Source organism: Bradyrhizobium sp. R2.2-H, from assembly GCF_004346455.1.
Taxonomy (GTDB): domain Bacteria; phylum Pseudomonadota; class Alphaproteobacteria; order Rhizobiales; family Xanthobacteraceae; genus Bradyrhizobium; species Bradyrhizobium diversitatis.
The window spans coordinates 450145-565487 of sequence record NZ_SMBR01000003.1; the positions used below are offsets into that span (position 1 = coordinate 450145).

Annotated in this window: 94 protein-coding genes and 3 pseudogenes (1 of these 97 running past the window's edge); 42 read left to right on the forward strand and 55 right to left on the reverse strand. The window is 60.4% G+C overall.

Going from position 1 to position 115343, the window contains the following annotated elements; genetic code table 11:
* Nucleotides 1-83: 83 nt before the first annotated feature.
* From EDE08_RS09655 to EDE08_RS09695, 9 genes are read left to right on the forward strand one after another with little or no spacing between them, the layout of a single operon-like run.
* Nucleotides 84-1952, forward strand: a complete 1869-nt coding sequence (locus EDE08_RS09655) for a type VI secretion system Vgr family protein (RefSeq protein WP_131868665.1) — start codon at nt 84-86, stop codon at nt 1950-1952.
* A 5-nt stretch (nt 1953-1957) separates the two neighbouring features.
* A complete protein-coding gene (locus EDE08_RS09660; protein WP_131868666.1) occupies nt 1958-2521 on the forward strand; it encodes a DUF6931 family protein in 564 nt (187 codons plus the stop codon).
* A 12-nt stretch (nt 2522-2533) separates the two neighbouring features.
* Nucleotides 2534-3910 (forward strand): type VI secretion system-associated FHA domain protein TagH, encoded by a 1377-nt coding sequence (gene tagH, locus EDE08_RS09665; protein ID WP_131868667.1) that lies wholly within the window; start codon nt 2534-2536, stop codon nt 3908-3910.
* 47 nt (nt 3911-3957) lie between these two features.
* On the forward strand, nt 3958-5295 hold the full coding sequence (tssK, locus tag EDE08_RS09670; protein ID WP_165935814.1) for a type VI secretion system baseplate subunit TssK: 1338 nt from the start codon (nt 3958-3960) through the stop codon (nt 5293-5295).
* Complete coding sequence (gene tssL / locus EDE08_RS09675; RefSeq protein ID WP_131868669.1) at nt 5292-6824, forward strand: type VI secretion system protein TssL, long form; 1533 nt, start codon at nt 5292-5294, stop codon at nt 6822-6824. Before tssK ends, tssL begins: the two co-directional genes overlap by 4 nt.
* Nucleotides 6825-6866: 42 nt before the next feature.
* Nucleotides 6867-10418, forward strand: coding sequence for a type VI secretion system membrane subunit TssM (gene tssM, locus EDE08_RS09680; protein WP_131868670.1), 3552 nt, complete (start codon nt 6867-6869; stop codon nt 10416-10418).
* Nucleotides 10415-11116, forward strand: coding sequence for a type VI secretion system-associated protein TagF (gene tagF, locus EDE08_RS09685; RefSeq protein WP_131868890.1), 702 nt, complete (start codon nt 10415-10417; stop codon nt 11114-11116). Before tssM ends, tagF begins: the two co-directional genes overlap by 4 nt.
* 6 nt (nt 11117-11122) lie before the next feature.
* Nucleotides 11123-11899, forward strand: coding sequence for a PP2C family protein-serine/threonine phosphatase (locus tag EDE08_RS09690; RefSeq protein WP_131868671.1), 777 nt, complete (start codon nt 11123-11125; stop codon nt 11897-11899).
* Nucleotides 11896-13707: a serine/threonine-protein kinase gene (locus tag EDE08_RS09695; RefSeq protein ID WP_131868672.1), complete on the forward strand. Its 1812-nt coding sequence runs from the start codon at nt 11896-11898 to the stop codon at nt 13705-13707. The genes EDE08_RS09690 and EDE08_RS09695 overlap by 4 nt, the downstream gene beginning before the upstream one ends.
* A gap of 7 nt (nt 13708-13714) precedes the next feature.
* Here EDE08_RS09695 and EDE08_RS09700 read toward each other — a convergent pair whose 3' ends face one another.
* Together EDE08_RS09700 and EDE08_RS09705 are read right to left on the reverse strand one after the other, a co-directional pair.
* Nucleotides 13715-14743 (reverse strand): DUF4424 domain-containing protein, encoded by a 1029-nt coding sequence (locus EDE08_RS09700; RefSeq protein WP_245524750.1) that lies wholly within the window; start codon nt 14741-14743, stop codon nt 13715-13717.
* A gap of 48 nt (nt 14744-14791) precedes the next feature.
* Nucleotides 14792-15073: a hypothetical protein gene (locus EDE08_RS09705; protein WP_131868673.1), complete on the reverse strand. Its 282-nt coding sequence runs from the start codon at nt 15071-15073 to the stop codon at nt 14792-14794.
* Between the two features lie 159 nt (nt 15074-15232).
* On the opposite strand from EDE08_RS09705, the gene EDE08_RS09710 reads away from it, so the two are divergent.
* The 3 genes from EDE08_RS09710 to EDE08_RS09720 all read left to right on the forward strand — a co-directional run bounded on the left by EDE08_RS09710 (nt 15233) and on the right by EDE08_RS09720 (nt 19566).
* Nucleotides 15233-16966, forward strand: a complete 1734-nt coding sequence (locus EDE08_RS09710; protein ID WP_131868674.1) for an NHL repeat-containing protein — start codon at nt 15233-15235, stop codon at nt 16964-16966.
* Nucleotides 16967-17106: 140 nt separating this feature from the next.
* Nucleotides 17107-18885 (forward strand): caspase family protein, encoded by a 1779-nt coding sequence (locus EDE08_RS09715; protein WP_165935813.1) that lies wholly within the window; start codon nt 17107-17109, stop codon nt 18883-18885.
* Between the two features lie 18 nt (nt 18886-18903).
* Nucleotides 18904-19566, forward strand: coding sequence for a DUF4384 domain-containing protein (locus EDE08_RS09720; protein ID WP_131868676.1), 663 nt, complete (start codon nt 18904-18906; stop codon nt 19564-19566).
* 20 nt (nt 19567-19586) lie between these two features.
* Here EDE08_RS09720 and EDE08_RS09725 read toward each other — a convergent pair whose 3' ends face one another.
* The 4 genes from EDE08_RS09725 to EDE08_RS09745 form a co-directional block, all read right to left on the reverse strand.
* On the reverse strand, nt 19587-20765 hold the full coding sequence (locus EDE08_RS09725; protein WP_131868677.1) for a hypothetical protein: 1179 nt from the start codon (nt 20763-20765) through the stop codon (nt 19587-19589).
* Nucleotides 20766-20853: 88 nt separating this feature from the next.
* Nucleotides 20854-21864, reverse strand: a complete 1011-nt coding sequence (locus EDE08_RS09730; RefSeq protein WP_131868678.1) for a hypothetical protein — start codon at nt 21862-21864, stop codon at nt 20854-20856.
* A gap of 138 nt (nt 21865-22002) precedes the next feature.
* Complete coding sequence (locus tag EDE08_RS09740; protein ID WP_131868679.1) at nt 22003-23886, reverse strand: caspase family protein; 1884 nt, start codon at nt 23884-23886, stop codon at nt 22003-22005.
* Between the two features lie 410 nt (nt 23887-24296).
* The gene (locus EDE08_RS09745) at nt 24297-25010 is read right to left on the reverse strand and encodes a methyltransferase family protein (RefSeq protein WP_131868680.1); all 714 of its coding nucleotides are present in this window, start codon (nt 25008-25010) and stop codon (nt 24297-24299) included.
* Between the two features lie 188 nt (nt 25011-25198).
* Here EDE08_RS09745 and EDE08_RS09750 point away from each other — a divergent pair, with 188 nt between their 5' ends.
* The 3 genes from EDE08_RS09750 to EDE08_RS09760 all read left to right on the forward strand — a co-directional run bounded on the left by EDE08_RS09750 (nt 25199) and on the right by EDE08_RS09760 (nt 28595).
* Complete coding sequence (locus EDE08_RS09750) at nt 25199-26986, forward strand: caspase family protein (protein WP_131868892.1); 1788 nt, start codon at nt 25199-25201, stop codon at nt 26984-26986.
* Between the two features lie 21 nt (nt 26987-27007).
* Nucleotides 27008-27568: a hypothetical protein gene (locus EDE08_RS09755; RefSeq protein WP_061881624.1), complete on the forward strand. Its 561-nt coding sequence runs from the start codon at nt 27008-27010 to the stop codon at nt 27566-27568.
* A 265-nt stretch (nt 27569-27833) separates the two neighbouring features.
* Nucleotides 27834-28595: an SDR family NAD(P)-dependent oxidoreductase gene (locus EDE08_RS09760; RefSeq protein ID WP_131868681.1), complete on the forward strand. Its 762-nt coding sequence runs from the start codon at nt 27834-27836 to the stop codon at nt 28593-28595.
* 113 nt (nt 28596-28708) lie between these two features.
* Here EDE08_RS09760 and EDE08_RS09765 read toward each other — a convergent pair whose 3' ends face one another.
* Complete coding sequence (locus EDE08_RS09765; RefSeq protein WP_131868682.1) at nt 28709-31630, reverse strand: ATP-binding protein; 2922 nt, start codon at nt 31628-31630, stop codon at nt 28709-28711.
* 107 nt (nt 31631-31737) lie between these two features.
* Nucleotides 31738-31911: pseudogene (locus EDE08_RS39615) on the reverse strand (helix-turn-helix domain-containing protein); the annotation flags it as partial.
* A gap of 498 nt (nt 31912-32409) precedes the next feature.
* On the opposite strand from EDE08_RS39615, the gene EDE08_RS09775 reads away from it, so the two are divergent.
* Genes EDE08_RS09775 through EDE08_RS09785 form a run of 3 tightly spaced genes read left to right on the forward strand, consistent with a single transcriptional unit; the run spans nt 32410 to nt 37056 of the window.
* A complete protein-coding gene (locus EDE08_RS09775; RefSeq protein ID WP_131868684.1) occupies nt 32410-33441 on the forward strand; it encodes a TRAP transporter substrate-binding protein in 1032 nt (343 codons plus the stop codon).
* 15 nt (nt 33442-33456) lie between these two features.
* On the forward strand, nt 33457-35373 hold the full coding sequence (locus EDE08_RS09780) for a TRAP transporter large permease (RefSeq protein ID WP_131868685.1): 1917 nt from the start codon (nt 33457-33459) through the stop codon (nt 35371-35373).
* 21 nt (nt 35374-35394) lie between these two features.
* Entirely contained in the window at nt 35395-37056 is a 1662-nt protein-coding gene (locus tag EDE08_RS09785; protein WP_165935812.1) for an acyl-CoA synthetase, read from the forward strand.
* Nucleotides 37057-37116: 60 nt separating this feature from the next.
* Here the strand turns inward: EDE08_RS09785 and EDE08_RS09790 are convergent, their stop codons facing one another.
* From EDE08_RS09790 to metG, 6 genes are all read right to left on the reverse strand, one after another.
* The gene (locus tag EDE08_RS09790) at nt 37117-38094 is read right to left on the reverse strand and encodes a TRAP transporter substrate-binding protein (protein ID WP_131868893.1); all 978 of its coding nucleotides are present in this window, start codon (nt 38092-38094) and stop codon (nt 37117-37119) included.
* 39 nt (nt 38095-38133) lie between these two features.
* Nucleotides 38134-39447, reverse strand: coding sequence for a TRAP transporter large permease (locus EDE08_RS09795; RefSeq protein WP_131868687.1), 1314 nt, complete (start codon nt 39445-39447; stop codon nt 38134-38136).
* Between the two features lie 2 nt (nt 39448-39449).
* Nucleotides 39450-40043, reverse strand: coding sequence for a TRAP transporter small permease (locus tag EDE08_RS09800; protein ID WP_131868688.1), 594 nt, complete (start codon nt 40041-40043; stop codon nt 39450-39452).
* Nucleotides 40044-40204: 161 nt separating this feature from the next.
* On the reverse strand, nt 40205-41002 hold the full coding sequence (locus EDE08_RS09805) for an MBL fold metallo-hydrolase (RefSeq protein WP_061881631.1): 798 nt from the start codon (nt 41000-41002) through the stop codon (nt 40205-40207).
* A gap of 13 nt (nt 41003-41015) precedes the next feature.
* Nucleotides 41016-41792, reverse strand: a complete 777-nt coding sequence (locus EDE08_RS09810) for a TatD family hydrolase (protein WP_131868689.1) — start codon at nt 41790-41792, stop codon at nt 41016-41018.
* Nucleotides 41793-41805: 13 nt separating this feature from the next.
* On the reverse strand, nt 41806-43377 hold the full coding sequence (gene metG / locus EDE08_RS09815) for a methionine--tRNA ligase (RefSeq protein WP_245524751.1): 1572 nt from the start codon (nt 43375-43377) through the stop codon (nt 41806-41808).
* 37 nt (nt 43378-43414) lie between these two features.
* On the opposite strand from metG, the gene EDE08_RS39045 reads away from it, so the two are divergent.
* Nucleotides 43415-43846: a hypothetical protein gene (locus EDE08_RS39045; protein WP_245524752.1), complete on the forward strand. Its 432-nt coding sequence runs from the start codon at nt 43415-43417 to the stop codon at nt 43844-43846.
* A gap of 70 nt (nt 43847-43916) precedes the next feature.
* Here EDE08_RS39045 and EDE08_RS09820 read toward each other — a convergent pair whose 3' ends face one another.
* Genes EDE08_RS09820 through EDE08_RS09830 form a run of 3 tightly spaced genes read right to left on the reverse strand, consistent with a single transcriptional unit; the run spans nt 43917 to nt 46911 of the window.
* Nucleotides 43917-44963 (reverse strand): DNA polymerase III subunit delta', encoded by a 1047-nt coding sequence (locus EDE08_RS09820; protein ID WP_131868691.1) that lies wholly within the window; start codon nt 44961-44963, stop codon nt 43917-43919.
* Complete coding sequence (gene tmk / locus EDE08_RS09825) at nt 44960-45646, reverse strand: dTMP kinase (RefSeq protein WP_131868692.1); 687 nt, start codon at nt 45644-45646, stop codon at nt 44960-44962. Before tmk ends, EDE08_RS09820 begins: the two co-directional genes overlap by 4 nt.
* 2 nt (nt 45647-45648) lie before the next feature.
* On the reverse strand, nt 45649-46911 hold the full coding sequence (locus EDE08_RS09830; protein ID WP_165935811.1) for a D-alanyl-D-alanine carboxypeptidase family protein: 1263 nt from the start codon (nt 46909-46911) through the stop codon (nt 45649-45651).
* Between the two features lie 154 nt (nt 46912-47065).
* Here EDE08_RS09830 and EDE08_RS09835 point away from each other — a divergent pair, with 154 nt between their 5' ends.
* Nucleotides 47066-48022 carry an alpha/beta fold hydrolase gene (locus EDE08_RS09835; protein WP_131868694.1) on the forward strand — a complete coding sequence of 319 codons (957 nt, stop codon included), beginning with the start codon at nt 47066-47068 and terminating at the stop codon, nt 48020-48022.
* On the opposite strand, the gene EDE08_RS09840 is transcribed toward EDE08_RS09835, so the two are convergent.
* Nucleotides 48016-48939: a septal ring lytic transglycosylase RlpA family protein gene (locus tag EDE08_RS09840; protein WP_061881637.1), complete on the reverse strand. Its 924-nt coding sequence runs from the start codon at nt 48937-48939 to the stop codon at nt 48016-48018. The genes EDE08_RS09835 and EDE08_RS09840 overlap by 7 nt on opposite strands.
* 788 nt (nt 48940-49727) lie before the next feature.
* On the opposite strand from EDE08_RS09840, the gene EDE08_RS39365 reads away from it, so the two are divergent.
* A complete protein-coding gene (locus tag EDE08_RS39365; protein WP_256469072.1) occupies nt 49728-49856 on the forward strand; it encodes a hypothetical protein in 129 nt (42 codons plus the stop codon).
* Nucleotides 49857-49889: 33 nt separating this feature from the next.
* On the opposite strand, the gene EDE08_RS09850 is transcribed toward EDE08_RS39365, so the two are convergent.
* The 5 genes from EDE08_RS09850 to EDE08_RS09870 all read right to left on the reverse strand — a co-directional run bounded on the left by EDE08_RS09850 (nt 49890) and on the right by EDE08_RS09870 (nt 54203).
* Nucleotides 49890-50126, reverse strand: a complete 237-nt coding sequence (locus EDE08_RS09850) for a hypothetical protein (RefSeq protein WP_245524753.1) — start codon at nt 50124-50126, stop codon at nt 49890-49892.
* 260 nt (nt 50127-50386) lie between these two features.
* Nucleotides 50387-50707, reverse strand: coding sequence for a DUF1476 domain-containing protein (locus EDE08_RS09855; protein WP_165935810.1), 321 nt, complete (start codon nt 50705-50707; stop codon nt 50387-50389).
* Nucleotides 50708-51078: 371 nt separating this feature from the next.
* A complete protein-coding gene (locus EDE08_RS09860; protein WP_061881641.1) occupies nt 51079-51270 on the reverse strand; it encodes a hypothetical protein in 192 nt (63 codons plus the stop codon).
* A gap of 225 nt (nt 51271-51495) precedes the next feature.
* Nucleotides 51496-52170 carry an endonuclease/exonuclease/phosphatase family protein gene (locus EDE08_RS09865; protein ID WP_131868697.1) on the reverse strand — a complete coding sequence of 225 codons (675 nt, stop codon included), beginning with the start codon at nt 52168-52170 and terminating at the stop codon, nt 51496-51498.
* On the reverse strand, nt 52170-54203 hold the full coding sequence (locus EDE08_RS09870; RefSeq protein WP_131868698.1) for a VTT domain-containing protein: 2034 nt from the start codon (nt 54201-54203) through the stop codon (nt 52170-52172). The genes EDE08_RS09865 and EDE08_RS09870 overlap by 1 nt, the downstream gene beginning before the upstream one ends.
* A 512-nt stretch (nt 54204-54715) precedes the next feature.
* Between EDE08_RS09870 and EDE08_RS09875 the strand changes: the two genes are divergently transcribed.
* Nucleotides 54716-55324 carry a sll1863 family stress response protein gene (locus EDE08_RS09875; RefSeq protein WP_131868699.1) on the forward strand — a complete coding sequence of 203 codons (609 nt, stop codon included), beginning with the start codon at nt 54716-54718 and terminating at the stop codon, nt 55322-55324.
* A gap of 1005 nt (nt 55325-56329) precedes the next feature.
* Nucleotides 56330-57904 carry an anti-phage dCTP deaminase gene (locus tag EDE08_RS09880; protein ID WP_207912932.1) on the forward strand — a complete coding sequence of 525 codons (1575 nt, stop codon included), beginning with the start codon at nt 56330-56332 and terminating at the stop codon, nt 57902-57904.
* A 42-nt stretch (nt 57905-57946) separates the two neighbouring features.
* On the opposite strand, the gene EDE08_RS09885 is transcribed toward EDE08_RS09880, so the two are convergent.
* Complete coding sequence (locus EDE08_RS09885; protein WP_165935809.1) at nt 57947-58441, reverse strand: hypothetical protein; 495 nt, start codon at nt 58439-58441, stop codon at nt 57947-57949.
* Between the two features lie 134 nt (nt 58442-58575).
* Between EDE08_RS09885 and EDE08_RS09890 the strand changes: the two genes are divergently transcribed.
* The 3 genes from EDE08_RS09890 (at nt 58576) to EDE08_RS09900 (ending at nt 59948) form a co-directional block, all read left to right on the forward strand.
* A complete protein-coding gene (locus EDE08_RS09890) occupies nt 58576-59262 on the forward strand; it encodes a hypothetical protein (protein WP_131868700.1) in 687 nt (228 codons plus the stop codon).
* A 141-nt stretch (nt 59263-59403) separates the two neighbouring features.
* Entirely contained in the window at nt 59404-59649 is a 246-nt protein-coding gene (locus EDE08_RS09895) for a hypothetical protein (protein ID WP_131868701.1), read from the forward strand.
* A gap of 5 nt (nt 59650-59654) precedes the next feature.
* On the forward strand, nt 59655-59948 hold the full coding sequence (locus tag EDE08_RS09900) for a hypothetical protein (protein ID WP_131868702.1): 294 nt from the start codon (nt 59655-59657) through the stop codon (nt 59946-59948).
* A 206-nt stretch (nt 59949-60154) separates the two neighbouring features.
* On the opposite strand, the gene EDE08_RS09905 is transcribed toward EDE08_RS09900, so the two are convergent.
* On the reverse strand, nt 60155-60433 hold the full coding sequence (locus tag EDE08_RS09905) for a chromo domain-containing protein (protein WP_131868703.1): 279 nt from the start codon (nt 60431-60433) through the stop codon (nt 60155-60157).
* Between the two features lie 192 nt (nt 60434-60625).
* On the opposite strand from EDE08_RS09905, the gene EDE08_RS09910 reads away from it, so the two are divergent.
* Nucleotides 60626-61821, forward strand: a protein-coding gene (locus tag EDE08_RS09910; protein WP_502700580.1) for an IS3 family transposase whose coding sequence is annotated in 2 segments (ribosomal slippage) — nt 60626-60874 and nt 60877-61821 — 1194 coding nt in all. Because the reading frame shifts where the segments join, the coding sequence is not laid out codon by codon here.
* On the opposite strand, the gene EDE08_RS09915 is transcribed toward EDE08_RS09910, so the two are convergent.
* Complete coding sequence (locus EDE08_RS09915; protein WP_131868705.1) at nt 61734-63476, reverse strand: KAP family P-loop NTPase fold protein; 1743 nt, start codon at nt 63474-63476, stop codon at nt 61734-61736. The two genes, EDE08_RS09910 and EDE08_RS09915, sit on opposite strands and share 88 nt — an antisense overlap.
* Before the next feature lie 225 nt (nt 63477-63701).
* On the opposite strand from EDE08_RS09915, the gene EDE08_RS38340 reads away from it, so the two are divergent.
* The 4 genes from EDE08_RS38340 to EDE08_RS38835 are packed head-to-tail and all read left to right on the forward strand — an operon-like array spanning nt 63702 to nt 65593.
* Nucleotides 63702-63854 carry a hypothetical protein gene (locus EDE08_RS38340; protein ID WP_165935808.1) on the forward strand — a complete coding sequence of 51 codons (153 nt, stop codon included), beginning with the start codon at nt 63702-63704 and terminating at the stop codon, nt 63852-63854.
* Complete coding sequence (locus tag EDE08_RS09920) at nt 63851-64072, forward strand: hypothetical protein (protein ID WP_131868706.1); 222 nt, start codon at nt 63851-63853, stop codon at nt 64070-64072. Before EDE08_RS38340 ends, EDE08_RS09920 begins: the two co-directional genes overlap by 4 nt.
* Nucleotides 64038-64415 (forward strand): KTSC domain-containing protein, encoded by a 378-nt coding sequence (locus EDE08_RS09925; protein WP_245524755.1) that lies wholly within the window; start codon nt 64038-64040, stop codon nt 64413-64415. The genes EDE08_RS09920 and EDE08_RS09925 overlap by 35 nt, the downstream gene beginning before the upstream one ends.
* Nucleotides 64416-64456: 41 nt before the next feature.
* The gene (locus EDE08_RS38835; RefSeq protein WP_207912930.1) at nt 64457-65593 is read left to right on the forward strand and encodes a hypothetical protein; all 1137 of its coding nucleotides are present in this window, start codon (nt 64457-64459) and stop codon (nt 65591-65593) included.
* 231 nt (nt 65594-65824) lie between these two features.
* Here EDE08_RS38835 and EDE08_RS09935 read toward each other — a convergent pair whose 3' ends face one another.
* The 3 genes from EDE08_RS09935 to EDE08_RS09945 form a co-directional block, all read right to left on the reverse strand.
* Nucleotides 65825-67126, reverse strand: coding sequence for an McrC family protein (locus tag EDE08_RS09935; protein WP_131868707.1), 1302 nt, complete (start codon nt 67124-67126; stop codon nt 65825-65827).
* Complete coding sequence (locus EDE08_RS09940) at nt 67123-69624, reverse strand: DUF8426 domain-containing protein (RefSeq protein ID WP_131868708.1); 2502 nt, start codon at nt 69622-69624, stop codon at nt 67123-67125. Before EDE08_RS09940 ends, EDE08_RS09935 begins: the two co-directional genes overlap by 4 nt.
* 90 nt (nt 69625-69714) lie before the next feature.
* Nucleotides 69715-70023, reverse strand: coding sequence for a hypothetical protein (locus tag EDE08_RS09945; RefSeq protein ID WP_131868709.1), 309 nt, complete (start codon nt 70021-70023; stop codon nt 69715-69717).
* A 189-nt stretch (nt 70024-70212) separates the two neighbouring features.
* Between EDE08_RS09945 and EDE08_RS09950 the strand changes: the two genes are divergently transcribed.
* Together EDE08_RS09950 and EDE08_RS09955 are read left to right on the forward strand one after the other, a co-directional pair.
* Complete coding sequence (locus tag EDE08_RS09950; RefSeq protein ID WP_131868710.1) at nt 70213-71199, forward strand: AlbA family DNA-binding domain-containing protein; 987 nt, start codon at nt 70213-70215, stop codon at nt 71197-71199.
* Nucleotides 71200-71242: 43 nt separating this feature from the next.
* Entirely contained in the window at nt 71243-71575 is a 333-nt protein-coding gene (locus EDE08_RS09955; protein WP_131868711.1) for a KTSC domain-containing protein, read from the forward strand.
* A 499-nt stretch (nt 71576-72074) separates the two neighbouring features.
* Here the strand turns inward: EDE08_RS09955 and EDE08_RS38840 are convergent, their stop codons facing one another.
* Together EDE08_RS38840 and EDE08_RS38845 are read right to left on the reverse strand one after the other, a co-directional pair.
* Nucleotides 72075-73259 (reverse strand): hypothetical protein, encoded by a 1185-nt coding sequence (locus tag EDE08_RS38840; RefSeq protein WP_207912928.1) that lies wholly within the window; start codon nt 73257-73259, stop codon nt 72075-72077.
* Between the two features lie 51 nt (nt 73260-73310).
* Nucleotides 73311-73973, reverse strand: a complete 663-nt coding sequence (locus tag EDE08_RS38845; RefSeq protein WP_207912926.1) for a DUF262 domain-containing protein — start codon at nt 73971-73973, stop codon at nt 73311-73313.
* 311 nt (nt 73974-74284) lie between these two features.
* Between EDE08_RS38845 and EDE08_RS09965 the strand changes: the two genes are divergently transcribed.
* Nucleotides 74285-75127, forward strand: coding sequence for a hypothetical protein (locus tag EDE08_RS09965; protein ID WP_131868712.1), 843 nt, complete (start codon nt 74285-74287; stop codon nt 75125-75127).
* On the opposite strand, the gene EDE08_RS09970 is transcribed toward EDE08_RS09965, so the two are convergent.
* The 4 genes from EDE08_RS09970 to EDE08_RS09985 all read right to left on the reverse strand — a co-directional run bounded on the left by EDE08_RS09970 (nt 75089) and on the right by EDE08_RS09985 (nt 86148).
* Nucleotides 75089-75505, reverse strand: coding sequence for a very short patch repair endonuclease (locus EDE08_RS09970; RefSeq protein WP_131868713.1), 417 nt, complete (start codon nt 75503-75505; stop codon nt 75089-75091). The two genes, EDE08_RS09965 and EDE08_RS09970, sit on opposite strands and share 39 nt — an antisense overlap.
* Nucleotides 75502-76665 carry a DNA cytosine methyltransferase gene (locus tag EDE08_RS09975; RefSeq protein WP_131868897.1) on the reverse strand — a complete coding sequence of 388 codons (1164 nt, stop codon included), beginning with the start codon at nt 76663-76665 and terminating at the stop codon, nt 75502-75504. Before EDE08_RS09975 ends, EDE08_RS09970 begins: the two co-directional genes overlap by 4 nt.
* A 73-nt stretch (nt 76666-76738) precedes the next feature.
* Entirely contained in the window at nt 76739-82846 is a 6108-nt protein-coding gene (locus EDE08_RS09980) for a DEAD/DEAH box helicase family protein (protein ID WP_131868714.1), read from the reverse strand.
* Nucleotides 82843-86148: an STY4851/ECs_5259 family protein gene (locus tag EDE08_RS09985; RefSeq protein ID WP_207912924.1), complete on the reverse strand. Its 3306-nt coding sequence runs from the start codon at nt 86146-86148 to the stop codon at nt 82843-82845. Before EDE08_RS09985 ends, EDE08_RS09980 begins: the two co-directional genes overlap by 4 nt.
* Before the next feature lie 366 nt (nt 86149-86514).
* Here EDE08_RS09985 and EDE08_RS09990 point away from each other — a divergent pair.
* Nucleotides 86515-86727, forward strand: a pseudogene (locus EDE08_RS09990) (DNA ligase-like domain-containing protein); the annotation flags it as partial.
* Nucleotides 86728-86994: 267 nt separating this feature from the next.
* Here the strand turns inward: EDE08_RS09990 and EDE08_RS09995 are convergent.
* The 4 genes from EDE08_RS09995 to EDE08_RS10010 form a co-directional block, all read right to left on the reverse strand.
* Nucleotides 86995-87423, reverse strand: a complete 429-nt coding sequence (locus EDE08_RS09995; protein WP_165935807.1) for a hypothetical protein — start codon at nt 87421-87423, stop codon at nt 86995-86997.
* Nucleotides 87371-87730 carry a hypothetical protein gene (locus EDE08_RS10000; RefSeq protein WP_131868717.1) on the reverse strand — a complete coding sequence of 120 codons (360 nt, stop codon included), beginning with the start codon at nt 87728-87730 and terminating at the stop codon, nt 87371-87373. Before EDE08_RS10000 ends, EDE08_RS09995 begins: the two co-directional genes overlap by 53 nt.
* 29 nt (nt 87731-87759) lie before the next feature.
* Complete coding sequence (locus EDE08_RS10005; protein WP_131868718.1) at nt 87760-88107, reverse strand: hypothetical protein; 348 nt, start codon at nt 88105-88107, stop codon at nt 87760-87762.
* A gap of 80 nt (nt 88108-88187) precedes the next feature.
* On the reverse strand, nt 88188-88769 hold the full coding sequence (locus tag EDE08_RS10010; RefSeq protein WP_131868719.1) for a hypothetical protein: 582 nt from the start codon (nt 88767-88769) through the stop codon (nt 88188-88190).
* A 117-nt stretch (nt 88770-88886) separates the two neighbouring features.
* Between EDE08_RS10010 and EDE08_RS10015 the strand changes: the two genes are divergently transcribed.
* Complete coding sequence (locus EDE08_RS10015) at nt 88887-89126, forward strand: helix-turn-helix domain-containing protein (protein WP_131868720.1); 240 nt, start codon at nt 88887-88889, stop codon at nt 89124-89126.
* A 213-nt stretch (nt 89127-89339) separates the two neighbouring features.
* Here EDE08_RS10015 and EDE08_RS10020 read toward each other — a convergent pair whose 3' ends face one another.
* The 8 genes and pseudogenes from EDE08_RS10020 to EDE08_RS10050 form a co-directional block, all read right to left on the reverse strand.
* A complete protein-coding gene (locus EDE08_RS10020; RefSeq protein ID WP_131868721.1) occupies nt 89340-89543 on the reverse strand; it encodes a hypothetical protein in 204 nt (67 codons plus the stop codon).
* A gap of 237 nt (nt 89544-89780) precedes the next feature.
* Nucleotides 89781-89909 (reverse strand): hypothetical protein, encoded by a 129-nt coding sequence (locus EDE08_RS39370; RefSeq protein ID WP_283810547.1) that lies wholly within the window; start codon nt 89907-89909, stop codon nt 89781-89783.
* 127 nt (nt 89910-90036) lie between these two features.
* A pseudogene (locus EDE08_RS39620) lies at nt 90037-90204 on the reverse strand (hypothetical protein); the annotation flags it as partial.
* A gap of 952 nt (nt 90205-91156) precedes the next feature.
* The gene (locus tag EDE08_RS10025; RefSeq protein ID WP_131868722.1) at nt 91157-92632 is read right to left on the reverse strand and encodes an AAA family ATPase; all 1476 of its coding nucleotides are present in this window, start codon (nt 92630-92632) and stop codon (nt 91157-91159) included.
* 344 nt (nt 92633-92976) lie between these two features.
* Nucleotides 92977-93216: a hypothetical protein gene (locus EDE08_RS10035; RefSeq protein ID WP_131868724.1), complete on the reverse strand. Its 240-nt coding sequence runs from the start codon at nt 93214-93216 to the stop codon at nt 92977-92979.
* 1201 nt (nt 93217-94417) lie between these two features.
* Nucleotides 94418-95314 carry a plasmid partitioning protein RepB C-terminal domain-containing protein gene (locus tag EDE08_RS10040; RefSeq protein ID WP_131868725.1) on the reverse strand — a complete coding sequence of 299 codons (897 nt, stop codon included), beginning with the start codon at nt 95312-95314 and terminating at the stop codon, nt 94418-94420.
* A gap of 3 nt (nt 95315-95317) precedes the next feature.
* On the reverse strand, nt 95318-96196 hold the full coding sequence (locus EDE08_RS10045) for a ParB/RepB/Spo0J family partition protein (protein WP_131868726.1): 879 nt from the start codon (nt 96194-96196) through the stop codon (nt 95318-95320).
* Nucleotides 96174-97763: a recombinase family protein gene (locus EDE08_RS10050; protein WP_131868727.1), complete on the reverse strand. Its 1590-nt coding sequence runs from the start codon at nt 97761-97763 to the stop codon at nt 96174-96176. Before EDE08_RS10050 ends, EDE08_RS10045 begins: the two co-directional genes overlap by 23 nt.
* Before the next feature lie 534 nt (nt 97764-98297).
* On the opposite strand from EDE08_RS10050, the gene EDE08_RS10060 reads away from it, so the two are divergent.
* Nucleotides 98298-100205 carry a recombinase family protein gene (locus tag EDE08_RS10060; RefSeq protein WP_131868729.1) on the forward strand — a complete coding sequence of 636 codons (1908 nt, stop codon included), beginning with the start codon at nt 98298-98300 and terminating at the stop codon, nt 100203-100205.
* A gap of 155 nt (nt 100206-100360) precedes the next feature.
* On the opposite strand, the gene EDE08_RS10065 is transcribed toward EDE08_RS10060, so the two are convergent.
* Complete coding sequence (locus EDE08_RS10065) at nt 100361-101590, reverse strand: tyrosine-type recombinase/integrase (RefSeq protein ID WP_131868730.1); 1230 nt, start codon at nt 101588-101590, stop codon at nt 100361-100363.
* A gap of 338 nt (nt 101591-101928) precedes the next feature.
* On the opposite strand from EDE08_RS10065, the gene EDE08_RS10070 reads away from it, so the two are divergent.
* The 5 genes from EDE08_RS10070 (at nt 101929) to EDE08_RS39050 (ending at nt 108288) form a co-directional block, all read left to right on the forward strand.
* On the forward strand, nt 101929-103254 hold the full coding sequence (locus EDE08_RS10070; RefSeq protein WP_131868731.1) for a tyrosine-type recombinase/integrase: 1326 nt from the start codon (nt 101929-101931) through the stop codon (nt 103252-103254).
* 209 nt (nt 103255-103463) lie between these two features.
* On the forward strand, nt 103464-104216 hold the full coding sequence (locus EDE08_RS10075; RefSeq protein WP_131868732.1) for a hypothetical protein: 753 nt from the start codon (nt 103464-103466) through the stop codon (nt 104214-104216).
* Between the two features lie 1590 nt (nt 104217-105806).
* The gene (locus EDE08_RS10085; RefSeq protein ID WP_131868733.1) at nt 105807-106340 is read left to right on the forward strand and encodes a hypothetical protein; all 534 of its coding nucleotides are present in this window, start codon (nt 105807-105809) and stop codon (nt 106338-106340) included.
* Between the two features lie 177 nt (nt 106341-106517).
* Nucleotides 106518-107846, forward strand: coding sequence for an SIR2 family protein (locus EDE08_RS10090; protein ID WP_245524757.1), 1329 nt, complete (start codon nt 106518-106520; stop codon nt 107844-107846).
* A 61-nt stretch (nt 107847-107907) separates the two neighbouring features.
* Entirely contained in the window at nt 107908-108288 is a 381-nt protein-coding gene (locus EDE08_RS39050; RefSeq protein WP_245524758.1) for a hypothetical protein, read from the forward strand.
* An 893-nt stretch (nt 108289-109181) separates the two neighbouring features.
* On the opposite strand, the gene EDE08_RS10095 is transcribed toward EDE08_RS39050, so the two are convergent.
* The 7 genes from EDE08_RS10095 to EDE08_RS10125 all read right to left on the reverse strand — a co-directional run.
* Nucleotides 109182-109535, reverse strand: coding sequence for a hypothetical protein (locus tag EDE08_RS10095; protein WP_131868734.1), 354 nt, complete (start codon nt 109533-109535; stop codon nt 109182-109184).
* Entirely contained in the window at nt 109519-110007 is a 489-nt protein-coding gene (locus tag EDE08_RS10100; protein ID WP_131868735.1) for a DUF5681 domain-containing protein, read from the reverse strand. Before EDE08_RS10100 ends, EDE08_RS10095 begins: the two co-directional genes overlap by 17 nt.
* Nucleotides 110008-110014: 7 nt before the next feature.
* Nucleotides 110015-110692 carry a hypothetical protein gene (locus EDE08_RS10105; protein ID WP_131868736.1) on the reverse strand — a complete coding sequence of 226 codons (678 nt, stop codon included), beginning with the start codon at nt 110690-110692 and terminating at the stop codon, nt 110015-110017.
* Between the two features lie 287 nt (nt 110693-110979).
* Nucleotides 110980-111801, reverse strand: coding sequence for a hypothetical protein (locus EDE08_RS10110; protein WP_131868737.1), 822 nt, complete (start codon nt 111799-111801; stop codon nt 110980-110982).
* A gap of 230 nt (nt 111802-112031) precedes the next feature.
* Nucleotides 112032-112877: a helix-turn-helix domain-containing protein gene (locus EDE08_RS10115; RefSeq protein ID WP_131868738.1), complete on the reverse strand. Its 846-nt coding sequence runs from the start codon at nt 112875-112877 to the stop codon at nt 112032-112034.
* A gap of 446 nt (nt 112878-113323) precedes the next feature.
* The gene (locus tag EDE08_RS10120) at nt 113324-114067 is read right to left on the reverse strand and encodes a hypothetical protein (protein ID WP_165941853.1); all 744 of its coding nucleotides are present in this window, start codon (nt 114065-114067) and stop codon (nt 113324-113326) included.
* A 12-nt stretch (nt 114068-114079) separates the two neighbouring features.
* Nucleotides 114080-115343, reverse strand: partial view of a hypothetical protein gene (locus EDE08_RS10125; protein ID WP_131868740.1) — the 3' portion only. Its footprint extends 11 nt past the window's final position; the window shows 1264 of its 1275 coding nt (coding positions 12-1275); its start codon lies beyond the right edge, outside the window — the gene reads right to left on this strand; it ends in the stop codon at nt 114080-114082.

Here is a 115343-nt window from a genome sequence, read left to right on the forward strand (position 1 = left end):
CAGAAGGGATTTCCGTGGTTCTTGCATGACGCCTGATCGGCACTTCTGCCGATCACGCGGACGAAGAGGGAGTTAACGCCCACATGGGCCAGCTTACCCAGGATACCCGCCTCTGCGAGCTCAAGACGCCTCTCGGCAAAGACGTTCTGGTTTTCGTCGGATACGAGGCTTCGGAAGGACTTAGCGAACTCTTCGAATACCGCATCGAGTGTCTCAGCGAGGATGCCGATCTCGACTTCGACCGCGCGATCGGCAAGCAGTGTACGCTGACCATCAAGCTGCACCAAAAGGAACGCGAGTTCAGCGGCATTCTCACGGAAGCCCAATGGCTGGGGGTGAAGAACGACTACTTCAGCTATCGGATCGTGCTGAGGCCTTGGCTATGGCTGTTGTCGCGAACCACCGATTGCCGGATCTGGCAGGACAAGAAGGCGCCCGACATCATCAAGGAGGTCTTCAACGATCGCGGCTTCACCGATTATGAATCCAAGCTGACCGAAGAGGGCTCCTGTCCGAAGCTCGAATATTGCGTTCAGTACCGGGAGACCGATCTGAACTTCGTTTGCCGGCTGATGGAACAGCACGGCATCTACTACTATTTCAAGCACGAGGGCGGCAAGCACACGCTGGTGTTGGCGGACTCCAAATCGTCGCACAGCCCGATCAACGGTCTTGCCACGATACCCTACATTCCACTGACGGGAGCCGACCGGCGCGGCGAGCAACACATCTACGAATGGGTCGCGGAACGCCAGTTTCGAACCGGCAAGGTCGAGCTTAACGACTACAACTACCAGAAGCCCAACGCGCAGATGATCAGCGACGCCAAGGGTAACGAGCACTACACGCGGTCGGAGATGGAATTCTACGACTATCCGGGCAAGTTCAAGGAGAAATCCGACGGCGAGCGTTACGCGAAAATCCAGCTCCAGTCCGAACAGGCCATGGACCGGCGGCGGCGCGGCAACGGCGACGCGGTCAACCTGTTCCCCGGCGGACTGACCAAGCTCGAAAAGCACCACAAGGACTCGCAGAACATCGAATATCTCGTGGTGCGAGCCACCCATTCGTTCTCGATCGAATCCTATCGCACCGGCGGCCCGAGCGACGCCGGCCAACACGTCTATTTCGGCAGCTACGAGTTTCTGCCGAGCGATCGGCCGTTCCGCGCGCCGATGCTGACGCCGAAGCCGAGGATCAACGGCGTCCAGACCGCAAAGGTGGTGACCAAGGACGACAATTCCAGCGAGGAGATCGACGTCGAAAATCTCGGCGAGATCTATGTCCGGTTCTTCTGGGACCGGAAGAAAAAACGGTCATGCCGGTTGCGCGTCGCCCAGGTCTGGTCCGGCAAGAAATGGGGCGGTCAGATCATTCCGCGCGTCGGACAGGAGGTGGTCGTCGAATTCCTGGAAGGAGATCCGGACCGGCCGCTGGTGATCGGTACGGTGTATAACGACGAATACAAGCTGCCCTACGATCTGCCGTCCAAGAAGACGATCGCGGGATTGAAATCGGACTCCACCAAGGGGGGCGGCGGCTACAACGAGTGGAACTTCGAGGACAAGAAAGGCTCCGAGAAGATCACGGTGCACGCCGAGAAGGACCACGACGTGACGGTCCGCGACACCGAGACGCGGACCATCGGCGAAGCCGCGCTCGGTGGTGACACCCGCAAGACCACCCTCGTCAACGGCAATGACAAGCTCGACATCGCGCTGGGCGGCCAGCATATCACCATGACGATGGATCAGTCCGTCACCGCAGGCCTGACCATCACTCTCATGGCGAACGTCAACATCACCCTGCAGGTTGGTCCCAGCCAGATCATCCTGACCCCTGCGGGTATCGTCATCAACGCGCCGACGATCGCGATGACGGCGCAGGGCGCCATGGCACTCGCAGCCGGGGGACCGCTGGGCGCCCACGGCCTGCCAACTCTTGTCGGCTGACCGCTATGAGCCAGGTTCGGTTCGCTACGGTGCAGGATCTGTTTCAGGCCTATCCGATGGCGCGCCACGATGTCGGCAAGGCCGAGGTCGACAAGCCTTCGCTGGACTTCCTTCAGGACGCCACCGATGCGCGCAATTGGCACGGAGCCGTCTCTTTCTGCGCGTATCTGCTGCCCAGGCGCGTGGCGGTTGCCTGGGGATGCCGCTCGTTGCGACGGATGTTCGACCAGTTCGACGCCAACGACAGCAGATCGCTGAATTTCGTGGAGACCTGGGTCCGGCAGCCGGACGAGCAATCCCGGAACAAGGCGCTGGCGGTCGGCAATGCCAACGATCCCGAGCAGCCGGCGACATGGCTGGCGCTGGCGGCCGGATGGTCCGGCGGAAGCGTGGTTCCGGCAGAATTTGCGCCGGTCGAGGCCAAGCCCGACCAAGCCGCGCGCGCGGTGCGGGCGGCCCTGCTGATTGCCCTTTGCCGGCTGCCCCGCGAGTCCCGGGACCGGATAATGACGGCATGCCTTGAGGATGGTATTCAATTGGCACGCGGCGAACCGCGCCCTCCGCGCTGACGAGACGATGAGATGGTGCTTCGCTTCAATATCGAGAACGAACCGAATCTTCCGGACGGCGGCCCTGTATCGTTTTCGGTCACCGGCAGGCGGTCGGTCGATATTGGCCGGGACCGTCACCTCGACTGGACGTTGCCCGATCCGACGCGGATGATTTCCGGAAAGCATTGCGAGGTGCATTTTCGCGACGGCGCCTATTGGCTGCATGACGTCTCGACCAATGGCACTTTTCTCAATGGCGCCGACCAGCGTATCCGGGGGCCGCACCGGTTGCGCGACGGCGATCGACTTACCATTGGCCACTACATCATCGGAGTTTCACTGGAGGACGAGGCGGGCGGGCGCGTCCCGGACCGCGAGGCGCAACCGCGCGCATCTCCCGTCCAGCAGCCTGCCGGGTACCAGGAGCTTTGGGCGGCCGACCGCGACGTGCCGCCGCCGATCGATCCGCAGCAGCTGAAGAACCCACGCGAGGCGGCGCGGCCGATCAATCCGGAGTTTCTGGATTGGGCCGCGAGCGTCCCTGCGCCGGGAGTGGATCCGTTTCGACGTTCATCGCCGACGCCTCCGCACCAGCCCGATGCGCAGGACGACATGAGCTGGGCCGCCGGCCCGGTCGCGACGCCGAGAGCACTGGTCGAGGCAGCACCCGCCATGCCGACCCCGCGCCGGCCATCGGCGTGGACCGATGATGAAACAGCGCCCGTCCAGCCGCCGCCATCGCCGGCCCGGCCACCCGTTGAGCAGTCCCGCCCGGCACAAGTGGCGGGCGAAGGGCCAGCCGCGGCCAGGCCGGTCGGCGGCACCGAGTTCGCGCCGCTGGTGGCACGTGCTGCCGGGTTGCCGGACAATTTCTTTGCCAACAAGACCGACGCGGAGCTCGCCGAACAGCTCGGCACGATCTTGCGCATGACCGTGGACAATCTGATGGCGCTGCTGCAGGCGCGAACTCAGGCCAAGCAGCTGACCCGCAGCACCAGCCAGACGACCGTCCAGGCCGTGGAGAACAACCCGCTGAAATTCTCGCCGACTTCGGAAGAGGCCATGCGCATATTGTTCGGGCCGCGGACGCGCAGCTATCTCGACGCGCAACGAGCCTTCGCGCAGGGCTTCAGCGACCTCAAATCGCATCAGTTGAAGACGTACATGGCGATGCAGCACGCCGTCCACGAGCTCGTCGCCGGCATCGATCCGACGCTCATGGCGCGCGAGCTCGAGCTTCAGCGCGGCGCGAACTCCTGGTTCGGCTCGAACAAGGGCAAACTCTGGGACGAATTCCTGACGCGCTGGAAGGCGCATCTCGGCCGCGACAACAGCGCGCCGATCGATACTTTCATGTTGCATTTTTCGGACTATTACGACCGCGCCGACAAGGGCGGATCAAAGTGACTATCGGCGACCACGCGGTCGCCAAACGCTGCTGAGTGGATGTAGGAATGTCTTGGTACAGCAAGGTTTTCTGGTCAGAAGGACTGTTTCTGCGGCCGCACCATCTGCAGCAGAACGATCGCTATATCGAACATTTGTTGGAAAAGCGCGTTCGCTACACAACGCCATACCCCTGGGGATTCGCCCAGCTCGAGATCGACAAGGACCTCACCGAACAGAGCAAGTTCGCGGTGCGCAACGCGTCCGGCGTCATGCCGGACGGAACGCCGTTCGACATCCCCGCGGACAGCCCGATTCCGGAAGCGATCGAGGTGCCGGATTCTGCGGCCGGGCAGATCCTCTGGCTGATGATGCCGATCGCAGCGCCAAACACCCGCGAGGTTGATGAGGATCGCACCGACAGCGCCAGTCGCTATGTTCGTACGTCCGAAACCTTCATCGATTCGACCTCGGCGCTGCGCATCGAGGAAGAGATCGACATCGCCTATCCGCGGTTGTCGTTCGAACTGCGCAAGGCCAGCAAGCCGGGATACATGGGACTCGGCATCGCGCGCATCCTGGAAGTGCGCGACAAGAACATCCTGTTCGACGACAAGTTCGTGCCGCCGATGCTGGTCTGCGCCGCACATCCCGTCATCGACGGCTGGCTCAATCGCATCATCGGCTGGGTCGAGACCAAGCTCGACGAGCTGGCACGTTACGCAGTCGATCCGTCGTCCGGGGGCGGGTTGCAGAGCGTCGACTACCTGGTGCTGCAGGTGCTGAACCGGACCATTCCCGTGCTGACCCATTTCCAGCGTTCGGGCAGCGTTCACCCGGAACGGCTGTACGAGGAGCTGCTGAGGTTTGCCGGTGAGCTTGCGACGTTTGCCACACCAGAACGTCGTGCTCGCAACTATCCGGCGTACGATCACGACGATCTCGAGAACATCTTCACACCCCTAGTGAGCGACATCCAGGACTTCCTGAGCGCGCGGCTGGGCCGGCGGGCGATCCGCCTGGAGATCATCGAGCGCGCCCAGAATGCGTTCGTGTCGCCGATCCGCGATCGGGCGTTGTTCCGGAATGCGACCCTGGTGCTGGAGGTCGCCGCACGGCGGCCGCTCGTGGAGATCCAGAACGACTTCCCGCATCTGTTCAAGGTCGGCCCGAACACCAAGATGAACGAGATCGTGCACGCCAACTTGCCAGGGTTGACGCTGGTGCACCTGCCGACCCCGCCGCCGCACATCCGGGCCATCACCGATCACGTCTATTTCTATCTCGATCGCAAGTCGCCGCTATGGCCGGAGTTCAGCACGGCGGCCTCGATCGGGATGCATTTCTCCGGCGACTGGCCGGAGCTCGAGCTGTACCTTTGGGCTATCCTGGAAGACAGGCCATGAGCGATAGGGACAAGCCGGTCAATCCTTTCGGTCGGGGCGAGCGGACGATCATTCGTCCCAATCCCGGCGGGAGGTTGCCGCCGGCGCCCACCGCTCAGCCTCCGGCGGGCGAGGGACCCGCAGCACGTCCAAGCTATTCGCCGTCACCTGTGCCGTCTCCCGGCGCGCCCGCGCCGTCCTCGCCGCCATCCTCTTCTCCCATTCCGCAGCGCCCGAGCTACGCCGCTGCGCCGACCAGCCAGCCGGCCGAGGAATGGATATCGACACCCGCGCAGGCACCGGTGCAGCAGGGGATGCTGCCACCCGGACCGCCGTTGCGCATCGACGATCTGGTGGCGCCAAACGCCAATCCGGTGATGCGTGCGGCCGGCCCTTTGCTGCAATTGCTTGGCCGGTTGCGCGTGGCGCTCATGCGCGCGTCATTCGCAAGTCTGATGGAGCAGGTCGCCGACGCGATCAAGTTCTTCGAGAAGGATATCCGTTCGGCGGGGATCTCCGAGCATCAGGCCAACACGGCGAAATACATCCTGTGCGCCACCGCCGACGATATCGTGCAGCACATCCCGACCGATGAGCGCCACGTCTGGACGCAATATTCCATGCTGAGCCGGTTCTTCGGCGAGCGGGTGGGTGGTGTCCGTTTCTTCGAGATCCTCGACCATTTGAAGGTTGATCCGCTGATCAACTATCCAGTGCTCGAACTGCAGCATGCCTGCCTCGCGCTCGGCTTCCAGGGCATCCACCGTACATCGGCAGGCGGGCTTGCGAACCTGCAGGTGATCCAGCGCAACCTCTACGAATTGTTGCGCCGGGTCCGTCCCAAGACGGTGAGCGACCTGTCGCCCAACTGGAGGGGGCAGGCACTGGCCGGTCGCCGGCAGCGTCTCCGCGTTCCGGTCTGGCTGGTGGCAGCCGTGGCCGCCGCGCTATTGACGGGGTCCTACTTCGTCCTGCGAACGCTGCTGGCCGGCCGGGCGGAGAACGCTGCCGAAGTCGCTCTGGCGCTGCATCCCAGCGATCCGATCGAGCTCAAGCGCAAGGTCATTGCACCGCCGCCACCACCACCTCCGCCGCCACCGCCGGACCGTATCACCCAGCTGCAGCGCATCCGCAATGCGCTCGCCAAGGAGAACACCGCCTGTGCCATGACCGCGGACCAGACCGCGAGCTTCATCGTGATCAGGGTCTGTGACCTCGCGTTGTTCTCGTCAGGCCAGGCCACCATCCTCGACGGCTTCAAGCCGGTTGCGGCCCGCGTCGCAGTAACCCTCGACAAGGAGCCCGGACGAATCCGGGTCGTCGGTCACACCGACAGCTCGCCGATCCGCACCGTGCGCTTCCCTTCGAACTTCGAGCTGTCGGTCGAGCGCGCCAAGGCGGTTGCCGCCGCGCTGAAGCCCGGCCTCACCGATGGTTCGCGCGTCGACGTTGAAGGCAAGGGAGCGGACGCGCCGATCGCACCCAATTCGACGCCTGACGGACGCGCCAAGAACCGGCGTGTCGAGATCTTCATCGAACGCAGCGAATAAGCAGGCTCCACGGCTCACGCGGTTTGCGACAGGTACCGATCAATGCTTGCCAAGGATATCATCCGCATCATTCTCTACGGAGTTGGGCTCAGCTCGCTCGGCGCTGTGATCTATTTCGCAGGGCCCTTCATTGCATTCGGCGACTGGCATCCGCTCGAGAACCACATCATCCGCCAGATCGCGATTCTGCTGCTGGTCACGGCCGCGGCGGGCTTCGCCGGCTTCAGCTTCTTCAAGCGGCGCAAGAATGCCAAGGAGATCGCCGACGGGATCAGTGCGGCAGATCAGCCCGTCAGCGACGAGCCAGTTCTCAAGGAGCGCATGAAGGATGCGCTCGCCACGCTGAAGACCGCCAGCGGCAACAAATCGAGCTATCTCTACGATCTGCCCTGGTACGTCATCATCGGCCCGCCCGGCGCCGGCAAGACCACCGCGCTGGTCAATTCCGGGCTCAAATTTCCGCTCGCACGCGGGGCGACGCCGGCTGCGGTCGCGGGGGTCGGCGGTACCCGCTATTGCGATTGGTGGTTTACCGAGGAGGCCGTCCTGATCGATACGGCCGGCCGCTATACCACCCAGGATTCCAACGCCAAGGCCGACAAGGAAAGCTGGCTGGCCTTCCTCGACATCCTCAAGAAGAGCCGGTCACGCCAGCCGATCAACGGCGTCCTGGTCGCCATCAGCATCGAGGACGTGCTGACGCTGCCGAAGCAGGAACTCGCGCTTCACGCCGACGCCATCAGAATGCGCCTGCTCGAGCTGCATCAGAAGCTCAAGGTCAGCTTCCCCGTCTACGCGCTATTTACCAAGGCCGATCTCGTTGCCGGCTTCACCGAATATTTCGCCTATCTCGGCGAGGCCGGCCGTCGCCAGGTCTGGGGCGCGACATTCCAAACCGCTGACAAGACCAAGAATCTGGTGGGACAGATACCGGTCGAGTTCGACCGTCTGCTGGAGCGCCTGAGCGAGGAGACACTCGACCGCCTGCAGGACGAGCCGACCCCGCAGCACCGCGTGCAACTTTTCGGCTTCCCGGCACAGATGGCGCGGCTCAAGCCTCAGATCCACGACTTCCTCAACCAGATCTTCGAGCCAACGCGCTACCACGTGAACGCGAACCTGCGCGGATTCTACTTCACCTCGGGAACGCAGCAAGGGACGCCCATCGACCAACTGATCGGGTCGCTGGCGCGCACGTTCGGCGCGGAGGAGGTCGGTTCCGGATCCTATTCAGGGACGGGCAAGAGCTATTTCCTCGCCGATCTCATTTCCAAGGTCATCATCGGCGAGGCCGACTGGGTCTCGACCGACCGTGCGGCGGTGCGCCGCGCACTGATACTGAAAACCGCAGCGCTGTCCTTGATCGGTCTGGTCTCGATCGGGCTGATCGCAGGATGGCTGACCAGCTACAAGCGCAATTCCGACTTGATCGCGCAGAGTGTGCAGGCAGACAACGAATATGCAGCCGCCGGAGCGCCTCTCATCAAGCAGACGCTAATCGACGATCATGATCTCGACAAGGTGTTGCCACTGCTCTATCGGCTGCGCAACGCCCCGGCGGGCTACGGATCGCGCAACGAGTCGGTGCCCCTGTCGGCCCGTTACGGGCTCAGCCAGCACGCCCGGCTGATGTCGCCCTCCAAGGCTGCCTATCATGCGGCGCTCGAGCGCATGTTCAGGCCACGCCTGCTGTATCGCTTGGAGGAGCAGCTCAATGCGCGCATCAACGAATCTGCGTTCGTCTACGAGGCGCTGAAGGTTTATCTGATGCTCGGCGGCCTGCAGTCGCCGGACCGCGATCTGATCCGCTCCTGGATGCAGCGCGACTGGCAGGACAACCTCTATCCCGGCGCAACCAATGCAGAAGGACGGCGCCTGCTCGATGAGAACCTCACGGCGATGTTCGACCTCGAGACGGAGCAGCCCCCGCTTGTCGAACTGGACGGCCGGCTGATCAAGCAGGCGCAGAATTCGCTCGCGCGCCTGAGCGTGTCGCAGCGCGCCTACGAATTCCTGAAATCCGAGGCACGCTCATCGACTGCAGGCGACTGGATCGCCGCCCGCCGCGGCGGTCCTGACATGGCCGTCGTGTTCGAAACCACGACGGGGCAGCCTCTGGACGCTGTGCGGGTGCCCCAGTTCTTCACGTATAACGGCTTCCAGCAGAACTTCGTCGCCCGGCTGCCGGGTTTGTCGGAGCGCATGAAGAAGGAACGCTGGGTTCTGGGCGATGCCGGCCAGCAATCGGCCATCGACCAGCAGTACGACAACCTCGCCGGCGACCTCGTGAGCATCTATTCCAACGAGTTTGTCACGATTTGGCGAACCGCGCTGGGCAGCTTGCGTCTGAAGAAGCTGCTTGCCGACAAGCCGAAATACGAGGTGCTAAGGGCGGTTTCCGCGCCGACCTCGCCGATGCGGCAAATCCTGGAATCGGTGCGCGACGAGACGACACTGACCAAGGAGCGGCCGAAGCCGGCGAACGCTGCGACGAACCAGGCCACGCCTGCTGTGGCCGCGCCGCCACTGTTCACCAACGCCCAGGATGGACCACTCGGGGCGACGATCGAAGCGCAGTTCAAACCATATCATGCGGTGCTGGAAGGCGACAGCACCCGCCGGCCGATCGACTCGACCATCGCCAACCTGAACGACATCGCGCAGAATCTGACGCTGATCATCGAGAACCCGCAACTGACCGCGCAGGCGACCGCTTCGCTTCAGAGCCAGGTTGCGGCCCTGCGCAACAATGCCTCACGCATGCCGCCGCCGTTCTCCGACATGCTGCGCGCGGCCGCCGCAGAGTTCGAGGGCAGCATTGCGGCCTCGACTGCCGGACAGATCCTGCAGGCGCTGCGCGATCAGGTCACGCCGGTTTGCCAGCAGACGGTGACCAACCGGTATCCGTTCGTCCGCGGCAGCAATCAGGAGGTGCCACTCGCCGACTTTGCCAAGCTTTTCAGTCCGAACGGCATCATGGACAAATTCTTCACCCAGTTCCTGGCATCTTACGCCGACACGTCGCGATCAGATTGGACGTGGCGGAAGGAAAGTCCCGTCGGCCGATCATTCTCGCCCGACACGCTGAGGCAGTTCCAGAATGCGGCCTATGTCCGCGACGCCTTCTTCCAGACCGGCGGTGGCGTGCCGGCGGTGTCGTTCGCGATCCGGCCGCCCGGGGCATCCGGACCGGGCGTGACGGTCAAGACCGAGATTGGCGGCACGACGATCACCAGCCCGGTCACGCCGGGCCCGCCTACGGCTTCGTCCATGTTCGGCGGGCCGCAACCTCCGCCACCACCGCCGCAGCCTCAGAGCAACGCACCGACCACCGTCCTCTGGCCGGGTCCGTCGCCGCGGACGGCAATTTCGGTCAGCAACGATTTCGGGCCGCCATCCGTGCTCGAGCGCATCGGTCCCTGGTCGTTGTTCCGGATGCTCGAGGCTGGATCCCTGGTGGTGAAAGCGGAAACCGCCCGCGCGACTTTCATCGTCGCGGGGCGCGAGCTCAACTATCAGATTTCGACCGGGTCGTTGCGCAATCCCCTCAACCTGTCGGTGCTCCGCGAGTTTCGTTGCCCGACCGGAATATGACCATGCGTTGTGGGCTATTCGGCAAGATCGGCGCGAAGCGTGATTTCATCGCGATCGCCACCCCGCGCAGCTTCCTGGAAGCCTGGGAGCCATGGGTGCAGTCTGCGCTGTCGGCCAGTCGTCATCAGCTTGGCCCGGGCTGGCAGCAGGCGTTCCTAACGGCACCGGTCTGGCGATTTTGGCTTGGCGCCGCCATCTGCGGCACGACGGTGGCGGGGGCAATGATGCCTTCGCTCGACGGGGTGGGGCGGTATTATCCATTGACGCTGCATGCGGTGTCGGACGAAAGCGCCTTACTGCCGCCGCCGAGCGTCGATCCTCAGGATGAATGGTACGGGCAGGCGGAGGCGTTTCTGCTTTCGACCCTGGATCAAACTTCGACTTTTGAGCAGATATCGGGCGCCCTGGATCGTCTCGCGGTGCCGCGACCACAGGCGCCGATCGCCGACGGATCGCAAATGATCGCACTGGGCGCAACGACCGTCGGAGCGGTTTCCGCGGCTGACGCATTCACCAAGTCCTTTGCCGCGCTTTCCGCGGCCAATCCGCAGATCTATGCTGCGGCAAGTTTCTGGTGGACCGCGGGTGGCGAAGGCTTTCCATCAATGGCGCTCGCTTGCCGCGGATTGCCGGATCCATTTCACTATTCCACACTGCTGACCGGTGATCTCGGCCGTTCAGCATCCGGGACGGGGTGACACGCGATGGTGCATGTCCCTTCCTTGTTCGATGTCGGCAGCGTCACTCATGCCGGACGGGTGCGGACGCGCAACGAAGATTCGTGCCTGGTCCGGACCGATGTCGGCCTGTGGGCCGTCGCCGACGGTATGGGCGGTCACGAGGCCGGCGATCTCGCCAGCCGCATCGTCGTGCAGTCGCTTGATGCGATCGGCTTGCCGGACTCGGCCGCCGACTTGCTGGCGCAGTGCGAGGAGCGGCTGTTCCACGCGAACCGGCAGATCCTGTCGCTCAGCAAGGAACGGCAGGGTGCCACCGTCGGCACCACGGCGGCGGTTCTGCTCGTGCGCGACGGCTACTATGCCTGCATATGGGCGGGCGACAGCCGGGTCTACCTGGTCAACCGGGGCAGCATCAATCAGGTATCGCATGATCACAGCGAGCTGGAGGAACTGATTGCCGGCGGCGCGGTGTCGCGCGAAGACGTCAAGGACTGGCCGAGCAATGCCATTACGCGGGCCGTTGGCGTCGCCGACGATCCGGAGTTCGAGGTCGTGACAGGTCCGGCCGAGCCGGAAGACGTCTTCGTGATCTGCAGCGACGGCTTGACCAAGCATGTGCAGGACGACGAGATCCTGCAGCACGCGATCACGCGGCACGCTCAGGCGGCTTGCGATGACATGCTCGCTTTGGCTCTTGATCGGGGAGGGCTCGACAACGTGACGATCGTGGTTGTGCGGCTGCTGGTGCCGCGATCCTCAGAACCGACAAGATCGCCGCTGGATCCGGAGCCGCAACCATGACCGTCAACGATCCATTTCCGTCGGGCTACCGCGGTGTGCCGCCCGGCACCCGCCTCAACGGCATCTACGAGATCGAAGCGGTGATCGGCGCGGGCGGCATGGGTGAGGTCTACAAGTGCCGTGAGATCCAGACCGGATCGCCGGTTGCGGTGAAAATGCTGCTGCCCGACATGGTCGACAACGAGGCCGCGCTCGCGCTGTTCCGGCGAGAGGCAGCGGCGCTTCACAATCTCCCGCACGACGCGATCGTTCGCTACTTCCTGTTCACCGTGGAGCCCGTGCTGCAGCGACCGTATCTCGCGATGGAGTTCGTGAACGGCCGTTCGCTCTCGAACATGCTCGACGAAGGGCCGTTGACTTTCGAGGCGCTGGTCAAGCTGATGCAGCGCGTTGCATCGGGACTGGAGGCCGCCCACGAGCACGGCATCATCCATCGCGACGTTTCCCCGGACAACATCATCGTGCCGCTCGACGATGTGAGACGCGCCAAGATCATCGATTTCGGCATCGCCCGATCGACCCAGATGGGTGACAAGACCATCATCGGTTCGGGCTTCGCCGGCAAGGACAACTACGCGTCTCCGGAACAGGTCGGCCTGTACGGCAACGAGATCACGGCGAAGTCCGACGTCTACAGCTTCGGCCTCGTGCTGTTCCATGCTTTGACCGGACAGAAGCTCGACATGGGCGGAAGCCAGTTTCAACTGGTGGAGAAGCGCCGGCGTGTGCCCGATCTCGGTGCGGTAGACATGCGCATCAGGCCTTTGCTGGAGCGGATGCTGCAGCCCGATCCGACGTTGCGTGCGACCATGGCGGAGGTCGCCAAATGGACGCCGACAGGTCCGCCTCAGACATCCACCGCGCCGCTGTCCGGCTTCGATCCGCTGGCGCCGCCGGAAAGCGCGGCGCCGGCCTGGCAGGACAGGGCGCCCTCAACCGCGCAGAGGAGGCCGCGCAGTCTCTGGCCCTATGCGAGCGCAGCCGCGGTGCTGCTCATGTTGGGCGGGGGTGGATATGCCTTCTACAAGCTGGTCTGGTCGGCGCCTGGCGTGGCGGGCTTGCCGCCGCCTCCGAAACTCGCGGGGACAATGTCGCCGCCGAAAGTCGAGCCCTCTGCACCACAGCCCGGACGCCGGGAGCCGGTGAAACTGTCACCACCGCCGGCGGTAACGCCCACTCCGCCAGCCGAGGGGCAGGGGCGAGCCGAGCGCATCCGCAAATATGTAGCTCAATATTCCGGCGGCGATTGCTTCTTCATCTTGCCGGTTGCGGTCAGTCAAACCGCCGCCGTGATCGAGGGCTTCGGCGCCTCGACGGCCCCGTTCGATACGTTCGACAAGGCGTTTCGGCGGGACCAGGGATTTGAGGCTTCGGTCGGTGTCAGGCAGGTGACCCAGGCCCAGTGCCCGGCCGTCAAGTTCTTGAGCCAGGTGGGAAGCGATCAGGTGCGAGTGCCGCGCGTCACCCTGTCAGCGACGGAACTGAAGGCCGGCGAAACCCTCAACGGCACCATCGAGAACTTCGCCAATCGTGTGGTGGAATTGCTCATGGTATCGGATCGCGGTGAGGTGCAGAGCCTGTCTTACCTTCTGAAGCCGGGTATTGACTCGCTGTCGTTTTCGCTCCCGGTCCCGCGCGCGAGCGGTCCGCAACTGATCTTGGCCGTAGCGACTCCGCAGGTTCTGGACTCGTTGCGCCAGCCGCGGCCGATCGCTGCCGACACGTTCTTCCTGCAGGCGCTGAGTGACGCCCAGCGCAACCACGTGACGATCACCGCGGCCGCGCGCTACGTGATGCTCACGAATTGATCGGCGCTCAGAATTTTCCGATCACCAGGATCTTCAGGTCGGCATCCGGCTTGAAATCGCTTGCCGTATATTCAAGCGTGTTTCCGGTCGGGGGCGCCTTGAGCCGACCCTGGCAGAAGCTGACCATGCGGTCGCTGCCACCCGGGTCGATGGTCAGCTTGAACGCCCGGATCGGCCCGGCCCAATTCGCGCCGGTCTTGAGCACGTATGAAATGCGCCGCTCCTGCAGCTTGGCAGTGTTGGCCGTGCCGTCGCCGGCGCGCTTGTCGAGCTCGGCAAGGAACCCGTCCGTGACGCAATAATCCTTCCGGTAACGCGCGACTTCCGGGCCGAGTGCGTTGCTGCGGCGCAGGCCCGGGCGCAGTATGGTGTCAGCACTGGAGCCGACGCTCGGCCGATATTGGTGTTCGACGACAACGGTGCGCGAGGGCGGAAACACCTGCTGGCGCACGGCAGACGTCCTGGTGACCCAGCCTGGAGCATATTGCTGACGGCCGTTGTCGCTCATTCCGGCAGGCATCAATAGCCCCTCGTCCACAAGTCGGGTTCGGGTTGCTGCCGGGAGGTCGGTCACGCGGATCTCGCGGCTGCCGATGGGCAACAGCGGCAGCTTGAGCTGGCGGAGCAGTGCGCTGACATCCTTGTCGCCAATCGTGGCGCGTTGATCAATCGTCAGCGGCGCTGGGCTGCCGTCGATCCTGGTCTCGAAGTCGACGAAGTTTACCGGGTCGTTCGACGGCAGCGCGATGTTATCGGCCTCCGACAGGTCGATGTCGGGCAGCGGAAAGGCCACAGTCAGCGTCACTGGCTTGTTGGTCACGTTGGCGAACTGATAGCGAACGATGATCCTGTCGAGTGCGATACGAAGGTCCTCGCTCTCCATGGCCACATCGCGGGTGCGCACGAACTGGAGCCCCCCGATCGACAATTCGGCGGCCGAGTCGTTGGCCCGTGCCGGCCAGTTGGTCGCAACCAACAGCGCGACCATCAAGGCTCGGACTCGCAACGACACGCGGGGTAGCGGTCCGCTCAGCATGCTCGTCTCCATACGGCGTCGCAACATGTGCGTCCGCCCGGCAATGAATCAGTCGAGGGGCTGGTAAAGATCGCCCCATTCGGGCTTCCAGACGCCGTCCGGATCGCACACCACGATCGCGAGCTTCACGTCATTGGCCAGCCGGATCGCGCCGCGAAAGGCGTCCTGGGCCGGCAATGGAGCGCTGACCTGGTCATTGGACAGCCGCCCGCCGCTACTGGCAGCCGGCATCACAACCGATCCGGTGGCGCCGTCAATGTCGCGTTTCAGGACCAGCGTGATGGCGTCGGGCTGGATCTCGTTGACCTGCTCAAATCTATTCTTGGCCATGGTTTTTGCACCGCAAGCTGAAGACATTCGGACTATCACCGTCCGGTGATAGAATTGAACGCGATTGAGATTGCTCACCACTAATTGACGCGCCGCATCAACGGCATCTCGGATTAGTCGATCTGGCGCGACAATCGGTTCGGGCACATCGAGGCGAACATGTTTCGTCCAACGAGTTGGATCTGGGTCTTCATCGCCGGTGCGAGCATTTTCGCCACCGGGACGCACGCCGAGGACACCGTCGTGCGGAGCTTTTCGGGCGGCTCGGCTGCCTCCATGGTGGGCATCGTCCCGGCCGGCGAGGACGTGGAACTGGCAGGCCCCCAGGCGCTCAGTGCCGACGGGCAGGGCAACCTGTTCGTGCTCGATCAGGTCAACGGACGCATTCTCCAGTTCGATCCCAAGCAACCGAATTCCGATCCTGACGTCCTCAAGATGCCGAGGGATGTCCAGCCGACCGATCTCGTCGTTCACAACGGCGACATCATGGTTTGGGACGGCGGCGTCCGCACGTTGAAGGCGGCGCCAGACCAGTCCACGCGCGGGCTCGGTGGCGACGAAATCCAACTCGAGGAAGTCTCGAGCCGCGCCACGGACGACCAGGTCGCCATCTCCGCCTTTGCCCAGATGGGATCGCAGCCACCCGGCAGCGCGACCGAGCTGCTCGACCAGAACACCCGCGCGGCCGTCGTCAAAACGGGCCGGCAGCCCGACCGGCAATACGTCGCGTCCCGCAGCAAGGGCTCGGTCATCGCCGATATCATCCCGGACAGGGGCAATTCCAGCGTGCGGATCGAGATCCAGACCATGGTTACCAATGAGACCATTGGCGCGCTCGGCCTGCGCGTGCGTGACCAGCTCGGTACGGTCGAGTTCCTCGAGATCGACAATAGCGATCGCTTCTATGTGTTGGCCGAAGACATTCCGCCATCGGGAAAGAACGCATCCACTTTCGTCGTGCGCTATGCCGCCAACGGCCGGATCGAGGGAATCTATGAGTTGCCTCTCGAGAACACCCCGCTGACGAGGCGGTTCGTCACGATCTCGGGTGACGGCGACGTCTATTTCCTGCGAACCAAGCCAACCGGTGTCGATGTGGTTGGCGTCGGCTTCCGACCCCTGCGCAACGCGTCGGTGATCGACGCCCGGCCGTCGCGAACGGCAACCGCGCAGCCCTCCAACAATCGCAGGTTCAATGCGACAGCGGCGGTGCGGCCGTCAAATCGCCAGCAGGCGATCGAGACCGCGTTTGCGTTCGAGGGCGTGCAATGGAAGCTGACGCAGGCGAACTATGGCAACGATCCGGACAGCCAGTGCAGCGGATTCAACCGCATTCGCCGGCCATGGTACCTTCAGGGCAAGGTAAACCAGGAGGTGCGCGGCGTACCCTATTGCTGGGGCTGTCACGGCTCGCTCGCAAACTTCCGCCAGCGCATCGAAAGCGGCACGTTGGCCGGGAATGTCTGCACCCGCAACGCGCCGCGGCCGGATGTGGCGGGCGTCGACTGCTCGGCGTTCGTCAGCGCCACGTGGGGACTCTCCGTCCACTACACGACCGCCGCCATTCCCGCGATCGCTGCGCCCGTGGCGAACCCCTGGGAGTTGAAGCCCGGCGATGCACTCAACAAGCCCGGCTCCCATGTGATGTTGTTCCTGCGGTTCACGCCGGATCGCAAGGCGGAGGTGATGGAATCCTCGACCGGCGGCTGCAACGGACGCGTTTGCCGCAACATCTATCCGTTGGCGAGCCTGCTTGCGCGTGGCTACACGCCGGTTCGCTTCCGTGCCTTCGCCGATGACCAGACAACGGTTTCGGCTGACGCCTACCAGGACTCCGATGCGCCGACGGGCCGCAAATCCGCGGCTGCAAAAACCGCGACCAAGAGGCGCTGAACCATGTGTGTCACTGGCGCTACAGATGGATAGCGAATGCTGTTCGCAGGCTGGACCCGAGACGTTCGGACGAGGTGTCGCCGCCACGTCCGACCGGCGCGGTTCGGGAACCGGCCTGCATGACATCGAGGTGGATCACGATGCGAAGGTCCAGAGGATTTGAGTACAGGCTCTGCTGCGCAGCCGCCATCGCGCTTGCTGCGGTGATCGGTCTGCCGCTGCAGCGCGCCCAGGCAGCGGAAGCACTGGCGATCAGCAATCCGGATGGGGCGGCCGTGCGCGCGCTCGTGATCGGAATCGACGATTACCAGCACGTCCGCAAACTGAAGGGCGCAGTCGCTGACGCTGGAGATCTCGTGTCCAGCCTGAAGACGATGGGGGTTAGCGATGTCGTCGCGTTGACCAATGCCCAAGCGGACAGGGCGAGCGTCTTGCGTGAAATCAGTGCCTTGGTGACGCGCACAAAGAACAACGACCTGGTCTTCCTGTCGATCGCCGGCCACGGCACCCAGGAGCCTGAGCGCGTCAAGGGCTCGGAGCCCGATGGGATGGAGAATGTGTTCCTGCTGCCCGGCTTCGAAACCACGCCGAAGGGGTCCGTCGAGCGCATTCTGGGGAGCGAGTTCAACCATTTCATCCGGCAGCTCGAGCTGCGCGGCGCGAAGGTGATCTTCGTTGCGGATACCTGCCATGGCGGCGGAATGGTGCGCGATATCGACCCGCGGGCTGCGGAGATGAGCTTCCGGCAGGTGCCGCGCTACACGTTGCTTGTCGATGAATTGAAACCGGTATCGGACAGCAACGGTCCGAAGTCCGAGCTCGATCTCGACCATACGGCGTTCCTCGCCGCTGTTGATCGCTACACCAAGGCGCCCGAAGTACGGATTCCCGGGATCGATGGGCTGCGCGGGGCTCTCAGCTACGCGGTGGCGCGGGCAGTGGAGGGCGGCGCGGACATCAATCGCGATGGCAAGGTGACGCTCAAGGAGCTTTTCGCCAATGTCCGGCAGGTGGTCTATCAGCTCTCGGACCAGCGCCAGAACATCGTGACGATATCGTCACCGGCGCAGGCGCCGGAGACCGCCGTCGCCTTCGAGCTGACGCGCGGCGTGGTCCTGATTCAGGGGCCGGCCGCGAGGACGGCCTCCAGTCAGGCTGCTGATGGACAGACGGCTGCCCCGCCGGCGGCGACGACCAAGGCTCCGGCGCTGCCGACGCTGGCCGCTGCACCCAATGCGGTTGCGCCCGTCGCCGCTCCCGCGCCCGTCGCTGCACCGGCGCCCCTCCGTCTCACGGCACCGATCCGTCTGGCGGCGCTCGACGGCAAGATGAACTATTTCGCCGGCGTGACGCCGAAGGACGCCACCGTGCAGGCCGTTCAGCCGACGGACAATCCCGACCTGATCTGGGACCCCGTCTCCCATGACGTGATCGCCTGGGGCGATGTCGTTGCCTATGGGATGGACCTAGCCAATCTGCCGACGGTCGTGGATCGCACCGCAGCAATGCGCGAGCTCAAGCGAATGGCGACCCGATCACCGCAGATCATGCGTATTTGGCCGGATGATCGACAGCAGCGCGCTGGTCAGACCGTCGAAGTCGAACTGTCCGATGTGGCTTCAAGGGCATTGCTGCTGTTCAATGTATCCGGCGACGGTACCGTCCAGATGTTGTACCCGGTAGGTACAGATGCGGCGGTGGCCAAATCGTCGAACTTGCGGCTGCCACTCCGGGTGGGTGAGCCGTTCGGTGCCGAGCAGATCGTTGCTGTAACCTCGCAGCGGCGCATGGTCGATCTCGAGACCGTCCTGATTCAGCTCAATCGGCGACGCGCCTCGGGGCACTTGATCAAGAACCTCGAGCGCTACCTGCCCGCGGACGCGCGGATCGCCTCGATCGGCTTTTTCAGCGCTCCCTGACATCTGTTTGGGGGAGCCATGTGGCGATCGGAGCTGATCCGCCGTAAACGAGTATGCTTTGCGTTCGCCCTGCTGCTGGCGGGAAGCGGGGCCGCGCCCGCGGCGCCGCTGCGGCCGGAATCTCTACATGCGAGCCTGGCGAGCCCACCATGGTCTTGGCGCATCCAGGCGACGCGCGGACAGTCCAGCGCCGCACAGAGCAATGCTGCAAGTGTGTCCCTTGAGATCCTGCCCAGCCTGACCGTCAACGTTGGCGGCAAGGTGTCATTCGGCGTGACCGCGAAGAAGGCAGGCTATCTCATTCTGGTGGATGTCGATGCGGACGGACGGATGTCCCAGATCTTTCCGACTCCCGAATTGTTGGAGCAGTCGGACGGCCGCGACATCAATCTCGTCAAGCCCGGCGTGCAATTTGTTGTGCCGACCCCGGCAGGACGGCAACGTGGCTTTGAATATGTCGTCGCACCGCCGACCGGCTCGGCCGTCATGGTTGCGATCCTGAGTGAACGGCGCGTGCAATTGCTCGATCTGCCGGATCTCCCGCGCAAACTGCAGAATCAAGCCGATACGTTGAGCTACCTGTCGGCGTGGACCAGGGAGCTGCGTGTGCCGGACGGCAGCAGAGGAAAACTGGTGCCAAGCAATTGGTCGTTCGACGTCAAATCCTATTCCATCAGATGAGCCGTGGCTCTCGGCTGGTCTCAGAATTTGAACCCGAGCGTGAGCGTGCCGGCTGCTTCCATCTTGCCGTCGGCCGAGCAGCTCCCGTTGAGCGCAATCTTGACACGCCCGAACTTCGCGATGTCGACGCTGACTCCAACGCGGGAAAAGTCGTTTGGCGAGCTCGGGATGATGAAATTGACGTTGTCGAGCGCCCAGAAGGGCAGTTTGCCCTGCAGGTTGGTCTTCCAGAGCAATTCGACGAAGATGTGCCGCAGCGCGTCAGGGTCGACGATGATGGTGCCTTTGCTGTCCGTGACCACGAAGCCCATCTCGTCGATATGGACATTGCAGATCCGGTTCGACACGGCACAGTGCACCGAGGTGAGATCCGGCAGGTTCGGTGAATCGCCGAACCGTCCGGAAGCCTTGGGATCCATCGCCGGTCCGGTACGCGGATCTGGTGTTGCGATCGGTCTTTCCTCCGGAAATGTCTGCCAGATTTGCCGAAAGCCGATGCCGTCGGTGGCCAGGAATGAGGCCATGCCGAAGAAATGACCGCGGCCGGATCTCTCTCCGCGAAAAAAGACATTGTTGCCGGCGGGATATTTCAGGTTCGTCAGTGCATCGAGAAGACGCTTGTGATCCTTGGCGACGAAATTGATGCCATCGAGCACGAGCCGCCCAGCCTCCAGGTGCGAGCCGATGTGATCGTCGAGATCGATGCCGAGACCCTCCACCCGCCGGTGGATCTTCCTGAATACGTCGGTATCTCTCGCGGTGACCACCCGGGCCCGTCGCAGGGCGTCGAGACGGCGCTCCTCGTCCTTCTCCAGGATGTAAATCCGACAGAGCCCGGGCCGATCGATCGCAATGTCGAGATGCACGTGCGGAGCCTTGCCCGTCTGCGTGAAGCCGACGCTCTTGACGCCGGCCTGCAGCCACGGATCGTAGCCCGGCATGTTGATCTGGTCGGAGCCTAGCCGCGGTGCCTTGCCGGCGGCATCGAGCAGTTGCCGCCAGTTGTCGCACATGAAATCGAAGCCAAGCGGATTCCAATACGGCACGAGGTGGTGGATCTTGTAGAATCCGTAAAGCTGAATGCCGGCTTCGCGCAGCTTCAGCGCGACCTTGTTCATGTCCGCCCGCATCGCGGCGCGGTCCTGAGCCGAGTTGCCGGCTCTCGGCGCGGTGTTCGGATCGAAAGGTGGTTCCGTCATGTTGTGTTTCCTCGCATCATCACAGCCAAGGTTAAGCAGCGAGCCGGTGACAGGCGAACTCGTGCCCGCCGGGGAGGGGCCTTCGACGCTACAGCCTACTCAGGCGGCTGTAGAAACCGCCGCGGGCAATCATGTAGTGAATGTCCTTCGGAAAGGGGAAAGCGCCGCGAACGTTGGCAGTCGCCTGTTTGAGGAATTCTCCATTGCGCGACGCCGGCTTCTGGCCCAGTGGAGGCTTGTCGGCGACCTGCGGGATCATGAAGCGGTCGACGAAGGCCGGATCCAGATCATTGACCCTGACCATCTGCCCAAAGGCCGGAAATGCATCATAGTGACCCACGCTCACAGTGAGGTTTTTGAGAGCAGGGCGCTGTGACGGAGGGCGATTGCCGTCGAGCGTTGCGAGTCCGCGTCCGACCAGGTCCAGCTTCACCGATTGCGAAAGGGTGGTCGGGCCATAGACAATTTCGAGCGCGCAGGTGCTCTTGCCCGACAGCCATTGGTACCAGAACGTGGCGTCGTCCGGTTGCGCTTTGGCGCCGTAGAGGCAATCAAATCCCCAGCAGGCCGACAGGTTAGGCTGATACTTTCCGAGGCTTCCGACCAGGTTGCGCATACCGCTCCCGCCGCCGGAATGGCAGGCGATGATGAGCTTGCCGACCTCGAGCTGGGGTATGCTCCGGGTGCCGTTGCCGGTGCTGGCAACAAGCGCCACGAACTTGGCAAGAGCCCCGAGGATCTCGTCCAGATAGCGTTCGCCCCATTTGGCAGAAGCCAGATCCTTGACGCTGTAGTTCCCGGCAAAGGTGTCACCGACGGCATATTCGTAGCCCAGGAATGGCGCGACAAGCACGACATCCTTCCCCGAATCCCGGACCTGTTCGCGCAGACGCGCAGGATCGTTCCGGAACAGGTATTCATGATCCCTGACATAGAAACCGTGTAGCCAGATTACGACATCGAACTTGGTGGCGGCCGTCGCGTGCTTCGGCGGGAGATAGACCGCCGTCGGCCTCATGCCGGGCGCCTGCCGTTTCGTGAAGAGCGTCACACCCGGAAAGGCGCCGACATCTTTCTGCTCCAGCTCGCAGGTTGTCACTCAGGTCACTCCTTCGGACACCTCTTTTGCGTGGCGCTAGAGCGTTTTCGAGCGAAGTGGACAACGGTTCGCGTCAAGAAAACGCGTCAAAACAAGAACCTAGAGCCCCGTTCCGATTCCATCGGAACGGAAAAGGCTCTAGTTGCAGACCTCGACATTTCCAGTGTTGCCGCCGGGACCTCCACCGCCGCGGTATTCGAGGCGGCAGCCACGATTGACCTGACGGCAAACATGCTGGTCACAATAGATGCTGCCACTGCTTCCCCTGGCAGTCGCCTGTCGCCGTGGCGCGGGGGCCTCCGCAGCCGGCGCGAACCTCTCACGGGCAGGGCGATCCGCGCGGGCAGGGCGCTGGCCCGTATTGCGGTTTGCAACAGGCTTCTTGCCGCGCCGCTTCTCGCATTCATTGTCGTCATTGAGGAACGAGCCCTGGGCGCAGGTGATCTTGCTGCACTGGTCGCCATCAGCCTTGTAGCCGCGTTCACAGACCAGCGGACAGACCCGCGACGATTTGAGCTTGATTGCGTCAAGTGCGTCGAGACTCGCAAACTTCGCGTCGAACTTGGTTCCCGCGTGGCGGTTGAAGAGCGAGAGTGAGCGCTGCGAAGCGGCATTCCATTCGCCATCGACGGCACCGGTGAAGCATCCGACGCGGCTCAATTCGCTCTGTACCGACCTGGCGAGATCGGCCTGAGGGATATCGGCCCTGGCCGGATCGGCCTGCTGCGGCCCGGCGCTCAGAGCGGCGAGCTTCGCGTCTGTATCACTCTGAGCGGCCACAGCGGCTGGGGGCGGACTCACCGTGCTGGAATTGTCGATGGCAGCCTTGTTCCGAGTGAGCGCGGTGCTGATCGATCCCTCGGATGTGGTCCGCTTCCGCTCGGCATCGGCCGCTTGCTGCTGCGCCGCCAGTTTTGTTCTTTCGGCCGCAATGCGGGCGTCCTCCGCAGCCTTCAGATCAGCGGCCGCCTTTTCCTGCTCTGCGCGCAGGGCGCCTTCGGAGGCAAGCCGGGCTTGCTGCTGTTGGGCCTGGCGCGCCTTTTCGGTTGCCGCAACCCGTGCCTCCTCTGCCTCGATCTGGTTGAGCTGAAGTTTGGCGAGGCTTGCGTAATATCCGTCTGGATGCTGGGTCAGGAATGCGCCCAGAGCGTCTTTATTGTTGAGCTGCAGCGCCAGTTCGTAGTCACGGCGAACCTCCGACTGGGGGTTGGCCACTGCGGGCGTGGGCTCCACGGCCTTTGGAGCAGGCACGAGCGCAACGTCCTCGCCGCCCAACGAGCCGTAGACGTAAGGCTCCTGCCGGTTGCCCGTGGCTTGCAGGACGTCGTCGCGGACGAACCCAAAGGCCCTGCGCAGGTCGAGACCCGGCTTTGCGATATACTTGACCAGTGCGGCCGCGTACGGGCTGTTCTGGCTATTGCCGTCGAGCGCCGTCAACCCGGCCTTCGCGGCGAAGGCGATCAACGTATTGGAGACCGTTGGCTCGACCCTGGCGAGCCCGCGGCTGATCGATCGCGAGGCGACCGTTCGCCTCATCGTGTCGGCAAAAGGATTGTTGCGGCACGCGTCGACGATCACGACCCGTAGCTGCCTTGCAGGCTCGATCGCCAGCAAGACACGGTCGAGCGAGAACGCCTCGTCATAGATGTCCGTATCACGTTCAAGCCTGGCGTCGGTTGGGATCAGATAGTTCGTGCCATCGATCTCGATCCCGTGGCCTGCGTAGTAGACGAGTGCGATGTCGGCGTCGCGCGCCTGATCTGCAAAATCCCTCAGGGCTCGCTTCATGTCCGTCGCTGCGAGGTTGAGCCTCGAGTCGACCACGTCAAACCCTGCGGCTCTCAACGTCGCAGCGATGGCGCCGGCGTCGTTGGCCGGGTTGGGGAGCAGGGGAGCGTTTTGATATGTGGCATTGCCAAGCACCAGGGCCACGCGCTTTGTCGCGAAAGCCGGCTGAGCAATCAGGAACAGCGAGGCAACAAGAAGAAGAGCGTACAACTTGATCTGCGTGTAATTGCTCATGGCGCGACGTCCAACATCAGCCGAAGAATGGTAGCGTCAACGAAGTTGGCATGGCCGCGCAGAATGCTGACTAAACTCATAGATCCTGGCGACCGCCTGGCTCGTGCAAGGAACAGTCTCGAGCCCGCTCCATTCCTGATGTTGGTCGCGTATTCCAGTGAACGCGTTCAAGGGCCTCGGACGATTGTTGGGGGCCGGCGAGCGGTCCCGCCGGCGCTCTTCGCACTCCGGTTCCTTGAGGTAAATTGTTGATATGTCTACTATTACTGATCTGTTGGATCGTTTGCCTGAAGCGCTGAAGACGGCCGAAAGTCGGTTCGGATCGAACTCCGCCGGTTGCGGATCGAGCGGATGTGAAGCGTGGTGTCAGGCGTGCGGATCGATCGCCTTGGCGGGTGCCTGGCCCCGGCCTATCGGCCGATCGCCCGGCACGTGGGGATCAGAAAAGGAGTTGTCGTGCGGTAGGCGTCATATTCGGGAAATGCCCGCTTCAGGATCCGCTCTTCGTTGATCATCCGCCGGCATTGGATCATCACAATCACGATGGCAACGAGGACGGCAAGCGGTGAGAGGACCTGGAGTGTTACGCCGACGAGGGCAATCCCCTCGCAGAGATAGAGAGGATGCCGGACGATCCGATAAGGCCCATCCGTCACAAGACGCCTGGCCTCCGCTTGAATGCTGAAGGATCTGCCGAGCCAGCGGAGCACCACGATGCAGAGCGAGGTACCCACCAAGACCAACGTCGAGGACACAGCCGACCAAACGGGACCGAGTTCCGCCTTCGGAAGAAATGCGAGGACGATGCTCAAAAAAGTCCCCAGCAAGGCTGAGACCCGCGTCTCGATGCCCTGCGATTTCATGATCGGCACCAGCCGGGTGACGGTTGTCAGCGCGACGAGGCCGAGGAACAAGATGTTGGCAATTCTGGCCGCAAGCGCAAGCCAGTCGTGGATATTGTCCGGCGGAAGCAGGTGAGGGACGCTGGCAGCGCCCATAAAAGCAGACCCGCCATAGATGATCACGACAACTGCCCTGGCGGTCCAATCCAACAGGGCATTGCCCCCGCGCCCGGCAATCTCCTTCCGCGCTGTTCCCGCCTGATCGAGCTTCGCGTCAGTCACCGGGAGTGATCTCGCGTGTTCGAAACCTGCCTCATTAGACGGCAGGCTTGCGGTGAGGTCAATTGACAGGCCAGCCTGCGCAGTCGTGCCGCCCCCTGTGGGTTCCACAACCGGATCATGAGATCGCATTGAACCGCTTCCGTCGTGATGACACAAATGATGGAAGAAGATCAAAAAGTAGTACTGCCATGCATTTGCACCGATCTGTGGCATTGCGCCGTACCCTGTTTCTTCTCGCTGCGCTGATTGTCTGTCAGCCGGCATGGGCTGCGAACCGTGTCGCGCTCGTCATCGGCAACTCGGCCTACAAGAACGCCGCAGCGCTTGCCAACCCGGCCAATGATGCTGCGATCGTTGAGGAGACGCTGAAGAGAGCGGGATTCAGCGTCGTCCAGACCCGCACGGATCTCCAGGCTTCTGAGATGCGGCGTGCGCTGCGTGATTTTGCCGATGTGGCGCGCGACTCGGATGTCGCCGTCGTCTACTACGCGGGCCACGGGATCGAGCTCGAAGGTACGAACTACCTGATCCCCACGGATGCGACGCTCGAGCGCGACACGGATGTGTACGACGAGGCCTTTTCGCTCGAGCGAGTGCTGCTGGCGATCGAGCCGGCACGGCAGCTGCGGCTCGTGATCCTCGATGCTTGCCGTAACAATCCTTTCGCCGACAAGATGAGGCGGACAGTCGGCTCGCGGGCTGTCAGCCGGGGCCTCGCCAGGATCGAGCCGGCGACCTCGAATACGCTGGTTGCTTTCGCTGCCAAGGCTGGCTCGACGGCGTCCGACGGTGGCAGCAAGAACAGTCCCTATGCCTCGGCACTGGTGAAATATATCGCTACTCCGGGCATGGACCTGCGCAGGGTGTTCGGCTTCGTCCGCGACGACGTCATGAAGGCGACCGGCAATAAGCAGGAGCCCTATGTGTACGGTACGCTTGGTGGCGATGATGTGCCGCTCGTGCCAGCACCGGCCAAGGAAGCGGCCGCCACAGCACCTCAACCGGTCCCGCCACCGTTGCCTGCAACTCCACCGGTCTCGGCGCGTGCAGAAATTCGGCACGATTACGAGCTCGCGCTTCAGATCGGCAACAAGGATGCGCTGAACTACTTCCTTGCCCAGTATCCGGACGGCTACTACGCAAATCTGGCCAAGCTGCAGCTCGCCAAGATCGATGCGGAAGACAAGCGCGCGGCCGCAGCGGAAAAGGCGCGCCAGGCCGAACAGGAGCAGGCGCGGCTCGTCAACCAGGGGGCCCAGCAGACACAACTGGCCAAAGCCGCCTCGGACTTGAAAGCAGCGCAGGACGCTCGTGCCGAGGCGGAGAAGGCCAGGGAAACCGCGCAACAATTGGCCGCGCAGGCCGAGCAGCGTCGCCGGGATGCTGAAATAGCCGTCGGGAGAATTGGCGCTCAGGCTGGATCCGACCCGTCGCAAGAGGCCCGCCCGAACTCGGATTCGAAAGTGGCCGCGCTGCCGGCTCCACAGACGTCGGCGCCGACACCGCCGTCCAAGGCCGAGCTTGCAAAATCGGTACAAGCCGAGTTGCGCCGGGTCGGTTGCTTCAGCGGACCGGCCGATGGCGACTGGGATGCGGCCTCACGGCGTTCGCTCGAGTTGTACAACAAGAATGCCGGCACCACGTTCGATGCCAAGGCTGCGAGCCCTGAGGCGCTCGACGCGATCAAGCTTAAATCGGCGCGGGTCTGCCCGATAATTTGCGGATCCGGCCAGAAACGCGATGGAGATCGGTGTATCAAGATCACCTGCGCCGCGGGCTACTTCCTTAATAATGACGATGAGTGCGAGAAACGCAGGGCCCGTCCGACACCATCCGCAAAGCTCGAGCGCAGGAGCAGGGATCCCGAAGAAGCTCCGGCACGGCCTGCAAGGCCGCCGAGGCCCGAGGCTAACGCGGGCGGAGGCGGCGCCGGTGGTGGTGGCGGAATCGGCTTCATACCGTTCTTCCTGCCGTAAGATTGCTCGGTAGCCCGGCGCATGTCCATTCCGCTTAGACTTTACGTCACACCATTCGCCAACAGGGGCGTCCTCGAGCCTGCGCAATGGGACTGCGACACAGCGAAGAAGGCGCTCGATGTCGTCAATACGATCTGGTCGAAGGCGAAGATCGCCTTCGTGATCAGCGATTGCATCATGGAAAAACCGCTCGACATGGCGCCGAGCAGGCGCAGCAGCGATGAGGTCCTGCTGGGCGTTCTCGCATCCCGGCACGACCCGGACAATGCGATCCACATCTTCCTGGTCAATGCGATCGCAAGTCTGAACGCCGGCGGAGGTTCATACCCGAATGGCTCTCCCGAGCCCGCGAGCTTCGTCCAGTGGTATGGCAATGACCACGCCAATGGACGCGCCTGGGCGCACGAACTCGGCCATCTGATGGAGCTCGATCACGTCGAGATCGACTATTCCAACGAGAAGCAGGCGGCGCAGCGCGTCAAGAACCTCATGGTGAAGGGATTGAGCGCGGGAAGCGACTTGACCAGCCAGCAGATCAGAACGGCCAAGGGCTCAAAGCTCGTCAAGAGATTTGGCGGTTAGACGCCATCGGATTTGACCATCTCTGCTGCGAGCCATGATCTTCCCAAAGGGGCAGGAGCCGCTCGATCGCACGCAAGTGACTCCTGCTGTATCTTGAAGAGGCACAGTCACTGTCCATCGGAGAGTGTGGCGTCACTTGCTCCGCTGAGTTGCGTTGATCGTCTTAGCAATTCTTAGCAATTCACAACGCGCGGAACTGTGTCCCATCGCTATCCTGACCTCGTGGCACCTAGGAGAAGGGCTGCGAGGATCAAGGAGAATTCAGATGGAACAGCGTAGACCAATCGCCATCGTAACGGGGGGCAGCCGCGGTCTTGGGCGGAACACGACGGTCAGCCTTGCGCGCAGAGGTGTCGATACCATCTTCACATACAAGTCGGCACGCAATGAGGCCGACATGGTGACGGCACAAGTCAGCGAGATGGAATCCCGAGCCATACCTTTGCAACTGGATGTCGGCGACGTGAGCGCGTTTGGCGGCTTTGTCGTGCAGGTGCGGGAAGCCTTGGCTTGCCTCGGAGCAACGCATTTCGATTATCTGGTCAACAATGCCGGCATTTCACATCACAGTTCGTTTGAAACGACGACTGAGGACGAACTTGACGCTGTCTACAGGGTGAATTTCAAGGGCGTGTTTTTCCTGACGCAGAAATTGCTTCCGCTCATCAGAGACGGCGGCCGGATCGTGAACATCTCCAGCGGCCTCGCCCGGATCATCATTCCAGGCAGCGCTCCGTACGGCGCGTTTAAAGGCGCCATTGAGGTCCTTACGCGTTATCAAGCCAAAGAACTGGGCCCACGTGGGATCGCGGTGAATGCTGTGGCCCCCGGCGCAATGCAGACCGACTTCAGCGGCGGTATGGTGCGGGACAATCCAGCACTTAACAAACATGTCGCCGAAATGACTGCGCTCGGACGGCCTGGTGTCCCGGACGACGTCGGGCCGATGATAGCTTCGCTGCTATCCGAGGACAACCGCTGGATCAACGCCCAGCGTATCGAGGTCTCGGGCGGCATGGCAATCTAGCTGCCCGCAACGGCTGTGCGGCTTCCTTGAATCAAATCGGGTTTCGCTATTTGCGTGGCCCGTTATCTCCCGATGAGATCGTTAAGACGGATGGCGGGCTCGCAGGTGAGCGATCAGACGTGGACGTCACACGGCGCCGCCTCCAGAATGCTTGCGGCGGCGACGAGATCGGCCGAGCCCGTTTTCTCCGAATGCGCGCGATAGATTGGGCCGATGAGGGCGAGGGCTTCGTGGGTGCGCCGAGTTTGTATCAACAAGCGTGCCAGCGGCACGGCAGCCTTTAGTTCCCAACCAGGGGATGCCTGCATTGTCGCAAGTTCAATGGACTTGCGCAACGATGACTCGGCGGATTCGAAGTCCGGTTGGGGACGTCTCAAGATAATTTCGCCTTGTGTGCGCAGAAGGCTCGGAAGGTAGAATTGCTGATTCAATTCCCGGGCCGATGACACGGCGCCGTCGATCGTCGCGCGCGCCTCGTCATGATTTCCGCACTGGGATAGCCCATCCGCCAGAGCTATCGACGCTGTTGGAGTCAGCATGTGGAGCCGCTCGCGGCGAAGCCGATCGAGCGCTTGTCGCAATGTCTCAACTCCGGCCGAGAAGTCTCCGGTCATCAAGAGCCATTCTCCTCTCAGCGCCAATCCGGCAGACGTGTGGGTTTTGAGCGATAATCGTTCGGCGTGTACGAGCAAGCGCTCGATATACAGGGCCGACTCAACGGTGTTGCCGCTCCAAAGCAAGACAGGTACGGAATGGGTGATCGCCATAGTGTAGTTGCTTGGCAGCGATATCTCCGCCGCATCGTCCATGGTCTTGATGGCCAGCTTGCAGGCGCTATCGGGGGATCCGCGGAGCCAAACGCAGCGTGCCAGCGAGATCTGGGCCCTCAGGCGATCGTCGTATCCGAACAGATTGATTTTCGGGCGGCCGGTCGTCGCTTCAAGCCTGGACCCGCGCTCGTAGTGGGCGATCGTTGCCAGTTGGTCGCCTGCCATATGACTGGAAGCTGCCATCATCCATTCAGCATTGATGCGATCTTCAGGAGAACCGCTGCGTTCTGCGATGGCTCCGCTACGCTTCACGGCGGCCAACGCCGCCCCGAAATCACCAGTTCGGTTGAAGAAGAGGGTCAGGTCGCTCAGAAGGCGAAGCTGTTGGGGCGCTTGCCCGACAGCCTCGGAGAGAACCAACCCACGCTCCAGGGCATTCCTAACCTCCGGCGTATTGCCCAGGGTGTACATCGTGGACACCGCCAGCGCTTCCTGCAGGCGCGCTTCGCTCTCGGGAGTTTCGCCGAGATCGTCTTTAAAGGTTAATGCCAGTTGTGACCAGTGCCGGCATTCGTTCAACAACCAGAGACCGAGAAAGAGCGGGGCGGTGTCAGCCGCAAGCTGAACGCCAACCGGGCGGGACTTCTCGTTGGAAAATGTCCATTCGAGTGCCTTTCGCAAATTTGCGATATGCGGCGCGTGACGTCCAAGATCAGCATAGGTGCCGTGCTCGAGCGCGGTGGCCTTGAACAGCTTCGAAAAATAGAGCGCGTGGCGCGCGGCAATCGATTCAGTATGTTCGGTCTCGGCCAGCTTGGCGGCCGCGTATGCCCGAGTCGTGTCGGGAAGCCGATAGAAGACGGTGTCACCTTCCTGATGAACCCAGACGAGAGACCGGTCGATCAAGCTCGCGATCGTTCTGGAGACGTTGGCGCTATCATGGTCGCCATTGTTCGTGATCGAACACGCGGCGTCCATGGTGAAAAGACCGACAAGCACGGAGAGGGCGGATAGGACGCGCTGTTCCTCTCGATTGAGAAGCCCGAAGCTCCAGTCGAGCATCGATTCGAGCGTTCGATGTCGGGGAGCCGCGTCGCGGCGACCAACCAGGCCGAGGTCAACGTTATTGACGATCAGGTTGGCGACGCCAGAAATACCGTAGGTGCCAACCCTGCTGGCCGCCATTTCGATTGCCAGTGCAATTCCGTCGGTTCTTCGGCATATTCCGGAGACGATCGGCGCCTCGATGTCGCTCAGCTCGCCATCGAATCCGCTGAACCTGGCGCGATCCAGGAAGAGTTGCACGGCTGGGGTGGCCAGCGCCTGCGCTGCGGTGGGGCACTCCTCGATCGGGCAGGCGAGAGGGCTTAGCAAATGGATCGTCTCGCCGTCGACACGCAGCGCTTCTCGCGACGTCGTCAGCAGATGGACAGCCGGAGCTTGTTGAAACAAGCGCGCGGCGAGACCGGACGTTGAATCGAGGAGATGCTCGCAACTATCAAAGATGATCAGTATACGTCTGCCGGCGACGAAGTTCAAAATCTCCTCAACGGGATCGGCGCCTCCGATTCGGCAGCCAATTGCCGAGATGATAGCCTCAGGTACCCGTTCGGGGTCAGAGACCGCGCCGAGATCGACAAAAGCAATATTGTCGTCACCAAACTCCGCTCGCGAACGGTCCGCAACGGCTGCCGCGGTTGTAGTTTTCCCGATGCCTCCGGAGCCGACGATACTTACGAACCGACGTTCAAGGAGAAGTTCGACCAGGCTATTGACAACATCGTCGCGGCCGACCAGCAACCGGGGTGGTGACGGCACGCGGCCCGTGAGCCGGGGCGCCGGGGATGCGGTCGACCCCGACCGCGCTTCTACGGCCTCTCGCTTTATTGATGCGACGAAGATGTAGCCCACACCGCTGACATTTATGATGTAACGTGCGCCATCGCGACCGTCTCCCAGCGCGCGGCGAAGCGATGCAATGTGTACTCTGACACCCGCATCGTCCACGGCCACGCCTCGCCATGCGAGATCGACCAACTCGCGCCGTCTGACGACCTCGCCGGCGCGATCGATCAGGACGATCAACAAGTCGAGCGCGCGAGAGCCGATCCGCACCGGCTTTCCGTCATTGGTCAGCAAGCGGCGCACACGATCCAGGCGAAAGCTTCCGAACGATGTCGTCGTATTTGCCGAATGAACGTCGTTTCCGCCCTCGGGCAGTAAGGCCGAGGGGTCTTCAACCTGAAGCTTCGCAAGAATTGCCATCTGCTGCTCCCTTCGAACTGGCGCATAAGGCGCACAGAACGCAGGTAAAATCTTCCGGAATATTGACGCAGGTTGCGGAAAACTGATCCACCCCCTGGAGCCGTCTTCTATCGGAGCCGCCCCGACCTCCAACGTCCAGGGCTGACGCCTACGTTCTCGGTGAAGGAAGCAGTGAAGTGGCTTTGGCTGGAAACTCCGCACGCAAGCGCGATCTCGGCTAGCGAAAGCGTCGACGCTGACAGCATTGCTTGTGCCCGCTGCATGCGACGACCGAGCAGGCTGGGTAGAGGACTTCCACCTCCACTGACACAGTTCTAGAGAAGACCGGCTCCCGGTACCCGAACGGGGGCAGCGCTCCTCACATCGAGGGGACTAGAACTCGGGCTTCCAACCAGTGCCAAAATCGAGTCCAGCCAGTGCCAAAATGCAGCGTGGAGGGAACCCTGCGCGCCTTATCTATAATTCGCATAAGGTATATTATGGAATACTTTTATATCAAATCGGATCAATCATTTAGCTGTAATTCCTGCGACCGCATCTCCACTTGAGCGCCGGTTGCAGCCTGCGGCTGACCGTCGCCTGAGCGATTGAAAGCTACTGTGCATGGGGTTGTTTTGCAGATTTTGAAATCGGATCTCCCGTGCCGAAAGCCGATATTGCCGTGACGTTATCCGGCTGCAATAAGCGAGGCCTCGCGAGATCGCAGATGACCTGAAGACCGACCGTCCGTATAGGTTTGCATCTCAGAACAACAACAAACCTTCCGAGGAAGCAGACCCATGGTCTTTTCGACGCGCTTTTCCCGACGCACGCTTCTCAAGGCCTCCGCCGCGACCGCGGTCCTGGGCGGCCTCAGTGCGCCCCATGTGGCCCGCGCCCAGACCGCCGAGTTCACCTACAAATATGCCAACAACCTGCCCGACACCCATCCGATGAACGTACGCGCCAAGGAGATGGCTGCGGCGATCAAGAGCGAGACTGGCGGCAAGTTCGACCTCCAGATCTTCCCGAACAACCAGCTCGGGTCCGACACCGACATGCTGAGCCAGATCCGCTCCGGCGGCGTCGAGTTCTTCACGCTGTCGGGACTGATCCTGTCGACCCTGGTGCCGGCGGCGTCCATCAACGGCATCGGCTTCGCATTCCCGGACTACGACACGGTCTGGAAGGCCATGGACGGCGATCTCGGCGCCCATGTCCGCGGCGAGATCAAGAAGGCCGGCCTCGAGGTCATGGACAGGATCTGGGACAACGGCTTCCGCCAGACCACGTCGTCGACCAAGCCGATCACCGGTCCTGACGACCTCAAGGGCTTCAAGATCCGCGTGCCGGTGTCGCCGCTGTGGACCTCGATGTTCAAGGCGTTCGATGCCGCGCCTGCCTCGATCAATTTCAGCGAGGTCTATTCGGCACTCCAGACCAAGATCGTCGAGGGCCAGGAGAACCCGCTCGCGATCATCTCGACGGCAAAACTCTACGAGGTGCAGAAGTATTGCTCGTTGACCAACCACATGTGGGACGGCTTCTGGTTCCTGGCCAACCGCAGGGCTTGGGAAAAGCTGCCGCAGGACGTGCGCGCAATCGTCGCCAAGAACATCAACGCCGCGGCCGTGAAGGAGCGCGAGGACACCGCCAAGCTCAATGCCAGCCTCCAGCAGGAACTCGCAACCAAGGGCCTGACCTTCAACCAGCCGACTGTTGCGCCGTTCCGGGACAAGCTGCGCGCCGCCGGCTTCTATGCCGAGTGGAAAGGCAAATACGGCGATCAGGCCTGGGACCTCCTGGAAAAGGCCGTCGGCAAGCTGTCGTAACGCGTCGGGGCCGTCATGGCTCATATCGAGGTCGAGGTGACCGAAATAACGGGCGAGGTCGAGGTGACCGAAATAACGGGCGAGGTGGCTGTGCAGTCCCCTCGCCGACCTTCGTTGCTGGGTTCAACGGAACGCGTGCTCGGCCTCCTCGTCGAAGTCCCGGCGGCGATTCTCGTCGTCGCCGAAATCGTGATCCTGTTCGCCGGGGTGGTCGCGCGCTACGGCCTGCACCGGCCGCTGATCTGGTCCGACGAGCTCGCTTCGATCCTGTTCCTGTGGCTGGCCATGCTGGGCGCGGCGGTCGCCTTCCGCCGCTCCGAGCACATGCGCATGACCGCGGTCGTCGCCAGCGCCAGGCCTGCGATGCGGGCCTATCTCGATCTGGTCGCAACCTGCGCAGCACTTGCGTTCCTGGCGCTGATCGTCTGGCCGTCCTTCGACTATGCCTACGAAGAGAGCTACATAACCACCCCGGCGCTCCAGATCTCCAACATGTGGCGCGCCGCCGCGCTGCCGACCGGTATCGGCCTCATGGCGGCCTTTGCCTTGCTGCGGCTGCTGCGCGCGGCCGATTACCGGATGGTCGCAACGGCCTTCGTCACCGTTGCTGCCGTAATCGGCCTGTTCTGGCTGGCGGAGCCGCTCCTGCGGCAGCTCGGCAATCTCAACCTCGTCATCTTCTTCGTCGGCGTCGCCGGCTTCTGCGTCTTTGCCGGTGTTCCCATTGCATTCGGCTTTGGCCTGGCGATCTTTGGCTATCTCGCGCTCGCCACGCGCACGCCGGTCATGGTGCTGGTCGGGCGGATGGACGAGGGCATGAGCCACCTCATCCTGCTCTCGGTGCCGCTATTCGTGTTCCTCGGCCTCCTGATCGAGATGACCGGCATGGCGCGGGCCATGGTGGCGTTCCTGGCGAGCCTGCTCGGCCATGTCAGGGGCGGCCTGCATTATGTGCTGGTCGGCGCGATGTACCTGGTGTCCGGCATTTCCGGCGCCAAGGCCGCCGACATGGCCGCCGTCGCGCCCGTGCTGTTTCCCGAGATGAAAGAGCGCGGTGCCAAGCCTGGCGACCTCGTCGCGCTTCTTGCGGCGACGGGCGCCCAGACCGAGACCATTCCGCCGAGCCTCGTGCTGATCACGATCGGCTCGGTCACCGGCGTCTCGATCGCAGCCCTGTTCACAGGCGGCCTGTTGCCCGGCGTCGTGCTCGCGATCACGCTGTGCATGCTGGTGTGGTGGCGCTACCGCCGCGAAGACATGAGCCACATCCGCCGCGCGACGGCGTCCGAGATCGGCAGGACCTTCATCGTCGCCCTGCCCGCGCTCGCGCTGCCCTTCGTGATCCGCTACGCCGTCGTCGAGGGCGTCGCGACCGCGACCGAGGTCTCCACCATCGGCATCGTCTATGGCGCCCTCGTCGGCCTCCTCGTCTACCGCGGCTTCGACTGGCGGCGGCTGTTTCCGATGCTGGTCGAGACGGCGGCGCTGTCGGGCGCGATCCTCTTGATCATCGGCACGGCGACCGGCATGGCCTGGGGCCTGACCCAATCCGGCTTCTCGCGATCGCTGGCGGCGGCCATGACGGGGCTGCCCGGCGGAGCGGCGACCTTCATTGCCGTCTCGATCCTCGCCTTCACCATCCTCGGCAGCGTGCTGGAGGGCATTCCGGCCATCGTGCTGTTCGGACCGCTGCTGTTCCCGATCGCCCGCGCCGTCGGCGTGCACGAGGTGCACTATGCCATGGTGATCATTCTCGCCATGGGTATCGGGCTATTCGCCCCGCCGTTCGGCGTCGGCTATTATGCGGCCTGCGCCATTGGACGGGTCGATCCGGCCGAGGGCATCAGGCCGATCTGGGGCTATCTGCTGGCGCTGCTGGTGGGACTGATCATCGTCGCGATCTTCCCCTGGATCTCGATCGGATTTCTTTGACGCGATTTGAGGAGTGTGTCGATGAGTGAGCGGCAGAACGCGTACAATATCGGCCTCGACAAGACACCCGCCAACTATGTGCCGCTGAGCCCGCTGAGCTTCATCGCGCGCAGCGCCGCCGTCTATCCCGATCACGTCAGCACCGTCTATGAGGGCCGCAGCTTCACCTGGGCGCAGACCTATGAACGCTGCAGGCGATTTGCATCGTGGCTGGTGGGCAAGGGCATCGGCGTCAGCGACACCGTTGCGGCGATGCTGCCGAACATTCCGGCGATGAACGAGGCGCATTTCGCCGTGCCCATGACCGGCGCGGTGCTCAACGCGCTCAACATCCGCCTCGATGCGCCTTCGATCGCGTTCCAGCTCGACCATGGCGGCGCCAGGATCATCCTGGTCGATCCCGAATTCTCCAGCGTGATCACCGATGCGCTGGCGCAGATGAAGGGCCCCAAGCCGCTCGTGGTCGACGTCGACGACGCATCGTTCAAGGGCGGCACGCGCATCGGCGAGATCGAGTATGAGGCAGCCGTTGCGCAAGGCGATCCCGGCTTCGTGGCGGTCAGGCCGAGCGATGAATGGGACGCGATCGCGCTGAGCTACACCTCCGGCACGACCGGAAATCCCAAGGGCGTCGTGACCCATCATCGTGGCGCCTACCTCAATGCCGTCAGCAACATCCTCGCCGGCAATCTCGGCCAACATCCGGTCTATCTCTGGACACTGCCGATGTTCCACTGCAATGGCTGGTGCTTCCCCTGGACCATTGCGGCCGCCGCCGGCATCAATGTCTGCCTGCGCAAGGTCGAGCCAACGAAGATTTTCGAGCTGATCAAGGAGCACGGCGTCACCCACATGTGCGGCGCGCCGATCGTGTACAACACGCTGATCAACGCACCCGATGCGCCCAAGGAAACGTCAACCGGCAATGCGGCCCGCCGCGTCGTCGGCCTGATCGCCGGCGCTGCGCCGCCGGTCGCGGTGCTGGAAGGCGCCGAACGCATCGGCATCAAGCTGACACACGTGTACGGCCTGACCGAGGTCTACGGCCCCGCATCCGTCTGCGCCGAACAGCCCGGCTGGGACGAGCTTCCGGCGGCCGAGCGGGCTCGGATGAAGCGCCGGCAGGGCGTGCCCTACCCGCTCGAGGAGGCCGTCACCGTCATCAACCCGCAGACCATGCAGGAGGTGCCGCGCGACGGCGAGACCATCGGCGAGGTCATGTTCCGCGGCAACATCGTGATGAAGGGCTATCTCAAGAACGAGAAGGCGACCAGGGAAGCGTTCGAAGGCGGCTGGTTTCACACCGGCGACCTCGGCGTGCTCGACGAGCATGGCTACGTCATCATCAAGGACCGTTCCAAGGACATCATCATTTCCGGCGGCGAGAACATCTCCTCCGTTGAAGTCGAGGACATCCTCTACAAGCACCCGGCCGTGCTGTTCGCGGCCGTGGTCGCCAAGCCCGATCCGAAATGGGGTGAAGTGCCCTGCGCCTTCGTCGAACTGAAGGACGGCGCCAGCGCCAGCGAGGCCGACATCATCGCCTTCTGCCGTTCGCATATGAGCGGCTTCAAGACGCCGAAGGCGGTCGTGTTCGGACCCATCCCGAAGACCTCGACCGGCAAGATCCAGAAATTCCTGCTGCGCAACGAGGTCGGATCGGCGAAGGCGATCTCGACCTGAGCTGATTGCAGAATACCTTCCGCCCGCACACCGGAAGGTGGCGGGCGGAAGGCCTCATCCTCACATCTTCTTGTAGGCGTCGACAATCGCCTGACCGTCGGCGCCGGCCTTCTTGAGCCAGTCGCCCGTGAGCTGCTCACCGATCTTCTGGAAGCCGGCCTTGAGCGCCGGGCTCGGCGGCTCGACGTTCATGCCTTTCGCCTTGAGCTGATCGAGATACCAGGTGCTCTTGTCCTGCCAGGCCTTCCAGCCGCGGGTCTCCGCGGTCGCCGCGGCCTTAAGGATGGCCTCCTGCGTCGGCTTGTCGAGCGCCTCGAACGCGGCCTTGTTGACGAAGGTGTAGTCCTTCGGAATCCAGGCCTGCACGTCATAGAAATATTTGAGCGACTCCCAGGCCTTCGAATCGTAGCCGGTGCCGCCGGACGACATGAAGGAATTCACCACGCCCGTCGCCAGCGCCTGCGGCAATTCCGCCGCCTGGATCGTGACCGACTGCGCGCCGACCAATTCGCCGATGCGCGCGGTGCCGACATTGTAGGCACGCCACTTCAAGCCCTTCATGTCTTCGATCGTCGCGAGCGGCTTGTTGACATAGACGCCCTGGGGCGCCCAAGGCACGACGAACAGCAGCTTGAGACCCTGCGCATCGAGCTTCTTGACGATCGCGGACTTGGAGGCCTGATAGAGCTTCATCGCGTCCGGGAAGCTGGTCGCCAGGAACGGCACGACGTCGATGCCGAAGATCGGGTCCTCGTTCTCGTGAATCGACAGCAGCACCTCACCCATCTGCGCCTGCCCGGTCACCACCGCGCGCTTGATGTCGGGTGCCTTGAACAGCGAGGCGCCCGGATGAACCGTGATCTGGAGCTTGCCGGAGGTTGCGGCTTCGACATCCTTGGCGAAAGCGACCAGATTTTCGGAATGGGGATTGTCGGCTGGATATGCCGCCGGCAGATTCCATTTGGTCTGAGCCATAGCGGGCGTCGCGGCGAGCACGGCGCCGGCGATCAAGGATGCGCGGATTAAACGGGACATTATTGGGCTTCTCCTCACGGTCAATTTGGACACTTCGCACGCTCAGTCTGGGAAGGCGAGCTTGGGCAAGAACATCACGATCTGCGGATACTCCGTGATGATGAACACGGACGCGAGCAAGAGGACGAAAAACGGAAACGCCGCCCGCGCAACGGTGAGCGTATCACGGCCGCTCATATTCTGGAGCACGAAGAGATTGAATCCAACCGGCGGCGTGATCTGCGCCATTTCCACATGAATGATGAGATAGACGCCGAACCAGACCAGGTCGAGGCCGGCCTGCCTGACCATCGGCAGTACGATGACGGCGGTCAGGACGATCATCGAGATGCCGTCGATCAGGCATCCCAGGATGATGTACATGATGCTCAGATACAGCGCGAGCATGCTCGGCGTGAGCTGCTGCCCCTGGACCCAGGTGGCGAGCGCGGCCGGAATGCCCGTATAGGCCATCGCGGCCGTCGTGTAGGCCGCGCCCGCCAGGATCAGCATGATCATGCAGGTCAGACGCGTCGCGCTCATGATGCTCTCGAGGAAGTTCTTCCGCGTCAGCGTGCCACTCCACCACGCCAGCAGCAGCGCGCCCGTGACGCCCCATGCCGCGCATTCCGTGGCTGTCGCGAAGCCCAGCACCAGCGAAAAGAAGACGGCCAGGATCAGGAGTAGGCAGGGTGCGAGCTTCGCCGATTCCTGAAGCTTCTGCCGGAATGGCATCGGCGGATCGCGCGGCGGAACCTTCTTGGGATTGAGAAGCGACCAGATGATGATGTAGCCCGAATAGAGCACCATCACGAGCACGCCCGGCAGGAACCCGCCGAGAAACACCTGAAGCACGGAGACGTTCGCCGTGACCGCGTAGACCACCATCGGGATCGAGGGCGGAATCAGGAGGCCGAGCGTGCCCGCGCCTGCGAGCGATCCGAGACTGAGGTTCTTGTCGTAGCCGCGCTTGTCCAACTCAGGCAGCGCGATCTTGCCGATCGTCGCGCAGGTCGCCGCCGACGAACCCGACACCGCCGCAAAGATGCCGCAGCCGATCACGTTCACATGTGTCAGCCGTCCCGGAAGCCACTGCACCCAGGGCGACAGGCCGCGGAACATTTCCTCCGACAATTTGGTGCGGAAGAGAATCTCTCCCATCCAGATAAACAACGGCAGCGCCGCCAGCGTCCAGGAGGAGCTCGCGCTCCAGGTGGTGGTCGCAAGCACCGTGCCGAGCGGCAGGCTCGTGGTGAGCGCCATCGCCACGAAGCCGACCAGCCCGAGTGAGACCGCGATCCAGACGCCGCTTCCCAGCAGCAGGATCATGACGCCGAGCAGGACGAACGACAGCTCGATCATGCCGAGATTGGCCATGGTCAGCCCCCACCGCCTTGCGAGATGCGTTCGACGAATTCTTCCGGAGTTTCGTCGGGCGAGCCCTTCTCGTAGCTTGGACGGTTGCCGCCGATGACGTTGACCATCTCGTCGATCAGCGCGATCGAGAGGATCACGAGACCACCGGCGAAGCCGAGCTGGGGAATCCAGAGCGGAAGTGCGACGACGCCCTGCGCCACGTCGTTGAAGCGCCAGGAATCGTAGGTCATCTGCACCGCATGACGGGTGAAGTAGAGGACGAAGGCAGCGGCAATGCCGAGCGCCACGACCTCCGCGATCTGCTTGGTCCGCCCGCGCAAACGCTCCAGCAGCAGGCCGACCCGGATCATCTCTCCGCGCTTGAAGGTGTGAGCGAGGCCGAGGAACGCCATCGCGGTCATGCACCAGGACGCGAAATCGTCGCCGGCGGGAATGTTGAGCGTAAACTGACGCCCGACCGACATGATCATCATGATTGCGAAGATCGCGACCAGGAAGACGCCCGCGGCATAGCCCGCGCCGAGATAAAGGAGGTCCAGAGCGCGTCGCACCGGTCCTTGAGCCGCCACATCGTCCTCTGCCAACGCGATCCCCATCCTCACACGAGGCGATTCGACCGACCGATTGCACTTGGGTAGTGCCGGTTCCGCTTGAATATCGCCCTGCCCAGCGCCTGTCTTTCAGACGTTAGATCAACATGATGGGGCCAACGCAAGCAAGGTCTATGCCGGCCGGCAGCAGAATTTCCACCCCAGGTTCAGTGCATTTCCAGTCGCAGCCCGTCATAGGCTGGCACCACGCCGGCCGGCAGCGACTGCCGGATGACCTCGTAATCGACGTCTGCGGTCATGTTGGTGATGACCGCGCGCTTCGGCTTGAACCGCTCGATCCAGGACAGCGCATCGTTGATGCTGAAATGGCTGACATGGCTGGTGTAGCGCAGGCCATCGACGATCCAGAGGTCCAGATTTTCCAGTGCGCCCCAGCTCTCGCGCGGGATGTCGTTGAGATCGGGCGTGTAGGCGGCATCCCCGATGCGATAGCCGAGCGCGGGAATGTTGCCGTGCTGCACCAGGAAGGCTGTCATCGTCACCGCGCCACCCTTCCCCAGGATGGTCTGGCTCTCGCCCGCCTCGATCGAATGCCGAGTCAGGATCGGCGGGTAGTCGCTGCCCTCCGGCGAGATGAAGCAATAGGAGAACCGCGACAGGATGTCCTTGGCGGTCGACTGGTTGAAGTAGGTCGGGATACGACGGCGCATGTGCATGACGACCGAGCGTAGATCGTCCATACCGTGGGTCTGGTCGGCGTGCTCGTGCGTCAGGAACACTGCGTCGATGTGGTCGACATTGGTCGAGAGCAACTGCTCGCGCAGATCCGGCGAGGTGTCGATCACGATGCGTGTCGTGCCGTGCTCGGACGTCCGTTCGACCAGCAGCGAGCAGCGGCGACGGCGGTTCTTGGGATTGTTGGGATCGCAGGCGCCCCAGCCGAGCGCCGGGCGCGGCACGCCGGCGGAGGAGCCGCAGCCCAGGATCGTCAGCGTCAACGTCATGTGGTCCCCAGTCTCAAGCTTTCACCTTCGAGAACAGACGGAAGAAATTTTCGCTTGTCTGGCGCGAGATCTCGTCAAACGACACGCCGCGTGTCTCGGCGAGCACTTTTGCCACCTCGACGACATAGGCCGGCTCGTTGCGCTTGCCTCGAAACTTGCCGGGCGCAAGATAAGGCGAGTCCGTTTCAACCAGAATACGGTCCGATGGCAACTCGGCCGCAAGCGCGCGCAAGGCTTCTGATTTCTTGAAGGTCAGGATTCCCGTGAAGCCGATATAGAGCCCGAGCGACACCGCCTTCAGTGCCAGTTCGCGCCCGCCCGTATAACAATGCAGCACGGCGCGAAACGATCCCTTTGCCACCTCGTCTTCCAGAATGCGTGCGCAGTCCTCGTCGGCTTCGCGGGTGTGGATCACCAGCGGCAGGCCGGTGGCGCGGGCGGCGGCGATGTGGGCGCGAAAGCCTCTCGCCTGCGCCTCCGGCGAGCCGTTGTCGTAGAAATAATCGAGCCCGGCTTCGCCGAGCGCGACGACTTTGGGATGCTGCGTCAGCGCGATCAACTCGTCCGGCGCGATGCCGTCCTCCTCGTCCGCGTTGTGCGGATGGGTGCCGACCGAGCAATAGACGTCGTCATAGCGTTCGGCGATCGCGAGCAGATTCTTCAGCCGGCGCACCCGCGTCGAGATCGTGACCATGCGCGTGATGCCAGCCGCCCGCGACCGCGACACGATCCCGTCGAGGTCTTCCGCAAAGTCCGGAAAATCCAGGTGGCAGTGGCTGTCGACCAGCATCACGCGAACGCCTTCAGGCCGCCGGCTCGACGTAGCGCGGGAACGCCGGCGTCGGCGCCGGCAAGGTCGAGCCGGGTGCGATACGTTTGGCACCGCCGAGCATAGCGAAGCTGCGCTCAGTCTCGGGGATGCCGAGGCTGTCGAGCAGCTTGCCCGAGGCGGTCGGCATCGCGGGCTGAGCAAGGATCGCAATCTGACGCACGACTTCGGCGGTGACGTAGAGCACCGTCTTCTGCCTTGCAGGATCCGTCTTCGCGAGCGCCCACGGCGCCTCGCCCGCGAAATAGCGGTTGGCCTCTGCGACCACGGCCCAGACGGCGTTGAGCCATTGATGGATCTGCTGCGTCGCCATGGCCTCGCGCGACGCAGCGATCATGCCGTCGGCCATTGCCAGAATCGCCTTGTCGTTGTCGCTGAAGTCCCCGGGCTCGGGCAGCACGCCGCCGAACTGCTTGGCGATCATCGAGAGCGAGCGCTGCGCGAGGTTGCCGAGGTCGTTGGCGAGATCGGCATTGATGCGCGCCACGATGGCCTCGTGATTGTAGTTGCCGTCCTGGCCGAACGGCACTTCGCGCAGGAAGAAATAGCGCATCTGGTCGACGCCGTACTGGTCGGCGAGATTGAAGGGATCGACGACGTTGCCGACCGACTTCGACATCTTCTCGCCCCTGCTGAACAGGAAGCCGTGGGCATAGACCCGCCTCGGCAGCCGGATTCCGGCCGACAGGAGGAAGGCCGGCCAATACACCGCATGGAAGCGGATGATGTCCTTGCCGATGATGTGCACGTCGGCCGGCCAGTAGCGCCAGTTCCTGTCGCTCTCGTCGGGGAAGCCGACGCCGGTGATGTAATTGGTCAGCGCGTCGACCCAGACATACATCACGTGTCCTTCGTCGCCAGGCACCTTCACGCCCCAATCGAAGGTGGTGCGCGAGATCGAGAGATCGCGCAGGCCGCCCCTGACGAAGCTCACCACCTCGTTCTTGCGGGAGTCCGGTCCGATGAAATCAGGATGGTCCGCGTAGAGCTTGAGCAGCCTGTCCTGGTACGCCGACAGGCGGAAGAAATAGCTCTTCTCCTCGACCCATTCGACCGGCGTACCCTGCGGGCCCAAACGCACGCCGTCGTCATTCACGCGCGTCTCATCCTCGGCGTAATAGGCCTCGTCACGGACCGAGTACCAGCCCGAATAGGTGTCGGCATAGATGTCGCCGTTCGCTTCCATGCGCCGCCAGATCTCCTGGCTGGAGCGGTGATGCTGCTCCTCGGTGGTACGGATGAAGCGGTCGAACGACACGTTCAGACGCTCGTCCATCTCCTTGAAGCGGCCGGCATTGCGGGTCGCGAGCGCAGCGGCGGACATGCCTTCCCCGGCCGCGGTCTGAACCATTTTCTGACCGTGCTCGTCGGTGCCGGTCAGGAAGAACACATCCTTGCCGTCGAGCCGCGCAAAGCGCGCCAGCGCGTCGGTCGCGATCGCCTCATAGGCGTGACCGATATGCGGGCTGCCATTGGGATAGGCGATCGCGGTCGTGATGTAGAAGACGTTGTCGCGCGCGGGGGCGGTAACGGGCGCGGCAGTCACGGCAGGTGCAGCGACCGGCTTCGGCGTACGCGGGGTCTTGGGTTTCGATACCTTGGGCGTCACAGCCCTCGGCGGCGTGACGACAGGAGACGGCGCGGCGGTCACGGCAGATGCTGCCGCCTTCTTCGCAACCTTCTTCGCCGGAGCCTTTGCCGAAGCCTTGGCCGGCTTGTTGACAGCTGATTTCTTCGAAGCCTTCTTGGCGACGACCTGCCCCTTCGCAGCCTTTTTGCCAGCCTTCTTCGTCGTCTTCGCAGCGCTCTTCGTCACGCCCTTCCTGGCGGCGGCCTTCTTGGACTTCTTGGTCTTTTTGGCGGCTTTGGCCGCGCGCGCCTTCACGGCCTTCCCGGTGGTTTTCTTCACGGCCTTCTTGGCAGCCTTCTTCTTGCTGCTCTTGCCTTTGACGGTCTTCTTAGCTCGCGTTGCCACCACGAATTCCTTTACCGGCCTGTCCGAAATCTGGAAATGAACCTGCGTTAGGTTGTTGTTTTGCGCATGATCTTTTCGGAAAACCGCTCCACACTTTTCCGGATCATGCTCTAGCGCGTTGCGTCCGCCAGCCAACCGAACACCGAGAAGACCAAGGGCTTGCGCTCCAGATTGTAGGTTTCGGTGTCGCGCGCCGCGCGGACGATCTTTTCCCATACCTCAGCTAGGCGCGCAAGGCGCGGCAGGTTCTGGTTGGCATTGGCCTCATCCGCATGCAGCCGCTCCGCGATCCAGCGGTCGATGCCGTCGATGAAGGCGGCAAGCGCGACGCGGTCGCTGGTGCCGAGCGAATCGCCGAGCGTGTGCAATTCGCGCGGATCGACCTGCGGCAGGCGCGCCAGCAGCGCTGCCGTGCGCTGCTGAAGTTTCAGGGCGTCGCCGCCGAGCAGCGTCAGCGCCCGTGCGACGCTTCCCTCGGAGGCCTCGGCCGCCTCGTGCAGCGCGGGATCGTTCGGATCGAGCTCGGCCGCCGAAGCTGCGGCCGCGATCACGTCATCCGTGGCGAGCGGCCGCAGGCGCAGCTTGCGGCAGCGTGACTGGATCGTGGCGAGCACCCGCGCGGGCGCGTGGCTCACCAGAAGGAATAGCGATTGCCGGGGCGGCTCCTCGAGGATCTTCAGAAGCGCATTGGCCGCGTTTGGATTGAGCTCGTCGACGGTGTCGACGATGCAGACGCGCCAGCCTTCGGCTGCCGCGGTCGAGCCGAAGAACGCAATCGTCTCGCGCGTCTCGTCCACGGTGATCACCGTGCGCATCACGCCGCGATCATTGGCGGTTCGCTCCAGCGCCAGCAGGCCGCCATGCGAGCCGGCGGCCACCTGCCGCGCGACCGCGTCGTCGGGATCGATCGCAAGGTTCTCGGCGCGCTGCACGACGGGCGCGAGCGGCTGAGAATGGGCAAGCACGAAGCGCGCCATGCGGTAGGCCAGCGTTGCCTTGCCGATCCCTTGTGGCCCGCCGATCAGCCATGCATGTGGAATGCGCCCGCTGCGATAGGCCGCCAGCAGCGCGGCCTCGGCCTCTCGATGGCTGAGCAGCCGCGATGTCTCACGCGGATGGGGAATGCCGGTTTCGCGTTCGGCCTGGCGCGGGCTCATGCCGAAATCACCGAAGCCGGTGTGGGAAGAAGACGATCGCGCAGCGCCGTCCAGATTCGGGCCGCGACCGTGTCAGGATCGGAATTGGCGTCAATTAGCACGCAGCGCGCGGGCTCGTCCGCCGCGATCTTGCGATAGGCTTCGCGGAGGCCCTCGTGGAAGCTGAGCTTCTCGGCCTCGAACCTGTCAGGCGTGCCGCTGCCGCGGCGCGCGGCAGCGCGTTGCAGGCCAATCTCGACCGGTAAATCGAGGATGATGGTGAGATCAGGCTTGAGATCGCCGATCGTGACCCTTTGCATGGCGTTGATCAGGCCCTCGGGAACGCGGCCGAGGCTGCCCTGATAGGCCCGAGTCGAGTCGGCGAAGCGGTCGCAGAGCACCCAGGTGCCCTGGTTGAGCGCGGGCAGGATCACGGTGCGGACATGATCATCGCGCGCGGCGGCAAACAGCAGCGTCTCCGCCTCGGGGCCGAGCAGCTTGCCCATACCCGACAGCACCAGGTGACGCATGATCTCGGCGCCTGGTGAGCCGCCCGGCTCACGCGTGACCCGGATGCGCAGCTTTGCCGCCTTGAGGCGGTCAGCGAGCTTCTTGATCTGGGTCGACTTGCCGGCGCCCTCGCCGCCTTCAAAGGTGATGAAGCGTCCACGTCCGGACGGCCGCTGTACCGCGCTCTCACTCATGATCAGAGCTTCTCGGCGCCTGCGCGGAACATGCCGATGACGAGCTCGCTGGCACCGTCGATCGCGCGGCGCATGGTCGAACCGGTTCCGATCGCTTCCGCCGCATAGACCGGCGTCTCGACCGCGATGTTGCCGCTGCGCCAGACCCTGACCACGCCGACGCGCTGACCGGCCTCGATCGGCGCGCGCACCGGACCGCTATAGACGATGCGCGCAATCAACTTGTCGCTGCCGTTCTTGTGCACCATCACCTTCACCGGCGTCCGGGCGACGAGCTTGACCGAGCGGCTCTCGCCGCCGAACACCTTGGCGTAACCGACCGGCTGCTCGGCCGCGAAAAGAATGCGGGTCTCGAAATTGCGGAAGCCCCATTCCAGCATCTTCTTGGCTTCCGTGGCGCGATCCTCGGGGCCTTCGAGGCCATTGACGACGACGATCAGCCGCGTGCCGTTCTGCACGGCCGAGCCCACCATGCCGTAGCCGCCTTCCTTGGTGTAGCCGGTCTTGAGACCGTCAGCGCCTTCCATCGAATTGAGCAGCGGATTGCGGTTGAACTGGCGGATCTTGTTCCAGGTGAACTCCTTCTCGCCGAACAGTTTGTAGAAGTCGGGAAAGTCGAGAATGATATGCCGGGCGAGCATGCCGAGCTCGCGCACCGTCATCTTGTTGCCGGGGTCGGGCAAGCCGTTGGAATTGGCGAAGGTCGATCTGGTGAGACCGAGTTCGCGTGCGCGCTTGGTCATGAAATCGGCCGCAAAGATCCGCTCATTGCCCGCCATGGCCTCGGCAAGCGCGATGCAGGCGTCATTGCCGCTCTGGATGATCGCGCCGTGCAGGAGATCGTCGACCGAGACCTTGCTGTTGATGGCCGCGAACATGGTCGAGCCGCCCGAGGGCGCCCCGCCCCGGCGCCACGCATTCTCGCTGATCCGGTACTCGTCCGTCAGCTTGATGTCGCCCTTCTTGATCGCATTGAAGACCACCTCCGCGGTCATCAGCTTCATCATGCTCGAGGGCGCGCGCAGCTCGTCGGCGTTCTTCTCGAACAGCACGCTGCCGCTGGAGGCTTCGATCAGGATCGCAGTCGGGGCATCGCCATCGAAGCCGGCCTCTTCCGCTTTCTTGGCGCCCTGGACGCTCTGGTTGGCGGCATAGAGCGCCCCGCCCCAGCCGATCCCCGCCACCAGGGCCGCAGCGATCAGCCCGCGCACGAGCGTGCCGGCGGTGAGCCGGTTGCGACGAAGCAAAGGAAGACGAAATGCCATGGCGAAGCCCTGAGGGAGGCGTTCTAACAGTTGGAACAGATGCGAACAACACGCGGTTGGATGGTTGCCCGTGAGATTGCACGATTCTCCTCGCGCCCCTATCGTGGCATCTCATATTTCCCGACCAAACCCCTGAAACAAGGCGGAAAAGCGAATGTCCTCAACCCGCATCATCAAGGCCAACGGGGTCGAGCTGTTCGTCCGCGAGGCCGGCCAGGGACCACTGGTGGTGCTGTGCCATGGCTGGCCGGAACTGTCCTACTCCTGGCGCCACCAGATCCCCGCGCTCGCCGAGGCCGGGTTTCACGTCGTCGCGCCCGACATGCGCGGCTACGGCCAAAGCTCAGCGCCGCCTGATGTTGCGGCCTATTCGATCTTCGATACGGTCGGTGACGTGGTCGGCCTCGTCCAGGCGCTCGGCGAGGCCAGGGCGATGGTGGTCGGCCACGATTGGGGCGCGCCGGTCGCCTGGCACGCGGCACTGTTCCGGCCCGACATCTTCACGGCGGTCGCGGGCCTCAGCGTGCCGCCACCGTTCCGCGGGCGCGGCAGGCCGCTCGATTTGTTGCGCCAGGGTGGCGTGACCAATTTCTATTGGCAGTATTTCCAAACACCGGGCGTCGCCGAGGCCGAGCTCGAGCGCGACGTCGCCCGCACCATGCGCATCGTGCTCGGCGGACGTGGCCTCGCCGATCCCACCGCGGCCATGTTCGTGCAGGAGGACAAGGGCTTTCTCGGCCATGCGGGCGCCGAGCAGCCGCTGCCCGGCTGGCTCAGCGAGACTGATCTGGCCTATTTCACCGAAGCCTTCCGCAAGTCCGGCTTCCGCGGCGGGCTGAACTGGTACCGCAACATCGACCGCAACTGGGAGCTGACCGCGCCCTGGCAGGACGCACAGATCCACCAGCCTTCCCTCTTCATCGCAGGCTCAAAAGACGCGGTGATCACCGGCCTGATCGGCGCAAAGCGCGTCAACGAACTCGAGCGGGTGCTGCCCAATCTCAAGGGCAGGCTGATCCTCGAGGGCGCCGGCCATTGGGTGCAGCAGGAGCGGCCCCATGAGGTGAACGCGGCGCTGGTGAAATTCCTGACGGCGAGCGCGGCTCAGTAGAGCCCGCGGCCGCTCAGGATGTTGCGCGCCTCGGCGGCGCCATCCGATGAGGGCGCGCCCTCGGCGAGGTAGCGGCGGTCCTCGTCATAGGACACCGCGCGGGCGTTCTGGAGCGGCCGGCCCCGGCCGCGGCTCGAGGCCGACATTTCCGAGGTCGCATTCAGCGATGCCATGTCGGCCGAGGTGTTGCCGAGATTGTAGGGGCGTCCTTCCGGCATCGGGACCTCGCCGCGGATGGAGCCGCGGCTCGATGACGGCAGCTCCGGCACGAACGGCTTTGCCGAGGCGACACGGACCATCGAGGGCGACGGTGCCGGAACGCCGGTGCGCAAGGTGGCCATCAGCTGGCGGTCGTCGGAGCCTTCAAGCGGCGCCCGGCCGACATATTCGACGCGGACCTTGGCGACACCATTGCCTTTGAATTCAAGGAGTTCGGCAGCCTTGTTCGAGACGTCGATGAGGCGATTGCCGTGATAGGGCCCGCGGTCATTGACGCGGACGATCAGCGACTTGCCGTTCGAGATATTGGTCACCCGGGCATAGGACGGCATCGGCAGGGTCGGATGCGCCGCGGTCAGCGAGGTCATGTCGAACACTTCGCCGTTGGCGGTCAAGCGGCCGTGGAAATCGTCGCCGTACCAGGACGCCATGCCCTCGGCGCGGTAGTTGACGTCCTCCTCCGGCACGTAGGTCCGGCCAGCTACGACATAGGGCTTGCCGACGCGGTAGGTGCCGCCGCCCTTCGGGACCGGTTCGCCCCAGGCCACCACCCGCGGGCTCGACGACACGCCGTATTTCGGATCGACGCGGCTGGCGAATTTGTTCGACGAGGCGCAATTGGCGAGTGCGAGGCAGGTCGCGACCGCCGCAACACCACGCGCGGCCCGCAAAACCGAATCTGACCGTCGGATCCCCATGCGCCCCAAAATACCATTCCGCCGGAGGCGTACCCAACCCGCTTTGGTGGCGGAGAGCGCTATCCGGTCCTGTGATTCCAAGGCGGCCCACCACCGCGTCGGAAGTAGTAAGGATAACGCAACCCGAACACGGCGGAAATGGGGAGCCCACAGCGATCACGCCGGCATGGTAAACGGCAGGTTCGCTTCTCCCGCTGATCTACGGAACCTGGGCACCCCAGTCTGTGCCACCGCTGGACAAGCTGTTGCGCCAAATCCTCACCCCACCCCCATTGTCGCGGCGCTCACCGAAATTCTTTTGACTGTGCAAGGCCGCACGCGTTTTCTCGGCTGGCAGGGGCGGATTGGAATTTAACGATGATCGAGACGGTTTCGGCACTGATGGGTCTGGTAAGCGCGGGGATCTTCCTGGCCCATGCGTTCGAAGGTTACCGCACGAGGGCCTGAAGGCACTCGCGCGGGCGGTAAGCGTCACCTCTTTCAAGGCGGCTCGTTCGGACGATTTTGATGGATCCGACCGAGCATCGTAGACGAGAGCAGCAGGTGTCCCATGCGCAACCATGACCTCGTATCCGATGGTTTCCTGGCATTGACCGCGGGCGGCCTGGTGCTGCTCTGCTCGAGCCTCATGGCCCTGGCATTTGCCTGAAGGCCCAACTTCCCGATCTACGACATCGCTGCACCGCGGCGCGGCAAGCGCCACTGTCCCGCTCCCATTCAGTTGATTGAATTTCTGCGTTCGGCGTCTCGACCAATTGGGAGAGCCATCACCAACGAGGGTGACGCAGATGCTTGCCGAGAAATTCTTCCTGGTTCTGGAATCCCTGATCCGCGGCGACCGCACCTATCCGGATGGAAGTCCCCGGATCATCAGCACCTGCCAGCACGTGCCGATCAAGCTGCCGGCGCAGAAATAGCCGGCGCGTCGGCAAGCCTGGATCACGTGCCGCTCAGCGCAGACCCAACAGTGAGCGGCGATAGGAGCCGCCGCGCGCCTCGCTCAGGCAGACGAAGCTGCCGTCAAATCCCTGGCCATAGCGCTTCTGACCCTTGCGGTAGTAGACGCCCTTCCTGAAGTCGAGCCAGACCACCCTGTCATGCGGGCAATGACGCTGCGCCTGCGCCTCGTAGCGAAACGGCGTCAGCGGCGTCGCCGAGACCTCGGCGCCGCCTGCACCGACCAGCATGGCCCCCGCGCATGCAATTGCGCCGGACCACTTGCCAAGGCTGCTCCGAGACACTCCCCACCTCCAGCTCGCCGGCCGTCACCCGGCGGCCGGTCGGCAAGGTAGCACGAAACGGCACTGTCCATGGAAGGCGGCACGGGCGCGTCGCGTCTTACGCCGGCCATCTCGTCGAGGTACGTGACGGCGAGATCGTCCCATGCGAGATTGCAGCCTGAATGTCGGCGCACGCAAGCACGCCGAATGAAGCGCTGCGGACGATCTCACTGCTTGTCTGCTTCGAGCTGCGTCAGCGCCAGATGCAGACACTCCTGAAGCTTCAGAGCGACCTGCTCACGCACGACACCCTTGTCTGCGAGATCGCCTGACACCTTGCCGACGATATCGTCGATCGTCCGGCTCTCCAGATGGTCCGTCACGAGCGCGGTCGCATAGCTTGCCGCGGCATCGCCGCTGAGCCCGAGCTGGCCTGCGGCCCACAGCCCGAGCAGCTTGTTGGACCGCGCGGTGGCTTTGAACATGAACTCCTCGTCGTGAGCGAATTTGGCTTCAAAGCCCTGCTCGCGCTTGTCGAACGTGGTCATGGTCAGCTCCATTCTGGTTCGCTGATGAGGATCGGACTTGCTGGGAGCGAAGGTCTCCGTGCTTCAGGTCAGTTTGGGATCATTTTGAAGCTTCCTCCCGGAAGCTGAACGCCGTCAAGCCTGCCGATGCACGCGGGTGCACGGGACCCACCGGCCCCGCACCAATCAACCCGGCCAGGCTGGCGATGCGTAGAAGCGAACTGCTGAAGGTTGCCGACGTTTGTCGCAGCGCGGCCGCAGCGTCGCGGGCCTTGGCAGAGGCCGTCCTGACGCTGAAGCTGGCCCTGAGTGCCCAAGCGGCACAAGCGGCCAAAAAAGGCCGCCGGGAGAAAGGAGAAACGATTCAAGGATTGGGCAGCAAGTGCGTCCGCTCAGCCCTTCGGCGCCGCCGCTTCACGCGCCAGGCGCTCGGCCCTCAGCCGCTCCTTGTTGGCGTAAAACGCCTTCTGCGCCGCCTCATGATCGCGCATGGCCTTCTCGGCCTCGATCCGGCGCGCCGCATCGCGCGCCTGGCGCTGTTCGGGGGTCAGGGGTTTGCGTCGAAAGGAAAGGTCTTCAGTCATGCCAAATCAACGCCGCGGCGAGGAAGAAGTTCCCGCATTGTCCTGCTCACAGGCATAGGCGCGGTCATGAAGGTTGCGAAAACAACCCCATGCACAGTAGATAAGTCCTGCTGCCACAACGCTTTTCTGAAGGCGCGCCAGCCATTTCTGGGAACGTCTGACCGAGCTCCCCTTTTCGTGAGCCACGGCCAAAAAGGGGAGTGAAAAGGGCCCGTCGCCGGCAAATCAGATCTCGATGTCCGCGATCACAGGCAAATGGTCCGAATAGGCCCTCGCCTCGTCGTCGGTCCAGACTTTCCCGAACCGGCTATCGCCCGTTGCATAGATCCGGTCGAGCCGAAGCAAGGGTAAGCGTGCCGGGAAGGTCCGCAGCCGCGTACGGTTGGGGCAGGCCTGCGCCAGCACGCGCCGCACCGATTTCACCCAGAACCAGTCGTTGAAATCGCCGAGGACGACAGTTCTTCCAGGCTTCACGAGGCTCACCAGGGCCTGAGCCTGCGCATAGCGCTCGTGGATACTCAGGCCGAGATGAGTGGCGACCACGCGGACGTCGCCAAGAGGCGTCAGCAATCCCGTGGCAATCGCTCGGCGCGGCTCCCGCTCCCGATACGACACGTCGACGATGTCAGGCACGCCGGAGAACGGAAAGCGGCTCAGGAGCATCTGCCCGTAGTCACCATCCTCAGTGACGATCGACTTGGCGTGGACGCGATGATCGCCGACCACACGCGCGAGCTTCCCAAACGGATCATCTGACCGGGATCGGGAATCCACCTCCTGAAGCGCGACGACATCCGGCGACCACTTGCGAATGATGGAGCAAACACCCTCCAGATCGAATTTCGGATTGAGACTGAACGAGCCGTGCACATTCCATGTCATGAAACGCATCGGCGCCATCAGCGCCTCCCGGCGAGCCAGGTCGCGAGGAATTGTGCGCCCGCGCAGAACCCGAGCCAGCCCAGAAACGCCAGTGCGAGCAGCAAAACGTTGCTCCAGGATGCATTCCTGGCCAGATCTGCGATCTGAGCTCCCAGGACAGCCATCGCCAGGATCCCGGGCGTGATACCCAGCAGCGTTCCAACCATGAAGTCACGAAGCGGCAGCGTGCTCGCACCGGCGACGACATTCACGATTGAGTACGGCGCGACGGGAATCATCCTGATGACGACGACGGCCAGAATGCCTCTACCCACAATCCGTTCCTGGATGCGTGCTGCGCGTCGTCCAAGAAGATGCTGGAGGCGTTCTCGGCCGAGTCCCCGTCCGATCGAGAAAAGGACAAGGGCGCTGAGCAAGGCGCCAGCCATTGCAGTGAAGAAACCCAGCCATGGCCCGAGTGCAGCCGCAGTTGCGGCAATGAGGACGAGAATCGGAAACACGACCAGCCCGCCGATGACAAACGCTGCGATCGCGAACAATGGTCCCCAGATGGATTGCGAATAGGCAGACAGGAGCGTCGAAATGCGGCCTTCATCGGCGAAATCGCTCAAGGATGTGTACGACCAGGCCAGCGCCAGCCCAAGAAGCGCCACGACGATCGAGGCGATTCCGATTAAGGTCTTCGTTCTCCACATGCGAGATGCCGCGCGCTCCAGATGAAGAGGCAGCTCAGGGTCCGCCACGGGCTGAACCAAGGTGGCCAGCGTACTGGTTAGAGCCGAAGACTCGACTTTCCGCAACGCCTTGGCGCCACGCGCTTTTGACAGCTCGCCCAGCAGAGCGAACAGTCGATGCTCGTTTGTTGTGATCGCGTGCTCATCGAGATCGCAGAAATGGGCGATCAGGCGACGGCGGACCGATGTGATGAAATCCCGATGCTCCTCGGTCGCGGCTTCAAAGATCAAGTCACATTCGCTGTCCGCGCCCATCGACCGGTTGTTCAGGTTGGCCGAACCGATCCGCAAAATCCTGTTATCAACGATCATGAGCTTGCTGTGCACCATCACCGCGGCTTCCTTATTCCCGCTGCGCGAGACCGGGTAGACGAAGCGGATGCGATCGGCCACGCCGGCCTCGCTGAAGCAGTCGATGAAGGCACCGCGGCCGTTTTGCATGGCCTGGGATTCCAGCCACGAGGAATGCAGTTTCGGAGCGACGATCAGGGCTCGGAGCGACGGCACGCGGCGCATCTGCTCCGCCAGTTCGCGCGCCATCCTGGTCGCGCTGGTGAACTGATTTTCGATGTACACGAAGCTGGTCGCCGACCGGATCGCCGCAATGAAGGAGCGTTCGACTTCCCTGATGGTCGAACCTGCCGGACAGACCACCTCGGTCCTGGCGATACCGACCGGCAAGTCCTCGGCCTCGACTGGCACGTTCGTCGGCCAAGCGCTGCCCTCCGCTGCGTGCAGTACGTCCACCGGTTGACCGGCTGCACGCCAGCGCTGCTCCACGAGGTCGAACAGATCTGCCGCGGCATCCCCGTCGACCAGGCACTGAACATCATGAAACGGCGGGTATGGCTTGCGCTGGGGGTCGCAGCGCATGGCGAGATCGGCGCGATGATCACTCGTGTCCCAGCGCCTGATCGTCAGATCCAGCCCGCCGACGAACGCCAGCAAGCCATCGATACAGACGATCTTCTGGTGCTGGGCCGAACCGAACGGCAGCGTGGCGTCCAGATGAAACCGCACGCGGCCGTCCGTGCCGGCGGTGAATTTCGCAGCCGAATTCCATTCCCGTTCCGAGGCGTAAAACGAGACGAAGTCCCAGACGAGAATGTTGACGCGCAAGCCGGGACGTCGCTGGACCAGCGCGCGCAGGAATGGACCAAGCTCCTCAGGCAAGCCGTCATCCGTGCGTCCGGAAGCTCCGACCAGCCGGGTTTCACTGTGAATGTCCCACCCGACGATATAGACGAGATCTTGCGCCTCCAGCAGCGTCTCCCGCAGGGCCGCGAAATAAGCGGCAGCATCGTTCAGAACCGCCACGCGCCGCGCTTCGCACCGCCGCCAGACGGTGTCGCCGGGGATCAGGATCGATGAACTCTGAAGCAGGTGGACCTCGCAATTCTCATTCGCGTCTAAACGCGTTGGATGCTCAAGGGGTTCCCACGACCGCGGTCGAAGCGCAAAGGCAGACCTTCCAGCTTCTGCCGTCCCTCCGGCGCGGGCACAGCCTTGGACCCACGCGCTGAGGATCAAAACCGGAATATCCCGAACAGGAACAGCAACGCCACAGTGATCAAGCCGGAGATCAGAAGCGAGCCGAGACACCCCAGCCGGTTCGAGAAAAAGAAGAACATGCGTTGCCCGCTGTGAAGCTTCCTGTCGGGATCCAATCTCTCGAATTCGATCGCGTTCCTGACGCGCTTTTCCCCCTTGTTGTATGAGGAGATACGTCGCCGTTCGCGAGCGCTTCAGACCGCAAGGTCATTGAGACAGGTCAATACGAGCAAGCCCGAACTCTGGAATTCTGACCTCGCAAGTCAACGGAGGCGGCCATGTCACAGCAGAGCAGCATGCATTTTTACCTCAACTGGGCCAAGGAGCGGATCGACGAAATGGATGCCGCATTGGCTTCCTTCGAGGTCAAGGCCGGCCAGGCCAAGGCTGAATCCAAGGTCAAGACTGATCAACTCCTGTCGGACCTGAAGAAGCGTCGCGATGAGTTTCAGGCCCAGCTCAAGACCCAGGCGGAGGCGGGCGAAGCCGCCTGGGCCAGTGCCAAGACGGATCTCGAAAAGCAATGGGCTGGATTTGAAGCCCAGGTAAAGACCTTCTTCGAAACCGCGGGCAAGCAACTCGAGCAGCAGCAGGCCACGTTCAGCGACGTTGCGGCAGCACAAGCCAAGGCCTGGCGCGAAGCGGCGGACAAATTCCGCGAGGCCGCGGGCAAAGTGGCCACGGCCCGCACGGCCGACGTCGATGCCGCACTCAAGCAGATGAAATCCGACGCGTCCGAAGCCGAAGCACGCCTGCAAAAGCTGAAGCAGGCTGGCAGTGAATCCTGGTCCGTCCTGAGCGCCGCGCTCGCCGAATCCCGAAAGTCGTTCGATCAGGCGAACCAAGCCGCATGGGATGCGCTGAAGGGCGCTAATACGAAGAGTTGAAGTCGCTCTACCCCAAATCGCCTGCCAGACGTGAAGGAGCAGACTTGGGGACAGTTCAAGACCTGGAGCGAAGTCTACTTCGAGGCCCGCCAATTCACGCTGGCGGGCTTCTCAATAATAACCGCGTCTCTTTTGCCAAGCCGGATGTGATTGCCAGCATCACCCACCCGCAAAGCCAACCGACGATATCGACCGCTGTCGCGGCCGCGCCGAAAAGAGCTGTACGTCCGATTGTGCTCCGGCAGGAAAGCTCAGCTCAAACACCTGATCTTGCTGAATTTTTGGCGGAAGGGGTGTCCTGTCAATCTAATTGATCTAACTCGCTTTTTCATGGTCCTCAGAACGATAGCTACGGTGTTTGCAACGGTCCCTCAGCGCCAACGGAACCGTAGTTTTCCCCCTCGAGCTTGGCTTGCGGCTCGCCCCGAAAGCCTTCAAGAGTGCCCCGGGCGCGGTCTAAGGCGACCTGAGCACGTAACTTTTAATCACGGGGTCCTGGGTTCAAGCGCGCTCACCACCTAACTCTCGGAAACTTCCGCGCTTTTTGATTTTCCTATGGGCGGCACAAGGCGGAGCGGGTACAATCTATGCGCTTGTGGGTACAAACCCAGGTTCTTTTGCTGTTCTCCGAGGCGAGACGCTCAGCCACACAGAGCGGAGGGGCAGCCCCTGCTGCGGCGGCTCCGTATGCGCGCTACGGAGCGCAGCGGAAACAGAGGCCGCTGCAGAATCCGAATGTGAGCAAGGTAATTAGGCTGACTTCTTAGCCTTATCGCGCTGCTCTCCAGCAGCGAGAAAATTCTGTGTCTTAGTATCGTCAACCACAAATTGAGCGTTTACACGACTCGCCATCTCTCTGATGGCAGATGTAAGCTGTTCCAGTTCCCCTGACGTCTGATTTCTTCTTACATCGGCGGACATTTGAATTCCCTCGCCATTGACCAGAATCGATCCCGGTAAATCTTCGTAACACGCTAGGTAGCGCGGGTTAAGGGTCTGTAAACCATGACTGCGTCGGAAGAGCAGCCGTCTTCGTTGGATTATCCAGAACTTGTCGTCGGCATCGCCGCCCCCATCGGGGTGGATATGGACCAAATCACGCACAGCCTGACGGCCGCATTCCACGCGATGAACTACACCAGTTCACTGATCAAGCTTACATCGGAAATTGTGCGCTATCCAATTACCGATCAAGAAGCCTTGAAGGAAATCGACGAGCGGCGCGGAAGCGACACCCACAACATTTACATGCGCAAGATGAGCGAGGCCAACGCTCTTAGGAAGCAATATGCCGACCCAGAGGTGCTCGCGCGGATAGCGGTCGATGCAATCCGGGCTGATCGTAAATCAAAAACGGGCGGGTTCGACAAGATACGGGCAAGTCACGTCTATATCGTCCGGCAATTGAAGCGCCCGGAAGAGGTCGCTCTTCTTAGAAAGGTGTACGGACGGCAATTTATCCTCGCGTCCGCCTACGCCCCGGAGGACGAGCGAAAGGAGCAGCTTTGCCAGCGATTAAGAGGTGAACTCTCAACATCGCTCACCCCTGCGGACATCGGATACTTAGCGGAACAACTCATCGAACGCGACGCCGCAGAAGATGAAGATCTATTCGGGCAGCAGTTGAGCGAGACATTTCATCTAGCAGACGTGTTCATCGACGGCCTGAACAAAGCCAAGATGGATGACAAGCTGGAACGCTTTGTCGCAGCGCTGTTTGGTCGAAATGATATCGCTCCGTCGAAAGACGAGTACGGAATGTATGCGGCAAAGTCGGCGGCCCTCCGCTCCTCTGATCTTTCGCGCCAGGTTGGCGCGGCCGTCTTCAGTGATGATGGAGAGCTTGTTACCCAAGGCTGCAACGAAGTTCCGAAAGCGCTCGGAGGCACTTATTGGGATCTTGAACTCCCCGATCATCGAGATATCAAAAAAGGGTATGATCCCAACGATCGTCAGAAAAAGGAAATTGTTCGCGACCTTGTGGAACGGCTCAGAAAGAAGGGGTTCCTGAGTTCCTCGCTATTGGACATAGGAAATGACTCTCAGATTGTGGATCACTTGATCAGCAAGCAGGATCCTCCTTTACAGCATGGCGCGCTTGTCGGCTCTCGGGTCATGGACCTAACAGAATACGGCCGGGTCGTGCATGCGGAGATGTTGGCAATCTGCGACGCCGCGAGGCTCGGCCGTAGCGTGAAGGGCGCCACCCTCTACTGCACTACGTTCCCCTGCCACAATTGTACGAAGCATATTTTGGCGAGCGGAGTGAAGCGCGTGGTCTATATGGAGCCGTATCCAAAAAGCCGAGCGAAGGAATTGCATCCGGACGAGATTGAAATTGAAGCGGAGTCGCAAAAGAAGGTCGCCTTTGTCCCGTTCATGGGCATATCGCCGTTCCGATACCGGGACCTCTTTCAGAAGGGTAAGAGAAAAAACTCTGACGGCAAAGCGCGCGACTGGTATCAGCAAAACAAGATGCGCCCAATGGTTGATATGGTCGTTCCATCGTACACCGAAAATGAAAAGTGGGCTTTGGCAAAACTCCTGGGTGAAGTGAAGCCAGCAACTACTCCGACGTAGCTCTTTATAGATAGGCCGTTGCCACCCGTCTCCTTCGAACTTCTAGTAGCCATATGTTCCTCGCATGCTCGAGCCAATAAGACCGGCAGCTCCATAGAACATCCCATAGCTGATCCAGAACCAAAGATAATACCCGATCCCGAGGAGCGTCTTTCGAAAGCCGCCCCACTCCGACCAGAAAGTCGTGTCGCGCATATACTTGTTGACGTCTTCGGTGGCAGCTCGCGTGCCTTCCTGCGTGATTTGCGAGAAATCGATGTGCTCACGATCACGGAATCGATCGAGAAGCTTTTCAAAGATCAGTCGATCGGTGAGCGTGCTGTGCCACTGCTGGTTCGAAGATGCGGCGTTGATCGTGACGATCAGCTCGCCCACGGTCCACGACACTACATCAATCAGAAAAACAAGCGTCGCTAGGATCGTCCCTGTTTTTTCATCTCGCTGGGCAAACGCCGCGATGGCGACAAAGAAGAATACGGTCCAGCGAAAGGCTCCAACGGCCACCGCCCTGTGAAGTGCGATTGGTGTAACGCTCATGCAATTTGCCCCCCGGGGACCTTTATTAGGGCGCCAAGGCCAGCAACGTCACGCTAATTTTCTCTCTCTTGTGGTGGAGACGGTAAGCGAGGCACGGCACGCGGTATCTGGACAACGCCTGGGCGGGTTGCTCGGTGGATAAGAAAAATCGGCTCTGTCAACCAATCTCGGCAAGCGGCAGCATTAACCCCTCCCCCGATTCGGACCTGACTGCGATGCCAGCGAGCGCAAGTGCAACTAAAGACGACATTGTGCGAAAGGCGAAGCAACTCGTCGACCTTCACCACGAAACCAGCCTTGTGATCACGATCCTAAAGTTTGCGCGGAGTGGACACGCCACGAACGTGATGGTTGAGCAGGCAATTGCGCTGGTCGAGCGGCATATCACCGTCGCCCGCGATCAGGCTGACGACGGCATGCTCAGGTCGGCGGTCGATCTCAAGGCAGGTCTTGAGGAAGCGCTCAAAAATGGTGTCGAGTCGTTGCGATCGAAGTTAGGTCCCACCAACGAAGCACTCAAGGTTGAGGAGCCGTTGGCGCGTGCACGGCGGGCACTTGGACATGAAATACGCCGCCAGCACCGGTGTGCGGGTGGGATCATCGATATCTTCGATCTGACGGCGGATGAGCTGATCGAGTGCAAGTTCCAGGGGTCGAGCACAGCCCTCGGTGAAGCGGCAGGACAGCTAAAGCGCTACTCGAAATCGTTTCCGGGAACGTCTTTGAGCATTGCTGTCCGCAGCATCGAACCTGAGGCGAGTTGGCTTGCCGATGTTCTGCGCCGTCAGGGTATCGTCATCATCGAAATCGAGCCTGGCTGAAGAGGCAGCGGGTGACCACCCGTAAATTTCCCAAGTCTAGCGCATGAGCCGGTGCGTCCTCATCCATTGGTCGGACTCGACAGCGTGGTGCGGCCCATGGTTGCATGCCCCGTTTCATAAAACCATTAGGGGGGACTGGAAATGAAGACTATCGCACTCGTCTTCGCACTTGCACTCGCTGCGACCACGGCTGAGGCGCAATACAACAGCGGCACCGGCTCTAATCCAAATAGCCACACCACTTCGGGCTACACTAGGAGCAACGGCACTTACGTGCAGCCCTACACCGCCACAAATCCGAACAGCACCCAGCGAGACAATTACGGCACCTCCGGCAATTACAATCCAAACAATGGGACTTTCGGCGCACGCACGCCGCGGTATTGAGCCTAATGTCCGTCTACCGGCTGGCGCCCATCGACATCAGAGGAAACGATGAAAAATGGGCAGCCTCCAATCTCAAGGAAGCAGTATGGGTCGAAGCGGCAGACGAGATGGCCGCACGCCATCTCGTCGAGAGCGCCACTTTGAGGATGGTCGATTTCAAGCTGGGGCGCCCGTTAATCTTCTCGCCCTGGCTCGATGATGTTGTGACGTCCTGTCACCGGGATCTAGAGGCCGAGGCTGTCCCACCAGGAAATCTTCGTACCCAGGCCGGCAAGCTGGTAGCCATTCCCGCGGCCTGACTTACGATAATGGATATTATTGAAAGTTATGCCTCGGGCTTAAGAGGCACCCATTCCGCAAGAAGAGCCTTTGCGGCTTCGCGCTGCTTCGGCTTCCCATTGAATGCAAGGCGGCTCAGTCTTGCATGAACATCGTCGGGATCAGCAAAATTGGCGATATACTGCGCGTGGATCGGATGATGCACGCCAGTATTTGAACTATTTGCTCACCCCTTGAATGTTCCGACAGACCTTAAAAACTCGGCGTGCGTTTTTGTTGCGTCCTCGAATCGTACTTTTACGTCGGCCTGATCGCCTAGCTGGGCCCAGCAGAAAAGCGGGTTCAGCGGCGCGGGCAATCCGAAGACCTCTTTCATCCCAATACGTTCGAACCGATCAATCATTTCGGCAAGTGCTGCCCGAAAATCGTCCTCTGTCAACCAAGCATTCTCAGGATTGCTGCGGTGTCCTTCTGGCTTCCCAAGTGCGAAGCCTTGATCGCGCATTATGAAAGCAAGCCAGCTAATGCTTGCGCCATCCCTGAGAACCTGGATCAGATTCGGAGGAGGATTTTTACGCAGAAGGGACCGAGAGGTTTCCCAGATTGCGTTGCGTCCTTCAGTGTCATTGAAGCTGGTCTGAGCCCCGCAAACTCCTCCAAGAATGGGTAGAGTCCGTCACCTCTGAGGAGATGGACCATGAAGCCAAGTCGGTTCACGGAAGAGCAGATCATCGGGATTTTGCGGGAGCAGGAGGCGGGTGTGGCGACGGCTGATGTCTGCCGCAAACACGGGATCTCGAGCGCAACGTTCTACAAATGGAAGGCCAAGTACGGTGGCCTGGAGGTATCCGATGCCAAGCGGCTGAAGGCATTGGAGGACGAGAACGCCAAGCTGAAGAAGCTCCTGGCCGAGGCGATGCTCGACAACGCCATGCTCAAGGACGTTGCGTCAAAAAAATGGTGACGCCCGCCGCGAGGCGAGAGGCCGTCGCTCATCTGCGGACCACCTTCGAGGTGAGCGAACGGCGGGCGTGCAAAGCCTTGGGGGTAGACCGCGCATCGGTGCGCTATCGCAGCGGGCGAGCCGATGATGCGGCCGTGCGCACCCGCCTGCGCGAGCTGGCGGCGATCCGCCGCCGGTTCGGCTACCGTCGTCTGCTGGTGCTGATGCGCCGCGAGGGGCTGGTCATGAACCAAAAGAAGTTTCGACGTCTGTATCGCGAGGAACGGCTGCAAGTCCGCCGGCGTGGCGGCCGTAAACGGGCGCTCGGCACCAGGGCGCCAATGGCGATCCCGCAAGGCGCCAACCAGCGCTGGAGTCTCGACTTTCTGTCGGATGCGTTCGCCGATGGCCGACGGTTCCGGATTCTGGCTGTGGTCGACGACTTCACCCGCGAATGCCTGGCGCTCGTCGCCGATACTTCGCTGCCGGGCCTGCGGGTCACACGCGAGCTCGATGTCATCATTGGCTGGCGCGGCCGGCCAGCGATGTGCCTGTCCGACAACGGCACTGAGCTGACCGGAATGGCCGTGCTGCGCTTCAGCCAAGAGAGGCAGATCGAGTGGCACTACATCGCGCCCGGCAAACCGACCCAGAATGCCTTCATCGAGAGCTTTAACGCCCGCCTGCGCGATGAACTCCTCAATGAGACGCTGTTCACTTCGCTCGCACAGGCGCGAGCCGTGCTGGCGGCCTGGAAAGACGACTACAACAACGCCCGGCCGCACAGCGCCCTGGGCAACCTCACGCCGACCGAATACGCCAAACGCAACGCTCTTGGGCCGCAACGGGACGGGACGCTGCGCTATGCCGAGGGCTCCGCGCCCCGCCCCGTTGCTTCACCGAGCCCCTTGGGCTCATATTCAACCGGGACTCTTTCCATTGCTGGATGAAGCGAGGGGCTCAGACCAAAGCCTGTCGCCCTTTCGACATCGTCCATAGTTTTGGCAAATACGACAAGTAGCCCTTGAGCTTCCTCTTCATCGTAACCAACTGGATCGTCCATCAACCGGTCCAAAAGGACACCAAGAAAGTGACCTGGCCGTTCATGGGGCCGCGCCAACATATCGACGATGATTTTCGCCGCTTTATCTGGATCACTCTTGCAGGCCGCTCGGAGTTCAAGCAGCTCGCTGTCTTTTACGGCGTAAGTTGGGAGAGCAAATGCGAAGTATCCTCGCCAATGTGATGGACTTCCCAGCCGTCTTCCTCGTTCGAAATACTCAAGTTCACCTTGTTCAAATTTGAAAACCTCAGAATCGGTGCCTTCTCTCGAGTATCGAAGCTGTTTCAGGCCAGGAAGAATTTCGTCCAGCCCCGACAAAAATAGCCGCTCATGCCAACCGAAACGTTCGAGAAGCGTAAGCAGCCCCTTGCCTGCCGTTGCGGACTCGGCATCACCCGGGCGGCCTCGATCCCGATAACTTCCAACATTTTGGACATAATTTTGGACCCAGGCATGGAACTCTGGCCACTTCAATTTAACTAGCTGTAGCCAAATGAAGTCGCAGAAGTCGGACCCTTCCGGTACTTCTGGCCAGGCAAGCTGTACTGCTTGGTGAAGTCGAACTACGTCTCGGGGGGTATTCAAAAGCGCCCCACCCCATCGGTCGAAAACGACCTCAAGACGATATTGCGCCTCGTTATCTTGCCCGTTCATCTCGTTCTGGAAAGAGCTGCGCAGAAGCCGCTTCAAGTAGCGCCGTAGCGCGAATGGCTCCTGCGGTGGGATATGAACAACATCCTGAAAAATCCTTTCCAGGTACTCTCTCCCATTACTTATGCTGAGAGCGGTCTCAACTTGCTTCGATAAGATCCGGCCATCGAAACACACCACATACGACACCAACGGAAAGTCGGCGGCCTTCCGCGCAAGACGCAACACTTCAACGGCTTCGGCCACGTCGAGACGATCGGTATCGTCGATGATGACTGTGAACCGAAGCTTTGGGCGCTGCTTCTGAAGCGCTCTCAATTCGGCGACGATCCTAGCTTTGAGGGCATCAAGCGTCTCTGCGCGACCAAACAGAGCGGAGAACCAGCCCGCCGTCTTGAGGCCGGTGGCGGCAAGAGCCGTGCTACCGGTAGGATCGATGGACGCGGCGCCGGCAACCGGCGCTGCCAGCGAACCGAGGTAACCGCCATACTTCCGGATCATCTTCGGAAGTCGGCTGCCGCGCCACCATGCAAACCATCTCTGATAGTGCCACCACCTCCATTGGTTCGGTGACACTCTATCCACTTCCGAAGCAAATTGACCAAGAAAGGATGCGATCAACGCACTCCTTTCTCCGACCATCCAAGGCTCGAATCGGATCACAACGTGATCCTCACAATTACGTAGATTTTCAGCAACGAAATTTGAGAATGTCGATTTTCCACTACCCCAAGCTCCCTCAATACCCATAGTGTAGCCGGCAGACGGGATCCGATTTGCGAGTATCGAAGAAAGACCCGCGACCATTTCGCGGAGACCGAACTCGTCATGCTCAAGCATTTCGAGTGGACTATCGCCCCTCACAACATGTCCTATGTCGGTGATGCTCATTTTCCCTCAACTAGCAGACTTGATCAGTAGGCAACCAAACATCAAAGCATCCCCAGGCAGAGATGGTCAGCGGCATGAACGTTCTGGGGCGCTACCCGAGCCAGCGGAAACTGGCTAAATTTGACTTTGGTCGTAGTCCCCAGGCCAGATTCTTTTCAGGCAAAGCCCTCCACAGCGAGCCTTTCTTAAGATACTACTAGGCGTTGAGAAACCCAGGGGGAAGCCATGGCTAAGCAATCCAGTCCCAAGCTGTCCACGCTCGCGTCGAAAATCCTCTCAGGCGAGAAGAAGCCGACTGTCACCGACGCGAAAAAGCTCGCAGCATCTGTTTTGAGCCAGGACGAGACCAAGGGGCAGAAGCCTAAAAAGACGAAATGAAGAAGAGCGAAGCCGAGCCGGCCATAAGGTCTCTTGCCACCATATGGTTCGACACACTGCCCGCCGGGAAGCGCGAGCATCCGAGTTGGTATGCGTTCAAGGACTGGCTATCGGCTAACAACTACAGCCACTATCTGAACTTTAGATCCCGCATTAGTGCCGACTACGACGCCGAGATGTGGTTTGACGACGAGTTTGGCCAAAATTGGCGACGGTGAAACTGTGAAGAGACTAGCTGCGCTACTTTTCCTGATCGCGAGCGGCGCCCATGCTGAGACTGTGGACGTGAAGTATAGAGGATCGGTCGATCTGAAGTCATTTGCCTGCCAAGCTATCACCAAGAGCAGCTTCATAAACCGTGTCTGCTACGATGCAGCAGAACAGTACATGGTGATCTTGCTCAAGGACACGTATTACCACTACTGCGAGATACCCAAATCAACGGTCGATGCGCTTCTCTCGGCCGGTTCTCTTGGCAGCTACTATAATGCTAATATCAAAGGCACCGGCAAAGACGGTCCTTACGACTGCCGGACACACAAGGTCCCGGTATACCGATGAGTGCATCGGAGCGGGCAGATGAGAGCCGTCCCAGTGTGCTCATGGACAACAGCGGACAACCGATAAAGCTCTCAGGATTACAATTGAATGGCGTCTCCGCCGAAGCTGCGCGCAACGGGGATACCGTTAAAGTTTGGACCCGCCTCTGCCTGACGTCGGATGATCGGCTCTTCCATCGGGTTGCGGACGGGCTGAACGGCCATATTGAACACGTGGCTCGACGGGCTGGCAAAGCCGTGAACCTTAAGCACGCGCACACTGTATTGCTTGTCATACATCCAGACAACACGGGTGATTTGTGGGTCGATACGGCGGCGGTCGCTCTGCGGATCATGCCAAAGCGCGATTTGGTTGCTGGTGGCATCGTGTTCGAGAGTGACATCGCTGATGTGACTGAGATGGCTTTTCCGCTGGTCCCGATTGGAAAGGAAGATCGCGCTGTTTGCATCTTTCGTGAGGGATGGCGGTTTGGCCTATTTTTTGATTTCAATCCAGCCGGCGATATTTCCGTCCAAGATATGCAGCGCGATCTGGGCACGATGCACCGCCGTCTTAGGTACCGCGATCTCTACGACGCCCTCGCGGACACCGCGATATTCTCGCGGCTTCTCGAAGCTGGATGGTTCCCATTTGTGGAGATCATAGGACCTGAATTTCGCCTCTTTGCCGACTGCTCCGAGGCAGGTTTTGACCTGAAGGATGAGGAAGCGCAACTCATCGCCAAATTCGACTCTGAGCGTTTAGAGCACATGTTTAAACGCTGGATGGCAAAACCCCATTTTGCGGAGAAAGAGCCACTTCTGAGATCGGCCCTTAGGGCTTTCCTGGCTGGAGAGGCAGTCCCAGTCATCAAGATCGTTTTGACTGAGATCGAGGGTATTCTCGCGGACGCTTATCGTGCCGTCCACGGAAAAGGAGCCAAGGTCCAGCTCCTCTTGGATTTTGCAATTGCTTCCGCCGAACAGAAGGCAGGTCAACCGGACACGCTATTGTTTCCCGCTGCCTTTGCACACTATTTGAAGTCACACACCTTCGCGAACTTCGACCCCGAGGCCGGTGCCGGAAAGGCGACCTCCAGGCATGCCGTGGGTCATGGCGCCGCGGTCGCTGAAAGCTATACCCTTGTGCGCGCACTACAGGCGCTACTTACTCTCGATCAGTTGGCGTTCTATACCTAGTCAAAGGCCGGAGTGAAGTAGCCGACGCGGCCAACTACTCTGACGATAATCAGGGGTATTGGAAGCCAGACTCTTCAGATGAGCGAGGAACCCGCCATCGAAGGACAGAGGTGGTGCAATTCCCATTTGTAGCTATTCGCCGTAGCAATCTTCGCAGCGTTTCCTTGATCCGCAAAGAAATGACGCCGTTACAGCAGCTTAGATCTCAAGGTGCGGAGGAGTGGATATCCTCTAGGCAAGGCCGGCGTTTGGTTGATGGTCAATTATAACTCTCAGCCGCTCGCGGAACATCTCGCCCTGGCCGACGTCGATTGTAGCAGTTTCTAGCCAGCGGCTGCATCCAGTCATTCGGTGCGCTGCGTGCACTCCCTCGCTGCGATTGATAGCGGCGTGATGCGGATAGAGAAGTGTTAGTCGCTCACATTTGTAAAGCTGGCCATACGCCATCATCTGGTAAACATCTCCCTGCGAGACGCCTTGCTTGGGATCATCGATGCGGGATGCGATCCGCTTCCATTTGGTATCGATGATCTGCACAACCTCGCTGCCGCGTTTGACCAGGATATCCGGCCGGGTCTGGAAGAGTCCGCGACGATCGTCAGATTCCAAGCAATATAGTCGTCCGCCTTGGCTAACGACTCGTAGATCAGTATTCAGCAGAGCACGGCTTAACATCCGAGCGACATATTCCTCGAACAGCGAGCTCATCTCAAACAGCAGGGAAAAGCCATCACCGCCGCCCGAAGAGGTCGTCTGGAACCGCTCACCCAGCAGCAGGCGGGCAAGGTTGAATAACTCGCGCCAACGGCTGTTGGTGCGATCGAGTACGACATGATCCCACCGTAGCGATGAAATTGGCACGCTCGCTATATCGGCATAGGCGAATGCCAGCTCCCGCAATCGGCGCTGATTGTCCGCGGTTCTTGCAACCCGAGTCAGCCTAGCAACGGCAGCCTTCATAATCCGGTTGAGGGCAATATCGGCGGTCAGTGCATCGAAGCAACAGGCTAGCCGCATTGGCTCGGCGGAAAGAACCGTGAATTGGCGCGTCACGTCGAGCCGTCCGCGCAGCACCGGCAGGTCATCGGCCTGCTCGACATAGCGCCGCGGCATGCCTTCACGGACGGCATCGACCAGCTTCTCCGAAAATAGCCTGATCAGAATTTCCAGCAGCGTCTCGCGCTGCCAGTCGAGCTTCGTGACTTGGCCCGCATCGATCTTCAGGTCCAACGTGAGGGCGATCATGTGGACGAGGCGGCGTCGGATACTCCCGAATGCTTCGGAAGCCCCCTCCCCCGGGAATTCGATTTTGGGCAGGATTTCCATCGCACAGCCATCGGCCGCAATCACCCCGACAACGCCCCTCGCGCGAAGCCCCTTGCGTCCATGTTCAAGGACGCCGGTACCACCCCGGCCGGAGAGCGGGGACTCAGCCGCGACGGCGGCGATGCGATCGGCAGCGTAGGGCGGGATTTCATCGGCCGCCCCCCCGTAGCGGATCGAACCCCATTCCAGGATTGTGCGACGGATCATTCGGAAGCGAAGCCGTCGTAGGAGAACACGTCGCGGACGCTCCATCGATACCTGGCAGCGGTATCCTCGTCTGCGCCCGTACTCTTTGGTGGCTTGAGCCTACGGCGATCGATGAACCGCCCTTGACTGTCGCCCTCACCACCGTCGTGCCCGTCTCCGAGGACCGACGCGACCTTCGTCCAATCTTCGTAGAAATATTCCGCGAGCAGCGGGATCACTTTGTGTCGCATCACTTCATCGATATCCGCGCGGGTTTTGCAGTTGATGAAATAAGCGTGGCCGATTTGATGTTCGCGGTCGAACAGATACTCGATCCTCTCGTTGATTGTGGCGAGCAGGATGGCCAAGTTGATACCATCGACTGTGCCGAGCAGCGACGCATCAGGCATCAGTTCGCGAAAATCGAACCGGCGGCGGAGCGCGGTATCGAGAAGTGCGATCGAGCGATCCGCAGTATTCATCGTGCCGATGATATGTAGATTCGCCGGAACACCGAAAAGTTCACCTGAATATGGCAATCGAACCTTCAACGCATTGAGCTGGCCGATGCGCTTGTCTGGTTCAAGCAACGTGATCAACTCGCCGAAGACCTTCGAGATATTTGCGCGATTGATCTCGTCGATAATCAGCACGAAAGGCTCGGGAGCACCGGTGCCAGCGTGCTGCTGGCTAGCAATGTAGCGTTCGAGCGCGGGCAGATTTAGGTCGGCGTCAGTCAGCAGATAGATCGATTTCTGCATAAAGTTGCGCGCATAAATCTCGCTCACGGGCACGCCCGCGCGATCAATCCACAGCCAGCGGACCGCCCGACGATGACCGTAGTCCCCCCCTTCCCTTGGAGCGAACTGATAACCTCCGGTAACCTCGCCGATGGCCCGGAATCGGCTGTTGCCCTTGGATACCACCACGATATCGCCAGGCTTAATCCAATTGCGGAAGATAAACGGCATTTGGACACGCCCGCTCGCGGCATTGGGTTCGCCCTGTTCCGCAACTCCTTGAGCCCGAATCTCTTCTATGATCGCTTCACGAGTGGCGAAGCGGTCATCGCTCCAGTCGATGTCGTCAAAGCCGAGCAGTGTGTATCCGCCCGTGATTGCCTCCTCGAACAGATAAGCATCATCAGGGTTTGCGGCCTCACCGATCGACATTTTAAAGACTTGCCTGCCGCTTATCGAGAAACTTGCGTCACCGGGGCCCGTGCTTGTCTCAGCGCGCCGCGCAATTCGTCGGAACACTCCTTGTTCAGGTTTCAACTCGAAGCCGATGCTATCCTCGCTCGCTCGCGTCGGCCGGAGCCCCTCGACGAAGTCCTCATACGAAATAGACTGATGGAAGGTGACAAACTCGATACGGCCAGCGTCCGATAGACGGCGATAGGATGCCATCAGTTCTTCGCGATCTTCCGGCACTGGTTCACCGCACAGCTGAATGGCTTCCGCCGCGGTGGCGAAGGTTTTGCCAGTTCCGGGCGGCCCGTAGAGGATCAAATTGGACGGTTCAGCCATGTAGTGTTTCGTTCCATTCCGGGCTTTAGGTTCTTCACGAGCATTCTGATCGAGTGTCGGCGTCTGGGAAATCTCGCCTCGCGGCGGAATTCCGATCTCTTTGGCGATGACCGGGTCGAGTTCATATCGCACAAGTCTTTGCTTTCCGTACGCGACGTAATTGACTGCGCCGCCTCGAATGGATTGAACTCTGGCAGGGCGGAAGTCGACGAGCATGGCGCGTGCGACTTCGGCAATGCTCTCTACTTCTATAGCCTCGTCTGCCTTATTAGTGGCACCCGGCGGCTTGATGCGGAAAGCAGAACGACCCGTTTGTCGGTTGTGGTTCAGAACTGGTTTGAACGCTGCTCCTGCTGAGTCGAACAAGAGAAACGGTCGTTGGCTACTTGCACGATCGTGATTGTCGGCCTCTCCGCTCAAGCGAAAACGGAAGACGGTCGCCGAACTTTGGTCCGCCCCGATTCGCTCCGGTGGCTCGACATCAGCCATCTCCAGAAACATTTGGCCGGTAAGGGCTTGGCAGATATTCGGCCATGCCTGGTTGAGGCCAAGCGCTTCATTCACGTCGCGGACCAACACATCCACCGATCCGGCATCGTGTTCCCGAGCAGTTTCGATATAGTGTTCGAGCACATGCAGGCGGATTCGATCTGCATCACGTCCTCCTCGTGGCTCACCGCTTAGGAACTGGCCGTATTGACCTAGCCAGGACCGCCAACTCGAAAGACGATTAGCGGGATTGTTCGCTTGGGGCATCAGAATACGGTAATCCGTGCCACCTTTCACAAAATTATCGCGCAGCTCCTTAAGCCTCTCGCGCAGTTGCTCGAAGTGATCCGCCTTCCAGGCACCGTCAAGATCGGGATGGGGCGAACCAAGAGCTGCTAGATTATTTTCGATCGTGCGGACGGCATAGGAGCGTGTGTTGCGTCCAGCTTCTGAGCTCGCGCCTCCTGCCTCAAGCCATGCCTTAAATTCCTCTTCCCTCACTTCCTCCCCCAGTCATGTCCGAATCTTGGCATTCCCACCAATAGTAATTTGTGCTCCGGGTACCACCGTGATCAACACTTATCGGCAGCCTCATATCGCTCGGCCGTTGCGTCGTCGCTTCAGTCCGGCTGGACCAATCCGCTTCTCCAGATCAAGATGGTATTGTTGAAAGTAGGGGCTGTCTCTGGCTTCGACAGAGTCTTTAAGCCGCTTCGCAGCGACTAAGGTTACCGGCAAATCGAGTGCCTCATGGTCACCGATTATCTCTGACAAACTTTCTTTCAGACCGATCTTGATGGTCTGCAGGTTCGATGTGCGGGCCTCTTCGAATAATCGATCCGTTTCCCGTGACTTGCCGAGCACCTCCCGCGATAGTGCGCCATCGAGGAAGCGCGCCACTCGCGACTTTGGCGTCACGGGTCTGAGCGAGCTTATCGCCGGCCGGAACATCAGCGAGGATCGCACCCTAATGCCATAACGGCAGCAACCAATTTATAGAGCTCAAACTCATTCATCACACCCCCGCAAAAGAGCAGGACTTCACACGGAAAAGCTGCTATTGGCAAGCCCTTCAACCATGGACTTCCCATGATCGATTTGAGAACGAAAGCCGACCTGCAGCGTCTTGTTGAAGAGGGTTTGGAAGAGAGTCTCACCCTAGACTATAAGGCGTCGCCCTCCTTGTCTCGCGACGGGAAGGCACCAGACGAGCTGTGCAAGGATGTCACGGCCCTTGCCAACTCTGCCGGGGGCCAGCTCGTTTACGGCGTTGAGGAAGACAAGTTTACCAAGAAGCCTACCCGCGTTGATGACGGAGTAGCCGATCCAAAGGTCACGCGCGAGTGGATCGAGCAAATCCTGAATTCCCGTGTCCAACCGCGCATGAACGGCGTTACCACATCTCGAATTGACATGGGTAACGGCCAGTTCGGCTATGTGATCTACATCCCTCAGACGCAAACCGGCCCCCACCAGGCGCCGGACGGCAAGTACTATAAGCGCTTCGATCTTCAGTCCGTCCCGATGCATGACTACGAAATCCGAGACATCATGCGTCGGTCGACCACTCCCGATCTTTTCACCGAGCTATGGTTCGATGGGCGCGAAAAGACACACATGCCTAGCATTACTCAGGGCGCGCAGCACTCTGAAGCAGTCATGCTGCACTGTGTGGTCTTGAACCGATCGAACACCCCCGCCTACCACGTTGTCGTCGACTTTTTTGTGGACTTCGACTTGCCTATTCCGTTCCAAGTCGGCCCCTTCAGGTCGATTGGCGAAAGGGATAAGGCGCCGCGCGCGAAGATGCGCATATTCCGCCGTGTCATCAACTCACCGCCAGATTTGCCTATATTCAAGGACGGCGAAGTCGAGCAGCATTCGGGGGTCGTCGCGGTTCAGATCCCCTTCGAAGTCTTGCAGGGCGGCAACATCTACCTCGAAACCAGCATTCAAGCTCCCGGCTTTTCAGCTACCGAGGAATGGCTGATCGCTGCGAGGAACGGTCAACTGAAGCTCGTCCCGCCCAAGGAGAGGCGAACGCCGCGTCATCCGTACGGTTGGAGCGGCGACTAAACGAGCTCGCGATAACGATATCCCAGTGCGATAAGGTATCCACATGAAGCGTCTAGCCTTCCTGTTTCTCTTTCTCGCGACCGCAGCCCACGCCGAGACCGTAGAAGTAAGATACCGCGGCCCGGTCGATCTAAAACCCTTCACCTGCCAGGCAACGAAGAGCAGCTTCGTCAATCGCGTCTGCTACGACGCAGCAAACCAGTACATGGTGATCCTGCTGAAGGACACGTACTACCATTACTGCGAGATACCGAAGACGACGGTGGATGCGCTGCTCTCAGCGGATTCCCATGGGCGATACTACAACGCCAATATCAAGGGCTCTGGAAAGGACGGTCCCTATGACTGCAGGACACACAAAGTGCCGAGCTACTGATGAATGCATTTTTCAGGGTTTGGATCGTGGGCTCAATCGTGTGGGCCGTTTACGCTGGTCTTGATATTTGTAAAAGCGTCGAGAGAAGCATAAGGCTCAGCAAGGGCTACAACGTGCCGCATAAGCAGCTCTCATTTGGGCAGGCACCCGATACGTAGGTTGCAACCGTAGCTTTTTCTAAGTGAACCCGCGGCGCTGGTCAAAATTAGTCGAGGCTTCAATGCGGTCGTCCGTGCGGTGTGGAGGAGCGGTGATCCGCTAACCTGAGAGTTGTTCTCAAGTGATCCACGGAACGCTTTTTTTCAGATTTAGGGCGCTGCCAGTGCTTTTTCGAGCCGCCGTCTTCAGTCCGGCTATGTAGGCCGCTTCCACAAGCAGCTCTCCGATAGCGACGGCTTTTGTGCTCGAGGAGGAGCACGTACTGTCAGCCGCTCCTAACTAAGCGAATTTCCGGCAGTCCCATTCCGAGCCTACAGTAACGCAGAACGTGCAATGACGGCTAAGCCGTGATCGTCAGTTCAGCCTCGGCGGCTTCCAAATCGGTCTCGGCCTCCTCCTCGGTTTCCCCTCGGTAAGCCGATTGCCCGGTCGCCTTCTCAATTAGAGTCAGCAGGCGCTCCTGTCGATCTACCATGAAGCCTTCAAATTGGTCGGCTCGGAGTAGGTTCGAATCAATCAAGTGCGAACGTAGATATCCGTCGAGGTTTTGGACCGAAATTGGCGGCGTCTCCTTATCGCCCTGCTCAAGCTTCGAAAGGTAAATAGATGGTGCTGCTCCGCCGATGATCCTATTGGTTCGATATGCGAGCGGCGTTTTGTTGATGATGGAGTCGTATACCGCCGGTCCGATATTTCGGTCCTCGCACCATTTTCTTGGAAAGATGTGGTGAATATCGACGTTCTCGCCAAAGAAGACTATGTGATCAAATTTTTGGCCGGAGCGAATATCTTCGGCGCCGGTCTTCATCAATAGCGCGTTGACGCCTTTGTAGGCCGCCGAGATGCGCATACGCATAGTCTTCAGCCGCTCAGCCCTGAAAGTCGATTCCCGAATGGTAGATGGTAGCGGCCCTCCCTTCAGCCACGCGGGCACCTCCAGGAAGTCCTTCGCAGTGCGGGATTCGACGGCAGAGCCGTAGAGCTCACCGAAAACCCCGTTCCAATACCATTGTGCCAACTTCGCCCGATTGGCTTCGTGCTCCCAAGCCGCTCCTATATCGTCCAGGATCGCGGCCAATGGGATGATCTGAGTTTGATAGGGCAAGTCGAAGACACGATAGATGTGCAGCATGTGCAAGAATTTGGCTGCCCGTACAAAGCCCTCCTCAACGAGTGCTTGGTATTTCTTGTAAGCCTCAAGCGGAAGATTTAGCAGCGCATTGCGATTGCCCGACACCGCCGGCAATTCTTTGCCCTGCTTACCAACTGCTTCCGCTTCGCGCCTCCGCTCCCGTGTATGAAACAGAGAGACGGCATGCAGGAAGTCCGTATTCGAAACTGCCGCGATGATTCCCGAGTCCTGGCCGGCTGGCCTCAACGTCTCCTTAAAGCGATGCTGCCGGCCTAATGCCCCGTCCTTGCCGTACCAATCGCGACGCAACTCATACCCATCGGCGGCATACATCGCAGTCACCAATTCGAATGCATCCAGAGCTTTCCCGCCGGTGTTCACTTTCTCGAACACGACGCAGACGGCTTCCTTTGACGTGCCGGACCCTAACGCGATTACTGGCACCTAATAATAGATGAAATTATCGAGGACGTTTTCTTTGAATTGACGAAGTACGTCCCACTTCTTAGGAAACTCACCGTCTTTCATAAAGTGTTCGATAAACTGCTTTTGCCATTCGTCCCAGTTGAAGACCATTGATACTGGATACATCAGTCGCTCGAATTCGTTTTCTCTCGTGGTAAGGTCGAGCACAATCTTGCGACCGAAGTCTTCAGCCAGCAGCCGATCTTCTCCGACAGAAACAATGGCTTCGTCCCGCTCCACTGCTGGGTCAAGCGCCTTTGCGATATCGATGTAGAATAAGCGTTTGACTCTCTTTTTCTTCGACGTGATGGTCTCCACCACCTTGCCCCGAAGCGACACCTGATAAAGAGAGGTCATTCGCTGTTGGCCATCGAGCAAAAGTGCCTCGGGCCGGGTCGTGAGCGTATGGGCGGGCGCCCCTTCAATGGGTCGGGGCTTGAAATCAACGCCCCCTCCCGTTTCCAGCGTCATCAGTGCCCCAATCGGAAAGCCACGCGAAACTGAGGAGATCAAGCTTCTTATTCGGTCTTCATCCCATACCCAGCTCCTCTGGAAATCAGGCAATTGGAGATCTCCGCCTTCGCACTTCTTCAACAGTTCATGCAGTCCGTAAGGATTGGTTTTGAACGATGCGACCGCCATTTCGCGCCCCTTTGCCCCAGCGAGAATCACAACTAGCTTACTCCCCCTATCTGCCACCGCAACCAGCGCGCTAGTGCCCTATGCCAAAAATCACCCTGGGGCCGCTTGAGCCGCCGCCCCCTTCCAGCGAGGGTCGCCCGAAAACGGAACGTGACGTCCCTTAGATACCGCACTCTTGGTCAATGGTCGAACAACCGAGCTCGGTCTGGTTGGCCCAAGACCATGCGTGTCGTCGGCTTGAGACCGTCAGAAGGCTCAAGCCAAGGGAATCAGATAAACGTGAGAAACTAGACCGAAAAGTCGAGGCACGAATGAATGGGCCAACAATATTAGCGCGAACATTGTCATCGGCCAACATTCGCGACCGCTATCAGAACAACTGGCAGTATCATTCGCGCAGTGACCATCATTCAAAGATCGCCTGTTGGGGGGTGATCTTCGATTTAATGGCGTCAACTCCGCTGCTGAAGCGTCACGTGGAAGCAGGCGCAGTCTGCTTCGGCATCAACCACGAAATGCGAGACTTCGTTCACGACCGCAAGAAGAACCTCGACCTAGTGCTCTGCACGCCGGGAGGTCCTACTACCACTGAGACCTTGGAAAGCATCGGAAGGAATTACAAAATTGAGCTGACGCAAGAGGAGCAAAGTGCTTTTGACAAACTTCCGCAACTCGTTCGCGCGCCCGTAGGTTCAGTACTGATGGCGCTCGAAGCCAAAGCATGCATGACGGCTCATCAGCGTGCCCTTCCTCGCCTGTACGACGAGCTAAATTCGTCACACCTCACGGTCCATGGAGCAAGTGATCAGGCCGTTGCAGTCGCCTTTACTATGGTGAATGTCGCAGAGAACTACCTCAGCCCGGATCTGAACAAGAAGAACAGATCGTCAGATCCAGAGTGGAGTAAGCACAGACAGCCGCGAGACGCCCAGCTCGCAATTGACAAAATCAAGCAGCTCCCGCGCCGTTCGAAGGTGGGCGACGTTGGCTATGATGCGATTTCGATTGTCGTGATAGACATGGCCAATGACGGGAATGCTGTTAAGCTTATTGAGGGGCCGCCCGCACCACCCAAGGGCGACATCTACAACTATGATAACATGATCGCTCGGCTGTCAGGTATCTACGCGACGCGGTTCAAGGATCTTAGTTAGCTTGTCTCGGATCCGATCCTCCTGGCATTCCCAGATGATGATGACGCGGTAGCCCTCGCGACGGAGACGAGTTACGCATCGAGCGTCTCTGCGTCTATTGTCACGAAATTTGGCGATCCAAAACTTGCGGTTCGATTTTGGTACCGTGGCCCTCAGACAGCCCCTGTGATGGTGCCAAAAGCATCCGTTTACGAAAATGGCCCACCGCTTAGAGCGGTTCGCAAAATCGGGACTGCCGGGAAGCTTCTTGACGTTTTTGCGATAGTGGGCACCGAGATCACGCAGCTGGGTTGCGACGATCGTCTCAATCTTTGTACCTCTTCGCCTTATCCGCGCCATTCGTGCGGATGTTTTGGGATCAGGGCGCGCCGCGATCATTCGGCAGCAACAGCGAACTTCGCGTTCTCAAGGGCGTCCATCCGAAGTAGGTGCTCGCGAAGTCGACTTTGAAAGCCATCCGCAAAGCGTAGCTTTGCTCGCTCGGTCCTCGAAAGGAAGCCCCGCGTGGCGCGCGCCGAAAGCAGTTTTCCATCGTATCGGAGAAACTGCGTTAAGGCGGGCCGCGTTTCCCATTTTGGATAGGAATTGATGTGAACTGCATATCGGCGGTTGCCGTCATAGCGCGCCGCCGTGGGCCACCTGCCATTCGCAGGAAGTTCGCTATCTCGGCTGGCATCATACTTGCCGGGTCGGGCTAGGCGTTTGCCCAACCACGCCGCAACCGGAACCGTGACGGCATTTCCGACGAGCGACCAGCGAAGCGACGCACGAGAGACCTGCTCTGCCGGACGGGTCCAATTCTCAGGAAAACCTTGAAGACGCTCTGCATCCCGAATGTCAGGTGTAATGACATCCCCTGAAGGTAACAAGATTGCGGGAGGAGAAGCGATCCCAACGGTCGAGCCATTCTTCAATGTAGGAATCGAATCAGGGGCCCAGCCGAGACCACGTATTCCTTCGGTCCAATAGAACCCGTGAGCGTACGCATCGAGCTTGGTCGGGAGCACACTGGGCTCAGCTTCGTCCGTTAGGATGACCGAAGCAGGATCGACATCAGTCGTAGTCGCGACGAAGAGCACCCGCTCCCGCCGTTGCGGCAAGAAAGAAAGACTATTCACCACGCGATAGGCCCAGCGATAGCCGCGCTCCTCAAACGCTTCGACCAGGATGCGCATGCCACTTCCCTTGTCCAGCTGCAACATGAACGAAACATTCTCCAGCACGACCCAAGGCACACGCCGACGGTCGAGTAGACGAAATATTTCCCCCACTAAGCCGGATCGAGAACCCCCAATACCCAGAGTTTGGCCTGCCTGGCTGAGGTCCTGACAGGGAAATCCGCCGGCTATCAGTTCGACTTCCCTCGGAAGCGCCCTGAGGTCTCGAACGTCCCGCTTACAGGGGACGTCGGGCATTCTCGCCGCGAGGACGGCTCGAGCAGGCTCCCAAATCTCGCAGAGTAGGCTTGGCTCATGCCCTGCCGCAGCAAGACCCCGCTCCAATCCACCAACACCAGCGAATAACCCGGCAACCTTCACTTCCAACCCCAACCCAGCGAATCGAGCACGTCTGACGTCAGATTAGCATTGTTCTCATTTCGTTCCCAACCAGTCAATCCAGCCTGCACGCCAGGAAAGTGCCGTTTTTCCCGTTTTCGACAAGAAATGGCTCCTGAACGGCGCGAATTTGGTTAGTAATTGGAGCCATGGGATCAAATGCAACCGGTCCCACGGGAGTCCAGGATCCCACACCCTGATCAAAGAAAATCTTGCCCTGCCCTCGCGCGGTGCGGAAACTGAGACTACGACGGTGCGCGAGGTCTTGGTGAAGTCCGAGCCTTGCCGTGGCGGATATACCGTTAAGCAGATGTTCAAAAACCGCCCTGCGATGATCCATGTCTGCCCAATCGTCTTTAACGGTCTTTCCGATACGAGGGCGACGTTGGTCACGACGTTGCAGCAGGGTATCCACAACGATCTCAGTGTTTCCATCGGAAAAGCCCCTCAGCAGCTCGGAAACAAGTCTTACTACCAGAGGACTGAATAGATACCGATCAGAGTATCGCAGTTCGATGCAGGGTTCCGATAGCACAGCCGTAAGTGTTTCATTTCCGCTCGCTATGAGAGCCTTGAGCCGTCTTCCGAAGCCTTCGATAGGGCCATCGAGTTCACCACCGACCTCGAAGATCGTCTCCCTTATTCTCTCGACAAGAAGCGTGTGCGGGTCGATGTTGCCCGAGCTTTCGGGCGCCGTCTCTAGGCTGCCTCGGACGACGGGAGCCTCAGTGGTGCTCGCCCAATTCAAGTCGATGGAATAAGCTGACCGGTCAAGAGAGCGCCATGCAGTGACGCCTCGTCCGCCCTCGGTGACCAAGGCAAGCAAATCTTCATTGCCTGAAGACATATTCCGGAGCGAAGCTCTCGCCCTTTCGAGCCAGAGAGCTACTCTTCGGCGAGTAACAGCATCCGCTTGCTGCAAGATCGCCCCATTCACTTCGACCAATGCACTGCGCCCGCGGGCGCCCCACCGCTCTACGACGGAAGCGGCTGGCCATCGTTCGAAGTCCCACGCACTTGGGTCACCATGCAAGATCAACGTTAGTTCGGCCCCTGGGCTTGTTGCGATCAAATCGTTCAGCGCATCCGCAAGGGCAGCCGACTCGTACATCGTCCGCACCCCAAACAGTCGATGCTGTTCAGGAAGTGAAATGCGCGAGAGCAACTGCGCCAGCAACGCATAGGCATTCAAGCGGTCCGTGCCTTCGACTGTGTGCTGCGCATCCGGCGCAAGAACGCAACGCGGACAAACCCGCACCGCATCTCGGTCTCCACATCGACCTATTGCCGAGCAGTCGAGGAAAGTAAGCGCCTCCCTCAAATAAGCCACAGGGTCGCGCGCGATCACGGTCGAGAAACCCGCTCCTCCGCTGGCTCTGTCGAATATCACCGCGCTATAAGAATCCACGCCGCGGTTGTTTGGCGCAGCTGGCGCCGCAAAGCCCATTTCATCAGCGTCAATGCCCAGCTTCTTGGCTACGGCTTCACGTAGCGCGAGAGCGATCGTCAACGCAACGTCCCGCGAACGACAGTCATAGAGCTGGATCTCGCAGACGTCCGTACGTATTTCGTGCCCCAAGTTTAGATTTCGTACGACCGCATAGGGCGAGTATTCGGGAGCGCCAGTACAGGTTTGACCATCGGCCGCCATTGGCGCACCTCTCAGCGGGCTGTGGCCTGTTAGGCCAGACCCGCCAGCCGTCACTGTTTCAGCTTCAGAACGGCCGCAATGAAGACAGACTGCATACCCGTGTCCGTGATCCCCAGGATTGAACCAGAAAACCGTTCCGTCCGCGCTTGCTCGCACGCGACCGATGTCCGGGTCTGGCAGTGAGCGCCACGGCGCCTCTCGGGCCGAGACCCACGGGTCTATAACCCTCGATCCGCCGAGATCAGATGGATCATCGTGCACCTTGAACCGAACATCAACCGAAAACCCTCCAGGACTTAGATACCTAATCGGTGTGAAGTTACTCGATCCGCACTCGATGCAGGGCGTTTGACCCACTGCGGACGGTTTTGAGCTCAAGGCGCCGCAGGTCCTACAGGACCACATCGTTCTCAAGCTTTGTATCTCGCGAAGGCCATCTTGTGATATGGGCCTTTGCCAATTGAGAGTGACGCCTCCAGACTCGCGAACAACACCGTCCACAACGATCCCACGGCCTGGCGCGTATTCATAGATTCCCACTTCCCGTGACCGCGACGGATAACCTCGACCGAAGCTCTGCTCTTGCGGCGCTCCACCCTCCTCAACTCGCCGCGCTCGTGCCGCTCTCTCGCTAGTTGTCTCGGTTACGAATTGAACGACGTCGGTTGGGAAGCCATACGATGGAAGGAAGCCTCTGCCGGCCAATTCACCTAGTAGATACCCTCTCTCCAAACGAAGTCTCTGAACTTCTCGGGCCCTATTGATTGCCGCGAATTCGACATCTCCAGCCAAGCCCTCCGGGGTGGCCGGCGCCAGCGCTTGCCATTCAGCCTGAATCTCGGAGTGGATCCGTTCCATACGAGCTCTCAGCGTTTCAACGAGATCCCAACCCGGCCGGACGGGAGTGCCGGCCAGCAACAACGTCAGCTCATCCAACAGCGTCGGAGCCGAAGGGACGGTATCGAGCCAAGCCATGAAGGCCGAGGCCGGTGGTGGATCAGTCGGTGAGTTCGCCTCCATCGCGAGACCAAAAAATGCCTGATTGGTCAGCTTGTGCAATTCCGATCCAAGACTTGAAAGATACTCGGACAAGAGAAGTGCAGCGGCGTGGCGCGTTGCGATGGTCGGGCTGTCAAGACTCACCCGAGGCGTTCGCACCTGACGTTGGAGATACTCCATTGGATTCGAAATCGTCATTTGGTCGAGTGGACGATTCTTGCAGAGCGTAAGTCCTACTGCGATCGGCTGGCGCTGCCGCCCTGCCCGACCAACGCGCTGGCGATAGTTCGCGATCTCTGGCGGGGCGTTGGTATTCAGCACGGCCTCGATGCTGCCGATATCGACACCCATTTCCATGGTCGTGGAACAGCCAAGAACATTGATCCTACCAGCCTTGAACTCTCTCTCGTACCGGCGAAGTGCCGTACTCGGTTGCTGTGCGGAGTGTTCGGCGGCACGTATCCAAGGGGAGAATTTCGTGGCACGGTCCTGCTGATCGCCCCATCTTCCGAGACTTCGAAGTGAGACGACGGTTTGATCGGACGCCAGCCAGTTGTCGATCCGATCTTCGACTACGACCTGCCCGACCGAATCCCGCCGCCAGGGGTATGGAAGGCGCGGCATCGTAATAGGCGTCGTGACGGGGTGAACCCCGTCAATGTCATAGGGGCTTCGTCCCCGAATGGTCGTGTCCAGCACTCTTCTCGTTGTTGGGCACCAGAATGCCTTGTCGACTCGAGCAACCGCCAGGTCTCCCAGGCGCAGACGGAATCCGTTGTCGGTAGCAGTCAAGAAACGAAAGAGTGCTCGCCAAGCGGCCGTGAGCACTTCGTCTACGCTGTCCTTGTCGGCACGACTGTCAGGATCAAGTTGCAGGGCTTGAAACAGGAGCCGTACTACCCGCGTTAGCCGCGGGCCCTGCGCGTTTGGCCAAAGACGCACATATCGGCTCGATTTTTCCCCAGGGCTCCACGGTTTGACCTCGATATGGCTCTGGCGTCGGTCTATCCAACTCAACCACCATCGTGGAAAGTCAAGCGCGACGTTCGTCCGCAGGAAGTGCGTGACCAAGAGACGAAGGAGATCGCGCCAATCCTCGTCGGTCATGCCAATGCGCTGCGCGGCCGGAGGAACTCGCGGCTCCGCGCGGTCAATCCCAGGTAGTTCAAATCGGAATAATCCGAGCGTCTCCGCCGAGTTAGCGCGGACTGGCCGTCTCATCGCTTCTCGATACAGCAGGAATTCCGCCAGCACCTCTGGATCTTGGAAGCGCTCATCTCGGTTGGTCGTGGTCCACAAGTCTCTCAGGAATGTATTGACCGTGGTGTGCCCAGCCAACCGCTGGACGAGGTCTCGCCAGCGCTTCGCACCGGCGTCTAGCATGACCGATCGTTGGCGCTCGGAATCCTCTGCCAGTCGGGTAAGCTCAGGATCGTCCGGAAACTCCCTGAGGCGCGCGATCCTTGCATTCAGGGCCTCGAGCTCTTGTTGATCGACAGGAGGAGCTTCCTGGACGAACTGATAAATGAATGATCGTACAAACATCCGCTCAGATGCGACCTGCACATTGGCCGCATGCCTCGCGGTACCCTGGCGGGCATCCGTAAACGTGATCAGGCGGCGCCCATCGAAAGGAAGCGGCTCGGACGCATCAAGCTCCGGCGACAAGTCCGCGAGAAAGCCTGGAGTGATCTGAGCCATCAGGAATGGCGCACCAGCGGCGACTGGCCGCAATGCACCGCGGTTCGGCTCGAATCGATTTGGCGCGCGCGTGCAACAGGGGCATTCCAGGATGTCCCGACTTGCAGCGAACGTTACATTTGCATTCTCATCCAATTTTCCCGTTTTCAAATTTAGGTCCAGTCGACGCGACCCAGGTTTCGGGGGATAGGTTAAATATCGGCGCGAGACAAGCGTGGGGGCATCTATCGTTGCCCCTTCATCATCCTCTGCATCTTCGCTTGGGTCTTCTCGCTCGAGCGTCTGCTCGAACTCATCCTCATTGTCACCTTCGCTCCATGCTGCAATTCGCGAACCACCATCAAGCTCCTCGGCTCTCAGCGCTCCATCGCCACACAGCTGGCAACAGACCCACTCCAGTACGATTGACTCGCAATACGGACAATGTTCGCGAGCCTCCGAGAAAATCGCTCCGTAGTTCCAATCGGAGCCTTCTACTCCCTGTGCAGGACCGTTTGAGCAGTTGGGGTTTATGCACGTCCAGAGCCCATTTACCGTCCGATGAAATAGGTGAACTCGATTTGGAAGGATAGAATCTCCGCCGATTGCAGCCATCGCCGGATCGGCTTGAGGATCCCTCGCCCTGGCCGCTTCCACTAGAAACTTTGTCGCATCGTCTTGTCCAACGCCGAGCGCCGCTGCTTCGCGAGCCCAAGAACGCCAGGAATATATTTGGCCGGACCGAAGCTCCTCTCGAACGGCTCGCAATCTCTTCGATTCGGCCATTATCCGGCCGCTCTCCAGCGGATCAAACTTGGAGAGGTCGTTTACCGGAAGCTGACCACCTTCGTGGGAGGTCGGCATTGGCGGTAAGGGCGCGCGATAACCTTCAACAACGTCCACGGCGTCACGTGGCGCACCAGAGAGATTACAGAGGAAATCGTGGAGCTCCGCCCTCGCATTCGCTCCGCCTATGGTAGCGGAGGTCGCCACATAGCGAATCTGATCGGGGGTACGGCCGAAAGCTAGCGCAACGCGGCGCAGGAGAAGCGCAATCTCCGCGGCTTGCGCTCCCATATACGAGTGAGCCTCATCGAGAACGATGAAATCCAGCGTGCCCCGAGACAGCGCCAAGATCGGCGCATCAACTTGACGGATCAGCATGTATTCGAGCATCGTGGCGTTAGTCACGAGCACTGGTGGCGGCGAGGCGCGCAGTGCGGTGCGGTCGCCAACTCGCCACGGCCGTTCAGCTCTCACAGAAGCTCGGGCTGTTTCAGGCGTTTCGCCGTTGTAGAGGCAATATCGCAAGCTGCCTCCGAAGGGTGCGAACCAGCGCTCCAGCCGCTCCTCCTGGCTGCTGATCAATGCGTTGAGCGGATAAAGCAACAGAGCGCGCACGCCTTCTAGCTGCCTTTGCCCCCCATGGGAGAACCTAATGAGCCGATCTAGAATCGGCGCGAGAAAGCATTCGGTCTTACCCGAGCCAGTACCGCTGGACACAATCACCGAGCGCGGATCGGCAGACGTCAGGTGCTTCCAAGCCTCCGCCTGGTGAGCATATGGCGGATACGATACCGAATTGAGCACGTCGATCGTTCGACGATCTAATATCCCTCCGTCGAGTCCGGACCATCCTCCCTTCAATGGCAACCAGGGGAAGGCACCTTCCACGAACGGCTCGGCAACAAGAGAGCCGGAGCTTCCGGCCGGCGCTCCCCACACTCTACGCAAGTAACTCGCCAGGGTGCGAGAGCGCGGACGCAACATTCCGATGATGGCGTCAGCTGCCTGCTCCGGCAACCGCGTCATCATGCGATCGAGATCAATCATGCCTGCACCTTCTCCCCAGCATTCACAGAATAATAAAGCACTTCAACCAACCCCATTGGAAAAACGGCTTCGAAGTACTCCGGATCGTATAGCCACGCATCGCGACTACGCCGCAATTCGTCTTGCTCAAGCGTAACCTTTCCGCTCGCATGATCAGCGACGAGCAGCGGCGCAGCGATAACCTCGGCAAAATTCGAGTTGTAAGGCTCAAAGTACGGTCGCCTTGAGAGCAGGCTTTTTGGAGTGAACATATTGCGCGGGGGCGATGTATCGTCATCATGCCGGCCGATGAGCCGATCCACTTCCCGCCGAATTCCGTCGCGACGCGGGGACTGACGGAAATGGAGCGTTGTTCCATCAATAGTCTTTCTCTGCTTGGCCATTTCCGAAGCGACACAGACGAGAAAGACAAATCTTGCATGTCCCGACAACTCGGGTCTCAAATTGACGATATCATCAAGGGCACCACCTATGCTTCTGATCGCGGCCGCGCTTTCGATTCCGATAGCAGCGAGCTTCTCGACTGTTTGTTTTAGGCGACGCGAAAACGCTTCGAGCCAATCGCCTACTGAGGTGGAGCACCACAAAAACGGCAGCTCACGCTGTAGATCGAGTAGAGCGGCACGTTCTGCTAACGACTCGCAAGACGCGAGCAGCGAGACGGCGAGGCTGGGACAACGCGCGAGTAACCTCAATGCATCCACGGAAGAAATCGGCAGTCCCTCCTTCCTTGAGAACACTAAAAGATCCATGATCGTTCGACGCTCGCCCGATGAAAGTTGATCCGGCTTCGAATAGGCTTGCAGAAGCGCGTTCAAGCGCACATCTGACGCCTCGATCTCGATCGCTCGTTCCAAGACCGAACTCTCAGCCTCAGCCGTAACCATCCCTCCTACCGACGGGACGATCCTCGGCCTAATCTTGGCCCCTTGTCGCCGCCGCCCAAAAATCAGCCACGGCCCGGGCGGCAGTTTGGTCGCAAGCTCCGATCGCATGACCGCCTGGCTAGCAGGAGCCTCGACGTCAACTGTGCCGGCCGCGGGCCGCATCAGACAAAATGCACGGACATCAAGCCGGTGCAGGATACCGAGCGCAGCAAATGCATTTGCGGGTGGTGCATTGAAGGGATCGATCTCGTCATCATACCACCGAACGTCCGCTATGTGATCGCTTGCGCCGAGGGCTGACAGACGGACCCGCGCATCCAGGCTTTCCGAACTACCTAGCAACTGAGTGATTGTGTCGGCAAACGCTGAAAGCGGCACTTCGCCCGAGACGGTCCTGGAGACCGAAATGCGTTGGATATCGTCTGCGCGCACTTCCATGCACAGGGAAACTTCTCGTGGCGAAATCAGCCGAAGCCCCTTCAGGGCGTCAACCGATAAAGTTGTCCTTGGCCGAATGAGGAAATCGTTCTCATCAACTATTCGCAGCTCATAGCGGGGATCTGCAAATGTCAGTTGCAGTTCAGCATCCCACCTGAGATTAAGCGTTATTGTAGCTGCTTTCGTGGGTGCTCCGAGGGCGATGACGGCGTGTCCGCTTTCCCATAATATGTTCAACTTATTCTCGCTGCGAGCCGCAACAATACGAGTCTGCACGTCTGCAACTCGAAGCTCGCGTTTTCGGCGGTCCACTTCGATTTGGAATTTTTGCGGAACGATAGATGCACCTATCGCATAGCGCAGCTCGCCGTTCTCAATGACGGCCAGGTCCACGTCGCCCCAAGGTTTACCATTATCGATCGGATGCCAAATCCCTCGTCCGCGGGGGCGCCAGTGCAGCGACTGGCGCCGCGGTGTCGACAAATGGTTTTCGCGCTCGATCCACACTTGCGGAACGCCCAGAAAGACCGGTTCTCGCACGCTCGGCACGAGACCGCCGACGAGGACCAAGCGACCATCGACCTCGCGTTCGGCGGCGGTACGCCATGTCAAACGTGTCCCGCCAAGAACAGTACTGGCGGTTCCTTGGAAACTAACGACGCGATGGCCGGATCCAACGCAGCGTCCAAGGTCGGTAAAGCCCTCAGTAAAGGAGACTGAATGGAAATGTTCTTCTCGAACTGCGAGAGCGAGTACAGGTCGACCCGTTTGGGCCGGAGAAGTGCCCAACACTCGCAGGCTCTTGGGAACGCCATCCTCGCTCACTTGCTCGACTTGAAGGGCTATGATCGGGTGCAGCAGCGCGTCTCCGCCAGGCGCAATGAACTCACCGATCGTACTATTCCCGGATTGCACGAGGAGTCGCGCCTCGTTCGTCAAATCAAGAGGAGCTTCAAATGTCGCGACGAACCGCCGAAGTTCGTGCACCGGTTCCCCATCAGCCTCGATCGTTTCGATTGCCGCTACGGCAACGAATTCGTCACAGAACGGTGGCCGCGGAAAGATTCGAACTCGACGGCCATTTCGCACGGCTTCACTAACGCTGGGAGGTAGCCGTTTCAGATCGACATTGCCGGACAATCCAAGTGACGCTCGAGGATACCATCCATCATTGGAGAGAACGAGAGTTCGAATGACATCGAGGGCTGCTCCGGGATCTTCGCGCAGCCGCACGATTTCCTCGACCATCGAGCGAAGGTCTTCGGATTCCACGTCGAAGGGAAGCTCGTTGCGCCAATTAGGTCTCGTCTGATCGAGGTAGTCGACCGGGTCGCCTCCCCTCTCGTGCTGTGCGGGTAGGCAAGCGCGCAGCTCTACGATCTTCTCGCACAGTTCAGTGGCTGGCTCGAAGAGGGCTTGGGCCAACCGATCCGACACGCGCCACGCTTCTGCGCCAACTGAATCCTGAACTGAGAAGCCTTTTTCCGCGCTTCTGACCGCGTTCTTGAGCCACGACGCAATTCGCGGATCTTCTCGAACCGAGGCGACCGGGAAACCGGCCTCCCTAACAATGGCAAGAAGCCGTTCGCTGCCTCTTGGTTCAGGTCGCCGCCACGCGGCTAAACCAGAACTCACCAGGTTTTCGATGTCCCGATATTGGATGCGAGCATAGGGCCCATACTCGTAGCCAATACTCCTTAGCGGCCGAATCCAATCCCAATGACCACCGCTCCGCTCACGTCGGAACCATTCTGCCACATAGGCAACGACCAGTGCGGCTCCATGTCGATCAAAAACTGCCGCGGGACCAAACCGCTTCAGGCTGCTGCAAACGTGATCGTAGTCAGTACGCGCAAATCGATAAGCATAGAGCGGACGAGCGTCAGGACGGGTTAAACCCCTCGCCTCAAGCAAACCATAAAACGCTGTCCTAAGCTCCCCCCGAGTTTCCACGACCCCCCCAAGTTCGGGGAGCACCGTTGTTATCGCGACTCGCGCTGTCCCCTCCTAGAAAGGTACAACTTTCGCGAGAACGATCAACGATTTGCGGGTATTCGATAGACCAAAGAATGAGATTGAACAGCGGTAGGCACTATCAGCAGTAATAAATTACCCTTAGTTGATAGCGCAGATGCAGGGAGGCTTCCAGTTCGTTACCGCTCAGTGGCTGATTGTATTGGTTATCGGTCTCTGTGGCCCCGCCGGCGAGCATCAGTCGCTAAAAATCAGTAGCTTGCCACCGTGGGTTAGTTAGCTGCGCTGAGCAGGTCCAGGCTATAAGTCAAGCTGGTTCAGTCCGCTAGATCTGGGAGTATGGAGGAGCCCCGTTCCGCCGACCACCTCGTACTGGCCATGGGTGGCGACGATCTGCGCCCCCTGCCCCTCCACATGCGGAAGGCCCACCTGGAGCAGCTATTGGCTCGCCGGCCGGACGGGATCACCGTGGCGCCGTTCGAACGCGGTGAGATCGGGCCTGATCTATTCCGCGCGGCCTGCCGCATGGGCCTTGAGGGTCTGGTCTCGAAGCATCGCGATCGGCCGTACCGCGGCGGCTGACAAAAGTTCTGGATCAAGGTGAAGAACCGCAGCCATCCTGCGATGGAGCGCGAGCTCTGAAGGCTAACCTACGTTAAATAAGAGCAGAACAGGCCGCGAAACTCCAGCGTGTATTCATTTTTGATACATGTGATCAAACGGAGTACAGGACCGCCAGCGTGAACGGGCGGGCGTCGTCTTCATTGCCTCAGCCGGCGGGCGTGCGGCGCGGGCCGGTTGAGCTGCTCAGCTTGGATCATGGTCTTCCCGTGACTCGCCCGGGCCGAGCTACTGGCGCGTCGCAGCGATCGCCGCGAGAACCCCGATGTAACAGTTGTCCCAATCGGCGCCGAACCCGCCGCAGGCCACGAGCTCGTCGTCACTAAGCCGTTCTCTGCAAAGGTTTCGGACAGCCATCCCGCCGCCGAAATGAAAGAACGTCGGATCAGAACTGATAGGGATTCCGCAGGCGTGCAGCTTGCGCAACTTTGCCAGCGCGTCGGCTGGCAAGTGGGCTAACACATGCCGCTCAACGTCCTTCCGGATCTGCTCCGGGACCTCTGCCCACCGCTTCTTAGAAAATGAGTCGGAATCGAACGATTCGTCGAAATCAGGCGCGTGCATGCGAAAGTCCCATTCAGCTGAAAGTAGCGCGCTACCAACACTAGAGAACCAATCCCAGCTTCCTTCGAACGATCGCCTCTTCAGCTTGTTCAATGAGGAGCCTCAACTGCTTCGAGGGAGGCATGCTTTCTAGGTCCCTCAAAAAGCTTTCCCATTCCTCCAAGGGACCCCAAGGTGACGGTGGATCGATCAAGCCCACGAGCGTCGTTTCATCCGTGAACTCGCTCCAATCGCGCCGCTTCATACTAGGATCTGTCGACATGTAAGCCCTGACGGCAAGTCTGCGGAAGACCCGAGCCAGCGCCTCCAGCTCAGCAATTCTCTTCAGATCGGTCTGATTCAGCGCCACCTCACTCAACCGGTCCGCCATTCTGAAGTGCTGTTCGGGCTTGAATCTCATATGCTTTTCTGACCTTGGACGGGCCGACGTCACTCCTCTTGAGGAGGATCGTCGCCGAAATCGTAAGGGCTGCACTCTGCAACCGCGGCTTCCACTGACGACATCGCAGCGATGGTCTTCTCGTCAATTTCATCGCTAAGATTGGAGCGGGCTGCGCGAGCCATCCACCTCAGGGTTTGACAGCGATTTGCTCCTTCGAATACGTCTCTTTTCGGAATGCTGGAAAACAAGATCAAAATCACAGACGGAACGATCGTGGCGGCCATAATCCAGAAAGAGCGATGATCCCTGACTTTTTGCTCCAGCTCCTCATTCCGCTGAGACAGGTTGGCATTCGCTTGCCAACAGTATGAGAGCTCGTCGAGCTCAGTGCTCATTACGGCTACTCCATCATTGCGATTGCAACGAGGACCCCAAGCGTACGGGGCATCGTTCGTCGTGCGCAGTCGTGGTCATTTCAGAGCACCCCGGATTTCTTTAAGCAATCGACGCCGAGATCCTGGGCGCGCTTTTCCAGCGAAGTGGGCATTGAGACGTTCTGGATCATGAAGTCTGCATCTGCACGGGTCAGTATCGAGCCGACAGTGTCTCCGAAACACTGGCAGAAGACGACGACACGAGAAGCGCGATCTCCTTTGAACACTGCTTTTCGAGGCGCCTCATTCTCGCACTGCTGCTTGACGAGGTTGGCGATGTCGTGCCGATCTCTCTGAGAAATATCTTCGCGTTTGCGATCGAACTCCGTCGCCCAATTGCCTACAAATTTGCCCGCCGCCATTGCGCCGCACATCAAAATGGCTAGGCCGATGATGCTCGAAATAGTTTTCTTCTGGGAACGGGTCGAAGAGGTGAAACGGTTGCGAGCCCACTCCGCTGCACCACAACCTATGCCGAGGACTGCGCCTACGCCCACGTAAACAAACCACGCGGGTCCTCTGTAGGGACCGTCCCCGAACGCCAGCACACCTAAAATGACCGTGCCGAGTCCGGCAACAATTGCTCCACCCGTGAATCCCAGAAGGGTCACTAACGCCTTCATCTCGGCCTTCCCCGATCGCTAGCGGTTGAAATGAAATTTCGGCACCAATTTCGCTGACCAAGCATTTTGTTATATATATCGAGGTGTATATTTTGAACAGATGTCTTCGCTTCTCGCATGGACTTGCGGGAAGTATTTGCAACGAATCTTCGCAGGCTGCGAAACGCTCAAGGACTCTCGCAGGACGATCTTGCGTATGAAGCCGAGATCAGTCGGAGCTATCTAAGTCAGCTGGAAAAGGGCGCGTTCTATGCGAGCTTGAAGATCGTGGGCAAGCTTGCTGTGGTCCTCCGGGTCGAACCTGCCGAGCTGCTCAGGTTGCCGACGAGCAAACCTGGTCGCGAAGCACGCAGATAAACGCGCGCTGCGGGTGCCTCAATGGCCGCTCGGCGGGGTGTCTCGCTCTAAGTCTTTTCTCTCGCATCGGATTTTCGTCTGGACGTGCCTGAGACACCTGTCTCATCCGGGGACGCGCAGCGACTCGCTGCCCCCAGGCTCGTGCCGGATCGGAAACCGGCAATACCGGCTCCATCGCCGGCGGGGGTTGGCGTTGGCCACCCATTGAAGGCACTAGAGCAGGAGTTTGCGATCGAGCGCGCCCTCCTCGCGCTTGAAGCTGGCCTTGCCGATCAGCCGGTTGAGCTCGTCCTCTGTGACGTGGGTAAGCCCGCCGCCGGTCACCAAGCGCTGACGGATGTCGTCGATCACCTCTTGGCGGCTTTGGTCGTAGCTGGCGGCCATGTTGCCGATGCCGCCGCCTCTCGTGTGGCCCATTGTCGTCTCCTATGCTCGTGTAATGCTCGGAGCATGCGCGGCGCAGTGCCCAGGCATTGCGCGTCGTCGCGGTCCCACGGCTCGGGTGTCTCATAGACGCCCTGTCTCGTCTCAGCGAGACAGGTCACGAGCGCCGCGCGCCGTAGCCGATCAACTGCCCGGCCTGCATCCCCGCGCAGAACACGAAGATCAGGCCAAAGGCGCTCCAGACCCAGCTCAGGACGGCGCCGATCCCCCTCATGACGCCACCCTAGCGGCGAGGTAGAGCGCGCCGGCAGCGATCAGCTGCACGACCGAGACGCCGTACATGCTGTCCGCGGTCTCCCTGAGTCCCATGGTGCTCCAGCTCTTGATGATCTTGGCCATGCCTGCCGCGGCGAAGACGGTCGCGCCGCCGCCCAGCAGCCACAGCGGGCTCGATGCAATGGCCCCACCACGCCACCTCCGGCGCCTGGGGCGCTCTCAGAGCGGCCTCGACCGCAGCGGCGGCCTGCTCAATGAAGGCCAGAACCTGCTCCTTGGTGCGGCCGGGCGTCTCGTTGTACTGGATAACCGGGCGGACGTGGTTGGTGCCACCCTCGGGCGGGTCTCGCAGATCGCGCCAAGGGGGTACCACATGGGCCCGACGTTGGTGGGGTGGCATGGCCTCCAGCGCCTTCACCAGCGCCCAAGAGAAGCACAAGGGTCACGCCTTGGGGAGTCCCACGGTGTTGACTTCCATCAGCAATCTCTCCGGCTGTCTCGCAGGCCCGTGGTGCCAGTGAGGGGCGACTGTCTCATGAGACAACTGCGGCGGGTCGCTGATTCACTGTCTCACTCACGCGATGAGGGGCCGGTACAAAGCCATGCAAGCGGCTGAGGTCGCGTCACAACCGACGTCGCCGCTCCTTACCCTGCGCAAGCCAACCGCGGCGGAAGCCAGCAGCGCTCGATAATCGTTGGCGCCGCTCGGATCAGCTGGGGGTCATGTGTCTCATACCCTGTATCAATGACCGAACTGCCAGAAAGTTACGGAAATGATTGCTGAATCGAGCAGCGGCATTGCGGCGACTGCCCCTTGAGACAGGGTGAGTCAGCGCGGTGACTCTCATGCTGACCCTCTTGAGCCGAGCGCTACCTCCCCCGGGCGGTGGCGTGTCCCGGAGAGAGTACCTGAGCACCAGCAAACCAGGACACCTGAAACTCGAATGGGCTCGAGTGCCTCGTTCTGCTTCCGAGCTCTCGTCCAGCAGCATCCAGGTCTTTAGATTGGTGGTTGAGGATCGCACCGTCTGAGGTCGATCACGGTTGGCGTCGCTCCGCCGAAGTAGCCGCCCCATTCGTGATGTCTTGAACGTCGGCAGGTCTAAGGGGCCGACATGCGACCGGCATGGTCCCTGGGCGGCGCTCGTCCGCGCATACCGGGAGCGGAGCGACGGCGAAACACATGAGCGCAGCGTCAGCGCAGCGGTGTTTCGACGGGATCGCAGCGCTGAGGAGATTTCCCGCGAATGGCGAAACGAGATCGCTCTCTCCCTTAGGGAGTGATTTCGGTAGTTTCGGTCGGCTTTTTGACGGACGAGAAGGGAAACCAAAGTGGTGAGGTTTCGGCTGGTTTCGCTCGCTTAGGCTCGTCATGTCAGCCAAATCCACTCCTTGTCGAAGCCGATCTGACCGGCGTCGCGAAGGGTGTTGAGCGTTTTGTTGAACATCGCTCGGAAGGAATCCGGTTTACCCGCTTGATCCTGCCAATGCATTAAGGCGCAACACCTTTTCAGGTTCTCGCGGCCGACGGCACAAACGTTATTTGGCACTGCGACGCTATCGACGTTGCGCTCTCCGGCCTCCTCGATCGCACGGCGAATGACCTTCAGCAGATCGCCTGTTACGCCCTTGGGCGGGTTCTTCGATTTAGTTTCGATCGGTTTCGAAGTGGTCGGTTCTGACACGATTTCGACCACGCAAGTCGAAATCTCCGGCATGGTTTCGGCGGGGTCGGAATGGTTCTGCTCCAAGACATGCGAAAGCAGGCGAAACTCCCACGTCTGTCCCTCGCGGCCGTCCTTCATTTCCTCGATGGTGACGGTGCTGTGGGCCTTGCCTTTCTCGACCAACATGGTCACGTCGGCGGCGCCATTGAGGGCATTGGAGCCGCGGCCGCCCCGGGACGGATCCTTGCCGACGTGGTGGACGACTACGACGACACAGCCGAAATGCCTCTCGATGACGCCACATCGGTTCACGAAGCGGCCCATGTCGCGGGCGCTGTTCTCGTCGCTCTCGCCCATGCACCGCGCCAGCGTGTCCAGGACGATCGCCCGCGGCCTTTCCGAACATCGCTGGGCGATGAACACGTCAAGCTCGGCGAGCAGCTGCAGGAGGTCGGTAGCCTGGCTACCGAGGTCCGGCACGTCCTCGATCAAATAGAAAGGCACGCCCTTCCCATCGATGCCGCGGTGCTGGCGCATCGCAACCAGGCGGCGCTTGAAGCCGCTGACACCCTCACCCGTGAGATAGATCACCGGCCCCTTAAGCGTCGCCCGGCCGGCATACGGCGCGCCCTGCGCCACCGTGCAGAGCATGTCCGAAGTCATGAAGCTTTTGCCGCACTTCGGTTCCCCAATGATACAGGCGAGCCCGCGGGCCGGTAGCAGTCCGTCGATGAGCCACGGCGGCTCAGCCGTGAGCGTCACCTCATCCAGAGCTATCGGCGTGAAGCGCGGTGCGACCCGCGAACCTGGTTGCCCTTCGAGCGAGTCGTCAGGAAAGCCATCCGCGCGCTCCGGATAGCTCCCATGCGGCGGACCGAAGTGGCTTTCCCGCGTCAGGTCGTCCGGACAACTCGCCTCCATGACAACCGCGGAGTTGCGGGCGTCCACCCGACCGTGCAGCATTAGGAAGGCTCGCGCCATGGCATCTTGGACGCGGCCTTGCGCCTTGTCGTTGTCAGCTATCCCCCAGTGCTCAGCAAGAGTTTGGAGTTGATCCACGGCCAGCTGCTTCTCTTTCCAGCCCGCCCGAACAAACCCAGCTTCGATCAGGCAAATGCCGGCGAAATCATCGAGGTCGCCGTCGGAGGCGCGCTCTGCAAACTGAGCTGGTGCGTTCACGAGAGAGCGCCAGCATCGGGGGCGTTTTGAGAAGACCCCCCTTTGAGCGGCAAAGCCGAGTTGGTCGCCTTGACAGCGATTTCCAGCTGCTTAGGAGATTGCACCACGCACTCTCCGGTTACGTCGCTCTGCTTCCTGCTCAAGCCTACGTTTCACGTATGCGTCGATGCTGCGCCAAGTCACCTTGCGCGACGCCCCCTCTAAATACGACTCGAGTTCTCCCGAGTTGAGCAGCTCGTACGTCTTCGCGCGCGCGATTTTGAGCGCAAGCATCGTTTCCTTGACACTTGCGACCAGAGCGAGCGGGTCTCGACTGCGAATGCCAAGCTCTTCGTCCCGCCCTTTCATTCTTCCCGCGCCTCACGTTGCTCTTGACCTGCTTCTTCTGCATGCGTGGGCTGCCCTTCGTTCAGCAGCCGGTCCCACCTTGCAGCGGGTACTCGCATCTTCGATCCGAGGCGAATAATGGGAATCTCGCCGCGACGCGCGGCGGCGTACGAAGCCTTTCTGCCCAGGCCCGCGCGTTTGCCGGCGTCGGGAACGCTGTAGGTCAAAGGCTCGCTCGTGTGGCTGTTATCTTTCATGTCGGGCCCGTAGCGATTTAGATCAATCTAGCCCTTTCGGAGCTCTTCAGTAACGGATATACTTTTTATCCATTACATAGGCGACACACTCGATGGCTACCCTTCCTGTCGAACTTGAATGGTGCCGAGACTCGAAAGGCTATAGCCTCGTCACGGTGCCTGGTTATGGGAAATGGATCGTCGGCAATGGCGGCGGGCCTGACCGCTATCGACCTTTCGAGTTGGGCGAAGCTCCACTCCTCGCGTTCGCAAACGCGGACTCGGAAGAGAAGCTGCTTAGATTCGTCTCGATCTACGGCTACCTCACTGCCAGCGGCTATTCAGCCCAAGGAGAGATAGACCCACCTATTAGGAGTACTGGGCATGTCGTCTGGCTGGAGAACGGCTTGCTGAAAGGTACCCGCAAGGCTGGCGCAACGTACCTCGTCGGTGAGAGCGTGGACGAATTTGTCGCGGTCGCAAAACTGTTCAAGAGGGTTCTAGCTTTGCCCTCAGGAAAACTTCCTCAGACAACCGCGAGTGCACTAGCCGATCTTCTCGAAAATTACGTATCCTCTGGAGTCTCGTTTATCTTGAAGGTAGCCCCGGACCGCCGTCTTTACTCGGCTCTAGCGCCTGAAAGCCTTATCTCCGGCCTGCTAGTTCGCTTAGCTCAATCGGCCAGCGGAAGCTCCTTCAAAACTTGTCAGCTCGCGCGCTGCGGAACTCTGTTTGCCGCGGGAGTTCGTAGCGGACTGCGCGCAGATGCAAAGTTTTGCTCGTCGGAACACCGTATCGAGCACAACAGCAGAAATCGCGCGAAGTCGCGTGGGCGTGGCTAGTCTAGGATGGGTGATCAGTCAAAGAGTTGGAATGGAAGAACATCTGCCGCCCCGACGTCAAGCCAGTGACGGATACTCCCTCCTCCACATTCCATTGGCAGATCGGCGTTTTTCGGCGCACTCAGTCAAAGCCACGGCTGTTATCCACGAATATGGGTCCCAAGACACGGCACTTGAACTGTGACGGCGGGCCACGCCTTTCAGTCTCGACGATGATGCAAAGTTCCGTGCTGAAACTATGTGGTCTGGGCGTGGCCTACGCGGCACCGACACTCCTATTGAGTCAATGCGTTCGCTTGCGCACCTACAAACATCTGGCACTTCTTTTGTAACGATGCATACGCGAATGCGGCCAAATCGATTTAGTTGTCGTCGAGCACCTAAGCGGCACTGGCCTCGGATTCGGTGATCCGCTGAAATTCAAATAGCAATTCCTGAAAGTGCTTGGCGAGATAGCCAACCACTTTCCCGTTGCGGAGCAGTTTTGAGAGATAGCCAACCGCTAGCACCAAATCGAGATGATCGGTCCCATAGGTCTGTTCGGCCACCTTGAATTCGCGGGCGAGGGAAGCTGACTCCCGCTCCATCAATGCGAGCTGCTCATCCGACAATCCCTTCGGCGCTCGAGGCGTGTAGCCGGCGGCTAACTGGTTGCGCGGCGTCGCTGCCACCAGCGAGCGCACATAGCTGTTAGAAAAGTTGTTCATCGCAATCATCAGCTCGGCCGCCTCGATTTGACGCAGCGGAGCAAGTTTGCGCAGTTCTGAGAACGAGTTGAGCGTCAGGTGCTTTTCTTTGAGCAAGTCAACCGCCTCGACGCAGATGCCATCCAGTAGCTTGCGTCGCCTGCGAATGCTGGCAACATCGACATTCAGCGCCTTGGCGATCCTGGCTTCTGCCACGCCGTTCTCGATAGCCTTCAAGATCATGCGGTGCTCTTGAATGATGGCAATGCGGTTGACGCGCTTATTATAGGTGAACGCCTCGTCCTCGGTTGAAATTAGGCACTCCACTTCCAAGAGGCCGCGGTCTCGCAAAACCTCGAAGCGCAAATGGCCGTCGAGCAGAAGGAACTTGCTCTGGCTGTCGCGGCTTCGGGCCACCACGGGAGGTTCGACCAGCCCGATCTCTGCTACGGATGCCGCGATTTGGCGATATTTTGGCGAGCGCTTCACTTCCTCGGATACCAGCTTTAACGGCTGGATGTCGGCCAGCCTCACCATTGCCGTGCGTTCTTCGAAGCCCATGCGAACCGAAATGTGAGGCCGGCGTGCCATGGTCTATTCCTGTCCATGCAGCCGCAACGCAAGGTTTTTTGGCAAAGTATCGAGCTTTTCGTCCTCCAGAATGGCCAGAAATTCTGGCTCGACCAGGAGCTTGCGCAAGGCTTCAAGGATGAAGATCAACCGGGCCTTGGTGCTATTGGACTTGCGGATCAGCACCCGCTTACGGTCAACATCTTGTCGATAGGCTCGCAAGAGCGCATTGGAGCTCATCGGTGCCCCATCCATCCGTCTTGGACCGGTCTTATACCCTTTGCCCCGACGTCGCCGCTGCTCAATCAACTTCTTGGCTGCGAGGAGCCGTTGCCCTCTCAGGAGCTTCTCTTCGTAGGCTTGCTGCAGCACGGACTGGATTTCGGCGTCCTGCGCTTGGGAGATCATGACGGCAATGCTGACCGGCATCTGTCCAGCCTCAACGGCGCGGAGCAGCCGGTGCTCGCCGTACTCCAGCAGGCTACTCACGCCCTTGACATACTCGATGCTCAATCCGGTTTTGCGGGCGATGTCATCGAACTCATAGCCACGCCCTCGCAGCCCCTCGATATCATGTAAAAGGTCGATCGCGCGGTGCTGCCGGCGGGCACAGTTCTCGACCAGGCTCATAATGGCGCTGTCTTCGTTGGTGGCGTCCACGACGACAGCGGGGATTTCGCGCTGCCCGAGCGCCTGGTAGGCTTCCAGTCGGCCCTGACCGCACACAAGGTCGTAGCGTGGCTCGCCCTCGCAAGCTTTCCGTTTGACCGTGATCGGCCGTTTCAGTCCGAGTTCCGCGACGCTCGTGACGATTTCCTTAAAAATCCGTCGGTTGCGGGCGCGCGGGTTGACCACGTCTATGGCTCCGACCGGAATGATCTCAATGCATTGAGCCGATCCCATAACTGACCTCCATCAATTGCGAACGAGCAGCCAGTTCAAACAGCATGTCGAGGGTCTCAAAGCGATAGGCGTCGAGCGCCAGCCCGTTATGTTCGGCCAAGGCAACCTGCTCAGCCTCCATCTCGAAGCGCGGCAGCAGATAGTAGTCGAGCACAGCGCTGTTCATCTGGTTCATTCGGATCGCCACCGTGATGTCAGGTCGCAGGCCCGCGTCGAAGCGGATTTTCCATCGATGAGAACCAGTTATGGTCTCCTGCGATCGGACCAAGCAGAGCGACGCGGTGAATTCATCGTTGACGGTCAGAAGGTCGGTTTCCATGTTCTCGCGGACTGATCCTCCGATCTCTTCAATTCCGTGCACCGTTGCGGCAATAAAGTGAGGATACATCCGGCGTAACGCGCGATTGATCTCGATATAGCGGTAGTCCCGTTCTGGGCTGAAGCCGATGAGCTCATAAGCGCGGATCAGACTGCCAAAGCGCGCGCGATAGATGCTACTGGACGGGCCGACCTCAAGTTCGTCGATGATGATGCCTGAGAGATAACCGTGCTGCTCCAACAGGCCGCGGAGCACATCCAGGAGCTCTTCATCGGAGTAGCGCCTACAGCGTTCGGAGATGATTGCTTGGGCAGATCTAAATGTGTCTTCATCGACGACCGGTTCGAAGGCTTGGTCGCGGCGAATCCAGCGCTCAGGAGGATTGTGGATTCGTCGCCCCTTGAGCTTGCATGAGCATCTATTCCAAACATTGTTGCCGATGTACTTCTCGTTGATGAGGATCTGATGCACCATCGCCCTGGTCCAGGAACGACCCAGATCGGTCGTGATCCCTCTGCCATTGAGTCTATCCGCGATTTCTCGCTCGTTTTTTCCTTGAGCGACGAAGGCGTCGTAAATGAACCGGACAGTCTCGATTTCTTGCTCCGGACCCGGAATGAGAACAATTCGGTCTGTTTGAATGCTCTTATGCTCGCCCCGAACCAGCTCCGCTTTGGCGGCACCGTTCTGGTCGATCAACTGCCGCCTCAATCCATATCCGGCGGGGCCGCCTTGGCGGTAGCCGAGTTCAATCAAACGCCGTTGCCCGGCAAAAACCTTGACTGACAATTCTCGGCTATACTCCCCAGCCATCGCGCGCTTGACGCCCTTGACGATGGTCGAGACGGGGCTGCCGTCGTTCTCGAACTGCTCGGCGCAGTACCGAACCGAAATGCCTGCGCGCTTGCAGATGTACTCGTAGTAGGCGCTTTCGTCGGCATCTTGAAAGCGCCCCCAGCGACTGACGTCGTAGACGAGGATGGTTGAGAAGTCGGCCGTCCCGTTTTGAACATCCTCTATGAGCTGTTTGAGCGCCTGTCGGTCATCGAGATTGAGGCCGCTCTTGCCGCTATCTTCATACGTCTTCTCAATCCAAAAGCCGTGACGAGCAGCGTACTCGCGAATGGCTTGTGACTGGTTCGCCGTTGAGTATTGCTGGTGGTCGGTTGACATCCGCACGTACTCAGCCGCGGGTTGAGCAGCCTGGCTCACCGATCCCGCGCGTGAATGAGACGTTTCCTCCAACATCGTCGCCCTACTAGCGTCAAAAATGCATGGTCGAGTATTTGAAACTATAACGTAGCTCGGGGGGAAACATGTTTCCGAAAACGGGCAGGACGTTTCCGAACGGCGGACAGGCGCCGCCGAGTTACGCAAGCCTGATCGCAGATATTCTCAAGGCCGAGCTGGGCAACAGCCATCAAGCTCAGAAGACTTTGATGCGATGGACGGGAGCGAATGAAAGAACCGCTAAGAATTGGCTCTCTGGCACGAACGGCCCTAGCGGAGAGCATTTACTACAGCTTATGCGCAATTCGGATCGGGTCTTCGAGTTCATCTTAGAGCTCTCGCATAGGCCGCCAGTGCTATCCAATCAAAGGCTTGCGGAGGTGAGAAATAGCTTACAAGTGACGGCTGATTTGCTCTCGAAAGTAATCGAGATCCAGGACGGACGAGACTCCCCGAAATAGTGGCGGAGCGAGCCTCTCCTCAAGAAGGTCCGCAGGGTATAGCGATGCTCTGGCTGGTCTGTTGCGGCGAAGTCAGCGGAAGGCGATTGCAATGTCCTACCATCTCGCGCAAAGCGCCAAAGAGCCTGTTCGCGCGGCGCAATACCTCCGAATGTCCTCGGAAAATCAGCGGTACTCGACCGAGAATCAAGAGAATGCGATTGCAGAGTATGCTCTGCAGCACGGGTACGAAATAATTGCCTCTTACGTTGACGCGGGGAAGAGCGGGCTGTCCTTGAGGGGAAGGGATGCCCTTAGGGAACTCCTCAGCGATGCCCTAGGCTCAAAAAGACTGTTCGATACCATCCTTGTTCTCGACGTCAGCAGATGGGGACGCTTTCAAAACCCTGACCAGGCTGCGCACTACGAATTTTTGTGCCGTCAAGCAGGTGTCAGCGTGGTCTACTGCGCCGAGCCATTCGGAGAGGATGTCGCCCCTGTTACGACCATCGTGAAGCATTTGAAGCGCGTGATGGCCGGCGAATATAGCCGCGAACTCTCAGACAAGTTGGCGCGTGCCAAGCGTCAGCAAGCGGCGTTAGGTTTTCGCCAGGGTTCTCGTGTGCTTTACGGCTTTCGGCGAGTGCTCGTCGACGCGGCACGCAATCCCAAGCAGAACTTGAGAGACGGAGAAAGAAAAGCGCTCAGCAACGATAAGGTCATCGTGGTCCCAGGCCCGTCTGAAGAACTGGAAGTAATAAGGCGCATTTTCCGCATGTACGTGGAGGATGAATTATCAATCGCGAGCATTGCACGATTTTTTGCTGATCAAAGCATAAGAGGGCTAGCGAATAGCTATCTGACCCCGGCAATCATCCGCAGAATCCTTTCCAGCGAACTGTGCATCGGTCGGATGACGTACAATCGAACGGTTCATAGGCTGCAAAATCCAGTGACGAAGACTCCGGAAACGGCATGGACGAGGTTTGCCGCTTTCGAGCCTATCGTTCCCCTTGCCCTGTATAACAACGCACAGGAGCGCCTAGCGAAGCAGAGACGTTGGGATAAGGAAGCAATCAAGGTCGCCTTGCAGAAGCTGCTCGCCCGAGAAGGGTATCTAAATCAAAAGCTAATCGAGAATGCGAAAGACGCCCCATCGGCGGACACAGTAGCCGCGCATTTCGGGTCCCTTTATGCCGCCTACGAAGCGGTTGGATATTGCCCGCCCCCCGTATCTCCATTTGGCAATAACGGAAAACATTGGAGTAAGAAGGCCATATTGACAGGACTGAGAAAGCTGCACGCATCCCATGGGTACATTACGAACAGGCTGATCGACAGATGCAACTATCTCCCGTCAGACAACTATATACGTCGGCACTTCGGTTCTATAGCCGACGCGCTGCGGGAGGTGGGGCTGCCAGTCGTTGCTCACAGCGAAGTGCAAAAGCGGAGCTGGAACCGCAGAAAGACGGCCGGGTGCGATGAATACTATCATGGCGTTCGCTGGACCGATGCCCGTCTTCTCCGCGCCTTACGGCAGCTGGAACAGCAATTCGGATATACATCGGCCAATCTGATTGATCAGAACGGAAGCACACCGAAGAGTGGATACTACGTTAAACGCTTCGGTTCGCTTGCGAAGGCGAGGAAGCTAGCGAAGCTCCCGAGCCGGAGCCATTCGGAACTCACCTTTGCAGCCTGCAAACGAAGGAAGGAAGGCACTCTTATCCGCCGACAGTGGCAGGAGTCCAAGCGGGTATCGGTCCTACGCTATCGCTCCGAGGATGTGCTGCGTGGCCTGAGGGCGCTGGCGAGGCGCGAGGGTAAGATAACAATTGCCCTCATTGATGATGAACCGAGCCTACCCGCAGCAACCACGGTCATTCATCATTTTGGCTCGATTTCCCGAGCATACCGATTGGCCGGACTGGTTCGACTCCCTGGTTGGCCATTGCGACATGGCTTGCCCGGAACTCGATACCCGAGGTCCTCTAGTGGGCCTAAGTCGAACATGTAAGTCCCATCGGGCGTCCGCTATCCCGGACGCCCCAACGTGGGACTGTCGTTACTTATTCACCGCTGTCCATCAGCGGTCTTCGAGGAGTAAAGGCTCTAGTTTGACTTCCGCAGTCATTATCACGCCTTTGCGTGCGGTCAGGACGGAGTTAAACCTTACCCTGCCCTCCGATCAGCCAATTGGATAACATCGCCGCCAGATAGGAATGCAGCCCAATCCTTCATCAGAGCTCGTCGTTTTTCGAGTTTTTGGCCCCGCTGATAGGCGGCGGTAGTCTCGCTCTTGTACTTGTGGGCCAGAGCGGCCTCGCGAACACCGTCAGGATAATCAGTGCATTCCTCGGCCCAGGTTGCAAAGGTCGACCGGAAGCCGTGCACCGTCACGTGCCCGTAGCCTAGGCGATCAAGAAGTGCGAGCATCGCGTTTTCTGAAAACGCTCCGCCATCGGGACTGGTGAAGATCAGTTCACCTTGGCGTCCTTCGCTCAACTCATCGAGCACCGCCAGTGTGGCGTCGGACAAGGGAACGTAGTGGTCCTGATCCATCTTCATTCGCTCACCCGGAATTTTCCAGGTCGAGTTTGGCCGATCAATCTCGGACCAACGCGCTTCGACTGCCTCGTTGGTGCGGCAAGCCGTAAAGATTAGGAAGCGCAACATGGCAGCTGCTCTACCAGGAGCGCTAGCAAGAAGCGTCAAAAATGCGGGGGCCTCTGTATAGGGCAAAGCGGGGTGATGGCGAACGACTCGCTTTGAGCGCTTTGGTAGTTTCTCGCGCATCTGCCGTGTAAGTTCGGCTGGATTGCGGAACTCCGCATCATCGATATCGACGTTCTTTGCGATGATAGTCTCAATTCGGCCACGAACGCGGTTCGCGGTCTCCCGCTTCTCCACCCAGATTGGCTCCAACAGATCGCAGATATGGCTTGGTTTGATCTCCGGGATGGTCAATTTTCCGATGGTGGCGTAGGCGTAGCGCTTGAGTGAGGACGGCCACTGATCACGATGCTTCTCACTCCAGGTCGACCAGTTCGCTCGAATATAGGCTTCCGCGCATTCTTCGAACGTCGGTAACTTCACCTTGGCGACGACGGCTTTCGCCTCTTCGCGCGCTTTTCGACGTTCCTGGACGATGTCGACACCAACCGTGCTGCGATCGCCCTTGACGCGGAGCCGGGCCGAATCCCGGGCAAGCCGCGCGTCCTTTAACGATACCTCCTTCAACGAGCCGAGACCGTGCCAGCGCTCTTTACCGTCCTTCCAATATCTATAGGACCAGCTTTTCGACGTTTGTCCGGTGACGATCAAGTAGAGGCCGCCGCCGTCGGCATATTTGCCGGGCTTTACGAGGCGCTCTATGTCAAGTGGTTTGAACCGTCCAGCCATTGTTCCTCCGAGAAAAACGTCCTCCGAACCCACGGTCTTCAGCTACGGTCAGTGACCCGATTAGGAAGAACACCGGCGAACTGCGAAGTACAGTCTTTCGGCGTAAGTCACTGAATTTGCTGTGGAGTTCGAACGACCACGAACAGTGGCGAACAATATACTGGCGGAAGGGGTGTCCGCCGAACTATCCCTTACCAGGGTTTGCGCGTGTCTACAGATGTTTCAGTAGGTCCTTATTTTGTAGGGTTTCTTGCTGCGGCTGTCTTTCCCTGCTTACAGCTGTTCGCTACAGTCCGGCGCAGGTGCTAGGGCACATACTAGGGCACAGGGGGAAGACGATGGCGCGGAAGATCAACAGGCTTAACCCGAAATCCGCGGCGACGATCAAGGAATGCGGACGGCATGCCGATGGCAATGGCTTGTACTTATCGATCTCACCGAACGGCGGCCGACGGTGGGTTTTTCTGTATCGCTGGCACGGCAAGCCGACTGAGATCGGCTTCGGATCGGCCCCTCGCGCTGGCACGCCTGACGCGCCCGCGCGCGCGGGCGTGAAGCTGGCGGATGCGCGGGAGCTTGCCACCCAGGCACGCGCGCTGCTGGCGAAAGGGATCAATCCAAAGGACGCACGGAGCGCCCCCGAAGGCTCTACATTCGGGGACTGCGCGAAGGACTACATCGAGGCCAATCGGGCCGGCTGGAAGAACGACAAGCACCTCGACCAGTGGCGCATGACCTTGTTGGGCATCGGACCCAAGGGGGAGCCGGCGAAGAACGACTACTGCAAGTCAATCCGCGGCCTTACCGTCGACGCGGTCACCGACATCCACGTCATGAAGATCCTGCAGCCGATCTGGAACACCAAGACGGAGACCGCAAACCGGATTCGGGGACGGATTGAAAAGGTGCTCGACCGGGCCAAAGCTTTGAAGCTGCGCTCTGGAGAGAATCCGGCGCGGTGGGTCGGACATCTCGATCAGCTCTTGCCGAAGAAGTCGCAGGTAGCACCCGTCAAGAATTACCCGGCCCTGCCCTATCAGCAGATGCCGGAGTTTATGGCGGAGCTGCGCCAGCGCGAAGGCATCGCCGCGCGCGCGCTCGAATACACGATCCTCACCGCCGCTCGAACAAGCGAGACGATCGGAGCGAAAGCGACCGAGATTGAGCCGAACGAAAAGGTCTGGACGGTCCCGAAGGAACGCATGAAGGGCAAGAAGGGAGCACGCAAGCGCGATCACGTCGTCCCCCTCACCCGTCAAGCCATCGCGATCCTCGACGATCTGCCCAAGGATGCCGATTTCCTGTTTCCGGGTGGCAACCTGGGCGAGGCACTGAGCAACGCCGCTATGGCCGCGGTTATCGACCGCATGAATGAAGACCGCGTCAAGGCCGGGCTACCGAAATGGGTTGATCCGCAGCAAGGCAATCGAGAGGTCGTCCCTCATGGCTTCCGCTCGACCTTCAAGGATTGGTGCAGCGAGGTGACGTCGTATCCTAACGACATGTCAGAAATGGCGCTGTCGCATACGCTGCCCGATAAAGTCGAGGCTGCCTACCGGCGCGGCGACATGCGAGAGAAGCGTCGGCAGATGATGGCGGCCTGGGCGACGTTCTGCTCCACGCCGAAGGCCGGCAAGGTCGTACAGTTCTCCCGCAAGGCATAGAGGTGCACAGCGCATCCTCGATCGGGCGGCCGCTGATCTCGTATCTGATCGCGCCGTCTCGATGGGCTAGCTCTTTGCGGCGCCCCCGAATACGCCATCGCTGTACTCTCCCGCTTGGCTGATTATTTCTTCGCCTTCCGCCCGGAGGCTGGCTATTCCCGGTTGCAATTTTATGTAGACTGCCTCGACGCGATATTGAGGCGCAAGAGATGGCATTCTTCAAAGCACTTTTCCACCGACCTCTGACTTACGATGAGCTGCTAAAAAACGCCGACAACATAATTACATCGCCGCCGTTGCCCACCAATTGGAAGCGCCTCGCGGCGGGTTTGGTTGGCAGGAACGGAACCAGCTTGCTTGATTATTGGCGGGACTGTTGCAAATCGCAGCTCAGGATGATCGCAGATGAAGCAACGTGGCAAATGCAAAAGTCACGCCTTCTGAAGCTGATCATGATGGAACGTACATGGCGCGCTGCGTACGTCGTCTCGCAGGACGCCAAGCACGTCGCATCATGGTCTTTCATGTGCAAAGACGCAGATTGGGCGACGAACGCGAACGAGAAGAATTTGCACTTGCTGCTAACGCAGCGTTGGCTAATGGCGGTTCTCTCTGACAGTTGTCTGATTGCTGTCGGCATGAAGTCCTACGGTCTGGACAAGGCGAAAGATGCCGAACTTGAACTGCACTATGTGTTGCACAAGGAGGTCAAATCTCTCGACGTTGGTGTGATGGAAGCGATACTCAACGCTGTCGACGAGTACAGGGATGATGACGCGAGTCTGATTGCGGCATTCAAAGACGATCACCTGGCCCCGCTGATCAGAGACCAGTACACACTGCTCGCGCAGTTAGAGGATGACGTAGCGAACGCCACGGTCGACATCGCATGGTGCAGCTCCCAGCTAAACGCGCTCAAGCAGAAGCAAGCCGAACTAGCGGCGCTTGTCTCGCCCAATTGACCAACAACCAAGCGGATCGGGACGGAACGCTGGCTGCTCTGGTGGCCCTGATGCCCTCTGATCGGGGAGTCTTTGTTGGACGTTGAAATTTTACAAATCGCCCGATTCGCGCCATGCTGTTGTTGGGTTTGATCGCCCACGAGACACCGTATACATCATTGGCCACAAGGCCGGGGGCGAACGCGCTGTCCAAGGCGTAAGCCCAAAAACGTTCGACGTGTTCTCGCACGTGATCAACCCCCGGCCGCCCGTCTGTCACGGGCTACGGCTTTGATCGGCCAGCGAGACCACCAATGACGACATCAAAACAAGTAGCGGACGCACTCTTGCGCGAATGGCAGAGGGGACGTGGACGCGATGTTGCTTCCGAGCATCCATCAGATTCGGAAGAAATTAACCATGACAAGGTTACACTCCCAACCGTTCAGGCAGGACTTGTTCTCTGTGCCTTTCTGGTTTCGCTGCGGCAGGAGCTTAGCGCTCGCAAAGACACCGGCACTCGCGCCAAGCGACGCGTTCGCGAGCAGGCGTCGCAAATAGGTGGAGCAATCTGATGCGCCACCAGCAAAAGAAATACGTGCTACCGAGATACGTTACGCATGCTCTCCTCAATGGTGGCACGTACGGCTATTCGTTTCAGGTTTACCTAGGTGGGCCGCACACTCGCCTGCGTGGTAGGCCGGGGACGCCGGAATTCCGCGCCGCATATTCAGCGGCACTTGTCGACGCCATCGCAGCGGAGAACGACAATGACGTGTGAACCTCTAACCGTCGAACGTCCCGAACGTGACGCCGCGGTGTTCACAGCACCGCGCCCCAACCAGCGTCGGACCCACAGGCACCAAGAGGATCCAGCCAAGATGAGTAAATCGACTCGTCCGCCGAAGGGTTGGACTCCTGGGAACGGAAGCGCGCCCAACAACGCAAGCTCAGCGAGAGAGCACGAGCCTCTGACCATCGAACGCGTCGAGCGAGCGCTCGCGCTGTGTGCATACTTGATCGTGCAACACGGCGATCGCCTTGCGCCGATCTACGACCGGCTAGAGCGTGAGCTGGCAGGCATGCGGGCAAACGATAACGCGGTTGTCCGCGCCAAGCGGCTTTTGGAGAGCTACGGCGGCCGGCCTACACCCCTCTCGCTCGCGCCGCCGACCACCGGAGTTTCAAGATCGTAGAAACGAGGACGCTCGATCCACAGGAGAAGCGGCGTAGTTGACGATACGCCGCTTTCGGCAGCGCCCCGTTCACAGCGGGGCGTTGTCATTTTGCGGTTGAGCCCTAGGGCGGACGCCCCATCCGCCACATGGGAAACCCAGGCTGCTGAAATCGATCAATAATCCCGTCGGCGGAGCGCCCCTGCCCTAATGGCTGCCCTAGTGCCGAGTAATGACCCGTTCTGCAGGGCTCATTCTGGATTTGCAAAACTTCAATCGTAGAGCGCACGGATAGTTGTGCGTTACCTCGGGATGTGATCTTTTCGCCCATACAGATGGGCGGGGTCCGTGCATGCTCGGTGGCTCGACTGAGCGCTGCGCTGGACTCATGAGGGCTGATGCGGGCCATCTCCTGTCGCCCAGGTCGGGGGGGGAAATGACCGGATTGATTGTAATTGGCGCAATTGTCGCGTTCTTGCCGTTTCTCATCTGCGCGACCGGGCGCGGCGGTGTTTGGAAATTTCTTTGTCTGCTGTGCTGCGTCCTCGCTTTATTTGGAAGCGTGAGCATTGTCGGTGGCGTTGTCGCTTGGATTTTGGCGTGGGTCTTCGCTGGCGTTGCTCTATCTGCCGCTCATACCGAGAGACGCTTGGCACGCATGGAGAGCAAATCACGCCGCGGCTCCACACCCGGACCATTTGTCCCGGATGGAGTCGAATCCGGCGTACCATACCGAGTGCTTAAGAATGGCGCCATCGACGCGATGATGCAGGGATCAGTCGTACGCTTTGCGAACATGGATCGTTTGCTTGATGCAACGTCCGGGGGGTTTTTGCCTTCCGCAAATGGTGCTGATTCGCCTCCGGGGGATTTCGGATCGGAGGAGAGGCGGCGTTGGAAGTTAAATCGCGATCTCGCTTGCGTGATCGTGGTCGCCGTTGTTGTGATTGCGATCATCTATCTTGCGTAAAGCGGGGCATGAATGCGCCGACCTTCTCGCGAGCAAGCTGCCCCGCGAAGATCAGACGGATTATCTCAATTAGTGCGACGGACTCGTTTTGCTCTCTTGACGTCACTGACGGTAGTCACCGTCTTACAAACACGCGCAAGCCGCAACACCGAACGACATATCCTGCTGAGGTCTTGAATGCCACTTCTAACGAACGATCCACTTACGCAGCTCGCGTTCTCCATCTACGAGAGCAAGGGCGTGTTTGCGCTCATGTTGGGCTCCGGCCTCTCACGTGCGGCCGACATTCCGACCGGCTGGGAAATCACGCTTGATCTGATCAGGCGCGTTGCCCTAGCGCGAGGCGTTGAAGAGCAATCCGATTGGGCGGCCTGGTATCGGGGGGCTGCGGGCGAGGAGCCGAACTATTCCGCACTGTTGGAGGAACTAGCTTCCTCACCGGAGGAACGCCGCGCAATTCTCCACCGCTATATCGAGCCTTCCGAGGATGATCGGCAGGAAGGACGAAAGGTTCCGACGGCCGCTCACCGCGCGATCGCCGGGCTTGTGCAGGGTGGGTTTGTCCGCGTGATAGTGACGACCAACTTTGACCGGCTTATGGAGAGTGCTCTGCGCGAGCGCGGCGTCGAGCCGACCGTGGTTGCGTCCGTCGACGCCCTCGCGGGAGCCGAGCCGCTGACCCACACTGCTTGCTACATCCTCAAGCTGCACGGAGATTACAAGGACGCGCGAATTCTAAACACAGAATCCGAGCTGAGCGGTTACCCGGCGCAATACGATACCCTGCTTGATCGCATCGTTGACGAGCATGGTATGATCGTTTGCGGTTGGTCCGGAGAATGGGATCATGCCCTCCGTGCTGCGTTTCTTCGCGCACCGAACCGGCGGTACTCGATGTTCTGGGCATCGCGCGGGACACCCGGTGACGGTGCTCAGCAGCTGATCGAGCATCGGAGGGCTCGGCTAATTCCGATCACCGACGCGAATACCTTCTTCAAAAGCTTGCAACAGCGCGTAGTAACTCTCCAACAAAGCCAGCGTCAAAATCCGCTGAGCATCGAGATCCTGGTGAACAGCACCAAGCGCTTCCTTGCCAAACCGGAATACCGCATCCAGCTGGATGAGCTGGTTACCGAGGAAACGGATCGGCTGATACTCCAACTCGACACCAGCGAATTCGCGACGCCGGGACAATGGAACCCGGCGGAATTCCAGACCCGCGTTCAGAAATACGAAGCCGGCACCGAGGCTCTCGCCTCGATGTGCGGCGTGCTGGGCCGCTGGGGAGACGACACAGATCCGCGACACTATTCGCAGCCTGTATGCTCAGTCCGAAAAGGTCGGTGGCGGCCTGACTTACTATCTCAATCTCCGTTCGTACCCTGCAGTGCTCGTCTTCACTGCTTATGGATTGGGGCTGACTCGGGCGGCTCGCTGGCGATCCCTGCACAGTCTGTTCGACTTCATTGTCGACCAACAATATCAAGAGCCAAAGCGAGCAGTTGAAGCCCTCTTTCTTTGGGCTTGGAAAGGTACCGAGCACGACTCGTTTAAGCACATCGAAGGATTGGAGCAACGCAAGACACCTCTTAGCGATCGTCTGCTCGGTCTATTTTCCGAGTGGGGCAAACGCTTTGCGGGGCTGACGCCCGACTTTGAGTTAATGTTCGAGAGATTTGAGGTTCTTGGCTCACTCGCCTTCCTAGAGCGACACGATAAGGCAAGCCTTAAACAAGCCCTATCCGGTGGGGGGCGCGGCGATTTTGAGTGGATGCCGATAGGTCGTGCGAGCTGGCACGGATCTAACGCTAGCAAGCTCATCAGCGAATTAGAGAATTCGTCCGTTAAAGCCACTCTTACCGAGAGCGGCTTCGGGAGCGGAGATGCTGAATTCGTTGATCTGTTTATTGTGAACTTCAAACGCCTGATGGGAAAGATGCGCTGGTAAGTCGTGGCACGCGCTTACTGCATTAGTGAAGGAACTGCTAGCCGCGCGGCTCAGGTCCGACAAGATGGGAGCGCAGCGGCCGCGGCCCGCCCCGTATATTCGAGGAATCGGCGCGCCAATTGCTCAAATGGACGCACCGCTTGGGGCTTGGGCTGGAGCGACCATGCGGCTGTCGGCGCGCTCGCGTTCAGCGCGTGCACCAACATGGCCGGCCCGCCGGTCGCGATGGCTGCCTCGCCGGTGGTGTCGGCGGGGGGTGTGGCGAGCTGCGGAAAGATCGTCGGCTCCCCGCGGTACGCAGGCGCCGGGCTCGCTGGCGACCTCACGGGAGGACGCGCAGAGAGCGCCTGGTGCGCGGCCTTCGATGCTGCCAACTTGTCGCGCCTGTCCTTGGCCTCCTTCGCTAGCCGCTTCGCCGTCGCGGTCTTGCACGTCCGACACTGCCGTTTGAAGTGGCCCGGCTTCGTGGACTTCGCGAGCTTCGTATTTTCTGGCGTGTATGCGTGGCCCCTGGGGCAGTGCGTCTTGCTGGATTGGAAGCCGTTGCAGGTGATCACGCTGCGCTCTCTTTGCCTTGGCGGATCCACTGTCCGCTGCATCTGCAACCTAGGTTTTTGAAATTGATGAACAATCCTGTCGTGCGCCCTCCTCTGCCCTATCGGCGGCCCTAGCACCGAGCGGACCGCCATAGTCGGAGCCGCACTTCGCGAAGGCTAGGGCGAGGACTTCCTCCGGGCTGCTTACCGCCGTCGGTGGTCTGTAGATATCGGCGGCGATGGGCCGGCCGGGATCATTGAAGGCGTGGAGCTGTCGGTGGCGTGACTCACTCTCGCCCTGCCTTGTTCGGTTGTGCGGCGCACGCTCGCGCTGCCGCTTCTTCGGCTGCCCCTGGCTCATCGGCTGCCCCTCGCCTGCTCTGGGGGCACATCATCGTAGTGCGGCGCGATGGTGCTCCACCATTCCTCGAAGCTGCTGAAGCCAGCCAGCTCATCAGAGCGCGGCAAACCGCCGACGTTGAGCGCGCGCTCACCGACGCCGATCGCTGCGGCCGCGGCGCGCTCCGTGAACGCCTCCAACTCCTCGCCCGGCTCGCGCCGCCACCGGTGCGCGCCCCCGTATGCCCAATCGATCGGCCCCGGTAGTCCGCCGTGCACGATCAAAATCCGGAAGGTGTTGTCGGTCGGGTGATGCTTCGCGTTGAGCTTGCGCTGGACCGCGGCGAGCCGGGCTTCAATCTTCTTCGTCATTGGTTCCGATCCTTTGTTCGAGTTGCGCGAGGCGCGCTTCGATCTCTGCGGTCTCGATCGCGCGGCGTTGCATCTCGATGACGGCAGAAACCTCCATGGCCTCGGCCGGCGATAGCTCACCGTCCGCCATGGCTGCCGTGACAGCATCCAATGCGGCCACAACGTCGCCCGTAGTTTTCATCGACGGCAGAGGAAACCGCACGGGGCGCCCCCGGCGCGGCGGCATAACCCGGTCCAAGATCAATCGAGCTGCACCCATGTCGCCGCCCTTCGCCTTTCTGACGACCTTGGCGACCACGGCTTCGAGGTCGGACGACAGTAGCTGCTCGGCCAGCACCGACGCGCGATGACGAGTGCCCGGCCGCTTCCCTGCCGGATTTCCGGAGCGGCCCTTCGGAAAGGGCCTGCCCCGAACTTTCTTTGGTGCTGCTTCCGGCGCTGCATTTGCAGCAGCGGAACGTTTCGTCGTCACGGCAAGGCTACGCTCCAGCGCCGGCCCATCTTGGCCCGATGTACTGGACGTGCCGAACCGGACGCGAGAGCTGCTTGACGAACGTTCCGTTGCCGATGAACTCGCGAGAGATATGGCCGCCGGGCAGCTGTTTGGTGAGCATGCGGTGTTCCAGCGGCTTCATCCCGCTCGTGTCCATCGAGGCCGCCATCGCATCGGCGCGGATGCCATCGAGCGCGATGTCGAGCGCGACTTGGTCTGCCGCAATGATCTGTAAGTCCACTCCCTTCCAGCGCGGTGAGTGCGGCTGCATCTTCCTGTGCGTACGAATTTTGTACGCCACGAGATCTTCGCCGGCCATTGGCGGTTCGGCTGCGCTGCCCAACGCACGCATCACGCTATCGGCTTTGGCCTGCGCGTCGGCGAACTTGTTCAGATCGGCCATCGGGCGCGATTGCCGCCGCTTCAGGTCCGCAACACTCTGGGTCAGCGCGGCGAACGCGGCGGGATCAACGGAGTCGGCAGCGGTGCGCTGGGCCATTGTGGCGTCGTCGACATCATCCTTCTTCTTGCCATCGGACTTGAGCTGCTTCAGCTCGTCGTGCCTCGCGCCGATCGCGTCGCACTTCTTGCCTATCACCGCCATGTCGGTGCGCAGGCCGTCGGCGACTTCCGCGATAGCCTTCAAGAGTTCTTCGGGGGTCATCTGATTTTTCCTTCGTGGTTTGTGGTGTCCCTGACGGATCGAAACTTACATCGGATTATTGGAAAGCCAAAATTTGGCTGTGAACATCCCTTGTTACCCTCGCAGGTTGATCTATCTGCGCACATGTTGGTATGATCACCGCGCTGAAAATCTCCTGACAGTGGTTGTCAGCGTCCAGACCGCCCATCGCGTCCCGCCGGTGGGCGGTCTTTTTGTACGGCTGAGCGACGGATGTACTCGATCAGCCACGGCCCCGGCGCATTATGCCTCCATGCGTCGGGGCCATTTCACTTCGCGCTCTGCGTCTGCTTCGGGAAGGCGTTGAATTCGGTCACCCAGCTATAGCCGTCGGGCTGCTTATAGTTGCCGATGTGGTGCATGGATGAAAGGATGAAGGCGCCCTGCTGCGCGGCGTTCTGGTTGATCAACGACGACATGGCCTGCTGCGAATTCGTGATCAGCGTCTTCGGCATCTGCACTTCGTCGCCGACCTTCAAGTCCGCGCGCATCATGGTTTTGAACGCAATCGATGGCGCCTGAATCCATGTGGGCTGGCCGATGAGATCGCTGAACGTGATCTGCTTCACTCTCGGCGACGCTGAATTGTCGAACACGCTGATCGTGTTGCCAGTGATGGTGATGTCGACGCCGGAATAGTTGGGATCGTTGATCATTACCTTGCTGTGCTCGCTGACGAACTGCGCGATAACCGACAACGAACCGTAGCGGCCACTCTGAGTTTCGAGCGCGGTCAGATTCGGTGAGACGTTGATGTTGAACGTGTAGCCCTGGAACGCCGGGGAAAGCGCATTCTTGATGGCCTCGCCGAGGTTCTGTCCCTTCGTCCAGATGAGCGAGATGTTCTTCGGATAGTCGAGAGGCTTGTCATCTGCCGGGGGCGGTCCGGCTTGGATGATGAGATCGAGGCTCATGTCCGTGCCCTGCCAGTTTCCGAACGCCTGATAGACCCAGCCCTGCACGAGAAGGCCGGACTGCTGCGGCTTGGCAAGCGGTAAGCCCTGCTTGAAACCGCCGTACACCTTGATGCGCTTCCGGGTCAGGTTCTTTGATTGGCTGATCATTGAGAGCGGAACGCCCCACACCTTCACGAAGGCGCCCGCGTTGCCCGGGTTCGCAAAGGCGGCGACTGGGATGTCCAACTCAACCTGAAGCGCGCCGCGATCGTTCTGTCCCTGGGCATTGTGGCTCGTGAAGACCGGGCCGCCATCGATCTCAATCCGGTAATAGCGCATTTTCAAAACCTCATTTGTTTAGAGCGGCGAGATCGGCGCCATAGCGTGCCGCGGTCACGCGTCGGGCCAACATTGAAGTACTCAGATCAGACATTTGCGCGGCGTTCCATTGGTAGTGCGTGTGGCGCGGTCGAGGGGACGCGCGGCATCGGCGGCAGCGCGATCGCGTCGTCGGTCGCTTCCTTCAGATAGATCTCGAAGGACGCCAGCCAATCGCCAAGCGATGGCACGTCCCCGAAAGGGGGCTCGCTGAGAAAGACCGCAGCGGTGTCGACGATATCGTCAGCAGCGTGCCCCTCGCGAAGCAGCGCGTGCCAATGGGTCAACTCGTCGTCGCCCCAGGCGCTTGGCCAGTCCATGCGCCGCAGCTCTTCCCACGCAACCGCCGCCTCCACTTGGCTCTGCCGGAAGATCCGCGGGTTGCGGTGGCTGGACGAAGGAAGGGGCTTGGCAGCGATCGGTCTTGCCGCAACCTTCTGCGGTCGATCAAAAGAGTTCGCGTCCGCAGCGTCCGCTGCGAGACCAATGGTATCTTCACTATCAAGGTTAGAATCCTGTTCTAACAAGGTTAGGGCGGCTGCGCAGTCGTGTTCGCGAGGCGGCTTTGCGACTGTGCAGTCGTGTTCGCGCCGGCCTTCTTCCCCCTCGGTTGTCATGCGGTAGGTGTTGCTGCGACGTCCGCGCACCTTCTGCACGGCCAAGAGCCCCAGTCTCATAAGACGGCGTACGGCGCGCTCAACGCTCCTGCGGCAAAGGCCGCATAGATCGGCGATCCTTTGGTAGCCGACGAACGTCTCGCCGGTGGCGCTGTTCAGATGCTCGCCGATCGCCATTGCGACATGCAGGGCGAGCGCGTCGCCTTTCAGCCGCGCGATCAGCGCGCTGTGCCACTGGAGTTTCTGGATGAAAAATTCACTGCGTTTCGTCGACATAGTGTCCCTTCGATTTCGATATCAAGGAACGACGAACGCGCTTGCCTTTTCATCGCGCGTGCTGCAATGATTCCGGCTGTTCGAGGTGCGCGTTCATCGCTCCTCAGTTTCTTCAGCGCCCGCCAAGGTTCACAGCTTGGCGGGCGTTTCTCTTTTTCGGTTACCGAATCTCGTTTCGCAATAGCGCGCGAGCCCTCAGTCGACCACTTACAGACAAGCGCCTAATAGGAATGTCCGAAACGCTGATTTCGCTCATGAAATTCGATGCGATTGCTGGCCATGCGCTCAGAAAAAAAATCCTAAGCGCGCGCTGGCGACGGAGCGGCGGAAACGGTATCCGCCACGAAGCTGCGGAATTGTGCAGAAAATCGCAGATGTGGCGTCCCTGCCCCAACCTATGCCCCAACATCGGAGTGGCGCGCAGGGCCTGCGGCACTGCGTGTGCCCTAATGCTCGAAGGATGGAATTTCGAACGAGTCGACGTTGCCGACCGTCAGGTCCTCAACCGACGACATGGCAATCGCAGCGGTCTCATCGATCCTGGCCAGCTTGGCTTCGCGCGCCGCCTGGTCGGCCAGAAACGCCTTCTGCTCGTCGGAGCGATTGTTCTCGACGAGAGCTGTTACATTGAGCTTGGCCAGATCGGCCGGTGCGGTGTCCTTGATCAGCTTGTCCACAAACGCCTTGTCGGTGGCCGCGATGACCGACACCGTTAGCGCTTCGAGCCGCTGCTTGCCGGACGGAAGCGCGACGGCATCGCGCGCCGCCACCTCGGCCGCCTCGATCTTGGCGATCAGATCGGCTTTCTTCGCTGCCAAGATCTGATCCGGCGTCGGGCCGTCATCGACGATCTCATAGTCCTCGACGAATTTCCCAGCCGCCTCGTCATAGCGGACCGACGCCTCGACGTAAGGATGCGCCGACGGGCGCGGGAATGGATCTTTGTGATGGCGTGCGAGCTGCGACCAATTGGCGTTGGCCTTCCCCCATTCGGCGGCAGGATCTTCGGCGTTCTCGTAATCGTGCCACTGCGGCTTCGGCGGCAGCACCGGCTGTGCCTTCACCTCCCGCTCGCGCTCGAACCACGCATTGATCTCGCCAAGAAACCGCGTGACGTCGCTGGGGACGTCGACGATGACGCCGCGATCCTTGGCGATCTGGAGAAAGGACTTCGGAATCTTGTGGGTCATCATTGTCTTACCTCAGAGCTTCACGAGCGGGTTTGCGATCATGGCGAGCCCGACGTTGTTGTGCGACTGGCCACCCGTATTGTTCGACGTCACCGCGATGTTGTTCGATCCGCTTGAGACGACCTGCGTGTAGGCGACGACCGGGTTGAAAGGGAAGTCGCCGCCGCCCGTCGCAGACGATGTGACGCCGTAGCCGAAGTCGCCACGTGACGATGCCACGTTGATGGTGTTCGTCCCGTTCGCCGTGATCGTGGGGATCTGGCCCGCCGTGAGTATGTGCAGGTTCTCGCCGACGATCGAGCCCGGCGTCGAGACGCCGCCGGAGACAACGGGGACGCCGGTCAGTTTTCCCGAGCCGCCGTCATAGCCGACCATGGCGATGCCACGCAGGTCGATGACGACGATGCGACGATTGGCGGCGAAGTCGGCCGCCGCGTTCGCGCCGCGCGCGACCGGGTTGCCCGCGCTGTCCTGCACCGGACATTGCGTGTTCGAGAAATTGTTCCAGCACCACGCGAAGAGGTTAGATGCGCTAGCGCCGGCCAAGAGCGACGCGCCCGAGCCGGTGTTGCCAACCGTACCGCCGTTGGCCTTCACCCAGCCCGAGACGAGTTCGTTCGTCGGACGCCATTGGATCTGTCCCGTGGTCGCAAGCCCCGAAACGGTCTGCAATTCCTGCGAGGCGGAGATGAGCTGGTAGGGACCGCTGCCGGTGTCGATGAAGGTCGCAACACCTCCGGCAACGAGCGCGCCCGAACCGAGCGCGCTCCCATCCGGGTTGACGATCTGAATGGAGCCTGCACCAAGGTTGAGCGTGGAATCGCCCATGTTGTTGGCCGCGATCTTGACGTTGATCTCAAGACCCTGAATGCGCGTCGTCACAGCCGGGCTGAGGGCGACCACCACGCTGTTCACGCCACCGGTGTCCTGCGCAAACTTGAACGTCTGCGCCTGCGCCTGGGGGATTTGGATCATGTTTTCCATGGTGCCGGCGGTCAGCAGCATCTTGACCAGATCACCCGCGCTCCATGCGACGGGATCGGTCCCCTCCTGCCCGCGCACGATGGTCATGATGTCGCCGACACGCTGCGTGCAGCGGACAATCTCCTTGATGCCGCCGGTCGCTTCATCGATTAGGGTAACAAGAAAGAACTGGTTGCCGACGTTCGGGTTGGGGAACAGTGCCCCGGTGCCGGCTGCCACGCTCAAAGCAAGTGAGGCTGGAGTGATGCCGGCGGCAAGCGTGGTCTGCCCATCGTTTGTGTATTGCTGTGTC

Bases quoted from the DNA above. Each gene is read 5' to 3' on its own strand.
- EDE08_RS09655 (WP_131868665.1), top strand. From the start codon at position 84: ATGGGCCAGCTTACCCAGGATACCCGCCTCTGCGAGCTCAAGACGCCT.
- EDE08_RS09660 (WP_131868666.1), top strand. From the start codon at position 1,958: ATGAGCCAGGTTCGGTTCGCTACGGTGCAGGATCTGTTTCAGGCCTAT.
- tagH (WP_131868667.1), top strand. From the start codon at position 2,534: ATGGTGCTTCGCTTCAATATCGAGAACGAACCGAATCTTCCGGACGGC.
- tssK (WP_165935814.1), top strand. From the start codon at position 3,958: ATGTCTTGGTACAGCAAGGTTTTCTGGTCAGAAGGACTGTTTCTGCGG.
- tssL (WP_131868669.1), top strand. From the start codon at position 5,292: ATGAGCGATAGGGACAAGCCGGTCAATCCTTTCGGTCGGGGCGAGCGG.
- tssM (WP_131868670.1), top strand. From the start codon at position 6,867: ATGCTTGCCAAGGATATCATCCGCATCATTCTCTACGGAGTTGGGCTC.
- tagF (WP_131868890.1), top strand. From the start codon at position 10,415: ATGACCATGCGTTGTGGGCTATTCGGCAAGATCGGCGCGAAGCGTGAT.
- EDE08_RS09690 (WP_131868671.1), top strand. From the start codon at position 11,123: ATGGTGCATGTCCCTTCCTTGTTCGATGTCGGCAGCGTCACTCATGCC.
- EDE08_RS09695 (WP_131868672.1), top strand. From the start codon at position 11,896: ATGACCGTCAACGATCCATTTCCGTCGGGCTACCGCGGTGTGCCGCCC.
- EDE08_RS09700 (WP_245524750.1), bottom strand. From the start codon at position 14,743: ATGCTGAGCGGACCGCTACCCCGCGTGTCGTTGCGAGTCCGAGCCTTG.
- EDE08_RS09705 (WP_131868673.1), bottom strand. From the start codon at position 15,073: ATGGCCAAGAATAGATTTGAGCAGGTCAACGAGATCCAGCCCGACGCC.
- EDE08_RS09710 (WP_131868674.1), top strand. From the start codon at position 15,233: ATGTTTCGTCCAACGAGTTGGATCTGGGTCTTCATCGCCGGTGCGAGC.
- EDE08_RS09715 (WP_165935813.1), top strand. From the start codon at position 17,107: ATGCGAAGGTCCAGAGGATTTGAGTACAGGCTCTGCTGCGCAGCCGCC.
- EDE08_RS09720 (WP_131868676.1), top strand. From the start codon at position 18,904: ATGTGGCGATCGGAGCTGATCCGCCGTAAACGAGTATGCTTTGCGTTC.
- EDE08_RS09725 (WP_131868677.1), bottom strand. From the start codon at position 20,765: ATGACGGAACCACCTTTCGATCCGAACACCGCGCCGAGAGCCGGCAAC.
- EDE08_RS09740 (WP_131868679.1), bottom strand. From the start codon at position 23,886: ATGAGCAATTACACGCAGATCAAGTTGTACGCTCTTCTTCTTGTTGCC.
- EDE08_RS09750 (WP_131868892.1), top strand. From the start codon at position 25,199: ATGCATTTGCACCGATCTGTGGCATTGCGCCGTACCCTGTTTCTTCTC.
- EDE08_RS09755 (WP_061881624.1), top strand. From the start codon at position 27,008: ATGTCCATTCCGCTTAGACTTTACGTCACACCATTCGCCAACAGGGGC.
- EDE08_RS09760 (WP_131868681.1), top strand. From the start codon at position 27,834: ATGGAACAGCGTAGACCAATCGCCATCGTAACGGGGGGCAGCCGCGGT.
- EDE08_RS09765 (WP_131868682.1), bottom strand. From the start codon at position 31,630: ATGGCAATTCTTGCGAAGCTTCAGGTTGAAGACCCCTCGGCCTTACTG.
- EDE08_RS09775 (WP_131868684.1), top strand. From the start codon at position 32,410: ATGGTCTTTTCGACGCGCTTTTCCCGACGCACGCTTCTCAAGGCCTCC.
- EDE08_RS09780 (WP_131868685.1), top strand. From the start codon at position 33,457: ATGGCTCATATCGAGGTCGAGGTGACCGAAATAACGGGCGAGGTCGAG.
- EDE08_RS09785 (WP_165935812.1), top strand. From the start codon at position 35,395: ATGAGTGAGCGGCAGAACGCGTACAATATCGGCCTCGACAAGACACCC.
- EDE08_RS09795 (WP_131868687.1), bottom strand. From the start codon at position 39,447: ATGGCCAATCTCGGCATGATCGAGCTGTCGTTCGTCCTGCTCGGCGTC.
- EDE08_RS09800 (WP_131868688.1), bottom strand. From the start codon at position 40,043: ATGGGGATCGCGTTGGCAGAGGACGATGTGGCGGCTCAAGGACCGGTG.
- EDE08_RS09805 (WP_061881631.1), bottom strand. From the start codon at position 41,002: ATGACGTTGACGCTGACGATCCTGGGCTGCGGCTCCTCCGCCGGCGTG.
- EDE08_RS09810 (WP_131868689.1), bottom strand. From the start codon at position 41,792: ATGCTGGTCGACAGCCACTGCCACCTGGATTTTCCGGACTTTGCGGAA.
- EDE08_RS09820 (WP_131868691.1), bottom strand. From the start codon at position 44,963: ATGAGCCCGCGCCAGGCCGAACGCGAAACCGGCATTCCCCATCCGCGT.
- tmk (WP_131868692.1), bottom strand. From the start codon at position 45,646: ATGAGTGAGAGCGCGGTACAGCGGCCGTCCGGACGTGGACGCTTCATC.
- EDE08_RS09830 (WP_165935811.1), bottom strand. From the start codon at position 46,911: ATGGCATTTCGTCTTCCTTTGCTTCGTCGCAACCGGCTCACCGCCGGC.
- EDE08_RS09835 (WP_131868694.1), top strand. From the start codon at position 47,066: ATGTCCTCAACCCGCATCATCAAGGCCAACGGGGTCGAGCTGTTCGTC.
- EDE08_RS09840 (WP_061881637.1), bottom strand. From the start codon at position 48,939: ATGGGGATCCGACGGTCAGATTCGGTTTTGCGGGCCGCGCGTGGTGTT.
- EDE08_RS39365 (WP_256469072.1), top strand. From the start codon at position 49,728: ATGCTTGCCGAGAAATTCTTCCTGGTTCTGGAATCCCTGATCCGCGGC.
- EDE08_RS09850 (WP_245524753.1), bottom strand. From the start codon at position 50,126: ATGCTGGTCGGTGCAGGCGGCGCCGAGGTCTCGGCGACGCCGCTGACG.
- EDE08_RS09855 (WP_165935810.1), bottom strand. From the start codon at position 50,707: ATGACCACGTTCGACAAGCGCGAGCAGGGCTTTGAAGCCAAATTCGCT.
- EDE08_RS09860 (WP_061881641.1), bottom strand. From the start codon at position 51,270: ATGACTGAAGACCTTTCCTTTCGACGCAAACCCCTGACCCCCGAACAG.
- EDE08_RS09865 (WP_131868697.1), bottom strand. From the start codon at position 52,170: ATGGCGCCGATGCGTTTCATGACATGGAATGTGCACGGCTCGTTCAGT.
- EDE08_RS09875 (WP_131868699.1), top strand. From the start codon at position 54,716: ATGTCACAGCAGAGCAGCATGCATTTTTACCTCAACTGGGCCAAGGAG.
- EDE08_RS09880 (WP_207912932.1), top strand. From the start codon at position 56,330: ATGACTGCGTCGGAAGAGCAGCCGTCTTCGTTGGATTATCCAGAACTT.
- EDE08_RS09885 (WP_165935809.1), bottom strand. From the start codon at position 58,441: ATGAGCGTTACACCAATCGCACTTCACAGGGCGGTGGCCGTTGGAGCC.
- EDE08_RS09895 (WP_131868701.1), top strand. From the start codon at position 59,404: ATGAAGACTATCGCACTCGTCTTCGCACTTGCACTCGCTGCGACCACG.
- EDE08_RS09900 (WP_131868702.1), top strand. From the start codon at position 59,655: ATGTCCGTCTACCGGCTGGCGCCCATCGACATCAGAGGAAACGATGAA.
- EDE08_RS09905 (WP_131868703.1), bottom strand. From the start codon at position 60,433: ATGCGCGATCAAGGCTTCGCACTTGGGAAGCCAGAAGGACACCGCAGC.
- EDE08_RS09915 (WP_131868705.1), bottom strand. From the start codon at position 63,476: ATGAGCATCACCGACATAGGACATGTTGTGAGGGGCGATAGTCCACTC.
- EDE08_RS38340 (WP_165935808.1), top strand. From the start codon at position 63,702: ATGGCTAAGCAATCCAGTCCCAAGCTGTCCACGCTCGCGTCGAAAATC.
- EDE08_RS09920 (WP_131868706.1), top strand. From the start codon at position 63,851: ATGAAGAAGAGCGAAGCCGAGCCGGCCATAAGGTCTCTTGCCACCATA.
- EDE08_RS38835 (WP_207912930.1), top strand. From the start codon at position 64,457: ATGGACAACAGCGGACAACCGATAAAGCTCTCAGGATTACAATTGAAT.
- EDE08_RS09935 (WP_131868707.1), bottom strand. From the start codon at position 67,126: ATGATCCGTCGCACAATCCTGGAATGGGGTTCGATCCGCTACGGGGGG.
- EDE08_RS09950 (WP_131868710.1), top strand. From the start codon at position 70,213: ATGATCGATTTGAGAACGAAAGCCGACCTGCAGCGTCTTGTTGAAGAG.
- EDE08_RS09955 (WP_131868711.1), top strand. From the start codon at position 71,243: ATGAAGCGTCTAGCCTTCCTGTTTCTCTTTCTCGCGACCGCAGCCCAC.
- EDE08_RS38845 (WP_207912926.1), bottom strand. From the start codon at position 73,973: ATGGCGGTCGCATCGTTCAAAACCAATCCTTACGGACTGCATGAACTG.
- EDE08_RS09965 (WP_131868712.1), top strand. From the start codon at position 74,285: ATGAATGGGCCAACAATATTAGCGCGAACATTGTCATCGGCCAACATT.
- EDE08_RS09970 (WP_131868713.1), bottom strand. From the start codon at position 75,505: ATGATCGCGGCGCGCCCTGATCCCAAAACATCCGCACGAATGGCGCGG.
- EDE08_RS09980 (WP_131868714.1), bottom strand. From the start codon at position 82,846: ATGATTGATCTCGATCGCATGATGACGCGGTTGCCGGAGCAGGCAGCT.
- EDE08_RS10000 (WP_131868717.1), bottom strand. From the start codon at position 87,730: ATGAGATTCAAGCCCGAACAGCACTTCAGAATGGCGGACCGGTTGAGT.
- EDE08_RS10005 (WP_131868718.1), bottom strand. From the start codon at position 88,107: ATGAGCACTGAGCTCGACGAGCTCTCATACTGTTGGCAAGCGAATGCC.
- EDE08_RS10010 (WP_131868719.1), bottom strand. From the start codon at position 88,769: ATGAAGGCGTTAGTGACCCTTCTGGGATTCACGGGTGGAGCAATTGTT.
- EDE08_RS10015 (WP_131868720.1), top strand. From the start codon at position 88,887: ATGGACTTGCGGGAAGTATTTGCAACGAATCTTCGCAGGCTGCGAAAC.
- EDE08_RS10020 (WP_131868721.1), bottom strand. From the start codon at position 89,543: ATGGGCCACACGAGAGGCGGCGGCATCGGCAACATGGCCGCCAGCTAC.
- EDE08_RS39370 (WP_283810547.1), bottom strand. From the start codon at position 89,909: ATGGCCAAGATCATCAAGAGCTGGAGCACCATGGGACTCAGGGAGACC.
- EDE08_RS10035 (WP_131868724.1), bottom strand. From the start codon at position 93,216: ATGAAAGATAACAGCCACACGAGCGAGCCTTTGACCTACAGCGTTCCC.
- EDE08_RS10040 (WP_131868725.1), bottom strand. From the start codon at position 95,314: ATGGCACGCCGGCCTCACATTTCGGTTCGCATGGGCTTCGAAGAACGC.
- EDE08_RS10045 (WP_131868726.1), bottom strand. From the start codon at position 96,196: ATGGGATCGGCTCAATGCATTGAGATCATTCCGGTCGGAGCCATAGAC.
- EDE08_RS10050 (WP_131868727.1), bottom strand. From the start codon at position 97,763: ATGTTGGAGGAAACGTCTCATTCACGCGCGGGATCGGTGAGCCAGGCT.
- EDE08_RS10060 (WP_131868729.1), top strand. From the start codon at position 98,298: ATGTCCTACCATCTCGCGCAAAGCGCCAAAGAGCCTGTTCGCGCGGCG.
- EDE08_RS10065 (WP_131868730.1), bottom strand. From the start codon at position 101,590: ATGGCTGGACGGTTCAAACCACTTGACATAGAGCGCCTCGTAAAGCCC.
- EDE08_RS10070 (WP_131868731.1), top strand. From the start codon at position 101,929: ATGGCGCGGAAGATCAACAGGCTTAACCCGAAATCCGCGGCGACGATC.
- EDE08_RS10075 (WP_131868732.1), top strand. From the start codon at position 103,464: ATGGCATTCTTCAAAGCACTTTTCCACCGACCTCTGACTTACGATGAG.
- EDE08_RS10085 (WP_131868733.1), top strand. From the start codon at position 105,807: ATGACCGGATTGATTGTAATTGGCGCAATTGTCGCGTTCTTGCCGTTT.
- EDE08_RS10090 (WP_245524757.1), top strand. From the start codon at position 106,518: ATGCCACTTCTAACGAACGATCCACTTACGCAGCTCGCGTTCTCCATC.
- EDE08_RS10095 (WP_131868734.1), bottom strand. From the start codon at position 109,535: ATGACGAAGAAGATTGAAGCCCGGCTCGCCGCGGTCCAGCGCAAGCTC.
- EDE08_RS10105 (WP_131868736.1), bottom strand. From the start codon at position 110,692: ATGACCCCCGAAGAACTCTTGAAGGCTATCGCGGAAGTCGCCGACGGC.
- EDE08_RS10115 (WP_131868738.1), bottom strand. From the start codon at position 112,877: ATGTCGACGAAACGCAGTGAATTTTTCATCCAGAAACTCCAGTGGCAC.
- EDE08_RS10120 (WP_165941853.1), bottom strand. From the start codon at position 114,067: ATGACCCACAAGATTCCGAAGTCCTTTCTCCAGATCGCCAAGGATCGC.